This is a genomic window from Curtobacterium sp. VKM Ac-2884 (assembly GCF_015350945.1).
Taxonomy (GTDB): Bacteria; Actinomycetota; Actinomycetes; order Actinomycetales; family Microbacteriaceae; genus Curtobacterium.
This window is the reverse complement of the sequence record NZ_JADKSA010000001.1, coordinates 623,636-737,855: the sequence shown is the minus strand read 5'-3', so window position 1 is coordinate 737,855 and position 114,220 is coordinate 623,636. Positions and strand designations below refer to the sequence as shown.

Below are 114,220 nucleotides of genomic sequence, written 5' to 3'. Positions count from 1 at the left end.
CAGGCGTTCCTCGACGAGAGCCGCAGCTGTGTCGACGACCTGACCACGGGCCTCCAGACCGGCGACGCAGAGCAGACGCTCGACGCGCTCCGACGTGCCCGGGTGCTGATGCAGCGCCTCGGCGACTCGGTCGGGTCGAAGATCGAGACCGAACGCCTCGCGACCCTGTGCGACGTCGTCGAGGCGGCTGGCGGAGCGGCGAAGCCGTCCGGCGCCGGCGGCGGCGACTGCGGCATCGCACTCGTCCCCGCGGACATCGACCCCGCCGGCATCCACCGCGCCTGGGAGGCGCACGACATCAGACACCTCAGCGTCGCGGTGCGAGCACCAGAAGGAGCCCTCGATGAGTGACCTGCTCACGCCGATCCCGACCAAGTGGGTCGGACCGATCCGCATCAGCGGCAACGCGGTCCAGGGCGAGCACGAGGTCCCGCTCGCCACGTACGAGTCGCCGCTCTGGCCGTCCGTCGGCCGCGGCGCCCGGATCTCGCGCATGGTCGACGACGGCATCGTCGCGACCGTCGTCGACGAGCGCATGACCCGCTCGGTCGTCGTCAGAGCAGCCAGTGCCGCGGCGGCGCACGTCGCCGCGGGGCAGATCCTCGCGCGACAGGACGAGCTCGAGGCGCTGGTCGCCGGGCAGAGCCGGTTCGCGAAGCTCATCGAGGTGCACCCCGAGATCGTCGGTGACCTGCTGTTCCTGCGGTTCGCGTTCACGACCGGTGACGCCTCTGGCCACAACATGGTCACGCAGGCGGCGGACAAGCTCCTGCCCGCGATCCTGGCGTGGCAGCCGGGCCTGCGCTACGTGTCCGTGTCGGGCAACTTCTGCACCGACAAGAAGGCCAGCGCAGTGAACGGCATCCGTGGTCGTGGCCGCAACACCATCGCCGAGATCGTGATCCCCGGCGAGATCGTCGAGAAGCGCCTGCGGTCGAGCACCGAACGCATCGTCGAACTGAACATCGCGAAGAACCTCATCGGCTCGACCATCGCCGGGGCGCTCCGCTCCGCGAACGCGCACTACGCGAACATGCTGCTCGGCTTCTACCTGGCCACCGGGCAGGACGCCGCGAACATCGTCGAGGGCTCGCAGGGCATCACGAGTGCCGAGAACCGCGACGGCGACCTGTACTTCGCCACCTCGCTGCCGCACCTGATCGTCGGCACGGTCGGCAACGGCAAGGGCGGGGACCTGCCCGTCGTCGAGGACGCCCTCGTGCGCCTCGGCTGCCGCGAGGACCGCGAGCCCGGTGCGAACGCCCGTCGTCTCGCCGCCCTGTGTGCCGCCACGGTGCTGTGCGGGGAGCTCTCGCTCCTCGCCGCCCAGACGAACCCGGGTGAGCTGATGGCCGCCCACGTCGCCATGGAGCGACGGGGCACGAAGCCGGCCGGAGGCGCAGCATGACGCGCATCGGCATCCACGACATCGCCATCGCGACCGGGCACCACGTGCTCGAGCTCGACGACCTGGCCGAGCGCCTCGGCGTCGACCCGGCGAAGTACCACGTCGGCATCGGCCAGGACGCCTTCAGCGTGCCCGCCCCGGACGAGGACATCGTCACGATGGGGGCCGCCGCGGCCAAGGAGGTCATCGACCGCCACGGTGTCGACGGCATCCGAACCGTGCTGTTCGCCACCGAGTCCGGCGTCGACCAGTCCAAGGCCGCCGGCGTCTTCGTGCACGGCCTGCTCGGCCTGCCGAAGAACGTCCGCGTCGTCGAGCTGAAGCAGGCCTGCTACGGCGGGATGGCCGCCGTGCAGCTCGCCCTCGGCATCATCGCCCGGGCACCGCACGAGCGCGTGCTCGTCATCGCCGCCGACGTCGCCCGCTACGACGTCGACACCGCCGCCGAGCCCACCCAGGGTGCCGGTGCGGCCGCGATCCTGGTGTCCGCCGACCCCGACCTGATCGAGATCGAGCCGGCCGCCGGCGTCTTCACCGCGGACGTCGACGACTTCTGGCGCCCGAACGACCGCTCCACCGCACTGGTCGACGGCCGCCTGTCCGTCAGCGCCTACGTCGACGCCTTCGTGGGCGCGTGGGACGACCTCGCCGAGCAAGGCGGACCGGCGTACGAGGACATCGTGCGCTTCGTCCACCACCAGCCGTTCACGAAGATGGCGCTCAAGGCCCACCGGAAGCTGACGCAGCACGTGGGCGTGCCGTTCGACGAGTCGGAGCTGTTCGTCGGATTCACGTACAACAAGCAGACCGGCAACACGTACACGGCGTCGCTCTGGATCGGGCTCGCCGCGCTCCTCGACCTCGACGAGGACCTGGCGGGTGAGCGCATCGCCCTGTTCAGCTACGGCTCGGGCAGCGTCGGCGAGCTCCTCACCGGCATCGTGCAGCCGTCCTACCGTGAGCACCGTCGAGTCGGCCGCGTCCGGCAGCTGCTCTCGGCCCGCGTTCCGCTGACCGTGGACGCGTACCGCGAGCTGCACGCGACCGGCGCCGCGACGAGCGACGACGTCGAGCGTCCGCGCGTCACGGCGGGGCCGTACCGCTTCGCCGGGGTGCGCGGCGGCGCGCGCCACTACGAGGCGTCCTGAGACGCACCGCGTGACGGACGGGAGGCCCGTGGCGGCCCCGCCACGGGCCTCCCGTCCGTCCGCTGGTCACGTGGCGGACAGGACCTCGCGTTCCAGACGCTGGTAGCTGGTCTCCATGCCGTCGGTCATGCCGGTGGCCAGGATCATGTCCCGCTGCGTCCGGTCGGGGTAGGTGATGCGCAGCGTCAGGAGGGTGACGCCGTCGGCCTCGTCGAACTGCAGGTCGTTCGTGTTCGGCGGGAACGGCGCACCGGTCATCCGCTCGGTGGACACCATCCGCCGCTCCGGTTCCACGACGAGGTTCTCGCCCTCGAAGCCGAACGGCTCGCCCTCGGTGTCACCCGTCGGCGCCCACGCCTGCCGGAACGTGCCACCCGGCGTCAGGTCGTTCTCGTACACCGTCATCTCCCACCCGTCCGGTCCGAGCAACCACTGCCGGACGAGCTCGGGCTCGGTGTGCGCCCGCCACAGCAGGTGGCGTGGTGCTGCGAAGGCCCGCGTGATGCGGACGTGGGTGTCGTCGACGAGCTCGGTGACGGTGCCGTTGCCCAGGGCGTACTCGCGCAGGTCGGCGAGGACGGCGTCGAGCTGTCCGAAGGCCTGCTCGTAGCCCTCGACCATGCCCATGTCCACCATGGTCTCGAGGTCGGCGGTGGACCCGAACGACGACTGGACGGTCACACGCGACCCGGTTCCGACGGTCTCGAACGACAAGACGGTCTCGCTGGTCGGCAACCCGTCGTCGACCTCGCCGTCGGCGTCGGTGAAGAGGTCGCGGAACACGATGCGGTGTGGCTCGTCGACCGCGGTGACCTGCCAGACCGCGTGGAACCGCTCGCCCTGTGGTGACGTCATCCGGTAGTCGGCGCGGCCGCCGAGCCGCAGGTCGAACGACGTGAAGGTGGCGGGGAAGCCGGGCGGACCCCAGAAGCGTTCGAGCTGACGGGGATCGGCAAAGGCGCCCCAGAGGCGCTCGACCGGGACGGGGAACTCGGCGACGAGCGTCAGCGCGAGGGCCTCGGGATCGGTGTGGACGGACGTGGTGGGCATCATTGCTCCTTGTCGGTGTCGAGCAGGGTGTCGAGGCGGTCGATCCGGCCCCGCCAGAGGTCGCCGTAGGCGTCGAGCAGGTCGCGGACCCGGGCGAGCTGCCCCGGTTCGGCGCGCACGATGCGGGTGCGGCCGCGTGCTTCCTTGCTCACGAGTCCGGCTCCTTCGAGGACGGCGACGTGCTTCTGGACGGCGGCGAACGACATCGAGTACGCGTCCGCCAGGTCACTGACGGACGAGGACCCGACGAGCGTGCGTCGGACGATGTCACGACGGGTCGCGTCGGCCAGTGCGTGGAACACCCGGTCGACCTCGGCGTCGGACAGTGCAATTCGTACAACCATTTGGTTGTACGTTACGACTGTCCACCCTCGTGCGCAAGGGGGACGTGCAGGTAGTCTGTCCGCGGAGATCGAAAGGGGCGATGCCAGTGGGCTCGAGCGCGTCGGACACCGTCAGTGCCCTCGTCGCGACCCTTCCTCCGTCGCCGAGGCTCCCGGACGTGGTCGCCGGGGTCGGGCGGTTCGTCGGCAAACCGACCCGCGTGGTCGACGTCGACGGTCCGAGCTGGGGACCGCTCACCGCGTTGGTGTCGCAGTTCGAGCACGAGAACCTCGTCCTGGTGCCGGCTGGCGCTCCTGAGCTGTACCGGATGCACTGCGTCCTGCACGAGCTCGGACACCTCGTGCACGGTGACGCCGGCGCCCCGACCACCACCTCGATCGCCGAGTTCGCCTCGGGCGGGCACGTGTGCCGCCGCGCCCTCGACGGCGACACCGGACTGGTGAGCATCTCGGACGATGACGAGCACTTCGCCGAGCGGTTCGCGTACGAGCTGGCGACCGTGCTGCTCGCCGGCAGCGCGAGCGCGGACGAGCGGGCCTACGGCTGATGGCCGTCCTGCACGCCGCCGCCTTCTGGTGCGCGGCGCTGATCTTCCTCGCCCGCACGCCCTACGTGCTGCGGAACCCACGTGGCCGCGCAGCCTGGGGTGCGACCGGCGTCGGCGCGCTCGGGCTGCTGACGCTCGGCAGCGTCGTGCCGCAGACCGTGCTCGACGGCGCCCTCGGGGGCACGAACCTCATCAACCTGGTGCAGAACGTGTGTGCCACGGCGGCCTTCTGGCTGATGCTCCGGGCGAGCACGTCCGACCTGCCGAAGCGGCCGGGGCTGGCGAGCCCGCTCGCGCTCCTCGTGGTGGTGGTGGCCTTCGCCGTCCCGTTCTTCGCCGTGCGCGACCGGGGCGGCACCGACTTCCACTTCATCGTGCGGGAGATCCACCAGCCGGCGATGTGGCTCTACGGGTCGGTCTACATGGTCGGTGTCGGTGTGATCGCCGCCGCGACGCTCCGGTACGGCGTGCTGCGGAACCCGGTCGCGCTCGTGGTCTTCCGGGTGGGGCTCTCGCTCGTGGTCATCGCGAGCATCGACGAACTCCTCTCCCTCACCGCCGACCACTTCGGGTGGTTCCCCGTCCCGCTGCGCGACGGACTCCGCCTGGGCTTCGACCCGCCGTTCTACCTGGGCATCGTCCTCATCGTCGTCGCGATGGCGTCCCTCACCTTCCGCCGGTGGTGGCGGGACGTGACGTGCCGTCGGCACCACCGACGACTCCGCCGCATCGCCCGGCGCCACGAGCTGCGTGCCGTCGAACGGGACGGCGACGTGCAGGCGCGGACCTACGACCTCGTCATCGCGATCCGCGACGCAGAGGTGCAGGGCCGCACCCTCGACGACGCCGAGCTCGCCCAGGTGCGCTCGGCGGAACTGACCCTGACCCGCAGTCTCGGAGGCTGATGCGATGACGATCGTCTGGTGGGTGCTCGGCGTGCTCGTCGTGCTGGCGGCGGCGTTCCTGCTCGTGGTGCGGAAGGTCGTCGGCAAGATCGTGCTGCCCGGCGGCGACCGCTGGACCCCGGTGCTCGAGACGACCGACGACTCGATCCGGCTCCCGATCACCGACGACACCGTCCGCCCGGGGGAGTACGGCCTGTGGCACGACGGCACCGGGCACACCACGGTCGGACCGGTGCTCGACGTCGACGAGGCCGCCGGCACCGTGCGGCGCGCGGTGGTCCGGACGACGGGCGACGTGTCGACCCGGGTGCGGTGGAGCGGGCACGTGCACCCGGACCCCGCCGCGATGGACGTCGACTGGACGGAGGTCGACCTGCCGACGCCCGTGGGCCCGGCGCCGGCGTGGGTCATCCGACCAGGCGGCCCCGTGCCCGCGCCACTCGCGCCCGCATCCGCGCCCGCCGCCGACCCGCCGGCCGCCGCCGACGCGCCCGCCGCGACCTGGGCCGTGCACGTGCACGGCATCCGCACCACCCGCGTGACGGCGCTCCGCACCGTGCCGGCGGCGCTCGAGGCCGGCTGGACCTCGATCGTCCCGTCGTTCCGCGGCGACGGCGAAGCGCCCTGGCAGGGCCGCGCCTCGCACCTCGGCGCCCGCGAGTGGCCCGACGTCGAGGCCGCACTCGACCACGCCGTCGCGAACGGGGCCGAACGGCTCGTCATCGTGGGGTGGTCGATGGGCGCGACGATCACCCACGAGCTGCTCGCACGGTCGGTGCACCGCGACCGGTTCGTCGGACTGGTCCTCGTCTCGCCGGCGCTCGACTGGGCGACGACGGTGCGCTCCCAGGCCGGTCGCGCCGGGCTCCCCGGGTTCGTCGTCGGTGCCGCGCTCCGGGCGATGGCGCTGCCGCTCGTGTGCCGCCTCGTCGGGCTCCGCTCGCCCGTGGACGTCCGCGCGCTCTCCTGGTTGCACGCGCCGCGGAGCCTGCCGCCGACCCTGCTCATCCACTCGTCGGGGGACACCACCGTGCCGTTCGCCGTCAGCCAGGAGTTCGCCGATGCGCACCCCGACACCGTGACGTTGGCGGTCAGCGAGCCCGCCGAGCACGCCTGGGAGCGGAACGTCGACGCCGTCTGGTTCGACACCACGATCGCGACCTGGGCGAGATCGCTCGACCACACCGGCACCATGGAGTAGAAGGGGCCATGGGTCAGCTCATCTACGACGGCCAGCCGCTCGACCTCCGCATCGACGACCGTGCCATGACACACCTGCAGATCGTGATCGTGAACATGCTCCGGCGTGATCACCGGTTCGCGTTCTCGTGGAAGGACGACGTCGTCCACGGCAACGGCCGGAGCACGATCTGGTTGAACCCCAACGTCGGCCTGCACTTCAAGTTCTCCGGCAGCCGGGTGCCGTCGATCAACCGCAGCTGGCTCGAGGACCTCTACGCCTCGGCCACGTCCGGCTCCGGGCTCGTCCTGACGCCGGAGCCGCCGGACACGAGCACGGCGGCCGACTCGGCGTGGTCGCGAGCGGTCGCGCCGGGGGACGCCGACGACGCTTCGGGGACACCGAGCGGTAGCACGGCTGAGTGATTCCCGTCAACGGGTTCCGAAGATCCGCTGATCGTCGTAGCGTTTCTGTACCGCGGATCAGAGTCGTCCCTTCGGGCCGGCATCCAGGGAGCCGGTGACGGCAATGAACCGCGGCAGGAGGGGGACCCGAATGACCGTGACGCAGTGCGCGCCCGGCGCCGACCAACCATCGGCGATCGAGTGGCGAGCACGACGGGAGTCCCGGATCAGGAGACTCGTCGTCCAGGAAGCCGGGTCATCGCACCCGGGTCCTTGCGTCACGCCAGTGGGCTCGTCGGTCAGGCCTCACTGACCGGCACCCTTCCACAGGACGCCCCGGCAGTCGGATTCGGGTTCCGCTTCCGGGGCGTTCTGCTGCCCGGGCGTTCTGCTGCCCGGATCGGGCGGGCGCTGCCGGCTCAGTAGACGTCGCGGACGTACCGCTTCGTGCGGCGCAGGTCGGCCAGGTACGACAACGCGTCGTCCTCGTCCCGCCCACGGCCGGTGCGGATGACGTCGAGCAGCGCGGCCTCGACGTCCTTCGCCATCCGCGAGGCGTCGCCGCACACGTACACGTGGCCGCCGTCCTCGAGCCAGGCGAACAGCTCGGCGGACTGCTCGCGCATCCGCGTCTGCACGTAGACCTTCTCGGCCTGGTCGCGTGAGAACGCCAGGTCGAGGCGGTTCAGCACGCCCTGCTCCTGCAGCTCGGTGAGCTCATCCTGGTAGACGAAGTCGGTGTCGCGGTGCTGGTCGCCGAAGAACAGCCAGTTGCGCCCCGTCGCGCCCGCCGCGGCCCGCTCGTGCAGGAACCCGCGGAACGGGGCGATGCCGGTGCCCGGACCGATCATGATCATCGGCGCGGACGCGTCCGTCGGCACACCGAACGACGCGTTCGGCTGCAGGTAGACGTCGACCGTGCCGTCGGGGTCGACCCGGTCCGCCAGGAACGTCGACGCGACGCCGGCGTACATCCGGTGCGGGTCGCCGTACCGGACGGACGCGATGGTCAGGTGGATGCGGTCCGGGTGCGCCAGCGGGCTCGACGAGATCGAGTACTGGCGTGCCTGCAACGGGCGCAGGTTCGGCAGCAGCTCGTCGAGTCCGGGAGCGCCCGGTCCGGCGTCGCGCAGCAGGTCGAGGACGTCACGGCCCCACAGCCAGCGGTCCAGTTCGTGCTTGTCGCCGTGCGAGACGACCGCGGCGAGTTCGCTCGCCGGGGCGCGCTGCACGAGGTCCGCGATGAGGTCCTTCGACGGCGTGCGGATCTCACGGTCGCTCCGCAGGACCTCGGTGATCGGTCGGTCGTCGAACGACTCGCCGCCGTTCGCGCCGACCTGCTCGAGCAGCTCCGCGACGAAGACCTCGTCGTTGACCGGCACGACCGCCAGGGCATCGCCGGCGGCGTACTCGATGCCGGAGTCGCCGAGGTCGAACTCGTAGTGCCGGATCTCCTTCGCGCTGCGCGGCGAGGAGAGCAACCGGTTCTCGGCAAGCCGCGACGGGTACGGGTTGCGCTTGTTCCACTGCGACCCCGGCCGGGAGGCACGGCCCGCGCCCGCCCCGCCGGTCACGGTGGCACCGTCGCCGGCACCACTGCCCGTGGTCGCGCCGGGTGCGCCCGTCGCGCCGGCCTCGGCAGCGAGCCGGTCGAGCACGGCGGCGCTCCAGAGTGCGGCGGCGTCCTCGAAGTCGACGTCGCAGTCCACGCGGTCGTGCACCCGGGTCGCGCCGAGCTGCTCGAAGCGGGTGTCGAGGAGCTTGCCGGCCTGGCAGAACTCGTCGTAGCTGGTGTCCCCGAGGCCGAGGACGGCGTACTGCAGCCCCTCGAGCCGCGGCACGGTGGACGCCTGGACCGCGTCCCAGAACAGGCCGGCGTTGTCGGGCATCTCGCCCTCGCCGTACGTCGAGGTGACGACGAGCACGTGGGTCATCTCGGCGAGCTGCTCCGGGGTGACGGCGTCGAGTGCAGCGGCACGGCCGCCGAGCCCGCGGGCCTTCGCCCCGGCGACGAGCTCGTCGGCCAGGAACTCCGCGTTGCCGGTCTGCGTGCCGAACAGCACGTCGATCGTCGTGGTGGGGGCGGCGCCGGACGCCTTCTTGCCGGCGGCGGCGATGCCCGCGATGAACCCGGCCAGCCAGGACTCCTGGGCGGCCGAGAACGGTGCGTCGACGGGGATCAGCGATCCGGTCGGGGGGAGCAGGCTCACGCGGACACCGCCTCGGTCGGTGCCTGGGGTGCACGGCGGGCGATGTCCTCGAGCGCTGCGGTGGCGAGCAGCTCGTCGAAGCGGGCCTCGCGGACGCGGCCGTCGTTCTTGGCGTTCTGGTGCATGATCCACCCCGTGGTGCCCGGTGCGTCCATGCTGCGGTTGTTCCGCTGCGTGAGCGCACGCTTGTAGTCGTCGAGCCGCTTGATCGCGATGAGCGTCGCGAGCTGGTCGTCCGCGAACCGGTCGAGCGTGCCGCGCAGGTACTTCACGACGCGCTGCTTCACCGAGAAGTCCTCGGTCAGGACGAGGTTCTTCACCGCTTCGGTGACGCGGGGGTCGTTCGGCCCCGCACCGGGGACGCGCTCGAGGGCGACGTCCTGGGCGACACCGAGCACCGTGTACGACGACAGCAGCGAGAACATGTCGTCGCCCTGGTCGCCGAGCGCCGGGGCACGGCCGTCGAGGACGGTGCGCTGGTCGCGGTAGTCGACCTTGAACGCACGGAGCTTGTCCGTGGCGATCGAGGTCGCGAGCTCGTCGAGCAGCTCGGGGCGTGTGGCCGCCGCGAGGATCTCGCCGGCGTCCTGCGACAGCAGCAGCGCGCGTGGCATGCCGACGAAGACGTGCTGCCGGGTGGTCTCCCAGTCGGCGAGCAGCCGCTCGGCCAGCGCCGACCCGGTCGCCTCGAGGTGCCACTCGAGCAGCAGGCGCGCGCCGGCCTCGTGGAACGCGCCGCGCTCGGTGTCGGTGACGGGGAACACGAGGAGCGAGTCGGTGCTCGCGCGCTGGGCGACCTGACCGGACGGGTCGTACTGGTACAGGAACCCGCCGGACATGCCGTTGCCGAGGCCCTTGCCGAACGCGCCGAGGTTGAACACGGCGCCGCCCGTCATGTACTCGCACCCGAAGTCGCCGACGCCCTCGACCACGGCCGTGGCGCCGGAGTTGCGCACGGCGAAGCGGTCTCCGGCCTCGCCCTCGACGAAGGTGCGGCCGCCGGTGGCCCCGAAGAGCGCGAAGTTGCCGATCAGCACGTTCCCGCCCTGGTCGGCACTGCCGCCGCCCGGTGCGCGGACGATGATCCGACCGCCGCTCTGGCTCTTGCCGACGCCGTCGTTCGCGGTGCCGGTGTGCTCGAGCACGATGCCGTCGTTGTTGAACACGCCGTACGACTGCCCGGCCGAGCCCTGGGTGCGGATCGTGACCGCACCGTCGACCAGCCGGCGGCGCCCGCGGTCGTCGGTCGCCACGGCGGGCAGCCCCTGGACGTCCTCGGCGCGGAGCTCGTGGTTGAGCAGGCGCTCGACGTCGATGCCGAGCTGACCGCCGACGGACTTGTCGCTGTTGCCGAGCAGGACGCCGTGCACGAGCACGTGCTCCTGGGCGTGGTCGACCAGCGCCGTGCGGATGCGCTCGAGCAGCGCGTCGTCGGTGTGGAAGTCCTTCTCCAGGTACTCCGGGTCCGTCACGACCTTCTCCGGCACCTGCGCGAGCAGGGCGCGGGCGTCCAGACGCCCGACGCTCGCCGGGTGGTCGAGGAGCTGCAGCAGGTCGGTGCGACCCCGTGCCTCGCGCAGCGAGCGCAGACCGAGGCGGGCGAGGATCTGCCGCACGTCGTGGGCGATGTTGAGCAGGTACTGCGCGAGTGCACGCGGGTCGCCCTCGAACGCCTCGGCGTTCGTGGTGAGGCCGGCCGGGCACTTCACGTTGCAGTTCTTCGCCATGACGCAGCCGAGCATCATGAGCGCGGTCGTGCCGAACTCGAAGCTGTCGCCGCCGAGCAGGGCGCTCGTCACGACGTCGGACCCGGTCTGGTGCGCACCCGAGCACCGGAGCGTGACCTTGGAGCGCAGGCCGTTCGCGACGAGGGCCTGGTGGACCTCGGCGACGCCGATCTCCGCCGAACGTCCCGCGTACTTCAGGCTCGTGACGGCCGCGGCGCCGGTACCACCGGTGTTGCCCGCGACGTTGATGACGTCCGCGCCGGCCTTGGCGACGCCGACCGCGATGGTGCCGATGCCCTCGGAGGACACGAGCTTCACGATCACCCGGACGCGGGCGGCCTTGCAGTCGTGGATGAGCTGCGCCAGGTCCTCGATCGAGTACGTGTCGTGGTGCGGCGGCGGCGAGATGAGCTCGACGCCGGGCGTGCCACCACGGGCCGCGGCGATGTCCACCGTGACCTTCGGCGCGGGCAGCTGACCGCCCTCGCCGGGCTTCGCGCCCTGACCGATCTTGATCTCGAGTTCCTCGAGCATGGGGTCGGCGAGGTAGCCCGCCCAGATGCCGAAGCGACCCGAGGCGAACTGCTTGATCCGCGAGCCGCGGATGGTGCCGTAGCGGGAGTGGTGCTCGCCGCCCTCACCGCTGTTCGACATGCCGCCGACCATGTTCGTGCCGTGCGCCACCGCTTCGTGCGCGGTGGCGACGAGAGCGCCGTGGCTCATCGCGCCGGACGCCAGGGTCCGGGTGATCTCGTGCGCCGGCTGGACCTCGTCGAGCTCGACGCTGTCGGGCGCGCTCTCGAGCAGGGCGAGCAGCCCGACGGCCGCGCCGGTGGCGCGGAGCGTCACCCGGGTGTCGTCGACGGAGTCGACGTCGACCTGGCCCGGGTACAGCAGCCCGAGGCCGTCTGCCAGGGCCTGGTGGCGCAGTGCACCCGTGGTGCCCGTCGACGCGAGCTGCAGGCGGAACTGCTCCGTGCCTCCCGGAAGACCGTCGGAGGACGCCGGACGCGAGCCGGACAGGCCGCGCACGGTGACGCTGGCGTTGCCGGTCGTCGAGAACCGACCCAGCTCGCGGGCGAAGTCCTCGGCCGTGTCGATGCCGGTGACGTCCGCGGGCAGGGCGAGCACGTCGCGGAGCGCAGCGGGGCGGCGCGACCGCTCGTCGTGCGTGGTCTGCAGGAACGTGACGTAGCCCGGCGTGATCCGGTGCTGGTCGATCTCGGTGTCACTGAGGCGGTCGTAGCCGGTGTTGCGGTACGCGGCGTCGGTGATGCCGAAGGAGTCGTCGAGCTGGCCGAGCGTCAGCAGGCGCAGTGCGTCCGAGTCGCCGGAGCGCTCGAAGGACGGACGCTCCTCGGTCATGCCGCCGAACCCGCGGACGCTCGCGACGCCGAACGAGTGGCCGGCACCGTCCGAGCGCTCCTTGAACAGGCCGAGCAGGGGGACCTGGCCCTCGGCCGCGACCGAGCGGGCACGCTCGTGCCAGTCGGTCGCCGCCTGGGCGATGCGCGCGAAGCCGACGCCGCCCACCGGGGCCTGCATGTGCGGGAACACCCGCGCCAGGACGTCGTCGCCGGTGTCCAGGTAGTTCGGCTCGAAGAACGCGCCACCGATGTAGCTCTCGGCGGTGCAGAGGCCGACGCGGCCCATGGTCTTCGCGAGCGCCTTCTCGGCGGCCTTGCGGAACTGCTTCAGCGCGAGGTCCGTCGCGGTGAGCTCGCCGGCGGGTGCCGGCGCGGCGGGGTACTTCTCCTCGGCACGCAGGCGCGCGCTCAAGCTGTACACAGCCGAGGCGCCGAAGCCCAGGGCCGTCGCCACGTGGTGTGACGACGGCAGCTGACCGCTCTCGGCGACGACGGACACCCGCAGGCGCAGCCCGGTCTCGATGAGCCGCTGGTTCACGGCGGCCACGGCCAGGATCACGGGCAGGGGCGCACGGGTCGACGAGACCTCGCGGTCGGTCAGCACGGCGATGCCGCCGGACGTCCCCGCGAACTGCTCCACGGCGTCGCACAGGGCGTCCACGGCGTCGCGCACGGCGTCCGCGTTCGCCTGCTCGTCGCCGAGCACCGGCACGTAGAGCATGTCGAAGCGCTCGAGCGGCACGATGTCCTGGTCGCGCAGGCGCACCATGTCCAGGTGCCCGAGGATCGGCGACTGCACGACGAGCTGCCGGCTCGTCGAACCGGTGCCGTCCGGCTTCGCGCCGAGCGCCACGCGCATGCTCATGCCGTCGGCTTCACGGATCGAGTCGAGCGGCGGGTTCGTCACCTGGGCGAAGCGCTGCGAAAAGTACTTCGCCATTCCGCCCTCGGTGTCGCTCAGGGCGTTGATGGCGTTGCCGTAGCCCATCGCCGAGATCCGCTCCGAGCCGTTCTGCAGCATCGGGTCGAGCATGAACCGGAAGCTCTCCTGGTTCAGCGAGTACGCCACGTACCGGCCGGCGAGCGACAGGTCGCCCTCGTAGCCCAGGGTGGTCGTCGTGCGCTCGTAGTCCGGAGCAGGCAGGTCGTCGAGGTCCACACGGGCAGCGTCGAGCAGCGTGCCGTAGTCGCGGCGGGCCGCGAGCATGCGCAGCACCTCGTCCGTGCGCATCCGGGTGCCGGTGCGGTGGTCGACGACGAGCATGCCGCCGGCCTCGATGCGGCCGCGGTGCACGACCTCGTCGGCGTCGAACGTGACCTGACCGGCCTCCGACGACACCATCAGGTACTCGGTGGTCTCGACGGTGCGCAGCGGACGCAGCCCCAGGCGGTCCAGGCGCGCGCCGACCACGTCGCCGTCGCTGAAGATCACGGCGGCCGGGCCGTCGTTCTTCTCCTCGTACAGCGAGAAGTACTCGAGCATGTCCCGTACGTCGGCGGTCAGCGTGCGGTCGTTCTCCCACGCCGGCGGCATGAGCGAGACCACGGCCTCGACGATCTCGAGCCCGTCGTCGAACACGCGGCTCTGCAGCGTCTGGTCGAGGCGGCTCGAGTCCGACTGCCCGGGCGGGCGCACGATGCTGCGGGTGCGGGCACGCGCCAGCGCCTCGTCCGACAGGCGGTTCTTCCGGTCGGTGTTCAGCTCGCCGTTGTGCGCCATCAGCCGGAACGGCTGCGCCATCGTCGGGTGCGGCTCGGTGTTCGTCGAGAAGCGGGTGTGGAAGTACAGCGTCCGCACCGAGTGACGCGGGTCACGCAGGTCCGTGAAGTACCCGATGACCTCGCCCGAGTTCAGACGGCCCTTCAGGATCTGGGTCCGGGCGCTGAGCGACAGCGGGTACAGGGCCGCGTGCTCGGCGCGCTGCTCGGCGGCCTCGCCGTAGGACACCGACTCGATCGCGAGGAGGGCACGGTTCGCCGCCGCGTCGACCTCGGTGCGGTCCCACTGCTCGGGCGCGCGGAAGACCCACTGCACGATCGGCAGCTGGTACTGCTCGGCCTCGGGTCGGGCGACGGAGTGGTCCACCGGCACGTCGCGGACCACGAGCAGCTCGAAGCCCTCGGTCTCGATGGCGTCCGTGACGGTCTGCTGCGCACGGGCGCGCTCGGCGTCCGCCGCCGCACCTGCGCCGCTCGGCACGAAGCAGTTCGCGACGCCGAAGTGTCCGGCGCGGAGCTCCTGGCCGGTGATGGCGCTGAAGAACTCCACCGACAGGTCGATGCTCACACCGGCGCCGTCACCGACACCCTCGGCGGACTTGCCGCCGCGGTGGGGGATGGCGCACAGCGCTTCGTCACCCTTCCGGATGACGTCGTGGTGGGGCGTGCCGTCGAGTCGGGTGATGAAACCGACGCCGCAGTCGCTCGATTCGCGGGCAGGGTCGTAGAGACCGAAAGATGTGGGGTTCACGTGTGCGGGTCCAGTGGGGCGTTGCCGGCAGCGGACGGCCAGGCTGCATCGATGGAGCGCTCGCCGCGGGCAGACCGGTGTTGGCAGTCGGGCCCTGTGGGGTTGTGGTGCGGTACGGCGATGCTACGGCGCGGTATACCGCCCACGCAACACCGCGCGGTGCGGCGCACCGTGCGCGCCTGTCCGGCTGGTGCGAGGTTGCCCGCTCGGTGCGCTGTTGTTGCGCTGCACGGAGCGTGGAACCTCGCACGGGATTGGCCACAACGCACGGTGCGGCGGGCCGTGGGTGCCGAACGACCCTGCACCGAGTGGCGAGCCCGGCACGGTGTCAGGCCGCGCGCTCGCCGGTCCGTTCGTCGACGGTGATCGGCTCCGTCACCGCCGTGCTGGCGTCGGCGGCGGGGGTCGTGCCGGGGCGGATGAGCTCCGGGCGGCGGCGGCCGCTGCGGAACACCCACGCCTTGAACAGCACGAACCGGACGCAGGTCGCGACCAGGTTGGCGGCCGTCAACACCAGGATCTCGGCACCGTGCGACGCTCCCGACACGCTGCTGTGCAGCACGACCAGGGACCCCGACGTGATCGCCCACGCGATGCCGAACACGACCAGCCCCTGCACGTGGTGCCGACCCGCGCCAGCCCGCCCGCGGAGGCCGAAGGTGAAGCGCCGGTTCAGTGCGGTGTTGCCGATCGCCGTCAGCAACAGGGCGGTGAAGTCCGCCGTCTGCGCCCCGATCGCCGGACGGAACAGCGCGTACAGCACCGCGAACGCGACGGTCGACAGCACCCCGATGGCGCCGAAGCGCAGCACCTGCCCGAGGAACCCGACGTGCGGCGGCGTGAACGGACGGCGGCCGATGGTCTCGTACACGGCACCCACCGGCACTCGCCCGCTGGCGATGCCCCGCGAGACGCGCCACATGCCCTTGAGGTCCTCGGTGGCGGTCGAGGCGATCTGCACCGACGAGTTCACGTCGTCGACCCAGTCCACCGGGACCTCGTGGATGCGCAGCCCCGCGTGTTCGGCGAGGACGAGCATCTCGGTGTCGAAGAACCACGCGTCGTCCTCGCACAGCGGCAGCAGCTGGTCGGCCGCCCGTTTCGTGACCGCCTTGAACCCGCACTGCGCGTCCGAGAACGACACCCCCATCGTCGTGCGGAGCAGCAGGTTGTACGAGCGGGAGATGAACTCGCGCTTGCTGCCCCGAACCACCCGCGACGAGTCCGCCAACCGCGTGCCGATCGCCAGGTCGGAGTGCCCGGAGAGCAGCGGCGCCACGAGCGGCTCGAGTGCCGCGAGGTCCGTGGACAGGTCCTCGTCGACGTACACGAGCACCGTCGCCGGGGACGCACCCCACACGGCCTTGAGTGCCCGCCCACGACCCTTCTCGGGCAGGTGGACCGCGTGCACGCCGGGCAGCATGGCGGCCAGGTCGTCGGCGATCCGCGCGGTGTCGTCGGTCGAGGCGTTGTCGGCGATCGTGATCCGCCAGGTGTGGTGCAACGACGTCCGGCAGAACGTGTGCAGGCGTCGCACGTGGGCCGCGAGCGTGTCCTGCTCGTTGTAGCAGGGGACGACGATGTCGATGTCGAGGGTCTGGTTCGTCTCCGTCATGCCGCTCATGCTCGGCAGCGGGCACATGCGGACCGAGGCAGTGCGCTGTGCGCCCGGTAAGAACGGCGTTCGGCGACCGTTCACGTCACGGTCGAACACGACAGGTGTCGCGCGGATACGGTCGACGGACGATGACGACCGAGCGCGACGACGCACACCGATCGGCGGTGCTGCTCCCGGGGGAGCGGCTCGGCCTGGCGCTCGACGAGCGGTGCCCGGAGTTCGAGGAGCTCCTGCTCACGCCTCCGCTGCACGGCATCCGACCGGACGGCCACGACTGGCTGCGACGCCGGTACGCCGAGATCGTCCCGCTCGTGCTCCCCGCCGCGCTGCGGGCCGTTGAGCGCGGTGAACCCGTCGACCGCGAGTGCCTCGACCAACTGCGCGCGGTGGCGGCTGCGAGTGCCGAGGACCCCCGCGTCGACTTGTCGGTCGTGCTCCGCGGGGCCCTCCCGGCGATCCGGGTCTTCGCCCTCGTCATGCACACGGCCGCCCGCGACCACGCCGTCACGCTCGACCACGCCGGCCGGACGATGCTCGCGATGAGCCGCGCCTCGCTCGTCGCCCACGAACTCGGCTCGTGCTGGGCCGAGGCCTGGGCCCAGCAGCGACGGCGATCGGCGGGCGAGTCCGCGGCGGCGGTCACCACCGGGGAGATCGACCTCGTCGCCCGTGCGCCCGGCCTCGACGAGACCGAGGAGCAGATGCTCGCGCTCGCCGCGCAGGGGCTCTCGAACGACGAGATCGCGAAGGAGACGGCCTACAGTCGCCAGGCCGTCGCGTGGCACCTCGGACGGCTGATGAAGTCGTGGAAGGCGCCGAACCGGACGGCGCTGGTGTCGGTCGCCTTCGTGAAGGGGTGGATCCGCGCACGGCGCGAGGTCCGCGGTGCAGCACGGACCTGGCCCCCGGCGATCGAGCCCGCCGCCGAGCGTCCCGCCACGCACGACGACGCCCCCTGAGACCGTGGTCCCCGGGGGCGTCGTGCAGTGTCGACGGATCAGCGCCGGCGGATCAGCCGCCGTTCACGTGGATGACGTTGTCGATGCGCTCGATGTTGCCGAACGCACCCCAGTTCAGCCAGCCGCCGTCGCCGTTGTTCGTGATCGATCCGGGGCCCTTGAACCAGTAGATGACGTAGTTGCCGCCCTTGATGTCGATCGACTGGGCGTCGGCGACGTCGCCGGACACCGTGATGTCCTGGTTCTTGTTGACCACCGCGACGGTGAGGCGGTCGGGGTTGCCGGCGTTCCAGTAGCCGACGTCGAGCGCGGCCTGCACGGCTCCGCCGCGGTCGCTCTGGTCGTTCACGGCGTCCTTGATCGCGTTGACGATCGCGACCGGGTCGAGGTTCACGTTGACGTTGCCGCCGACGGAGGCCGAGGTGCTCGGTGCGGGCTCAGCGGCCTGTGCCGGTGCCGCGACGAACGCCCCGGCGATGACGGCGCCACCGAGTGCGGTGCCGGCGAGGAGCTTGACGGACGTGCGCTTGAACGAGTTCATGATCGTGTTCCCATCTCTGCGGTGGTGACCCGTGTGGGTCGTCCAGCTCGGACAGGACCCAGCCTGCGTCGCCGGGTGCCGGGTTGCACGCGTTCAGCCCGGACGTTGGACGATCGTCTGACGATCCGTCCGGCGCCGCGATGGTGTGCCACCCTCGCTGGTCGCGAGTGCGCTTCGTGAGCAGGAATGGTCGAGTGGCGCCAGAGCACGCGACCTTTTCTGCTCACGAAGCGGGCGAGGCGGACGTCACGAAGCGGGCGAGGCGGACGGGGCGGGCGAGGCGGGCGAAGCGGTCGTGGCGGACGTCACGAAGCGGACTGCCCCGGCAGGTCCACCGTGAACGCCGTCCGACCGGGGCCGGAGGCCACCCGCACGCTCCCGCCGTGCGCCGACACCACGGCCTGCACGATCGCCAGCCCGAGGCCGCTCGTCCCCTGTCCCGGCGCACGGGTGCGCGAGGCCTCACCCCTGGTGAACCGGTCGAACAGCGTCGGCAGGGCCTCCGACGGGATCGGCGGCCCGTCGTTGGCCACGACGAGGCGAGCGGCCGCACCAGCACCGGACGGCCCCACCCGCTGCAACGACACCACCACCGCGGTCCCGGTCGGGGTGTGCGTCCGGGCGTTCGCGAGCAGGTTCGTCACGACGCGGCGCAGCTGCTCCGCGTCGCCGGTCACGGTCAGCGGGTGGTCGTCGACGATCTGCAGGGTCCACCGGTGCCCGGGCGCGGTGGCCCGGGCGTCCATCGTCGCCTCGACCACGATCGAGGTCAGGTCGACGGGTTCGCGCACGATCGGGGACACCGGAGCCCCGGACGCCAGGGCCGTCGCGTCGAGCCGCGCGAGCAGCAGGAGCTCCTCGACGAGGTCGCCCATCCGCACGGCCTCCCGGCCGATCCGGTCGACGTTCCGGTGGATCGCGTCGAGGTCCGACGAGCGCGCGGTCAGCTCGGCGTAGGCCCGGACGGTCGCGATCGGCGTCCGCAACTCGTGCGAGGCGTCGGCGACGAAGGTCCGCATGCCGGCCTCGGCGTCGCGGCGCACCGTGAGCGCCCGGGCGACGTGCCCGAGCAGCCGGTTCAGCGCGGTGCCGACCTGCCCGACCTCGCGGTTCGCAGTGAGGTCGGCGTCGGCGACCCGCACCGGGATGTCGGTGTCGCCGCGCTCCAGGTCGAGGTCGGTCACCCCGGAGGCGACCTCGGCGACGCGTTCGAGCGGTCGGAGGGACCGCCGCACGAGCAACGCGAGGGCCCACGCGGCGACGACGAGGCCCAGCACCGTGACGATCCCGATGACGAGCAACAGGCGGGCGATGGCGGCGTTCAGGTCGCCGAGGGGGAGTGCGGTGACGAACACGTCGCCGTCGTCCCCGACCGCCTGCACCCGGTAGGTGCCGAGCGAGCCGAGGTCGATCGTCGCCGGGTCGGCGCCGCTGTCGACCGCGGTGAGCGTCTGCCGTTGCGCCGACGACAGCCCGTGCTGGTCGCCGTCGCTGTCGGTGTACCCGCCGAGCACGACGTCGCCGTCACGGACGATCGCGACGACGGTACCGGCGGACTGGCCGGGCGCCCCGATGAAGGCGTTGTCCGGATCCGGACGGTCCGACGACGATCCCGACGACGATCCCGACGACGACCCGGGCGGCGGGCCGGTGGGAGCGTCCGCACCGTCCCGGCCACCGACGGTCCGGTTCGCCGCCGTCGACAGCTCCGCGTCGAGGCGGTCGACCAGGTACCCCCGGAACGCGACGACGGTCACCGCTCCGACGACGACGTTCGTCGCGACGAGCAGGAGCGCGACGGCCGCCACGACCCGCCACCGCAACGACGGCACCCGTCCGGCGCGGGTCGGACGGGCCCGGATCGCCTTCCCGGGGCGGGTCACGTCGTCGGCCGCAAGACGTACCCTGCCCCGCGCACCGTCTGCAGCATCGGTTCGCGTCCGGCGTCGAGCTTCTTCCGCAGGTACGACACGTACATGTCGACCAGGTTCGACGACGACCCGAAGTCCATGCCCCAGACGCCCGCGAGCAGCTGTTCCCGCGAGAGCACCCGGTTGGCGTTCCGCGCCAGGTGCCGCAGCAGCTCGTACTCGGTCGGGGTGAGCTCGATCGGTTCGCCGGCACGGCTGACGGCGCGGGCGTCCTCGTCGAGGCGGAGGTCACCGACCACCACCTCAGCGCTCCCGCCCACCGCAGCGACCCGAGCGGAGGTCCGTGCCAGGATCCGCGCCCGGACGAGCAGCTCGTCGATGCCGAAGGGCTTCGTCAGGTAGTCGTCGCCGCCGCCGGTGAGTCCGGCGAGCCGGTCCTCCGGGGCGTCGCGCGCGGTGAGGAAGAGCACACGGACGGCGTCGCGGGAGTCGCGGAGCCGTTCGAGCACCTCGAAGCCGTCGATGTCCGGCAGCATCACGTCGAGGACGATGACGTCGGGCTGGAACTCCCGCGCGGCGAACAGGACGTCGCGGCCTCGGTGCACCGACCGCACGGCCCAGCCGTCCCCCTCGAACGCCAGGGCGACGGCGTCGGCCAGGGCGTGCTCGTCGTCGACGACGAGGGCGCGGACGGGGGTGCCGTCGGTGCGCTGCAGCGGTTGGCCGGTCACGTCCGCGAGCCTATCCACCGCGCCCTCGTCGTCGATCACTTGGCGGTGCTCAGGTCGTAGACGGTCTGCCCGCCGACCGTGGTCGACTCGTAGTTCGCCGCGACCCACTCCTGGATCGCCGAGGCGGTGGACGACCCGCCGCCCATCCCGCCGCCACCCGAGCCGGACGAGACGTAGTACCCGATGTCCCCTGCGGCGACGTAGGCCTTGAACTCGGTGAGCGTGGGTGCCGGGTCGCTCGACCAGCCGCCGATCGCCATCACGGCGGTGTCGGTGTCGAGTTCGAGCTGCGCGGCCGACTGGGATCCGTTGACGGCGGCCGCCCACTTCGCGTCGGACGCCTCGAGCAGCTCCTGCAGGGCGGACGAGGTCGACGCACCTTCGCCACCGCCCCCGGTCTGGAGGCCCGTCCCCGACCCACCCTCGGAGGTCGCGTCGTCCGTGCCGTCCTGGCCACTGCCCGGTGCCGTGCCGGACGTGCCGTCCGGCATCTCCGGCGCCTCGCCGGACGCGCCCTCCGGCGGGGTCCCGCCGGGACCCTGCTGGGAGTCGGACGTGCTGTCGGAGCCGCCGTCGTCGGAGCCGGAGGTCGACCCACCCGGTCCGCCCGTGCCTCCCGGGAAGCCACCGGTGCCGCCGCCCATCCCACCGGAGCTGCTGCCCGCCGGACCGACGCTCGGGATCGAACCGGAGTGCGCGACGGTCGTCGTGGCGAGGGCGTAGGCGGTGGTGCCGGACAGCCCGAACAGGGTGCCGGCGAGCACGCCGACCGTGACGAGCTTCCGCAGCGTCGGGACGCTGCCCATCACCACGAGCGCTGCGGACAGCAAGCCGCCGGCCAGCATCACCCAGCGGAGCCAGGGCAGCCACGTCGGGTTCTCGTTGAGCAGGCACCAGCCCCAGAACGCCGTGGTGCCGATCATGGCGGCCAGGCCGATCCGGCCGGTGAAGCGCTCCCGTGCGTGCCAGAGCAGCGCGCCGCCGGTGCCGACGAGTCCGGCGATCGCCGGAGCGAGCGCGACCGTGTAGTACGGGTGGATCGTGCCGGACATGTACGAGAACACGAGTCCGGTGACCAGGAGCCAGCCGCCCCACAGGACGAGTCCGGCGCGGGCCGGGTCGGCCAGGTGACGGCGTCCGACGACGACCAGACCGACCACCAGCGCGATGAGCGCTGCGGGCAGGAGCCACGAGATCTCGAGCCCCATCTCGGACGAGAACAGCCGGTTCAGGCCCGTCGAGCCACCGAAGGAGCCACCCGCGGTACCGCCGGTCATGCCGCCGCCTCCGCCGCCGTTGCCCGAGCCGCCGAAGATCCGACCGAGGCCGTTGTAGCCGAACACCAGGTCGAGGACGGTGTTGTTCGTCGAGCCGCCGATGTACGGGCGGGACTCGGCTGGCCACAGCCACACGGCGACGACCCACCAGCCGGCCGACACCACGAGGGACCCCGCGGCGAGGAGCAGCCCGATGACGCGCTTGCCCCAGGTAGTACGGGCGGCGAACAGGTAGACGAGGCCGAAGGCCGGCAGGACGAGCAGCCCCTGCAGCATCTTCGTCAGGAACGCGAAGCCGAGGGCGACCCCGGCCAGCGCGATCCACTTCCAGCTGCCCCGCGGCAGCGCCCGCACGGTGCAGTACGCGCCGGCGGTCATCAGGAACACGAGCATCGCGTCCGGGTTGTCGAAGCGGAACATCAGGGCCGCCGCCGGGGTGGCCGCGATGACGAAGCCCGCGAGCAGGGCGCCGACGTTCGCGGTGGTGGTGCCGACGCGGGCGAGGGTGCGGCGGACCGTGCCCCACACCAGTGCGACGGACCCGACGGCCATGAGCGCCTGGGGGAGCAGCAGGCTGAAGCTCGAGAAGCCGAACAGCCGGGCCGACACCACCATCACCCAGAGCGACGCCGGGGGCTTGTCGACCGTGATGAAGTTCGACGAGTCGAGGGAGCCGAAGAAGAACGCCTCCCACGACTTCGTGCCGGCCTGCACGGCGGCGGCGTAGAAGCTGTTGGCGTACCCCGAGACGCTGAGGTCCCAGAGGTACACCACGGCGGTCAGGGCGAGGAGCGCCCAGAACGCCGGCCGGAGCCAGCGGGCGTCCTCGCGCTCGCCGAGGAACAGGCGGGCGAGCGGCTTGCGACGCCGATCCTGCGCGTCGGTGTGCGCGGCATCGCGTCGATCGGTCACGGGTACCGGGTACGTGGTCATGTCGATGAGCATCCGGGGCGTTCCCCGAACGCGGCACTGTGCCGGCTGTGCGCGGCCTAAGGAACGTCGGGCGCGGCCGGCGCGGACGGTGCGGCGCACCGTGCGCGGTCGTCCGGCCCGTGCGGGGTTGACCGCTCGGTGCGCGGTTGTAGCGCCGCACGGAGCGCGCAACCTCGCACCGAGCGAGAGAACCCGCACCGTGCCGGGTCAGGCGTACCGCTGCGCCGCGTGCAGCGCCGCCCCCGTGTAGGACCCGCCGAACAGGAACACGTGCAGCAGCAGCGGCGCGAGCTGGTGGAGTTCGACGCGCTCCTGCCAGCCGTCGGCGAGCCGCGACTCCCGGTCGTAGGCGGCGAGCACCGTCTCGAGGCGCGGCAGTCCGAACAGTCCGAGGAGCGCCAGGTCGGTCTCGGCGTGCCCGCCGTGCGCGATCGGGTCGATGAGCACCGCGCCGGTCGGTTCGGACGCCTCCGTCGGCCAGAGCACGTTGCCGGCCCACAGGTCGCCGTGCAACCGCGCGGGCCGGTCCCCGACGAGTGCGGGCTGCGGCGACCCGAGCGTGCCGTCCTGGACCCGGTCGGCGACCCGGTCGAACACGGCCGCCTGGGCGTGGTCGAACCCGCCGGCGTCGACGATGCGCCGGACGAAGTCGCGGATGCGGTACTCGGCGAAGAACGCACCCCACGTGCTCGGTGCGTGCACGGCGTCGACGAACGGCGTGCGGGACCGCCCCATCCGCAGCGCGGCGCCCGTCGTCCAGCCGGCGGGCGGTGCGCCCCAGTGGTCGGCGCCGGCGGCGTGGGTGTGCGCGAGGGAGCGTCCGAAGCGCTCGGCCTGTGCGGCGGTGGGGGAGCCGTCGGAGATCAGCTCGAGGTCGAGCACGGTCGGGCTCGGCCGGTCCAGCACCCGCGCGATCCTGGTGCCGCCCACGTCCTCGGCCTCGGCGAGCCAGCCGAGGCCGGCGGCTTCGGCTGCCGCTTCGTCCGGGGTGGTGAAGGTCTTCACGTGCGTCTCGGCCATCGGTCCATCCTGCCGAGGGGTCCCCGTCGTCCGTTCAGCAGGTCGTCAGACCGCGTCGACCAGCGCCCTCGCCAGCGGGTGCCACTCGCGCGACGACGGCCCGCTCAGCACCAGGGTCCGCTCGAGTCGCCGGGCCATCGGCACCATCACGAGGTCCGGCGGCAGCATCACCCGGCCGAGCGTCGGCACGATCGAGACGCCCTCGCCCCGTTCGATCATCCCGAACATGGTGCTCATCTCCCGCACGCGGTGGGCGTACCGGAAGGGGCGTCCGTCGAGCTCGTGCAGCTTCTGGATCTGGTACTCGCACCCGCCGCCGCCCGCGACCAGGCCGTCCTCGTGCAGGTCGTCGAGCGTGAGCGCGGGCAGCTCGGCGAGCGGGTGGTCGCGCCGCACGACGGCGGCCATCTCGTCCCGGGCGACGACGACGCCCCCGGCCGGCACCGGCGCGGGGTCGACGAGCACGGCGGCGTCCACGGTGCCGCTCTCGAGCCACTCGGGCATCTCGTCGTCGTCGCCCTCGTAGACCTGCACGTCGACGTCGGGCAACGTCACCGCCCACAGCTCGCGGAGCCGCGGCAGCAGGCCCTGGCAGACGGTGGGGACGGCCGCGAGTCGCACGGTGCCGCGCGCCGTGGCGGGCCGGACCACTGCCTCCAGGGCGTCGACCGAGGCGAGCACGCTGCGGGCGTGGGCGAGCAGGCGGTCGCCAAGGGGCGTCGGGACGGCGACCGCACCGCGCCGGACGACCGGCCCGCCGACCTCGCGCTCGAGCCCGGCGACGGCGTGCGAGACGGCCGACTGGCCGACGCCGAGCACGGAGGCCGCGGACGTGAACGACCCGGCGTCGAGCGTGGCGACGAACGCACGGAGCTGGGGGACCGAGACGGTCATGCGTGTTCCTCATGTCGACATGAACCCCATGCGTTTGCCGCATGGGTGCGGGTGGTTCGACACTAGGCCACGTGAACGCCCTCCTCTACGGTCTCGTCGCCCTCACCTGGGGGTCGAGCTTCCTCTTCGCGAAGATCGGCCTCGACGGACTCGCACCGCAGCAGGTCGCCACCGTGCGGACCGTCCTGGGCGGCGTGACGCTCGTCGTGCTGCTGCTCGCGACCCGTCGACGCTGGCCGCGGGAGCCCCGCGTGTGGGCGCACCTGGCAGTCGTCGCGTTCTTCCTGAACGCCCTGCCGTCGTCGCTGATGGCGTGGGCCGAGCAGACCGTGCCGTCCGGGCTCGCGAGCATCTACAACGCGACGACCCCGATCATGACGCTGGCGGCGCTCGCGGTGCTCGTGCCCTCCGAACGGCTGCGGGGCCGGCAGGTGGCCGGGATCGTGGTCGGCATCGTCGGCGTGCTGGTGCTCGTCGGTCCGTGGGACCTGCTCGGCGACCCGGCCGTCCTGGCGAGCGTCCCGGGGCAGGTGGCGTTGCTCGGCATGACCGCGTCCTACGGCATCGGCCTCGCCTACCTGCGCCGAGTTGCGGTGGGCAGCGCGTACGACCCGGTCACGATCGCGACGGTGCAGCTCACGCTGGCGTCGGGCATGCTCCTGCTGGTCGCGCCCGCCATCGCCACCGGCCCGGTACAGCTGGACGGGAGGATCGTGGCCGCGATGGTCGCGCTCGGTTGCGTCGGCACGGGGCTGGCCTACGCGTGGAACACGCGCCTGGTCCAGGCGTGGGGCGCCGGTCGGGCGTCGACGGTCACCTACCTGACGCCGGTGGTCGGCGTGGCGCTCGGCGTGCTCGTGCTCGGTGAGCGCGTGCGGTGGAACGAGCCGGTGGGCGGACTGGTCGTGCTGCTCGGCATCGCGCTGGCCTCGGGGGTGCTCGGCCGTCGGAGTCTGCGTCGCCCGGCACGCCCCGCCCGTACGCTGGCCGGGTGACCCCCGGCCAGGACCCCCACGTGGTGCGACTGCTGTTCGCCTCGTCCCATCCCGGTCCGACGGTCACGGTCACGGTGCTCGCCGCCGTCATCGCCGCGGCGGTCGGACACCCGGTGTGGCTCGTGGTCCTGGTCGCGCTGACGGTGGTCGCCGGGCAGCTGTCGATCGGCCTGGCGAACGACTGGATCGACGCCGACCGCGACCGTGCCGTCGGCCGGAGCGACAAGCCCGTCGCCCGCGGGCTCATCGCGGTGGACACGGTCCGCACGGCGGCGTTCGTGACCGCCGGGGTCGCCGTGGTCCTCTCGCTGTTCCTCGGACCCGTCGCCGCCGTCGCGCACCTGGTGCTCGTGGCTGCCGGGTGGGCCTACGACGCCGGGCTGAAGCGCACCGTGTGGTCGGTCGTGCCGTTCGTCGTCGCGTTCGGGCTGCTGCCGGTGGTCGCGGTGGCCGCCGGTCCCGAAGCGCTGTGGCCGGCGTGGTGGGCGATCGCCACCGGCGCGGTGTTCGGCGTCGCGATCCACTGCACGAACGTCCTGCCCGACCTGGTGGACGACGCCGCCACCGGGGTCCGTGGGTTCCCGCACCGCCTCGGGCTCCGGGGAGCCGGCATCGTCGCGTTCGGGTCGCTCGTCGTCGCGGCCGGCCTGGTGCTCGGCGGACAGGTGCTCGGTGACGACCCGGTCCGCGGCGTCGGGGTCGTACTGGCCGTGGTCGGAGCGGTCGTCGTGCTGGCGCTCGCCGTGGTGGGCGTCCGGCTGGTGCTGGCGGGACGGGCGTCGCGGACCCTGTTCCGACTCGTCATCGCGTCGTCCCTGGTGCTCGTCGTCGAGCTCGGGTTCGCCGGGGCGCGACTCGTCGCCTGACGCACTTCCGTGCGGGCACCGCGCGGCTCGCCTGACGCGCTTCCGCGGCGCCGACGCGAGCCGTCAGGCCCAGCGCATGGCGTAGAGCCGGGCCAGGCCGTGCGCGGTCGGCAGCGACAGGACCGTCCGGAGCAGCGCCTCCCGTCCGATGGTGGAGACGGCACCCAGCGGACGACCGAGCCCCATGTTCGCCTCGGCCTGCCGGGCTGCACGGCGGGCGGCAGCCTGGCGGCGGGCGGCGTAGCCGGGCCACGGTCCGGCCACGCCGGTCCGGACCGCGCCGGCGAGCAACGGCGCGAGCTCGGCCGCGTCGAGCCAGCCGAGGTTCATGCCCTGCCCGCCGATCGGGCTGATCTCGTGGGCGGCGTCGCCGACGAGTACCACCCGGCCGACCCCGACACGGTCGGCCGCGCGGCGCCGCACCCGGAAACCGCTGAGCATCGTGCACGAGGCCGGTTCCGGGACGACGCCCGTGCGTACGGTGACGATCGCGGCCAGTCGTGCCGCCGTCTCCGGGTCGGGGGTCGCGCCGCTCGGGGCGAACGCCAGCGAGTCGGGCACGAGGGCGACGTACCGGCGCCGACCGTGCGGCAGGGGGAAGGACTCGACGACGCCTCCGGGGCCGACGTCCACCAGGGCGGCGGTCCGGGCGTCGGCGCCCTCGGGGTCGGCGAAGTCGCCCATCACGTAGCGGTCCGGGTAGTCGCGGCCGGTGGTGCCGATGCCGAGCAGGTCACGGACGACGCTCCGTGCGCCGTCGGCCCCGACCACGAAGGCGGCGCGCACGGCGACCACATCGCCGTCCGGGCCGGTGCCGACCGCGTCGACGTGGTCACGGTGCCGGGACAGCGCGGTCACCGTCGTCCCGGTGCGCAGCGCTGCCCGGTCGACAGCGGCCAGCCGGTCCCGCAGCAGGGACTCGGTGCGGTGCTGGTCGAGCGTCGCGACGTACGGGTGCGTGTCCGAGGCACGGTCGAAGGTCAGCGTGCCGAGCGTCCGCCCCCGGCTCCGCGCGACGCCGGTGCGCACGAGGGCCGCCTCGGCGAGCACCGGGACGTCGAGCCCGATCGCGGCGAAGGCATCGAGGGACGGCGGGTGGATGCCGATGGCACGCGACCCCTGGGGTGGGCCGGGGCGACGCTCCCACACCCGCACGGCGATGCCCCGTGCAGCCAACAGCGCGGCGAGGAAGAGGCCGACGGGACCACCGCCGACGACGAGGACGTCGGTGCGCTCCGTGGTCACGGGCCGAGCCTACGGTCCGGCGGCCGAGCCGCGTCCAGCTGCACTGCTCGAGCGCAGCCGGTGCCGGAGCCGCTCGACCGGGACCTCGACCGCGTAGGCGGCACCGATCGACATGAGCAGCACGACGCCGATCAGCCCGACCGTGCCCCACGCTCCGATCGCGAACGTGCCGAGCAGCGCGATGACGAGCGGGTGCCACAGGTAGGCCGAGTACGACACCCGTCGTCCGAACCACGCCACCGGGGTCCAGCTCAGCGCGGTGGCGACGGGCGAGCGCACCGACACCAGGCCACCGATGAGCACCGCCGCGATCACCCCGGTGACCGGCAGGACGACACCGAAGGTCCAGGCGTGCTGCGTCCAGTCGTCGTCGATCCAGAGCAGCACACCCACCAGGAGACCGAGGCCGAGCCAGGTCGCGACGCATCCGGCGATCCCGGCTGCCCGGACGCGCACCCGTTCGTCGTCGAGCAGCAGCGCGAGCGCGCACCCGATCGCGAGTGGCACGACGCCGAGCACCGGCGAGAAGTACACGTCGGGGGTGGCACCGCCGCTCGGGGTCCGGTAGCTCGCCCACGACGCCGCCGACGCTCCGACCACCAGGACGCCGAGGCCCGCCAGCAGCCAGCGCCGTCGGGTCCGCAGCGTCGCGAGCAGCACGAGCACGGGTGGCCAGACCAGGTAGAACTGCTCCTCCATCGACAGGCTCCACGTGTGCGCGAACACGCCCTGCGTGGTGTCCCAGAACGCGCGGAAGAGGTTGCCGGTGTAGGTCAGGGCGATGACCCCGGCCTCGCCGGCGGAGAACGACGCGCCCTTGTAGTCACCGACCCAGTTCCACAGCAGCAGACCCACCGCGACGAACACGAGCAGCGCGGGGTAGAGCCGGAGCAGGCGCTTGCGCCAGAACGAACCCAGCCGGACACGACCGGTGCGTCGGCGCTCACCGAGCAGCAGCGTGGTGATCAGGAAGCCGGACAGCACGAAGAACACCGTCACCCCGATGAACCCGCCCTCGAACTGCGGGACGTGCAGGTGGTACAGGACGACGGCGAGGATCGCGATCGTCCGGAGTCCGTCGAGGGCGGGTGCACGACGGGTCAGCGGGGGTGGTGGCGTCCGGCCCGTCGGGTCGCCCTCGATCCGGCCCCGCGCGGTCGTCCCGTGGCCGGGCGCGGTCGTCGCGTGGCCGGGCGCGGTCGTCGCGTGGCCGGGCGCGGTCGTCGCGTGGCCGGGCGTGGTCGTCGCGTGGCCGGGCGCGGTCGTCGCGTGGACCCGCTCGGGCGAGAGCACGTCGGTCGTCACGGGCACCTCCTGCGCGATCGCGAGGCCACGGCAGCGGGACGCGTCGTGACCGGATCGTCACATGATGCGCGCGGCAGGTAAGAGCCGTCTCAACGCCCGGGGTGCACCAGCGTCGCCAGGGCGTCGAGCCGTTCGTGCACGATCGCAGCGAACGGGCGGTCCTCACCCGGAGCGATCCACTGGGCGAAGGACAGGTGGAACACCGTCACGGCGGTCTCGGCGGCCATCGTCGCCGCCGGTTCGGGGACGCCGCGCTCGCGCATGACCTCGCCCAGGCGCGCCTTCAGGGTGGCGAGCTTGCCGAGCTCCCGTTCGCCGAGCGCTGCGTTCGCGTCGATGATCGTCTGCCGGGCCCGCGACCACGACCGGCGGTCCTCGGGGAAGAACCCGGCGGCGGCGTCGAGGGCGCGACCGACCAGGTCGAACGGCGCCGCATCGGCCGGGGCGGCCGTGATCGGGTTGACGAACATCGCGAGGAAGTCGTCCTGGCCGGCGAACAGGACCTCGCGCTTGTCCGCGAAGTGCCGGAAGAAGGTGCGCTCGGTGACCTCGGCCTCGGCGGCGATCCGCGCGACCGTGGTGCCGTCGTAGCCCTCGGACGCGAAGAGCTGCAGCGCGACCGCCTGCAGTCGTTCACGCGTTCCGGGTTGCCATCGAGCCATGCGCAGAGTCTACTGATCAGAACGACTTGATGACAGCGGCTGACATCGAGTGCTACGGTGATGTCAGTTCATGACATCACCGCCGTGGACGCCTGCGAAAGGACCACTCATGCACGTGTTCGTCACCGGGGCCTCCGGCTGGATCGGCTCCCACACCGTCGACGACCTGCTCGCCGCCGGACACACCGTCACCGGGCTCGCCCGGTCCGACGCCTCGGCCGCAGCGCTCGAGGCGAAGGGCGTCACCGTCGTCCGGGGCGACCTCGACGACCTCGACGCCATCCGCCGCGGAGCCGCCGAGGCCGAGGGCGTCCTGCACTTCGCCAACAAGCACGACTGGGCGGACGCCGCCGCCACGAACGCCAGCGAGCGGGCCGCCGTCGAGACCATCGGTGCAGCGCTCGTCGGCACCGACCGCCCGTTCGTCCTCGCGTCGGGCGTCGCCGGGCTCGCCCAGGGCCGCCCCTCGACCGAAGCGGACGCCAACCCGTTCGTCGGCCCGGAGAGCATGCGCGGCGGCAGCGAGAACCGCGGCTTCGACTTCGTCGACCAAGGGGTGCGCACGATCGCGGCCCGGTTCAGCCCCACCACGCACGGCACCGGTGACCACGGCTTCATCGCCGCGATCGTCGGGGCAGCCCAGCAGCGCGGCGTCTCGGGCTACGTCGGCGACGGCACCAACAGCTGGTCCGCCGTGCACGTCACCGATGCCGCCCGGCTCGTCCGCCTCGGGCTCGAGCAGGCCCCGGCCGGCACGCGGCTGCACGCCGTCGCCGAGACCGCGATCCCGACCCGCGCGATCGCCGAGGCCATCGGCGAGGTCCTCGGGCTGCCGGTGACCTCGATCGATCCGGCGGACGCGGATGCGCACTTCGGCTTCATCGGCCGGTTCTTCGGCATGGAGATGTCCGCCACGTCCGAGGCCACCCAGGAGCTCCTCGGGTGGGAGCCCACTGGCCCCGGACTGCTCGAGGACATCGCCGCCGGCGCCTACTCCGGCGTGCGGGTCGCGTAGTCGGCGCGGAGCACTCGCGGATGGTGAGCAGAAATGGTCGGGTCCCGTCTCCGGACCCGACCATTCCTGCTCACGAAGCGAACGCCGCGAACCCCCGCGTTACTCGGACTTCTGCATCTGCCACGGCTCCGGCTCGCGGTCGCCGTTCGGGCGCACGGGCCGGACGTCGCCGACGATCGGGATTGCGCGCTTCCGCATGAACCACAGGTAGCGGACGAAGAAGTGCGACAGCGTCGACAGCCGGTTGCCGTTGCCGAGCAGCGACGCGATGTGCACCGCCACCCACGCCAGCCACGCGACCGGCCCGACGAGCGTGATGCCACCCCGCAGCTGCGCGACGGCGGCGTTCGTGCCGATGGTCGCCATCGTGCCCTTGTCGAAGTACTTGAAGTGCTCGGTGGGCTTGCCCTCGAGCAGACGCTTGATCTGCTTCGCGACGTGCCGTCCACCCTGCAGCGCCGGCTGGGCCAGCTGCGCGAGGGCCTCGGACTGCGCCGCGATGTCGCCGGCCGAGAAGATCCGCTCGGCGCCGTTGACGCGCAGGTCGTCGCCGACCTGGATGCGTCCGCCGCTGGTCTGCGGCAGGCCCCAGCCCGAGACCTCCTTGTGGGCGGCGACGCCGGTGGCCCAGATGACCTGCGAGGCGGGGATGAACTCGCCGTCAGCCGTCATCACGCCGTCGGTCTTGACCTCGGAGACGCCGGTGTTCAGCCGGAGGACGACGCCGCGCTTCCGCAGGACCTTCGCCGCGTACCGGCGCAGGCGCGGGGCGAACGGCTTGAGCAGCTCACCGCTGCGGTGCACGAGGGTGATCGTGATGGCACCCTTGTCCAGCTCGGGGTACGCCCCCTCGAGTGCCTGGTCGCGGAGCTCCGCGAGCGCGCCGGCCATCTCGACGCCGGTCGCGCCGCCGCCGACGATGACGATCTTGATCTCGTCGGGGCCCTGGTTCGCGGCAGCCTCTTCCAGCCGGGTGAACAGCTCGTCGCGGATGCGCAGGGCCTGCGAGCGGGAGTACATCGAGTACGCGTACTCGTAGGCGCCCGGGGTGCCGAAGTAGCTCGTGTTCACGCCGTTCGCGAGCACCAGGTAGTCGTAGTGCAGGTGCTCACCGTCGGACATCTCGGCGATGCGTTCGTCGGTCCGGATGCCGGTGAGCAGGCCGTGCCGGAACTCGGCGTTGTCCTGCTTGGCGCGCAGGCTGCGCAGGAAGTACGTCACGTCGCCGGCGTTCAGCCCGCCCGTCGCCACCTGGTACATGAGGGGCTGGAACATGTTGTAGACGTGCCGGTCGACGAGCGTCACCCGGACGGGAGCGTCCGCCAGCTCGCGCATGGCAGCGACACCGGCGAATCCACCGCCGACGATGACGACGTGCGGGCGGGTGTCCTGGGGCATGCTGATCCGGCTTTCTTCGGTTCGTGAGGTGGTCACCCACGAGGGTACGCGCGCTGTGGACCGCTCCCGTCCACTGCCGACCGGGAGGCCCGGGTCGGCTCCGTCAGGCGTCGAGCCGTGCGTAGGTGCTCACGACGTTCCCCTTGCTCGTCACGGTGCTGTCGACCAGCCGCAGGCGCGTGGCCGGGTCAGTCGGCTCGAAGAGCTTCCGGCCGGAGCCGGCGATCGCCGGGTGCACCATCAGCTGGAGCTCGTCCAGGAGCCCCGCGAACAGCAGGTGCCGGACGACGCTCACGCTGCCGCACACCGCGATGTCGGCGCCGTCGCGTTCCTTGAGCTCGCGGACGAAGGCGTCGAGGTCGCCCGGGATCCTGGTGGTGTTCTGCCACGCCAGGTCGTCGCCGAGCGTCGTGGAGGCCACGTACTTCTCGATCGGGTTGATCCACTGCCCGAAGCCGTCGTCGGGGTGCGCCGGCCACCACTCGGACCACTCGAGGTAGCTGTTCCTGCCGAGCAGGACGGTGTCGGTGCGGGCCATGAACGCGCCCATCCCGGCCCCGAGCTCGTCGTCGAAGCTGTCGTACTGGAACTCGTGCGGGTCCTGCACGACGCCGTCGACCGACGTGAACAGCCCTGCGGTGACCTTGCGCATGGCCGGAGCGTACTGCGGATCAACTGCCGGTGCCGGTGCCGCTGTCGCTGCTGCTGCCGTCCGTGTCGCTGCCGGATCCGTACCCGGGGAGCTGCCCGGTGCCGTTGCCCGGGAACTGGTTCGTGCCGCCGTTGGTCCCGCCGTTCGTGCCGGGAACCTGCGTGGTCGACTGGGACTGGTCCCCACCGATCGCATGCCCGATGGCGAAGCCGATGCCGCCGCCGACGAGCAGCGCCGCGAGCCCGACGATCGCAGCCAGGACGGGCCAGAACCACGGCGGCTTCGGTGCGCTCTTCCGGCTCGTCGGACCCGAGGCGCCGTACCACGGGGTGGGGCCGTTCGGGTCGCCGGCGTTCCAGGAGCCGACGTCCGACCGGTAGGGCTGCTGCGCGTACTGGTTCGGTGTGGGTGCCGGCGCGTCGAGGGTGGCGGTCGAGGTCGGCGTCGGGGCCGAACCCCAGCCGACCGGTGCCGCTGCTGAGGGCGTGCGGGCGGCGTCGCCCGGCTCGTGGCCGTTCGGGGGAGTGGTGTCGCTCATGGAAGGCAGTGCACACCCCGTGTCTATGGGTGCCCGATGACGACGCTGACCCGGTGCTGCGAACCGCCGCGTAGCCTCGGCTCGTGCGCGCCAAGGTGGAGACGATCCGGATCGACGGCCAGCCGGTGCGCCTGCACACCGCGGCACCCGCCGGACGGCTGCAGAGCGACCTGCTGCCCACGCTCGTGCTGGTCCACGGCATCGGGATGTCCCATCGCTCGTTCGCCCGGTCGCAGCGCGCCCTCGCCGCGACCCACCGCACGGTCAGCGTCGACCTGCCCGGCTTCGGCGGACTGCCAGCGGCCGGCCGGTCGCTGTCGATGGCCGAGCTCGGCGACCTGGTCGTGCGCGCCGTCCGGGCGCGGGGAGCCGACGACCTCGTGCTCGTCGGACAGTCGATGGGCGCGCAGGTCGTGGTCGAAGCCGCCCGGCAGCACCCCGCGTCCGTCGGCTCCGTCGTGCTCGTCAGCCCCGTCATCCCGGTGGAGCGTCGCTCGTTGCCCCTGGTGGCGTCGGATCTGTTCCGCGACGGGGCGGGCGAGGGGTTCCGGATGAACGGCGTGCTCGTCACCGACTACCTGCGGAGCCTGCGGCAGTACCTCCGCGAGCTGCGCCCGATGCTCCGGTACCGGATGGAGGACACCGTCGCCGAGGTCCGGCACCCCGTCCTCGTGGTCCGTGGCACCGAAGACCCGATCGTGCGCCGCGACTGGGCCGTCCGCGTCGCCGCGAACGCTCCGCGGGGATCGTTCGTCGAACTGCCCGGGCCGCACCACGTGCAGGAGCGACAGCCCGTCGCGTTCGCCCGGCTCGTCGGCGAGTTCCGACGCTCCCAGGAACTGGAGGGCCTCCGATGACCGAGCCGACCACGTCGGTGACCGGACCGAAGCGCGCGGGCCGACCCGTGCCTCCCGGCATCCCGCTGGTGCGACGCGTGAGGTGGGCCGCACTCGACTGGTGGTACGCGATCTCGTGGCAGGTGCGGAGCCTCGGGCCCACCACCGCTGACGACTACCGGACCGGCGACGGCCAGCCCGTCGTCGTGATCCCGGGTGTCTACGAGACCTGGCACTTCATGCGGCCGCTCATGGACGCCCTGCACGATCGCGGGCACCCGGTGCACGTGCTGCCGGTGCTGCGGCACAACCTGCGGCCGGTGCCGGAGTCGGCGCGCGACGTGTTCGCGTACCTCGAGGAGCACGACCTGCGGAACGTGCTCGTGCTCGCGCACAGCAAGGGCGGGCTCATCGGGAAGTACGCGATGACCCAGCTCGACGACCACGGCCGCATCGACCGCATGGTCGCCGTGTCGACGCCGTTCGCCGGGTCGGGCTACGCGCGGCTCGCTCCGGTGCGGCACCTGCGGGTGTTCCGGGCGGCCGACCCCGTGCTCGCCGGACTGGCGCGGGAGCTCGACGCGAACGCCCGCATCACCTCGGTCTACGGGGTGTTCGACACGCTCATCCCCGAGGGGAGTGGACTGTCCGGGGCGACGAACGTGCGGCTGCCGGTGGGTGGGCACTTCCGGATCCTCGGTGACGCCCGCACGCGCGACGCAGTCCTGGCGGCCGCCGACCCGGCCTGAGGCGCGGTCCCGCGCCCGTCCCGTCCCCGTCCCGCCCCCGTCCCCGTCCCCGTCCTCGTCCCCGTCCCCGTCCTCGAGGTTCCGAAATCTCGGCATGTCGGCGCTCGGATCGCCGCGGTTCGGAACCTCGGCGGCGATCACCCGGCGTGTTGTGGAACCTCGGGACGCGGCCAGCCTGCCTCAGGCCCCGGGCAGGAACAGGCAGAACGGGTGCCCGTCCGGGTCGAGCAGCACCCGGACGTCGTCCTGCGGTTGGAACGCGGCCTGTGTGGCACCGAGCTCCTCGGCGCGGGCGACGGCTGCCGGCAGGTCCTCCACCTGGAAGTCGAGGTGCAGCTGCATGCCGGGGGCGTCGGCGGTACCGGGCCAGGTCGGTGCGACGTACTCGGGCTCGTACTGCACGGACAGGCCGGGGCCCCCGGCGGGGCGGATGCGGGCCCAGGTCGGGTCGTCCTCGTACACGGTCCACCCGGTCAGGGCGCCGTAGAACCGGGCGAGGGCGATCGGCTCCGGGGACTGCAGGACGGTCGCGGCGAGCGTCGGCATCGAGGCGTCTTCGCTGGTCATGCCGCGGAGCGTACGCCGATCAGCGATCAGCGATCAGCGATCAGCGATCAGCGATCAGCGACCAGCGTCAGCGGTCGGCGACGCTCGCGCGCTCGACGATGCGGTGCGGCACCACCACGGTCTCGGGCGGCAGGCTCCGGTCCTCGATCCGTCGGGTCAGCAGGTCGAGTGCTGCCGTCGCGAACGCCCGCCGGTCGAACGACACCGTGCTGAGCGCGGGGATCGCGTACGCCGCACCGTCGATGTCGTCGAACCCAATGACGCTGACGTCCTCGGGGACGCGGACACCTCGGGCGGCCAGGACGTGCAGCACGCCGAAGGCGATCGAGTCCGTGAACGCGAACACGGCGTCGGGCAGGGGGTGCTCGTCGAGCCAGGCCGCGAACGCCGTCGCCGACGAACTCGTCGTCCAGGACGGCAGCGGCACCCGCAGCGCGGGGTCCGGTTCAATCCCGGCGGTGGCGAGGGCGGTGAGGTACCCGCGCTCCCGCAGCTCGCTGGTGGCAGTGGGCTCGGACGCCCGGGCGGCACCGACGACCGCGATCCGGCGGTGGCCCCGGGACACCAGGTAGGCGGTGACCTGCTCGGCGGCGGCCCGGCTGTCGACGTGCACCTGGTCGACGTGCTCGGGTTCGACCTCACCGATCACGACGGTCGGCGGCAGCCCCTCGGTCGAGGCCAGGACGCTCGCGCTGAGCGACACCGGGTTGAGCACGAGGCCGTCGACGAGGTGGGCGCGGGCTCGTGAGACGAGTTCGCGCTCGCGAGCCGGGTCGTTGCCGGTCTGGTCGAGCTGGACGACCCATCCGCGCTCGCGGGCGAGTTCGACGAACCACTGCGCGAGCTCGGCGGAGTAGGCGCTGCCCATCTCGGGAAGGGTCAGGGCGATCGCGCCGGAGCGGCCGTTCCGCAGCCCGCGGGCGGACAGGTTCGGCACGTAGTCGAGTTCGGCGACGGCCCGCTCGACGCGCTCGCGGGTCTCCGGGCGCACCACCACGCCGCCGTTGATGACGTTGGAGACGGTCTTCGGCGACACCCCGGCGAGGGTGGCCACGTCCCGCACGGTTGCGCGCATCGGGACGAGCGTAGCGCGGCAGGTCGCCGGTGGAGTCGTCGTGCGGGGCTGTGGGTGTGCGCTCACTGGAGCGTTACAACGATGGAAACGTTTGGCAACGGATTGCCACGTTGTAACTCCGCACGCCAGGGTCGCTGCAGGAATCCAACGGAGGAGGCCACCGAGTGACGAAGCTCGACGTCCGCGCGACGACCACCGCGCACACCGCACCACCACCCGACCCCGGGCTCCGCCGACGGAGCACGTGGCAGCGGATCCGCCGCGACCGGGTGCTGCTGCTGATGGGCCTGCCGGGAGTCGCCCTGCTGCTCGGGTTCCACTACCTGCCGCTGCTCGGCAACCTCATCGCGTTCCAGGAGTACCTGCCGTTCGTCCCGCTCGGCCGCAGCCCCTGGGTCGGGTTCGAGAACTTCTCGGTGGTGTTCGACGGCAACGGTGAGTTCCTCGGCGCGCTCCGGAACACGCTCGTGATCACCCTCGTGCAGGTCGTGTTCGTGTTCCCCGCGCCGATCATCCTGGCGCTCATGCTCAACTCGCTGCTGTCCGAGCGGATCAAAGGCGTCGTGCAGTCGATCCTGTACCTGCCGCACTTCCTGTCGTGGGTGATCGTCGTCGCGGTGTTCCAGCAGATCCTCGGCGGCTCCGGGCTGGTGAACAACGCGATCCGTGCCGCCGGCGGCGACGCGATCGACTTCCTCGGCAACCCCGACGGGTTCATCGCCCTGCTCACCAGCCAGGTGATCTGGAAGGACACCGGCTGGGCGACGATCCTGTTCCTCGCCGTCCTCAGCTCGATCGACGCCAGCCTCTACGAGGCGGCGAAGATGGACGGCGCCTCGCGCTGGCGCCAGCTGTGGCACGTCACCCTGCCCGGCATGCGCGGCATCATCATCCTGCTGCTCATCCTGCGGCTCGGCGACTCGCTCACCGTCGGCTTCGAGCAGATCATCCTGCAGCAGCAGGCCGTCGGTCGTGCCGCCAGCGAGGTCCTCGACACCTACGTCTACAACAACGGCGTGCTCGGTGGGCAGTGGGGTGTCGCCGCGGCCGTCGGACTCGTCAAGGGCGTCGTGGGCGTGCTGCTCGTGCTCGGCGCCAACAAGCTCGCGCACGTCTTCGGCGAAGCGGGCGTCTACCAGAAGGAGTCGCGATGACCGCCACGCACACCGTGACCGTCCCACGGGCGAAGAAGCGCAGACGCGGTGGTCCGGACGCGGCGCCGCTGCCCGGGCGGCTGCTCACCGGAGCGGTCCTGCTCGTGATCTGCCTCGTCGTGATCCTGCCGTTCGTCGGCATCGTGTCGACGAGCCTCGCACCCACCAGCCAGGTGAACGACGCCGGCGGGTTCGTGATGTGGCCGAAGGGCTTCGACCTCAGCGCCTACGAGAGCATCTTCGCCGGCGGTGTCGTCACCCGAGCCCTGGTCGTGAGCATCGGCATCACCACCGTCGGGACGCTCATCAGCCTGTTCGTGAGCGCGATGCTCGCCTACGCCCTCAGCCGTCCGGGCTCCTACGGGTCGGGCGCCGTGCTCGGCCTCGTGCTCGTCAGCCTGCTGTTCGCGCCCGGCCTCATCCCGAACTACCTCGTCGTGAAGCAGTTCGGGCTGCTCGACTCGTACTGGGCGCTCATCCTGCCCACCGCCCTGAGCGCCTTCAACGTCATCGTGATGCGGTCGTTCTTCATGGCGATCCCGCAGGAGCTCCTCGAGTCGGCACGCATCGACGGCGCCGGGGACTTCGCGGTGTTCTGGCGGATCGTGCTGCCGCTGTCGAAGGCCGTCCTCGCCGTCATCGGCCTGTTCTACGCCGTCGGCTACTGGAACGCGTTCTTCAACGCGCTGCTCTACATCAACGACACCGCGAAGTGGCCCCTGCAGCTGGTGCTCCGCACCTACGTGATCAACAACGCGCAGCTCGGCGGCGCCGACCTCGGGGCATCGGCCGATGCCCTCCCACCGCAGGCCTCGATCCAGATGGCGATCCTCGTCGTCTCGATCGTGCCGATCCTCATCGTCTACCCGTTCCTGCAGCGGCACTTCGCCAAGGGTGTCCTGACCGGTGCGGTGAAGGGCTGACCAGCGTGACGAACAACGGAATCACCCGCCGCGCGCTCATCGCGGGCGGTCTCGGGGTCGCAGCCACGGGCCTCCTGGCCAGCTGCTCCACCGTGACCCGCTCGACCGACGTCAAAGCGATCAACCAGGCGGTCACGCTGCCGGACTACGTGCCGTGGGCCGGCGGGCCGGCGCCGGCGTTCCCGAAGACGAGTGCGCTCATGCCGAGCGCGTTCCGGAAGATCCCGGCGACGCTCGTGCCCACCGACGGCAAGCCGGGCGACGGCTCGACCGTGCACGGCAGCGTGCCGACGAACTCGCCCGTGCCGCCCTCCAAGGGCAGCAACCCGTACTGGCAGGGGCTCGACCAGCGGATGGGGATCGACCTCGACCTGACCATCACGCCGAACGCCGACTTCGGCAACAAGTTCGCCACGCAGGTCGCGGGCGACACCCTCGGCGACGTGTTCACGGTGTTCGGGTCGTTCCCGTACCTGCCGCAGTTCCTCGAAGCGAAGGCCGCAGACCTCAGTCCGCACCTGTCCGGCAGCGGCGTCCGCGACTACCCGTACCTCGCCAACCTGCCGACCGCGTCGTGGCGCGGCACCGTCTTCTCCGGCGGCATCTACGGCGTCCCCGTCCCGCGCGGACCGCTGACGTCGCAGGCCCTGTACCGCCGGCAGGACCGGTTCGAAGCCCTCGGCGTCGACCCCGCGTTCTCGAGCGTCGACGAGTTCGTGCAGGTCTGTCGCGACGTCTCGGACCCGCACAGCAACCGGTGGGCCCTGGCCTCGGTGCCGACGAACATCCTCGGTCCGATGCTCGGGCTGCCGAACCAGTGGCAGGTCGAGGGTGGCCGGTTCACCCACATGTACGAGCAGGACGAGTACCAGGACCTGCTCGAGGTGTCGCGGAAGCTCATCGCCGAGGACCTCGTCCACCCGGACAGCATCACCGCCTACAACGGCAAGGTCTGGTTCGTGCAGGGCTCCGCGCTCATGCTCTCCGACACGTACAGCGCCATCCCCGGACTGCTGCAGCAGGCCACCCCGGGCAGCGGTTTCGAGCTGACCATCGCCCCCTTCGTCGGACCGTCCGGAGCGGAGCCGAAGCCGTGGCTCGGCGACCCGAACAACGCGATCGCGGCCGTCGCTGCCGGTGGTGAGGACCGCGTGAAGATGCTCCTCGAGGTCCTGAACTGGTGCGCGTCGCCCTTCGGTACCGAGGCCTGGATGTACCGCAAGTTCGGCATCGAGGGCCGCGACTTCGAGTACCGCGACGGATCGCCGGTCCTCACGAAGACCGGCAACAGCGAGACCGCGCTCGGCGAGTTCCCGCTGCAGTACTTCACCGAGTGCCCGTTGCCGCTGTACTACTCGGGCAACCCGACGATGACGGACACCGTGTACGAGTCGCTGTCGTCGTGGGTCGACCGCGGGCTGCCGAACCCCGCCTACGGCCTGTACTCGCCGACGAACTCGACGACCGGGCCGGCCCTCGGCACCTTCGCGACGAACGCGATCAACGACGTGCTGCTCGGGCGGGCGAAGGTGTCGTCGTGGAAGGGGACCGTGCGGGAGTGGCGTCGCCGGGGCGGCGACGCGATCCGCCGCGAGAACCAGCAGGCGTTGGCGGCGCGGTCGTCCTGACGCGCTCGTCGTGGTCTGCCGCGCGAGACGCCGTCGTCGTGCCGAGACGCCTCCACATCACCGAGAACGCCGCGCCGTTTCGCGGCGTCTCGCGTACACGACTGCGTCGTGCGCGGCCCTGGACTCGCGGCGAGCGGACGGGAGGCCCGTGGCGGGTCCGCCACGGGCCTCCCGTCCGTCAGCGCGGCGCGCTCACACCAGCCACGACCGATCGGCGAACAGGTCCTCGAGCTCCTGGATCAACCGCGAGGTGTGGAAACCGTCGGCCGCCGCGTGGTTGATCTGCAGCGCCATCGGCATCACGGTGCGGTCACCCTCCGCCCGGTACCGGCCGAGCGTGACGATCGGCAACAGGTGGTCGTACCCGTCGCGGACGTGCAGCGCGAACCCCGTGAACGACGTGCGGGGGAAGGTGGAGACGTCGAACACGTTCCTGGGCCGGTCGTCCTGCGGGAACATCCGGACGTCGTCCCGGTACCGATCCATCGTGTCGACCGCGGCGGCGTGGAACCGGCCGAAGTCCTCGTCGTAGGGCACGACCAACGCCGAGAAGGTCTCCGTGTCCGGGTGGAACACCGTGAACATCGGGTGCACGACGTCCCAGACGCCGGGGGAGCCGTCGTCGAGCAGCTGCATCCGGAACTCGGCGTGACGGTTGACCACGGTCGCGATCGCCCAGATCTGGGACGCGTAGGTCTTCGCCGCGCTCGTGCGGACCGCCGCGACGAACGCCGTCACGTCGACGTCGACGGTCACCTCGTAGGAGCACTGCACACGCTGGCGGTAGTGCTCGAAGTGCTCGCGTCGGGGCCAGGTGTCCAGGCCGATCGGTCGGAGCTCCGTCATGGCACCAGTCTGGTCGCGAGTGCGGCGTCGAGTGCTGCCCGCTCGCCGTCGATCGTCAGCTCGACCTCGTCGAGCGCCCGTCGCTTCCACAGGAGGAGCAGCACGTCCTCCGCCCGACCGGTGACGATGACGGCGGCGTCGCCACCGTCCGTGGCGTCGAGCGAGGCCTCGCCGGGTGCGTCGGAGAACGCGAACGCGACGGTCCGCGCCAGCGCCGCGATGCGGCCGAGCCGCACCTGACGCGGGTACAGGTCACCGACGACCTCACGAACGCCGTCGGTCGCCAGCTCGACCGGGAGGCCCGGCTCGACTCCCAGCGCCCGCTGCGCGTCCCACAGGTGGATCGCGGTCTCGTGCGCCTGGCGACGTGCCCAGGTCGCGGCCGTGTCCGGCGGGTAGATCGCCGAGCACGGGGTGTCCGAGGAGCGTGCCCGGAGCGCCGCGACGAGTTCGCCGGCTCCCGTGCGGAAGCGGTCCGCGAGGTCGTCGTGCGCGAGCGGTGCGGGCTCCGAACCGGTCAGCTGCCCGAGCGCCCACCGGTGCACGTCGGTCAGATGGACACCGAGGTCCTCGACGGACCAACCAGGGCACGACGGCACCGGTGCCGCGCGGTCGCCGGACCGCAGGACGTCGTCGAACCGTTGCGCTGCTCCGGCGAGGGCGGTGAGGTGGGTGTCGTACGTCGACATGGAGCCAGCATGGTCACGAGGTGCTCCCTAGGGTGGAGCCATGCCGACGCTCGAACGGGTTCCTGCCCTGACCGCCCCGGAACTGCTTGCCGCACCGGTCGCGGCAGCGCTCGCCGCGTTGCCCGCCGATGTCGCCGCACGGATCGAGGCAGCTCCGATCGACCCTGACCTGGCAGACACCGCCGCGTTCTCGGAGGCGTACGGCTTCCCGCTCGACGGCGGGGCGAACTGCATCGTCGTCGCGGGCAAGCGCGGCGAGGACGTCCGGTTCGCCGCGTGCGTCGTGCTCGCCCACACCCGCCTCGACGTGAACCGTGTCGTCCGGAAGCTGCTCGACGTGCGGAAGGCGAGCTTCGCGCCGATGGACCAGGCTGTGGAGCTGACGGGCATGGAGTACGGCGGGATCACCCCGATCGGGCTGCCCTCCGCTTGGCCGGTGTACGTCGATTCCCGCGTGCCCGATGCACCGGACGCGGTGATCGGGGCAGGCCGCCGCGGCGCGAAGGTGTTCCTGCCCGGCTCCGTCCTCGGAGCGCTGCCGGGTGTGCAGGTCGTCGAGGGCCTGGCGACCGAGGGGCTCGCGACCGAAGGCTGATCAGTCGTTCGGGCGGATGAGGCAGAACGGGTGGCCCGCCGGGTCGAGGTACACGCGGAACGTCGGGGTCGCCGAGCCCGTCGCGGTCGCACCGATCGCCAGGACCGCGGCCTCGCCGTCGTCGAGGTCCTCGACCTTCACGTCGAGGTGGCTCTGCTGCGGGACGAGCTGGCCGGGCCACTCGGGTGCGCGGTAGTCCTCGACCTGCTGGAACGCCAGGAGCGGCCGCTGGTCGGTGAAGGGGAGCGCGACCTCCGCCCAGTCCTCGTCGAAGCCGACGATCTCGCCGCCGAGCAGCTCCGCGTAGAAGCGTGCCAGGCCGCGAGGGTCTGCGCAGTCCAGGACGACCATGTCGAGTGTGCCGATCATGGCCGTCACGGTAGACCGATCAGCGCGCCGCGGTCAGGGCCTTCGTGATCCGCTGCAACGACACCGTCTCGGCGGTGCCGAGTTCCTGCGCGAACAGGCTGAGGCGGAACTCCTCGAGCATCCACCGCGCGTGCACGAGCTCGGGGTGTGAACCGACTGCCGGAGGGAAGGCCCCGCCAGCGTCGACGTAGCGGTCGGTGGCGACGGTGACCTCGCGCATCCACGTGGCATCGCGCCCAGGGTTCTGCAGCAACTTCTGCACGCGTGCCTCGATGCCCTGCAGGTAGACCCGGATGCGCCGGAGCCGGTCGGTCCCGGCGACGGAGACGAACCCCGGGGAGACGAGACGCTCCATCTGCTGGCGCATGTCCGTCAGCGCACCGAGCAGGGACATCGAGTTCGCCTGCTTGAGTGCTCGTTCGGCGGACCGTTGGGCGAGGAGCACGGCAGCGAGCTCGGACACGGCCGTGAACATCGTGTCGACGACCGTCGCCGACACCGCATCACGGACCGCTTCGAACGCGGCCTTCGTGAACACGAGCCCGTCCGGGTGAGCGCGACGGATCACCGCGTCGACGACGGCCGCGAGCACGTCGTCGAAGAGTGCGTTCGTGGAGGCGTACGGGCTCGCCGCGAGTGCGAGTTTCTCCTGCGCGGTCAGGTGCGACTGGATGTACGACACCGGCGACGGCACCGCGAGCATCACCAGGCGACGGACCCCGGCGGGCATGCGCACCTGCCGGTCGGACGGCGTCGCGAGCAACTGCACGCCGACGGTCGCCTTCGGACCGGAGCCCTCTTCCACCAGGGACGGGTACGCGCGGATGACGCCACCGGCCTGCTTGGTGTCGAGGGTCTGCGGCAGGTCCTGGGCCGGCCAGGTCGTCAGGCCGGACTGCTCCACCCCGGCACCCCCACCAGCGGCGGCGACGCGAGCCGCGCCTCCTGGCTGTCCCGCAGCCCGCACCGTGGCGGAGGCGACACTCTGCTGCGTGCGGTCCTTGAGCTTCGTCTGCAGGACCGACAGGTCCTTGCCGGCCTCGACGCGCCGACCACGTTCGTCGACGACTGCCCAGGTCGGCAGCAGGTGCGATGGCACGCGGGCCAGGTCGAAGTCGGACTCCGACACCGGCACGTAGGTCATGCGCTGGATCGCCTTGGCCAGGGTCGCGCGGAACGACTCGGTCGGCTCGGTCGGGGCGTCGTCCGGCAGTTCGGCGACGATCTTCTCGGCCCAGTCGGCTGCGGGTACGACGTTCTTGCGGATCTGCTTCGGCAACGACTTGATGAGGGCGGTCACGAGTTCCTTGCGCAGGCCGCGGACCTGCCAGTCGAATCCCTCTTCGCGCATGCGGGGGAGCAGCGCGAGCGGCACCTGCACGCTGACGCCGTCGTCCTGCGCGCCCGGCTCGAAGCGGTACTGGATCGCGAGTCGCTGGTCGCCGCTCCGCCACTGGGTCGGGTACTCGACGTCGTCCTCCGCCGCCTCGGCAGCGGATTCGTCCAGGAGGTCCGCCCGGCGCATCGTGAGCAGGTCCGGTTGGTCGCGGCGCGTCGTCCGCCACCACCCCTCGAAGTCACGGGTCGTCGCGATGTCGGCGGGGATGCGGGCGTCGTAGAACTCGTAGACGTTCTCGTCGTCGAGCAGGATGTCGCGCCGACGCGTGCGCTCCTCGAGCTGTTCGAGTTCCTTGCGGAGCTTCCGGTTGGCACGGTCGAACGCCTGCTGCGACTCCCACTCACCCTCGACCAGGGCGTGGCGGATGAAGAGCTCGCGCGAGTGCTCCGGGTCGATCCGGGCGTACTGCACCCGGCGCCGCTGCACGATCGGGACGCCGAACAGGGTCACCCGCTCGTAGGCGACGACCGCGCCCTGCTTCTTCTCCCAGTGCGGTTCGCCGTAGGTGCGCTTCAGCAGGTCACCGGCGAGGGGCTCGACCCACGCGGGGTCGATCCGGCCGACGGTCCGTGCGAACAGTCGACTGGTCTCGACGAGTTCGGCCGCCATCACCGCGTCGGGCTGCTTCTTCGCGAGCACACTGCCCGGGAACACCACGAACCGGGTGTTGCGCGAGCCGAGGTAGTCGCGCTTCTCGCGGTCGCGCAGTCCGATCTGGCTGAGCAGACCGGCGAGCAGTGATCGGTGCACGGCGTCGCCGTCGTCGGAGCGGGACTGCCCGACCCGGACGTCGACCTGCTTCGCGGCGCGGGAGAGCTGGCGGTACAGGTCCTGCCACTCGCGGATGCGCAGGTAGTTGAGGAACTCGGCCTTGCAGAGCCGGCGGAACGCGCTCGACGACAGCTCGTCCTGCTGGTCCTCGATGTAGTTCCACAGCGCGAGCAGGGTCAGGAAGTCGCTCGTCGGGTCGGCGAAGCGGGCGTGCATCTGGTCGGCGTGGGCGCGCTTCTCGAGCGGGCGTTCGCGGGGGTCCTGGATGCTCAGGGCGCTGACGACGGCGACGACCTCGCGACCGACGCCCTGTCGCCCGGCCTCGAGCACCATCCGGCCGAGCCGCGGGTCGATCGGCAGCCGGGTGAGCTGTCGTCCGGACTTGGTGATCCGGCCGTCCTTGTCGACGGCGCGGAGTTCGCGCAGCAGGTCGAGGCCGTCCTTCACCCCACGGGAGTCCGGCGGCTGCAGGAACGGGAACGACTCGATGTCGCCGAACCCGAGCGAGATCATCTGCAGGATCACCGCGGCGAGGTTCGTCCGCAGGATCTCGGGGTCGGTGAACTCGTCGCGACGCTCGAAGTCGTCTTCGGAGAAGAGCCGGATCGCGATGCCGGCGCTGGTACGGCCCGCTCGACCCGAACGCTGGTTCGCGCTGGCCTGCGAGATCGCCTCGATCGGCAGCCGCTGCACCTTGGCGCGCGGGGAGTACCGCGAGATGCGGGCGGTCCCGGTGTCGATGACGTACTTGATGCCGGGCACCGTCAGCGAGGTCTCGGCGACGTTCGTGGCGAGCACCACGCGTCGGCGGATCCCCGGCGTGGTGCGTCGGTCGAACACGCGGTGCTGGTCGGCGGCGGAGAGCCGGCCGTACAGGGGCAGGACCTCGGTGCCTTGGTAGCGCTTGCCCTCGATCGCGTCCTGCGCGTCACGGATCTCGTTCTCGCCGGACAGGAACACGAGCACGTCGCCGGGTTCTTCGCGCGCGAGTTCGTCCAACGCGTCGGTGATCCCCTGCAGGGTGTCGCGGTCGTCGGCGCCGTTCGCCCCGCCGCGGTCGGCCGTGCGCGAGTCGGTCTCGTCGTCCTCGTCGGTGTCGTCGGCGTCCTCGGACACGAGCGGGCGGTACCGGATCTCGACGGGGTAGGTCCGCCCGGAGACCTCGATGATCGGGGCGTCGCCGAAGTGCTTCGAGAAGGACTCGGGGTCGATCGTCGCGCTCGTGATGATGAGCTTGAGGTCAGGGCGCCGCACCAGGAGCCGCTTGAGGTAGCCGAGCAGGAAGTCGATCGTGAGCGACCGCTCGTGCGCCTCGTCGATGATGATCGTGTCGTACCGCTTCAGGTCGCGGTCGAAGTGGATCTCGTTCAGCAGGATGCCGTCGGTCATCAGCTTGATGCGGGTGTTCGACGACACCTTGTCGGTGAACCGGACCTGGTAGCCGACGAGGTCGCCGAGGTCGCTGCCGAGTTCTTCGGACACGCGCTCGGCGATGGTGCGAGCGGCGATCCGACGGGGCTGGGTGTGTCCGATGTGCTCGCGCCCCAGCTCGAGGCAGATCTTCGGCAGCTGGGTGGTCTTGCCCGAGCCGGTGGCCCCCGCGACGATGACGACCTGGTTGTCACGGATGGCAGCCGCGATGTCGTCCCGCCGCTGCGAGACCGGCAGTTCGGGCGGGTACGTGATGACTGGCGGCGTGGGAGACATGAGCATTCCAGGATACCGTCACGCCGCCGGTGCTGCGAGCCCGGCGGCCAGGTCCGCCGCGGACCGAGCGGGCAGGGCGCACACGCGGTCGTGGCAGACGTACGCAGCCGGGTCGAGTGCGTCCCGTGCCTCGAACAGTTCGAACCCCGCAGTCGCCCACTCCGCAGCCTGCGTCGGGGTCACGCGAGCGATGACCGTGCCGGGTCGGCGCGCGGCGCGGACGGCATCGCGGAGTGGGTCGTGCGGGTCCGACGTCACGACCACGACCTCGCGCGAGGGCCGTTGCAGGCCGAGTGCGACACCGAGGGCGTCGGCGTGCCCGAGCGGTCGCTCGGTACCCGTCGTCGCGCGGTCGCTCACCAACCGCGCGGCCGAGATCCGGTACGCGGAGTCGCCGGTCAACGCCGCGAGGCCGGCGGCCGCCGCGGCCAAGGCCACCGTGCCGGAGCGCATCGCGGTCTGCGGCTGTTCCCCGGTCGCCGTGCCCGCTCCGGCGAGCACGGCGTCGACGTCGAACCGGTTCGCCAGGCCGTCGTCGACCAGGGAACGAGCCGTCACGGCGTAGGTGACTTCGCCGGTCACCAGGGCGAGCTCGAGCAGACCCTCGGCCAGCAGCCCGACGTCCTCGATGGTCGCCGGTGCCGCCGACGGCCCGCGGGGTGTGCTCGAGCGGACCTCGACGTGCCCGTCACGCACGTGCGATCGCAACAGTGCATCGGCCGCAGACCGGGCGAGGCCGACCATCTCGGGGTCGTCGTGGCGGTCACCGGCGATCGCGAGCCCGCGGATCGCCAGGCCGTTCCACCCGGTCAGGACCTGGTCGTCGAGTGGTGGCGGGTCGAGGAGCATGCGCTCCGACAGCGGCCGTCGGTACCACTCGCCCTCCACCCGCTGGCCGTCGATCGTGGACTCGCTGTCCTGCGCGGCGACGAACGCCCCGTCGTCCTGCCGCAGGGTGTCGCGCAGGAAGTCCGCGATGCCGCGCGCCTGTTCGGCACCGGCGACCGCGAGGAGTCCGGCGTTGTCGTAGAGCATCCGCTCGTAGTGCGGCACACTCCAGTCGTGCTTGGTCGCGTACCGGAAGACACCGCCGTCGGCATCGGTCAGCTCGGAGGCCCGGATCGCGTGGAGCGACCGGTCCAGCAGGCCGTCGGCCTCGGCGTCGCCGTCGCGTGCTGCGTCGGCGAGGAACTCCAGCAGCGGCGTGCTCGGGAACTTCGGAGCACCGCCGAAACCCCCGTAGGTGGTGTCCTCTGCATGCGACAGCTGACCGGTGACGGCCCGGATGCTGTCGGCGGACGGGAGGCCAGTGGCTGGTCCGCCAGCTGCCTCGCCGGCGCGGGCGGTCGCGTCCGCCGCGGCCCCCTGCCGGATCGCCGTCGCGATGGCCGCGGCGTTCGCGTCGACCTCGTGCCGCCGCTCGGTCCACGCGTCGAGCACCGCCGCCAGGATCTGCCGGAACGCGGGCACCTGACCGACCGGGGTCGGCGGGAAGTAGGTGCCGGCGAAGAACACGTGGCCCTCGGGCGTCAGGAATGTGGTCAGGGGCCACCCGAGCTGCTGCGTGAACGCGCTCGCCGCGGCCATCAGGCTGGCGTCGACGTCGGGACGTTCTTCGCGGTCGACCTTGACGGCGACGAAGTCCTGGCGGAGCAGTGACCCGATCTCCGGGTCGGCGAAGCTCTCACGCGCCATGACGTGGCACCAGTGGCACGTGGCGTAGCCGACCGACACCAGGACCGGGACGCCGCGCTCACGTGCCTCGGCGAAGGCCTCGGGGCCCCACTCGCGCCAGTCCACGGGGTTGTCGGCGTGCAGCCGGAGGTACGGGCTGACCGAGGTGCCGAGTCGGTTGTCGTTCATTGCTCCAGCGTGCCCCGTGGCGACTGGGCGGACCAACGATCGCCGCGATCTGTGGACGGATCGACGATGTCCACAGCTGCCGGTCGCCAGGTCAGCGGGGGAGCCACCCCGTCAACACGGCGAGTCGCCGCGCGACCTGGGCGGGGGTGAGACCGTCCGTGTCCACCCGGCTGACCGTGTCCCCGGAAGCCGAGTCGAGCCTCCCGGCCGTCCGCGTGCTGTGCGCGAGCTGCGCCTGCGGGACCTCGCCACCTGCCCGTCGCGCGAGGCGCTCGGCGGTGGGATCGTCTGCCGCTCGCAGCAGGACCGTCGTGACCACGGGGTCGTCGCCCATGGCGGCCGCCAGACGCTCGTGTTCGAGCACGGAGACGGTGTTCGTGTAGACCAGCCGGTGGTGGCCGAGCTCGCGGTAGGACGTCCACAGGGCGGCGAGGTTCCGTTCCACGAGCCGCGCCTCGGGGTGCTCGACGTGCGGTGCCGGGTGCGCCAGGTCGAGCAGGTCGCCCTCGATCACCGCGTGGCGGACGTCCGCAGCGACGAGCAGGTCGTGCAGTGCCTCGGCAGCGGTGGACTTGCCGACACCGGACCGCCCGCCGATGAACAGGACCTCGGAGCGGGGCGTGCTCGGCGCCGTCACCCGAGGCCCAGCGACAGGAGCGCGAGGGCAGCGTCCTCGGGGCCGTAGTCGAACATGCGCTCCCAGAACGGGTCCTCGGCCCACGGCACGTCGCCGTCCGCCGGTGTGGACTGCGCGGTCTCCACCAACCAGTCGAGTTCGGGCAGGACCGCGGTCGCGAAGGTCGGCGGCTGCCACCCGAGCGCGCGCGCCGCCGTGGTGTCGAGGACGAACGGTGACGGCGACGACCACGGGGTCGTGCCGACGAAGGCAGGGGCGTCGGCGTCGAGCAGGACCTCGTCGAACCGGTGGTCGAGGTGCCCGGCGATGGTCCGCACGATCTCGATCGCCGTCGGAGCGGTGTCGTCGGCGACGTTGAGGATGCGCCGGTCGGGAGCGTCCGCGACCAGTCGGACGAGCGAGCCGATGCCGCTCGCCGCCGTCGTGTGGTCCACACCGCGGCCGTGGTCCGCGAGCAGGATGCGTTCGCGGCCGTCGAGCACCCGGCGGACCACGAACCACTCGCGCGGTCGACCGATGCCGACGCCGTAGACCTTCGACGGGCGCAGCACCGTGACCGGGGCGCCGTGGTCGAGCAGCACCTGCTCGGACGCCACCTTCGCCGCGCCGTAGCCGTCACGGCTCGTCGGGTCGCCGTCGCCCGCGGTGACGGTCGGTTGGATCTCGGTGACCGCGGCGCCGAAGACCGGCTTGTCCGTCGAGTTCGCGTGCCGGCCCTGCTCGTCGACGTAGACCGCACGCGAGGAGACGAAGACGGCGGACCCGACGTCGTCGAGGAACGGCAGGAGTTGCGTCGCGTCGTCGCGGGTCAGCCCCACGGTGTCGACGAGCAGGTCCGCGCCGGGGCGGAGGAGGTCGCGCAGGGTGCTCGTGTCGCGGCGGTCACCCGCGGTGAAGGTCGCGCCGCGGGCGGTGAGGGATTCGGCTGCCGGGCCACCGCGGCGGGCCAGCACGTCGACCTGCCAGTCGTCGCCGCCCCGCCCGGAGGCGTCGAGGAGCTCACGCGCGACGGCCGAACCGATCCCGCCGGTACCGCCGAGGATGACCGCGCGTCTGGAACTCATGCGCCAACGCTAGCCGGGACGCGCGTCGTCGTCAGGACGCCAGGGCCTCGGGCTCGTGCCGCCACCAGTCCAGCAGCGAGCCGTCGTACACGGTCACCTTGTCGTGGCCGAGCACGGTCAGCGCCAGCGCGTCGACGCACGCGGCGCTGCCGACCCCGCAGTACGTCACGATCTCGTCCTCGCCGACGACCGCGGCGAACGCCTCGGCGAGCTTCGGCCCGCGCAGGTACGCGTTCGTGTCCGGGTCGACCAGGGTGTCCACGGTGATCGGGGTGCTTCCCGGGATGATCGGCGGGTGGTCGTCGCCGAGGGCCGCTGCGGGCGCCGCGAACACCAGTGCCGCGGGCTGTTCACCCGTCACTGCTCGGCGGACACGGGCGTGGTCGGCCCAGAGCGGACGTTCTTCACCGGCGAGGAAGGCGCTGTCGTCATCGGGCGTCTTCGCCGGCGATGGTGCCTGGCGCAGGGCACCGACGCGGACCGGTCGGCCCTCGTCGCGCCACTTCGTGAACCCGCCGTCCAGGACCGCGACCGAGTCGAAGCCGAACGACCGGAAGATCCACCACAGCCGTGCCGACCACTCGCCGACGCTGTCGTCGTAGACCACGACCGTCGAGGTGTTCGTGACGCCGAGGTCGCCGGCAGCTGCCTCGAACCGCTCGGCACTCGGGCGGGTGAAGGGCACCTCGGCACCCGGCGTGGAGAACGCGTCGACGAGGTCGGCGAAACGGGCGCCGGGGACGTGTCCGCGCTGCTCGTAGGAGTCGACCGCGGAGTGCCACATCGTGTCGAGGCCGGTCCCCACCGTGTGCACGGAGGCGTCGAGGACGACGAGCTCGTCACCACCGAGGTGGTCGGCGAGCCACTGCGTCGACACGAGCGGCGAGGTCAGGACGGGGGCCATGCCGCACACGATAATGCGGACCTCTGACGGGCGACAGGGAAACCGACACACTGCGCAACCGGGGCGCGTGTGGTGGCTGGTGCGTCGACTCGGAACGACACGGTGGTTGTCGCACGACATCGCGATCGTCGTATCGAGTCCGCACCCCCACCCCCGCCCCGCACGCACGAAGGGCCCGCCCCGGCAGAACCAGGACGGGCCGTTCGGACGAGCTGACGCGTCAGTGTGCGGCGGCGGGGATGCTCCCGGTCGTCGTGGACGCAGCGTGGGCGAGCCGGTCGAGCCGCACCGACTGCCGGTTGATGAGCAGACCACCCGCCAGGGCGACGAGCACGAGCACGCCGGCCGAGATGCCGAACGCCACGTGGTAGCCGTCGAGCGTGGCCTGCGCCTGCTGCAGCTTCGTGGGTGCCGCCGACAGCCCGGTCAGGCTGTTCTTCACGACGTCGGCGAAGATCGTCGACAGCAGCGCCGTGCCGATCGAGCCACCGATCTGCTGCATGGTGTTGACCGTCGCCGAGGCCACACCGGCGTCGGCGCGGGCCACTCCGGTGGTCGCAGTGTTCATCGCGGACGAGAAGATCGTGCCCATGCCGAGCCCGATGACGATCAGCGCCGGCAGGACGGTGCCCGCGTAGGAGCTGTCCAGGTCGGTGCGCAGCAGCAGGAGCAGGCCGATCGCGGCGACGAGGCCACCGGCGAAGATCAGGATCTTCGGGCCGATGCGGGGCAGCAGTCGCCCACCGATCTGCGTCGCCGAGATCATGATCGACAGCGGCATCGGCAGGAAGGCCAGACCGGTCTGCAGCGAGCTGAACCCGAGGGTCTGCTCGAGGTAGTAGGTCAGGAACAGGAAGATGCCGAACATGCCGATCGCCACCAGGCCGATCGCGATGAACGACCCGCCGCGGTCACGGTCGAGCACGACCCGCAGGGGCAGCAGCGGGTGCGCCACACGGGTCTCGATGAACACGAACGCGGCGATGAGGACGACGCCACCGGCGAGCATGGCGATGGTGACGGGGGAGTCCCAGCCGTTGGTCTCGGCGTTCGAGAACCCGTAGACGACGCCCACCAGACCGGCCGTGATGGTGATGACGCCGGCGACGTCGATGCGCGGGCGGTCGACCTTCGGCGGCTTCTCCATGAAGACGAGCGCGCCGATCACGCCGAGCACGGCGAAGACGACGTTGACGTAGAGGCACCAGCGCCACGACGCGTACTCGGTGAGCACGCCGCCCAGGAGCAGACCGATGGCCGCACCGGAACCGGCGATCGAGCCGAAGATGCCGAACGCACGACCGCGCTCCTTCGGGTCGCGGAACGTGGTGGTCAGCATGCCGAGCGCGGACGGTGCGAGCAGGGCGCCGAAGACACCCTGCAGGGCGCGCGCCGCGACGAGCAGGCCGAACGAGTCGGCGAGGCCGCCGAGCACCGATGCGACCGCGAAGCCGACCAGGCCGATGATGAAGGTGTTCTTGCGGCCGAACAGGTCGCCGAGGCGCCCGCCGAGCAGCAGGAGCGAGCCGAACGCCAGCGAGTACGCGGTGACGATCCACTGGCGCTGGTCGGTGCCGAACCCCAGGTCGGCCTGGGCCGAGGGGAGCGCGATGTTCACGATCGTGGCGTCGAGCACGACCATCAGCTGGGCGAGGGCGATGACCGCCAAGGCGATCCAGCGGTGGTTGCTCTTGGCGGGGGTCGAGCCAGGAGTCGTGGGTGCTGCCCCGGTGGGGGTCGGCACGGTGTGTTCTGCCGTCACGGCAGCCTCCTTCGAGAAGGTTGGAGGGGGAGCACGAAGCGCGCACCGTCGGGCGTTTCGAAGAGGAGAGGTGTCAAACGGATGCGCCGCATCCGTTTGTCGACAGTGTAGACCGAAACGGAAGGTCCGCATCCACTTATTCCCAGAAAGTTCAACTAGGTTCGGCATCGTGAGCACCACCGAGTCCGCGCCCGACCTCGAGCGCCCGCTGCGCGCCGATGCGGCACGCAACCGCGAGCTGATCCTGCAGACCGCTCGCAAGTGCTTCGCGGAGCGCGGGCTGTCGGTCACCCTGAACGACATCGCGCACGAAGCGGGGGTCGGTGTCGGCACCGTGTACCGACGCTTCGCCGACAAGGACTCCCTGATCGAGGCGCTGCTCGCCACCAAGTTCGAGGCGATGAACGACGCAGCGGCCCGCGCCGCCGACGTCGTCGACCCGCGCGAGGCCCTGCGGGTCTACCTGACCGGGGTGTTCGAGTTCCGCGCCCGCGACCGTGCGCTCGCCGACGCCATCGTGCGCGCCGGCAAGGCGCGTCCGTCGATCGTGCAGGAGCGTGACCGGCTGGAGCGCCAGGTCTCCGCGATCATCGGTCGGGCCGAGACCGCCGGGGTGGTCCGCGCCGGCTTCGACTACCGCGACCTGCCGATGCTCACCGCCATGGTGGGTGCGGTGGCCGATGCCACCCGCGAGCACGACCCGAACGCCTGGCGCCGGTACGCCGAACTCCTCATCGAGGGCGTCCTGCCGCAGACCCGGACCGCGCCGAGCATGGTCGGCGACCCGCTCGACCGCGAATCGATCGAGCGCGCGCTGCACGCGCAGTCCTGACGCGTCCCCGCGGATCGCGCGCGGCTCGGGTGCCAACCGACCCCGGACGGGAGGCCCGTGGCGGAGTCGACCCGTGCCTCCCGTCCGGCGGTCGGGTCACGACCAGTGCGCCGGGCCGGTCACGACCAGTGCGCCGTGCCGGTCACGACCAGCGCGCCGGGCCGACACCCGACGCGCGCTACAACCAGCTCGGCAGCCAGTAGTGCGACCGGATGAAGTCCCACGGCACCTGGATCGCGGTCCACATCGGGTACCAGTACGCCGACGCGAGCACCACCACGACCAGGTACACGCCGACCCAGACGACCGCCCGGGTCCGTCGGGGCCGCGGATCGGTCCGTGACCCGAGCACCAACCCGATCGCCGCCGCCAGTGCCATCACCATGAAGGGTTCGAAGGCGATCGTGTAGAACTGGAAGACCGTCCGGTTGACGTACATCAGCCACGGCAGGTAGCCCGCGGCGACGCCGAGCAGGACGAAGCCGTACTGCCACTGTCGGCGCAGGATCCAGAGCACGAGCAGCGCCACGGTCGCGATGACCGCCGCGTACCAGATGAACGGGTTCGCGACGCCGGTGATCGCCTCGCCGCAGCGGCTCGCCGAGCAGCCGTCCTGGCCGGCATCGGTGCCGACGTAGAACATCGACGTGGGGCGCTGCATCACGAGCCAGAGCAGCGGGTTCGCCTGGTACGAGTGCGGCGTGTGCAGCCCGATGTTGAAGTTGTAGATCTCCGACTGGTAGTGCCACCAGTTCTGCAGACTGTCCGGCACCCACCGGAGCACCCCGGTCCACCGCTCTCCACCGGAGGCCAGCCAGTTCCGGTCCCAGCCGTCCTTCGACACGAACCAGCCGGTCCACGACGCGACGTAGGTGACGGCGGCGATCGGCACGGTGAGCAGGAACGACACGGGTGCCTGCTGCAGCAGCGCGCTCGACGACCAGAACTCGACTCCGGCACGGCGGCGCATCAGCATGTCGCTCAGCACGGAGTACACGGCGAAGAACGCCAGGAAGTACATCCCCGACCACTTCGTCGCGGTGGCCAACCCCATCGTCAGCCCCATCGCGAACAGCCACGGACGCCACCAGAGCACGGGCCCCCACAGGGTGTCCCGGCCGGCGGCGACGCGCTCGGCGACCCAGTCGTCGAGCCGCCGCTGACTCCGGCGCCGGTCGAGCAGGAGCGCCCCGAACCCGAGCACGACGAAGAACGTCAGGATCCCGTCGAGCAGCGTGACGCGGGACATCACGATGGCCTGGCCGTCGATCGCGAGCAGGCCGCCGGCGAGCGTGCCGACCAGGGTGGAGCGGAACAGCGACCGGGCGATCACCGCGGTGAGGAACACCGTCGCGATGCCGAGCACGGCGACGGCGAACCGCCAGCCGAACGAGTTGTCCGCCCCGAACAGGAGCATGCCGAGCCCGATCAGGTACTTGCCGAGCGGCGGGTGCGCGATGAACTCCGCGGCGCTGGTGAAGATGTCCGTCTCACCACTCGAGAACCGGTCGTCGGTCGTCGGGGCGGAGTCGCTGCTCGGGTTCGCCGGCCAGGTGCCCTCGTAGCCGAGGTGGACGATCGACCAGCCGTCCTTGACGTAGTAGGTCTCGTCGAAGACCAGCGAGTGCGGGTTCCCCAGGTTCGCCAGGCGGAGCACGGCGGCGAGCAGCGTCACCGCGATCGGTCCGGCCCAGCGCCACACCGCGACGCGCTGGGCGGTGGAGAGCACCCGCCCCCACCAGTCGTCGAGGCGCGAGCCGACCGGCCCGTCGGGCACGGCCGTGCGGTCGTCGGTCAGCTCGCTGGTCATCGCTTAGCATCCTACGGATCGACCGCATGTCCGCGCTGCGTCGGAGCTGCGACGACAATGGGTGGCGTGATCGTCCTCGCAGCAACCCCCATCGGCAACCTCGGGGACGCCTCGCGCCGTCTCGTCGAGACCCTCTCCAACGCCACGGTGGTCGCGGCGGAGGACACCAGGACCGCCATCCACCTCATGCGCGCCCTCGGCATCGAGAACCGTCCGCGGCTCATCGCCCTGCACGAGCACAACGAACGGGCGAAGGCTTCCGAGGTCGTCGAGCTCGCCCGTGACGAGGACGTCGTGGTCCTCACCGACGCCGGCATGCCGGCCATCAGCGACCCCGGCTTCCCGCTCGTCGAGGCCGCCGCAGCCGCGGGCGTCACGGTGACGGCACTGCCCGGCCCGTCGGCGGTGCTCATGGCGCTCGCCGTCTCCGGACTGCCGACGGACCGCTTCACGTTCGAGGGGTTCCCGACGCGCAAGGGCGGGGAGCGGCGTCGTGCGTTCCAGGCGCTCGCGGGGGAGCAGCGCACGATGGTCTTCTTCGAGTCGCCGCACCGGTTGGCCGAGACGCTCGCCGACATGGTGGTCGGGTTCGGGGGCGACCGTCGCGCAGCGGTCTGCCGCGAGCTCACGAAGCTGTACGAAGAGGTGCGTCGTGGTCCGCTCGACGAGCTCGTCACGTGGGCATCAGCGGGGGTCCGGGGCGAGATCTGCATCGTCGTCGCCGGTGCCGCCGAGGCCACCGAGGAGGCGACGCTCGACGACGGGGTCCGCCTCGTGCTCGAGCGGGTGGCCGCCGGCATGCGCATGAAGGAGGCCGCAGCGGCGGTCGCGGACGCGACCGGGCTGTCGAAGCGGGACCTGTACGAAGGGGCGCTCGCGGCGCGCTGAGCGGGGCTCGTCACGTTCGCGTCGGCCGGTCTGGAGGCGCGGGGCGGGCCCGCCACGGGCCTCCCGGATCCGGTTTTCCACAGTCCACCGCCGCGCGCGTCATCGGGGTTCCGTGCGCCCGTAGGATGGTCCGCATGTCCGACGGGTCCTCGTTCAGCATCACCACGCCGATCTTCTACGTGAACGACGTGCCCCACATCGGGCACGCCTACACCGAGGTCGCCGCGGACGTCCTCGCACGCTGGCACCGGCAGCGGGGTGACGACACCTGGCTGCTCACCGGCACCGACGAGCACGGGCAGAAGATCCTGCGCACCGCCTCGGCGAACGAGGTCACGCCCCAGGAGTGGGCCGACCGACTCGTGACCGAGGCGTGGAAGCCACTGCTCGACACCGTCGACGTGGCCAACGACGACTTCATCCGCACCACCGACGAGCGCCACGAGCGCGGTGTGACGGCGTTCCTGCAGAAGCTCTACGACGACGGCTTCATCTACGCCGGCGAGTTCGAGGGCTTCTACTGCGTGGGCTGCGAGGAGTACAAGCAGCCGAGCGACCTGGTCCCCGGCACCGGTGCGTACGAGGGGCAGCAGGTCTGTGCCATCCACTCGATCCCGGTCGAGGTGCTGTCCGAGCGCAACTACTTCTTCCGGATGTCGGACTTCGAGCAGCGCCTGCTCGACCTGTACGAGTCGAACCCGCTGTTCATCCAGCCGGAGAGCGTCCGCAACGAGATCATCTCGTTCGTGAAGCAGGGCCTCCGCGACCTGTCGATCTCGCGGTCCAGCTTCGACTGGGGCATCAAGATCCCGTGGGACAGCGACCACGTCCTGTACGTGTGGTTCGACGCCCTGCTCAACTACGTCACGGCGCTGGGCTACGGCACCGAGGACGACGAGGCCTTCAAGCGCCTGTGGCCGAGCGTGCACATCGTCGGCAAGGACATCGCCCGCTTCCACGCCGTCATCTGGCCCGCGATGCTCATGGCTGCCGGCCTGCCCGTGCCCGAGCGCGTCTTCGGTCACGGCTGGCTGCTCGTCGGCGGCGAGAAGATGTCCAAGTCGAAGCTGACCGGCATCGCGCCGTCGGAGATCACCGACACCTTCGGGTCCGACGCCTTCCGCTACTACTTCCTCCGCGCCATCACCTTCGGGCAGGACGGCAACTTCAGCTGGGAGGACATCTCGGCGCGGTACCAGGCCGAGCTCGCGAACGGCTTCGGCAACCTGGCGTCGCGCCTGGTCGCGATGCTGCAGAAGTACTTCGACGGCGCAGTGCCGGCGCGCGGGTCGCTGACCGAGTCGGACGAAACCGTCGACGCCCTGGCGGTGTCGGTCACCGAGCGTGCCGACGCGGCCATCGCCGCGTTCGCCCCGCACGAGGCGATCGCCGCCGTCTGGGAGCTCGTCGACGCCCTGAACGGGTACATCACCGAGCAGCAGCCGTGGGCCCTGGCGAAGGACGACGCGAACCGTGAGCGGCTCGGCACCGTCCTGACCACAGCACTCCGTGGGCTCGGCACCGTCGCGGTCCTGCTCTCGCCGGTGATGCCGAAGGCCACCGAGAAGCTGTGGGCGTCGATCGGTGCCGGCGGCTCGATCGCCGAACAGCGAGTCGACCGTGCCTTCGAGTGGCAGGGCGCCAACCAGGTGGTCCCGCTCGAGAGCGGGCTCTTCCCGCGCATCGAGCAGGCGGAGCAGGGCGCCGCGTGACCGACGCCCACCTCCGCTCCCGTGGCGACGGGGACGGCTCCAAGCGCGACCTGACCTACCCGCCCCTGCCCGAGGCGCTCGTGGTTCCGGTCTACGACAACCACACGCACATGGAGATCGCCGACGGTGGCGACGGGGCGCTCGACTACCGCGAGCACCTCGGCCGTGCCTCGAGCGTCGGCGTCCGCGGTGTCGTGCAGGTCGGCACCGACCTGGCGACCTCGCAGTGGTCCGCGTCGATCGCCGCCCGTGAACCCCGCGTGCTCGCAGCGGTCGCACTGCACCCGAACGAGGCCCCTTCGCTGCAGGAGCAGGGGCTGCTCGACGAGCACCTCGCCGGGATCGAGGCCCTGGCGGCACTGCCCCGCGTCCGGGCGATCGGTGAGACCGGACTCGACTTCTTCCGCACCGGCGAGAACGGGCGCGACGCCCAGATCCGCTCGTTCGAGGAGCACATCCGCATCGCGAAGGAGCACGGCCTCGCGCTGACCATCCACGACCGCGACGCGCACGACGCCGTGGTCGAGGTGCTCGACCGCGTCGGGGCTCCGGAGCGCACGGTGTTCCACTGCTTCTCCGGCGGCCCGGACCTGGCTCGGCTCTGCGCCGAGCGCGGCTGGTACATGTCGTTCGCCGGCACCGTGACGTTCAAGAACGCAGCACTGCTCCGCGAAGCCCTCGTCGTCGCGCCACGACACCTGATCATGGTCGAGACGGACGCGCCGTTCCTGACCCCGACGCCGTACCGCGGCCGGCCGAACGCCCCGTACCTGATCCCGATCACCCTGCGGTCGATGGCGGAGACCCTCGGCACCGATGCCTCGATGCTCGCCGCGCAGATCGCGTCGAACACCGAGCTCGTCTACGGTGCGTGGGACGCCGAGCCCGTGACGGTGGACGAGTAGTGGGCGCGCTGCTCGGCCCGGCCGAGATCCGGGAGCTCGCCGCCGAACTCGACGTGACCCCGACGAAGAAGCTCGGGCAGAACTTCGTGCACGACGCCAACACCGTCCGGCGGATCGTGTCGGTCGCTGGCGTGACGCCGTCGTCCCGTGTGCTCGAGATCGGGCCGGGCCTCGGCTCCCTGACGCTCGGGCTGACCGAGACCGGCGCGCCCGTCACCGCGGTGGAGATCGACAAGCGACTCGCGGCCAAGTTGCCCTCGACGGTCAGCGCGCTGCAGCCGGCGTCGACGCTGACCGTCGTGCAGCAGGACGCGATGACCGTCGCCGCCTCGGACCTCGACACCGAACCGACGCACCTCGTCGCGAACCTGCCCTACAACATCTCGGTGCCCGTCCTGCTGCACCTGCTCGCGACCTTCCCGTCGATCGAGCGGTCGCTCGTGATGGTGCAGGCCGAGGTCGGGTACCGTCTCGCGGCGGGCCCGGGCAGCAAGGTCTACGGGTCGCCGAGTGTCAAGGCCGCCTGGTACGGCTCGTGGAGCACGGCCGGGCTCGTCAGCCGACAGGTGTTCTGGCCCGTCCCGAACGTCGACAGCGTGCTCGTGGCGTTCGACCGGCACGAGCCCCCGGGGGACGAGCGGCTGCGGTCGCGGGTCTTCACCCTGGTCGATGCGGCGTTCCAGCAGCGGCGGAAGATGCTGCGGCAGAGCCTGTCCGGTGTACTCGGCGGCAGTGCCCACGCCTCCGAGGTCCTGACGGCGGCGGGCATCGACCCGACGGCCCGGGGCGAGGCGATCGGGGTCGACGACTTCGTGCGGCTCGGGCGGATGGTCTTGGCGGCTGCGGAGTAGCTCGTCTCCCGCTACCGATCGGCGAAATACGGAATGTTCGGTGCCGTCCGTTCGGTGCTTCTACGGTTGATCACATCGACCAAGGAGACACCATGCAGCCGACCGAACCACGCCGACCGATCCGCCGCGGCCTGACCGAGGAACAGCTCACAGAAGGTCGTCGCGCCCTGCTCAGCGCGGATCCTGATCGACCGCGGGAACCGAGGATCTCCACCGACGCCGAGCGGCAAGCACTGTTCGCCCGGACGCCGAAACCAGAAGGCACGTTCGAAGAACGCCGCGAGCGCCGACGGCGAGCTATCGAGTCGATCGATCCGGACTTCTGGGTCGAGCCGACGGTCTCATTCCACACGCATCCCTGACCGTGTTCGAGCGACTCACGCCCGAGCATTTCGACGAGCACCGGGTCCTCGAGTTCAACGACTGCGCCGCGCGCCCGGACGCCGTCCTCGTCGATTCGAGCTTCCTCCGGAGCGCGCTGCGCCGGACCGATCCTCACAAGATGGAGTCGGTCGCGTTCCTCGACCACCTCGACCTCGCGGGTACAGAGATGATGTACAGCGCCTACGCGGAGTTCGAGGTCCTGCGAGCTGCTCACGGAATGGTGACGCAGGCCGCTCGTCGCCATGTCGCCGCATGGCGAGAACTGTTGCGGTCGACGCAACTGCACTGGGTCGGGATCGATGCCGTCAGCGATGAGGTCCCAGATCTCATGGAAGAATTCGGCCTGACCGTCTCGGGTGCATTGCACGTCGCAACAGCTCGGCATTGGGAAGTCGACGGCTTCGTGACGGTCGATCCTGCGTTCGGGGTCGTCGACAAGGAGCGCCTCCCGCTGATCATCGACGCCGAAGGTGCTCAGCTGGCGCGTCGCTTGCGGGCAGGTTCCCAGCGCTGATCCGCGATGGCGGTGTCCTGCGGCCTACGATGGCGGCATGACCGACGGAACGGTTCGCTCGCACGCGCAGGGGATGGCGCCGGACCGTGTCCTCGCGGCGACGGGCAAGTCACCGGACGAGTGGCACGTGCTGATCGACACGGCGGGCGGAGCCACCATCGGGCACGCTGCGATCGCGTCGTGGATCGTGGGCCAGGGCGTCGAGCCGTGGTGGGCGCAGGGCATCACCATCGGGTACGAACAGGCGCGTGGGCTCCGCATCCCCGGGCAACGCACGGACGGCACCTTCGCGGTGTCGGCCTCACGGCAGGTCCCCGGTGAGCGCGAGGCGGTGCTCGATCGGATCGTCCCGGTGTTCACGGCCGCACTCGGGTCCACGCCGACGTCCGAACGCCGCGGCGGCAAGCGCCCGTCGGCCCGGTGGACCTTCCCCGACCGCGAATCCGTGCTGCTGAACACCGAGGACGGTCCCAAACCCGACACCGTCCGCATCTCGGTGCAGCGGGAACGGCTCACCGGCCCCGAGCGGATGCCCGACGCCAAGGCCGAACTGCAGCAACTGCTCGCCGAACTCTGAGCCCGCGAACGGGGGAGCGCGCGCAGGACCCGCGGACCCCTACGATCGGCGGGTGCGTCGCATCACCCTTTCCCAGTGGCTCGCGATCGTCGCCGTGCTCGGCGGGTTGGTCATCGAGTTCTTCGCCGTACCCGCTGTCGTGCGGGACCCGGCGAACGACGCGGCGTGGGCGGGTGCGGTCCTCGGGGTCGCATTGCCGGTGTTCGGTGTCGCGGTCTCGGCGTTCCGAGACGATCCGAGCGACGTCGATGACGATTTCCGGCCGCCGATGCGCCTCGACCGGCTGGGCCGGGTGGCCGAGGGGGCACTGGCCGTGACGGCGTTCACCGCCGCCTGGGCGGTGACACGGCTGCACCACAAGCCCCTCGACTCGGCGTTGTACAGCGCGGTGGTCGCATCGGCGCTGCCGCTCGCGAGCCGCGCGCTCGACCGACTCGCGCGTCGCCGTGGGGAGCAGGCCGAGGGCAGCGACGACTGACCTGCCCCGTGCACCGAGCACGCCGTGCGCCGGTGCGAACCGACGCGCCGCGGGTCAGTGCGCGCGCGACGCCATCGCCTCGAAGATCTGCTGGTGCGTGCCGTCGCGCTCGGCGAACCGGAGCGGCAGCACGTTCTGCACCAGGATCTCGGGCGATGCCCCCGACTCCAGCAGCGAGAGGACCTCGTCGGCGAAGGCGTCGAGCGGCATGCCACCGAAGTCCGCTCCGCCCATCAGGTCGGTCGACACCGCCGGGGGAGCGAGCTCGAGCACCGACACCGGGGTACCGAGCAGCTGCTGACGGAGGGACTGCGTGTACGAGTGGATGCCGGCCTTCGTGGCGTTGTACGTCGGCGTCGCGGTGAGCGGGACGAACGCGAGGCCGGACGAGACCGTGACGATGGTCGAGTCGGGCTGCGCCAGCAGGTGCGGCAGGAACGCATCGATGAGGCGGATCGTGCCGACCAGGTTGGTCTGGATGATCTCGAGCGCGTCGTGGATGTGGTCGGGGGAGCGCAGGTCCTCGTTGCGCATGATCCCCGACATGGTGACGAGGGTGTCGAGCGACGGGTACGCCTCGAGGACGGAGGCGGCAGCCAGCTCGATGGATGCGGCGTCGCCCACGTCGATCTGCACGGTGCCGAAGCCGTGCTCGGCGGCGAGCGAGTCGAGGAGCGACTGGCGACGCCCGCCGATGACGACGGTGCTGCCCGCGGCCTGCAGGCGCTGGGCCAGGGCGAGGCCGATGCCGGAGGTCGCGCCGGGGATGAAGACGGTGGAGTTCGTGATGTCCATGTCCACCACCATGCGCTGTCGTCGGCGACCCATCCAGACCTCGGTCATCGGGGGATCGGCGATCCCTGGCACGGCGGTGGGAACCGGACGACAATCAGGACCATGGACCGCGCTGCACTCGCTGACTTCCTCCGCCGTCGCCGCGAACTGCTGCGTCCCGAGGACGTCGGTCTCGGCCAGGGACCACGACGCCGGACGCCTGGTCTCCGGCGCGAAGAAGTCGCTGCGCTCGCGGGCATGTCGGTCGACTACTACACGCGGCTCGAGCAGCAGCGTGGGCCGCAGCCGTCGGAGCAGATGATCGCCGCGATCGCCCGGGCGCTCCGCTGCAGCCTCGACGAACGCGACCACCTGTTCCACCTGGCCGGGCAGAACGCGCCGACCCGGTTGCACCGCGCCGACCACGTCGACCCCGCGATCCTGCGGGTGCTCGACCGGCTCGAGGACACCCCCGCGATCGTGGTCAGCCACCTGGGCGAGACCCTGGTCGAGAACCGGCTCGCGGCGGCGCTGCTCGGGTCGTCCGTCAGCCTGCCCGGCAACGAGCGCTACCAGGCGTGGCGGTGGTTCGTGACCGGAGACGAGCTCGCGAAGTACGCGCCGGAGCAACACGAGCGACTGGCCCGGGTCGTGGTGGCGTCGCTGCGGGCGGCGGTGGGGCTGGCCGGACCGGGGGACCGTCGGGCCACCGAGCTGATCGCCGAGCTCGAGACCCGCAGCCCCGAGTTCCGCCGGCTCTGGGCACTGCATGAAGTGACGAGTCGCTGGTCCGACAACAAGACGATCGTGCAGCCGCAGCTCGGCCGGATCACCGTCGACTGCCAGGTCCTGCACACCGACGACCAGGCACAGGCACTGCTGCTCTTCACCGCACCCCCAGGATCCGAGGACGCGCAGAAGCTCGAGCTCCTCGGTGTCGTCGGTCAGCAGGCCTTCGCCGGCTGACGCCCCGCACGGTGCGCGTCCGTCCGGCTCGTGCGAGGTTGGTCGAGCCCGCACGGTGCGAGGCCGATGATCCCGTGCGCCGTTGACCGCTCGGTGCCGCGCTTCATCCCGCCACCGAGCGATCAACCTCGCACCGGCCGGACAAGCGCGCACCGTGCGACCCGGACCCCCGGACCCCCGGACCCCCGGCTCCTCCTCCCCCCCCGGACGCACCACACGAAGCAACCGCGCGTCACACACTTGGCCGCGTGCGGTATACCGTGCCTAGGGTGGGCGGGTGAGCACTCCCCGCGTGTACGTCATCCACGAGAACCCCGAGTGGTTCCCGCCGCTCGCCGCAGCCTTCGAGGCCGAGGGCGTCCCGGTGCAGGAGATCCTGCTGACCGAGGGACAGATCGACCTCAGTGCCGAGCCGGAGCCGGGCGTCTACTGGTCCCGCATGTCGGCGTCGAGCCACACCCGCGGCCACGAGCACAGCAAGGAGTACACCCGCGCGGTCCTCGGCTGGCTCGAACGAGCGGGTCGCCAGGTCGTCGGCGGCAGCCACGTGCTCGAGCTCGAGGTCTCCAAGGTGGCCCAGCACGGGCTGCTGCAGAACGCCGGGTTCGACGTGCCCCGCACCACCGCGGTGTTCGGCACGACGACGCTCAAGCAGGCCGCGCGCACCTTCACGAACGGCCAGGACGTCCCGTTCATCACGAAGCACAACCAGGGCGGCAAGGGCCTGGGCGTCCGCCGGTTCGACTCGCTCGCCGAGTTCGACGCCTACGTCGACTCCCCGGAGTTCGAAGCGCCGGTCGACGGCATCACGCTGCTGCAGGAGTTCCTGACGGCCCGTGAGCCCTTCATCACCCGTGTCGAGTTCGTCGGCGGCGAGTTCGTGTACGCCGTCCGCGTCGACACGAGCGCCGGCAGCTTCGAGCTGTGCCCGGCCGACGCGTGCGAGGTCCCCCAGGTGATCGCTGGTGCGGTCTGCGACGTGCCGGGAGCCGAACAGCCGAGCGCGTTCAGCGTCCGGACCGAGGTCACCGCCGAGCACCGGCTCGTCCAGCAGCTCCGCACGTTCCTGGCCGACCAGCGCATCACGATCGCGGGCGTCGAGTTCATGGAGACCACGGACGGCCGCACGGTCGTCTACGACATCAACACGAACACGAACTACAACCCCGCCGTCGAGGAGTCCGCGCCGGCCTCCGGTCCACGCTCCATCGCGCGCTACCTCGGTGGCCTGCTGGAGACGCAGTACGCGGCGCAACTCACGGCCTGAGCACGCAAGAACCACCGGACAGGAGGCCCGTGGCGGGCCCGCCACGGGCCTCCTGTCCGTTCCGCGCCCCTTCCCGGGCACTCCCCACCTCCCCAAGGAACTCACCCCGTGCGATTCGGATACTGGACCCCGCTCTTCGGCGGCTGGCTGCGCAACGTCGACAACGAGAACATGCCGGTCACCTTCGACTACGTGAAGCGGCTGGCGCAGCGCGCCGAGCGGATCGGCTTCGACCTGACGCTCGTGCCGGAGCTCAACCTCAACGACATCAAGGGCACGGCCGCGCCGTCGCTCGAGGCCTGGTCGCTCGCCGCGGCCATCGCGGCGACGACCGAGCGCCTCGAGATCATGGCGGCCATGCGCCCCGGGTACCACCTGCCCGCGGTGACGGCGAAGCAGGCGGCGACGATCGACGACATCTCGTGCGGCCGCTTCACGTTCAACGTGGTGAGCGCGTGGTGGGCGGAGGAGGCCAAGCAGTACGGCGGCATCTTCTCGGAGCACGACGACCGCTACAAGCGGACGGCGGAGTTCGTCGAGGTCATGAAGGGGATGTGGCGGGAGACGCCGTACTCGTTCTCGGGCGAGTACTACGACGTCCAGAACGCCCACCTCGAGCCGAAGCCGCGCGTGACCCCGCGCATCTACGCCGGCGGCGAGAGCGAGGCGGGGAAGGCCGCGATCACCGGGTACGCCGACGCCTACGTGACCCACGGCGGCACGGTCCCGGAACTCCGCACGAAGATCGCCGAGATGAAGCAGCGCCGCGTCGACGCCGGACTGCCGCCGTTCGAGGCGTTCGGCATGGCGGCCTACGTCATCGTCCGCGAGACCGAGGAAGAGGCGCAGGCCGAGCTCGCGCGGATCACCGACGTGCAGCACGGCAACGCGTACGAGTCGTACCAGGACTTCATCTCGAAGTCGCAGCTCGAGCACGTCCCCTCGCTCGAGGACTACTCCGTGTCCAACCGCGGCCTGCGCCCCGGGTTCGTCGGCACGCCGGAGCAGGTCGCTGCCCGGATCAAGGAGTTCGAGGACGCCGGGGTGGACACGCTGCTGCTGCAGTTCTCGCCGCAGCTCGAGGAGATGGACCGCTTCGGCGAACAGGTCATCCCGCTCGTCCGCCCGATCGTCGGAGCGCAGTCCTGATGGGTGCCGCGGAGACCGACGCCGAGCACGGCTGGGCGTTCGAGACCCGGCAGATCCGCGCCGGCTTCAAGGCCGACCCGGGGTTCGGTGGCAACGTCCCGCCGATCGCCCAGACCGCGGCCTTCGTCTACCCGTCCAGTGAGGACGCGGCGGACCGGTTCATGCTCAACGCTCCGGGGCACACGTACTCGCGCGTGAACAACCCGTCGGCGGCGGCGCTCGAGCGGCGCATCGCGGACCTCGAGGGCGGCGTCGGTGCGCTCGCGCTGGCGTCCGGCCAGGCGGCCACCTCGTTGGCCGTCCTCGGCGTCGCGCGGGCCGGTGACCACGTCGTGTCGAGTGCCTCGCTGTACGGCGCGACGTACACGCTGTTCGCGTCGACGCTGCACGACCTCGGCATCGCGTTCACCTTCGTGCAGGACCCCACGGACCTGGACGAGTGGGCTGCCGCGGTGCGTCCGGAGACGAAGGCGTTCTTCGGGGAGTCGATCCCGAACCCGCGCGGTGACGTCCTGGACTTCGCCGGGGTGGCCGGGGTCGCGCACGACGCCGGCGTCCCGCTCATCGTGGACAACACCATCGCGACGCCGTACCTGGTCCGGCCGATCGAGCACGGTGCCGACATCGTCGTGCACTCGGCGACGAAGTACCTGGCCGGTCACGGCAGCGCCATCGCCGGGCTCATCGTCGACAGCGGCAACTTCGACTGGGCGGCCCACGCCGACAAGTTCCCGCAGCTCGCGACCACCGAGCAGTCCGGGTTCGCGAACACGGACTTCGCCGAGAAGTTCGGCCGCCGCGCGTTCATCCAGCGCACCCGGTCGAAGCTCTCCGCCGACCTCGGTCCGGCGATCGCCCCCTTCAACGCCTTCCTGGTGCTGCAGGGCATCCAGACGCTCTCCCTCCGGATGGAGCGGCACGTGTCGAACGCGGCCGCCGTCGCGTCGTGGCTGGACGCGCACGACCAGGTGCTCGGCGTGCACTACGCGGGACTGCCGTCGTCGCCGTGGCACCACCTGCAGCAGCGGTACGTGCCGAAGGGGCCGTCGGCGGTCCTGGCGTTCGACCTCGACGGCGGGGTCGAGGCCGGACGGCGGTTCGTGGCCGCACTCGAGCTGTTCGACCACGTGTCGAACATCGGGGACGTCCGGTCACTCGTCGTGCACCCGGCGTCGACGACCCACGTGCAGATGACGTCGTCGGAGCGGGCAGCGGCCGGTGTGGGCGACGGGCTCATCCGGCTGTCGATCGGCCTCGAGCACATCGACGACGTCCTCGCCGACCTGGCGCGGGGCTTCGCGGCAGCCGCAGCGGGATAGGTTGGGGGCATGACCACGTTGGCCGCCCCGACCCGCGTGCGGACGCGCGCCCCCGGCAAGATCAACGTGTTCCTGTCCGTCGGTGCGCTGCAGGACGACGGCTACCACGACGTGGCGACCGCGTACCAGGCCGTGTCGCTGTACGAAGACGTGACGGCCGAGCACGCCGACGACTTCTCGGTGACCTTCACCGGTCCGATCGACACGTCGGACGTGCCGGTCGACGAGTCGAACCTGGCGATCCGTGCGGCCCGGCTGGTGGCCGACGCCGCTGGGCACCGGGGCGGAGTCCGGTTGACGATCGACAAGCAGGTTCCGGTGGCCGGCGGCATGGGTGGTGGCTCGGCGGACGCCGCGGCCACGCTGCTCGCCGTGGACACGCTCTGGGGCACCGCCCTCGGGCGTGAGGAACTGCTCCGTCTCGCCGCGCAGCTCGGCGCGGACGTGCCGTTCGCCTTCGCCGGTGGCACGGCCGTGGGCACCGGCCGCGGCGACGAACTCAGCCCCGCGCTGGCGAAGGGCGAGTTCCACTGGGTCCTCGCGCTGAGCGACGACGGCCTGTCGACCCCGGCGGTCTACCGTGCGCTCGACGAGCACCGGGAGCGCTACCGCGCCGACATCGCACCGGCGCCGTCCCACCCCGTGGTGGAGTCGAACGTGCTGCAGGCGCTCCGTGCCGGTGACCCCGACCTGCTCGCCGACTGCGTCCACAACGACCTGCAGGCCCCGGCCATGCGGCTGCAGCCCGGACTCGCGTCGACCCTCGAACTCGGCGAGAAGGCCGGGGCGCTCGCGGGTCTGGTGTCGGGCAGCGGTCCGACGGTGGCGTTCCTGGTCGGTGACCGTGACGCCGCGCTCGAACTGCAGGTCGAGCTCAGCGCCGCCGGCCTGGTCGCGCTCCGTGCCACCGGTCCGGTGCACGGCGCCCGCCTCGTGCACTGACCGTACGACGAAGCGCTGACCGGACGACGAGCACTGACGGGTCCGTCAGCTCAGCGGCTGTACTTCCAGAGGATGACCGTGTCCTCGTGCCACCAGCGCACGACGTGGAACCCCTGGGCTTTCAGCGTCTCGGACACCTGCGGGCGGATGTTCCGCGACGTCGCGCCGACGAACCACACGGTGTCGATGTCGTCCAGGCGGGCCGGCACCGTCGTGGCGATGTCGCCGTTCGTGTTCCAGAGCTCGCCACGTTCCGCTCCCGTGCTCGTGACGGCGAGGTCCCGCATGCCGGTGAAGGCCTCGGGGTAGGCGTCGGCGATGACCTGTGCGGTCGTGGTCGGGTGCCCGTACACGCTGCCGTAGATGACGCCTTCGTCGGAGTCGGTCGCCCAGTTGCGCTCGCGCTCGATCACCGCCGCGGCGTTCGCCCAGTGCGAGGACTGCTTGGCGTGCGGCAACCGCACGATCGTCGACGTCGGCACGGACACCAGGACCATGCCCACGACCGCCACCGCGATCCAGCGTCGCGGGCGGATGGCCGTGATCGCCAGTCCGATCAGGAGCGCCACGAACGGCAGGCTGATGCTCGCGTACTTCGGGGAGTAGAGGTGCTCACCGGCGGCCGTCGCGGCGATCAGGAGCGCGGTGGGCAGGATCGTCAGGGGCACCGCGACCCGGACGGCCTGCATCCGCAGGACGTCACGCGCGCCGGGCGCCGGGCGTCGGACCGCGCGCACCGTCAGCACGACTGCGACGATCATCAGCACCCAGCCGAGGGTGGCGTACGGGTAGACGACGCCGAACCACGCGGTCGCGAAGACCTGCCGCAGGGTGGCCCACCCGATGCCGGTGATCCAGCCGACCTGCTTGGCCTGACCGGCCGCGAGCCCGATGAACGGCAGGACGACGACGGCTGCGGCCGTGGCGGCGACGGCCCAGCGGACGACGACGGCGCGGTCCACCATCGCCGGGGGCACGGTGCCGCTGCGGTCGGTCACCGAGGCCTGCCGTCGGGCCGCCCGGTCGGCGACGCCGGTCCACGCGAGCACGACGCCGTGCGCCACGACGGCGAGGGAAAGGTAGACGTTGAACAGGACGGCCACGGCCGCCAGAGCGCCGTAGACGATCCACCACCGCGTCGCGTGGTGCCGCACCCGGGTGCGACGGACCGCGGTCAGGCCGACGAGTGTGAGGAGCGCCGCGAAGGTGGTGACGGTCGCGTACGGGCGGCCCTCGGTACCAGCCCAGGCGACGCGGGGCAGCAGCAGGAAGACCAGACCGGAGACGACCCCGAGCCGGACACCGCCGAGGCGCCGGCCGAGCGCCACCACGAGTGCGGCGGCGATCCCGATCGCCAGGGCACTGGGGAAGCGGAGCGTGAACGGGGAGTAGCCGACCAGGGCGAGCCAGACGTGCATGAGTGCGTAGTACAGGCCGTGCACGGCGTCGACGTTCTGCAGCTCCGCCCAGAGCGCCGGCCAGCTGCGCTGCGCGCTCGTCAGGGTGGCGGCTTCGTCGTACCAGACCGACGGCACCCACGTGAAGGCCGCGGCGACGACCACACCGACCGCACCGATGGTGACCTCCGGCGCACGCACCAGCGCCCGCACGGTCGACAGGGCGAGCGCCCGGAGCCGTGCGCGCGTCGACGCGTCCGACGTCGTGCGTCGGACCGTGACCGTGCCGGTGCGGGGAGAACTCACGCCCGCGACCGTACCGAGCGGCACTGAGCATCCGCCGCGTCCACCCGCTGAACATTCACATGCAGGGATTCGGCACGACCGGCCAGAATGACGGGATGGACCCCCTCGTCGCCCCCGTCGCAGCGCTCTCCCCGTGGCGGACCCGGCTCGGCTCGCGGACCGCTGCCCTGTCCGACGTCGGCGCCGTCGGGCTCCGGCGCCTGGCCGCTTCACGCGTCCTGGTGGTCGGCGCCGGCGGGCTCGGGGCTCCCGTGGTCGCGTACCTCGCCGGGGTCGGACGGCTCACGATCGTCGACCCCGACGTGGTCGACGCGTCGAACCTCGCGCGTCAGACGCTTTTCACCGCGGCCGACGTCGGATCGTCGAAGGCCGAGGTCGCCGTGGCCCGTGCCCGCGCCGTCGACCCGGAACTCGACGCCGTCGCCGTGGTCGGATCCTTCGAGCCGGAGCTCGTCGCCGGGCACGACGTGGTCGTCGACGCGGCGGACTCCGTCCTGGTCACCCGGGCGGTGTCGGACGCCTGCGCCGACGCCGGCGTGCCGTTCGTCTGGGGCACCGTGCTCGGTCACGACGGCCAGGTCAGCGTCTTCCGTGACGCCGGGCCGGACGGCGTCGACTTCCACGACCTGCACCCCGAGGCCCTGCCCGACGAGGGCTCGTGTGCCCTGGACGGCGTCGTCCCGGCACTGTGCGGAGCGGTCGGAGCGGTGATGGCCGGGCAGGTGACCGCCCTGGTCACCGGCACCGGCGAACCGTTGCTCGGACGGGTCCTGACCGTCGACGCGCGCCGCTGGCGGTGGAGCGAGAGCCCCGTCCGGCGCGGGCCGGCATCACGCCGTCCCGTCGCGGTCGCTGCGTCGCGGACCGGGCGCATCGCCCCGTCCGCACTCGCCGCGCGCCTGGCCGACCCCGCTGACCCGGTGGTCGTCGTCGACGTGCGCACCGACGCCGAACGCGCGGACGGCGTGGTCGCCGGAGCCGTCACGGGTGACGCGGTGACCGGCGACACCGACGCGGCGGACGTGGTCGTCTACTGCGCCCGTGGTCCGCGTGCGGACGCGTGGGCTGCCGCACAACCGGCCTGGAGGCACGTGGCGGTCCTCGACGGCGGGTTCGAGGCCTGGCGCCGCGAAGGGTTGCCCGTGGCGATCGGGCACCTGTCCTGATTCGACACTGATCGGGTCCAGGGCGCCGCTTCCGCGGCTAGGATCGTCGCATCATGACGCAACTGCGGATCCGCGACGCTGCAAGCTTCCTCGGGGTGAGTGACGACACCGTGCGTCGACTCGTCGACGGGGGCACCTTCGACCGGGCCACCGACGATTCCGGGCGCGCCGTCGTCGACGGTCGGCAGGTGGCCGAGTACGCCCGGGCGCGGAGCACCGAGCTGGCCGCCCCGGACACCGGTGTGAAGAGCTCGGCACGGAACCGCTTCGTCGGCATCGTCACCGACCTGGTCGTCGACACCGTGATGGCGCAGGTCGAACTGCAGTGCGGCCCGCACCGCGTGGTCTCGCTCATGAGCGCCGAGGCGGTGCGCGACCTCGGGCTCGAGGTCGGGTCCGTCGCCGTGGCGTCCGTCAAGGCCACGATGGTCACCGTCGAGGCGCCCACCCACCAGGAGGACCCCCGATGAACCTTCGTCCCCGCTCGCTGCTCGTGCCCCTCGCCGTCGTCGCGGCGCTCGGCCTGGCGTCGTGTTCCACCGCCGACGCTCCGGCCGGGTCGTCGTCGCCGTCGTCGTCGTCGAGCGCGGACGCAGACGTGTCGGGCTCGATCACGGTGTTCGCCGCCGCGTCGCTCCAGAAGACCTTCACCACGCTCGGCAAGGACTTCGAACTCGCGCACCCCGGCGCCTCGATCGAGTTCTCGTTCGCGGGCTCGAGCGACCTCGTCACCCAGATCCAGAACGGCGCCCCCGCCGACGTGTTCGCCTCCGCCGACGAGGCGAACATGGCGAAGCTGTCCTCGACCGACCTGGCGAGCGGGTCACCGCGGGACTTCGCGACGAACGTCCTCGAGATCGCCGTCGCGCCGGGCAACCCGAAGGGCATCACGAGCCTCGACGACCTGACCGGTCCCGGCGTGCAGCTCGTCACGTGCGCCGCCCCGGTGCCGTGCGGTGCCGCGACGGCGAAGGTCGAGTCCGCGTCGGGCGTCGACCTGCAGCCCGTCAGCGAGGAGCAGTCCGTCACCGACGTGCTCGGCAAGGTCGAGTCCGGTCAGGCCGACGCCGGGCTGGTCTACGTGACCGACGTGCAGGGTGCCGACGGCAAGGTCGACGGTGTCCCGTTCGACGAGTCGAGCAAGGCCGTCAACACGTACCCGATCGGCGTGCTGAAGGGTTCCGAGGACCCGGAGCTCGCGCAGGCGTTCTCCGACTACGTCCGATCCGACACCGGCCAGAAGGTGCTCACCGCCGCCGGGTTCGGGAAGCCGTGACCCGTGGCCTCGCGGGCTGACGGACGGCCACCGATCGCCTGGTGGCTCCCGCTGCCCGCGGTGCTGGGCGGCCTGTTCGTCGTCGTCCCCGTGCTCGCGATGCTCGGTCGGGTCGACTGGTCGTCGTTCGTCGCCCTCGTCACCTCGACGGCGTCGCTCACGGCCCTCGGGCTCAGCCTGGGCACCGCGCTGACCGCCACGGCCGTCGCGTTCGTGCTCGGGTACCCGCTCGCCGTGCTGTTCGCCCGGTCCCGGTCGCGGTGGGTGGGCGTCGCCCGCGCCGTCGTCCTGCTGCCGCTCGTGCTGCCGCCCGTGGTCGGCGGGCTCGCGCTGCTGGCGGCGTTCGGTCGCCTCGGGGTGGTCGGGGCGTTCCTCGACGACCACGGGCTGCACATCGCGTTCACCACCACGGCGGTCGTCATCGCGCAGACGTTCGTCGCCATGCCGTTCCTGGTGTCCTCGATCGAGGGCGCGCTCCGCGTCGAGGGGGACCGGTACGAGCGGGTCGCCGCCACCCTCGGCGCCGGTCCCACCCGCACGTTCCTCACCGTCACGACCCCGAGGGTCCTGCCCGGCATCGTCTCCGGACTGGTGCTCTGCTTCGCGCGCGCACTCGGCGAGTTCGGTGCGACCCTGACGTTCGCGGGCAGCCTGCAGGGGGTCACCCGGACCCTGCCGCTGGAGATCTACCTGCAGCGCGAGGTCGACCCGGACACCGCCGTGGCACTGGCGGTCGTGCTCGTCGTGGTCGCCGTCGTGGTCATCGGCGCCTCGTCGCTCCGGACCCGGGGCGTGGCAGCGTGACGGGGGTCACCGCACGCATCGTCGTCGAGCGACGCGGGGTCGACGTCGCCCTCGAGGTCGCGACGGGGGAGTGCGTGGCCGTCATCGGGCCGAACGGCGCGGGCAAGTCCACCGTGGTCGAGGCCCTCGCCGGCCTGCTGCCGATCGACGCCGGACAGGTGGTCCTCGGCGGCACCGTGGTGGCGGACCAGCGGCGGACCGTCCCCGCCCACCGCCGCCGCATCGGACTCGTCGCCCAGCGGCCCGACCTGTTCCCGTTCCTCGACGTGATCGGCAACGTGGCGTTCGGCCCGCGGGCAGCCGGCGTCCGACGAGCCGCGGCCCGTGCCCGCGCGCTCCGTGCCCTGGCGGCCGTCGGCATCGACGACCTGGCGGGACGGAGCCCCGACACGCTGTCCGGCGGGCAGGCCCAACGCGTCGCCATCGCCCGGGCGCTCGCCACCGACCCGGCGGTCCTGCTGCTCGACGAACCGACGTCGGCGCTCGACGTCGCCGCGCGCGACGAGGTCCGTGCAGCCCTCCGGACCGCGATCGGCGGGCGCCCGAGCGTCCTGGTCACGCACGACCCGGTCGAGGTCGTCGCCCTGGCCGACCGGGTCGTCGTCGTCGAGCACGGCCGGGTCGTCGAGGACGGCACCCCAGCGGCCGTGCTCGGACGGCCCACGAGTGCCTTCGCGGCGGCGTTCTCCGGACTCGCGCTGGTGCGCGGGACCGCCACCGCGGGTGGGATCGCCACCGACGGCGGGGGCGAGCTGGCGTCCGGGACGCACGCCGTGCCTCCCGGTCGGCCAGCCCTGGGCGCCTTCCACCCGACGGCCGCCGTGCTCACGCGGGACGGCGCCGGACCGGAGCGCACCGTCACGTCGCTCGAACCGCGGGACGGTCTCGTGCGGGTGTGCGCCGGCGACCTGGTCGCGGACCTGACCCTGGCGCGGGTCACGGCGCTCGGGATCGGCCCGGGCGATGCCGTCCGCGTCGACGTCCCGGCGTCCGAACTGGCGGTGTACGCGCCGCGCGGTTGAGACAATGGACGGATGACCTCTTGGTTCCCCAAGGCGTGGCCCGTGGCCATCCCGATCCTGGCGGCCGTCGTGCTCGCGTTCTCGTACGGCCGCTACGGACTCGGCACCGTGGTCGTGGCGATCGTCGCGGTCGTGCTCGCCGCCACCGTGCTCGCGGCGGTGCACCACGCCGAGGTCGTCGCGCACCGAGTCGGGGAACCCTTCGGCTCACTCGTGCTCGCCGTCGCGGTCACGATCATCGAGGTCGCGCTGATCATCTCGCTGTCGAGCTCCGGCGGCGCCCAGGCCGAGACGCTGGCGCGCGACACGGTGTTCTCGGCCGTGATGATCACGATGAACGGGCTCGTCGGCCTCGCGATCCTGATCGGGACGCTCCGGCACAACACCGTGCGCTTCAACCAGGAGGGCGCGAGCGCCGCGACGATGACGGTGGCCGCGCTCGCCGTGCTGACCCTGGTGCTGCCGACGTTCACCACCGGCACCGACGACGCGTCCTTCACCGGGACGCAGCTCGTCTTCGTGGCCGTCGCGTCGATCGTGCTCTACGGCCTGTTCGTGGTGACGCAGACCGTGGCCCACCGGGACTTCTTCCTGCCCGTGAACCGGTCAGGGGGTGTGCTCGCCGAGTCCGAGGACGCCCACGCTGCCCGGCCGACCGGTCGCTCGACGATGACCTCGCTCGCACTGCTCGTCGTCGCCCTGGTCGCGGTGGTCGGGCTCGCCAAGGTCGAGTCGCCAGCGATCGAGGCCGGCGTGGCCGCTGTCGGGTTCCCGCCGTCGTTCGTCGGTGTCGTGATCGCCCTGCTCATCCTGCTGCCCGAGGGCATCGCGGCGTCGAAGGCCGCCGCCCGCAACCGGATCCAGACGAGCCTGAACCTGGCGATGGGCTCGGCGATGGCGTCGATCGGTCTGACGATCCCCTCCATCGCAGTGGCGTCGCTGTTCATGCCGGGCACGCTGCTGCTCGGGCTCGGGTCGTCCCAGATCGTGCTGCTCGCGCTGACGATCGTCGCCGCGGTGCTCACGGTGCTGCCGGGTCGGGCGACGCGACTGCAGGGCGGGGTGCACCTGGTGATCTTCGCCGCGTTCATCGTGCTGTCCGTCTCGCCGTAGGGGTCGGCGGTAGCGGCGGCGCGGCGGCCGGGCGGCGGCCGGGCGGCGTACCTGGTCGGATCGGGCGTACCTGGTCGGAAGTTCTGCCCCGGTACGCCCGGAAGCACCGGGCATCGCGTGCGTTCTGGGAAAGAACGGGCGGGGGCCGCTCAGCCGCCGGCGAAGGGGGGCATGACGTCGACGACCGCGACACCATCGAGCGCGGTGGCTCGGTCGCGGGTGGTCACGCCGTCGACCAGGTACGAGCACCGCTCCTGCAGCGCACTCCAGCGCGACGGGTCGGCGGCGGTGACCTCGCGCAACGCCTCGTCGATCGTGGCAGCAGTCGTGGACACCTCGTCGACGCCGACCGCCGCCCGGGCAGCGGCGAAGAACCGGATCGTGGTCACCGCTCAGCCGCCGATCGCGCTCATGCCGCGCGTCGGGTGCACGAGCTCGTCGCTGTCGTCGCCGTGGTCGCGCGGCTTCGCCCACATCGCCCGGCGCCACAGCTCGGCCACGTCGTCGTCGGAGACCCCTGCGCGCATCGGGCCGAGGACGTCGGTCTCGGCGTCGGAGAACAGGCAGCTCCGGACGTTGCCGTCGGCGGTCAACCGGGTGCGGGTGCAGTCGGCGCAGAAGGACTCGGTGATGCTCGCGATGATCCCGACGGTGCCGAGCAGCACGCCGATGCCCGACGCAGCGGCGTGGTCGCGTGCGTGCACCCGGTACCGCTCGGCCGGGGCGCCGTCCCGCGGGGCCTCGTCCGGCGTCAGCACGAACGACGACGCCAGCAGCTGCCGGGTCTCGGCAGCGGTCACCATCTCGGTGCGGTCCCAGGCGTGGTCGGGGTCGAGCGGCATCTGCTCGATGAACCGCAGCTCGTAGCCGCGGTCGAGGCACCAGCGCAGCAGCTCCGGCGCGGCCTCGTCGTTGATCCCGCGCAGCAGCACCGCGTTGACCTTGATGTCGAGGCCGGCGTCGTGGGCGGCGGACAGCCCGGCGATCACCTTGTCGAGGAACGGGCGGCGGGTCACGGTGGTGAACACGTCCGGGTCGACGGTGTCGAGCGACACGTTCACGCGCCGCAGCCCGGCGTCGTACAGGGCCTGGGCGCGGTGGGCGAGACCGATGGCGTTCGTGGTGAGCGACAGTTCCGGGGCGTCGGGCAGCGCGGCGCACCGGGCGATCACGTCGACCAGGTCGTGCCGGAGCATCGGCTCGCCGCCGGTGAACCGCACCTTGCGCACGCCGAACCGCGACGACCCGATCCGCACCAGCCGCTCGATCTCGGCGGCGGTCATCAGGGCGTCGTCGGGGGCGAAGGGCAGCCCGGCGGCCGGCATGCAGTACGTGCAGCGCAGGTTGCACCGTTCGGTCAGCGACACCCGCAGGTCGATCGCACGACGCCCGAAGCGGTCGACGAGCCCGGCGGACGCCGGGTCCACGGTCGTGCCGAGCAGGGTCGCGGGTGCCATGCGGCTCAGCGTACGTGTTCGACGCGCCGGAACGACAGCCGTTCCCACCAGCGCCGCCAGTCCGACCGGCTCGTGCGCAGGAGCGTGACCACCACGATGACGGCCACGGCGGCGAGCAGCCACCACCGGTAGGCGTCCGTCGACGGCCACACCCCGCGCAGCGCGATGGCGAGCCCGATCGACAGCCACTCCCACCGCCCCGACAGCACCACGAACGGGATGAGCAGCAGCGCGTACCAGGGGTAGCGCGGCGTCACGGCGAGGAAGGTGACGCCGATCATCAGGACCTCGCCGGACCACGGCCGCGACGGGTCTGAGAGCCGCCAGGCCACGAAGGCGGCGAGCAGCACGGCGAGCCCGACCACCACGGTCGCGGCGTCGCCCCGGAACACCAGCGACACCAGGGCGAACCGCGAGCCGTCCTCGTAGCCCTCCTCGCTCAGGTAGCCGGGCAGGTAGCCGAGCACGTCGAGCCCCGTCGTGAGCACGTACGGCACGTAGAGCAGCCCGAACACGGCGATGCCGACGGGGATCGCCCACCAGGCACGCCACCGCCCGAGCAACGGCGGGTACACGATCGCCGGGATGAGCTTCGTCGCCGTCGCGGCACCGAGCGCGATCCCGCCCCAGATCGGACGGCCGAACGCGACGAGCACGGCACCGGCGGTCGCGAGCGCCGCGCCGAGGGCGTCGACGTGCGAGTTCGTCACGGCCTCGGACGCCACGAGCGGCGACCAGGCCCAGAGCGCCGCCCACCAGGTCGGACGGCCGGTCTTCCGCAGCACCACGACGAGTGCGACGGTCACGAGGAGCGAGAGCAGCAGCCCCGCGACCTGGAACGGCATGTACTGCGCGGTGGCCGGCACGAACGCCCGGACGACGGCGAACCAGAGCTGCGCCATCGGCGGGTAGATCGTCGTCACGTCGGGGCGGTTGATCGGGGTGCAGTGGCCGTCTGCACCGTCGCCGAGGCCGCGGAACCGGGGCTTGAGGTCGTCGCACGTGCCGTTCACCTTGTCCGGGAACAGCCAGTCGGGCCGCAGACCGGACAGTGCCGTGGACTGGGGGGTGTGCGCGTACGGTGAGACTCCGGCATGCTGGACGATGCCGTCCCACGCGTACCGCGCCGAGTCGGTGCTCGTGCTCGGGGGGCCGGCCAGCGCCGCGAGACCGACCACCACTGCCCCGACCATGACCACGGCGGTCATCCACCGGGCGGGCACGAACCGCAGTGCGAGCACAGCGATCACGAACACCGTCCAAGCGATCAGCGTCCACGCAACGAATGACGAACGAGTGTCGGATCGGAGGAACCCCAGATGCGTGACGCCGAAGGCGATGACGCCCGCGAGGGCAAGTACCCCGACGACCGCGCCCACGACGGCGAGGCGGGCACCGGGTCCGACGGCGGAGGACGGTCGGACGGCACGCAGTCGGTCGCTCATGGTCCGTCGAGGCTAGCGGGCGTGCGGCACCTGCTGTTCGAGGCGCGGGCCGCACTGGCCTCGCCGAACCGGAACGCGCGCTCCGCGGTGGTGCTCGGACGACTGCTCGGCATCGCCTTCGTGGTCTGCTTCGGCACCGGCATCTACAGTCACCTGCTGCAGGAGCCCCTCGGCTGGATGCGGTTCCCGACCCGGCCGACGCAGCTCTACCAGTTCACGCAGGGCCTGCACATCACCACCGGCATCGCGATCATCCCGCTGCTGCTGGCCAAGCTCAACACCGTCATGCCCGCACTGGTCCAGGTCCCGCCGGTGCGCGGCGTGCTGCACCTGTTCGAGCGGCTGTCGATCGCCGTGCTCGTGTCGGCGTCGATCATCCAGGTCACGACCGGCCTGCTCAACACCTACCAGTGGTACCCGTGGCCGTTCCCGTTCCGCCAGGTCCACAACGCGATGGCGTACGTGATCATCGGGTCGCTCATCATCCACATCGCGTCGAAGCTGCCGGTGATCGCCCGCTACTGGCGGAAGCGCGACTCCTACGACGAGCAGGGCCGGTTCATCGCGGACCCCGCGTCCGGCAGTGAGTTGCTTCCCCCGGTACGGGAGGCCCGCCCCGCGTCCGCCTCGCCGGCTGCGGGTGCCGAGACGGCCCAGTCCACGGCCCCCGGCCTGCTCGGCCGCGTGTTCCGCTGGATCGACGGCGTCGACGCGGTCGACGCAGCCCCGGACGAACCGGTGGCCGATGCGCCGGAGCCGACCCGGGCCTCCCGGTCGGTCGAGGAGCGTGCACAGGGCCGACGCCAGCGGATCGCACGACGCGGGTTCTTCGGTGGCGTGACGGCCGCGGTCGTCGGCGTCGTCGCCCTGACGGCGGGGCAGTCCTCGAAGCTCGCCGAACCGTTCAACGTGTTCGGCGCGCGCCAGCGCGGTCTCGGTGCGAACGGCCTGCCGGTCAACCGCACCGCCCGCGCGGCGGGGGTGCTCGCCAGCGCGACTGCCGCGGACTGGACGCTGACCGTCGTGGGACCCGACGTGACCCGGACCTTCGTGCGCGCGGAGCTCGTCGCGCTCGGCACCACCGAGGTCGACCTGCCGATCTCGTGCGTCGAGGGGTGGAGCCAGATGGGCAGCTGGAAGGGCGTGCGGATGCGCGACCTGCTCGGCGCCGTGCAGGCCGAACCCGGATCGCACGTGCGCGTCACGAGCCTGGAACGGCACGGCGGCTACCGGATCATGGACATGGGGCCGGAGTACGCCGAGGACCCGACCACCCTGGTCGCGCTCGAGCTGAACGGTTCGACGCTCGACCTGGACCACGGGTTCCCGGCGCGGATCATCGCTCCGGGGCGACCGGGCGTGCTGCAGACCAAGTGGATCGAGAAGATCGAGGTGCTGCGGTGAAGGCCGTGCGGATCGTACTCGTCGTGCTCGGCGTGCTGGTGGTCGCGTTCGGCGCCTACGTCCTGGTGACGTCGGTCAAGCCGAACCGGATCGGTGGGCTGGCGACCTGGCTGCTCGGCGCGGCGATCCTGCACGACGCGATCCTGTCGCCGTTCGTCGTCGGCGCCGGACTGCTCCTGCGTCGTGCGGGGCGGTCGCTCCGGGCGTGGGTGCTCGTCGTGGTGCAGACGGTGATCGTGCTCGGCAGTGTGCTCGCCCTCGTGGTGCTGCCCGAGATCGCGGCGAAGCGGCATGGCCAGAAGAACCCCACGATCCTGCCGTTCGACTACGGCACGCGGTTGCTGATCGTCGAGGGGGTGCTGCTGCTCGTGGTGGTGGCGGTGCTCGTCGTCGGGGTGGTCCGGGCGCGGCAGTCTGCTGTCCGCGGCTCACTCGACACTGGTTAAACCGACAACCATTCGGTAGGATGCAGACATGACCGACGAGACCCCGTGGCTCACCCGCGAGCAGCTGCGCGCGTGGATGAAGCTCGTGGCCGTCATGGAACTCCTGCCGGCGGCGCTCGACCAGCAGCTGCAGCGTGACGCGGACCTGACGCACTTCGACTACATGGTCATCGCGATGCTCTCCGAGACCGACGGTCGCACGCTGCGCATGTCGGCCCTCGCCTCGGCGACGAACGCCTCGCTGCCCCGGCTGTCGCACGTGGTGTCCCGGCTCGAGAAGCGCGGGCTCGTGACGCGCTGCCCCTCGACCTCGGACCGCCGCGCGACCGACGTCCGGCTCACCGACGCCGGGTACGCCACGATCGTCGAGGCCGCTCCGGACCACGTCCGCACCGCACGCCACGTCGTGATCGACGCCCTGAGCGACGAGCAGGTCGTCCAGCTCGACGGCATCGCGGCCGCACTGCTCACACGGCTCGACCCCGAGGGGCGGTTCGCTGCCCTGACGTACCCGCGGGACGACGACGACACCGCGATCTGCGAGGCCCGGCTGACCGGCGCCAGCACCGACTGAACGGCGCTGTGCGCCCGCGTCTGCGGGCTCGGTCGTTGCAATAGGCTCGGCCCATGACCGACCCCGCCGCGCCGTCCGACACGTACTCCTACCTCGGACCCGCCGGCACCTTCACCGAGGCGGCCCTGAAGCTCGTCGAGGCCGCGGCCGGAAAGCCGTGGCGGAGCGTCAACAACGTCGGTGAAGCCCTCGACGACGTCATGTCCGGCCGCTCCGTCGGTGCGGTCATCGCCATCGAGAACAGCGTCGACGGTGGCGTCAGCGCGACGCAGGACGCCCTCGCCCGGATCCCCGGCGTACGGATCGTGGGGGAGTACCTCGTACCGGTCGACTTCGTGCTCGTCGCGCGCCCCGGCACCGTGCTCGCCGACGTCCGCACCGTGAACGCGCACCCGGTGGCGTACGCGCAGACCCACAACTGGCTCGAGGCGAACCTGCCCGGTCACGGCCACATCCCGGCGTCGTCGAACGTCGCCGCCGCGCTCGCCCTGCTCGAGGCGAACCCCACCGCCGACGCCGCCGTCGCACCGCCCGGCATCACCGACCACCACGACGTCGTCGTGCTCGCGTCGTCGATCGGCGACAACGCCTCGGCCGTCACCCGCTTCGTGCTCGTGTCGAAGACGCTGGCGCTGCCCGAGCCGACCGGTGCCGACAAGACGAGCGTCATCGTCGAGCTGCCCGCCGACCACCCCGGCGCCCTGGTCGACATGCTCGAGCAGTTCGCCACACGGGGCATCAACATGGGGCTGCTGTCGTCGCGGCCGATCGGCGACGAGCTCGGACGCTACCGGTTCGTCATCGACCTGGACGGGCACGTGCAGGACGAGCGCGTGGCCGACGCCCTGCTCGGCCTGCGACGGTTCAGCCCGCGCGTGACGTTCCTCGGGTCGTACCCGCGGGCCGACGGCGCGCAGCCCGAGGTGCCGGCGCGCTACTCGGACGCTGCGTTCGTCGAGGCGCGGGACTGGCTGCGCGCGATCGTCTCCGGCGAGCCCGACGCGGGCTGACGCGCGGCGGTGTGTTCGTCGGTCGGCGCTGCCGGCCGGCCGCTGCTGCCCGGCCGGTGCTGCTGCCCGGTGCGAGGTTGATCACTCCGTGCGCCCGAACAACCTCGCACCGAGTGAGCAACGCCGCACGGGCCGCACCGCTCAGCGCTTGCGGCCGCGCACCCAGCTCGGCTTCGGCTCGACCGTCGGCACCTTGACCGTCAGCGAACCGGGGTCGATCCGGGCGCGGAACGCCGTGATCTCGCCCACCGGGTCACCGTCGATCTCGAACTCGTCGGGCTTCTCGAGTCGCAGCGTGAACTCCTCGCCGCGCATGTACCGCAGCGGACGTTCCTGCTTCGCCGCCGTGGTGATGCGCCGACCGATCAGGGTGTCGGACAGCGCCGAACGCCGGAACCAGCGCAGGATGCCGTTCTCCCAGAAGACGCGGGCACCGATCCGCACCCAGCCGAAGAAGCCGCGGGGGCGCATCACGACGATGTCGAACACACCGTCGTCGATCTCGGCGTCGGGCAGCAGCATCGCGTTCGCCTGCAGCATGCCGCAGTTGCCGACGATGACCGAGTGCGCGCGCACTGAACCGTTGCGGGCCGACTCGTCGAGCCGGTACTTGAACTCGAAGCCGTCGGTGTCGCGTACGGAGCGCAGCAGCGAGTCGAGGTAGGCGAGCCACCCGACGCGCTTCTTCAGCTCGGGGCGGGTGTTCGCGATCATCCGGGCGTCGAGCCCGAGGCCCGCCATCACGACGAAGCCGAACTGCTCGCGGGCGCCGTCGGGCCGCTCGATGCCGATGAGGCCGAAGTCGATCGCCCGCTCATGGCCGGAGAAGATCGTGTGCGCGCTGCTCGCCAGGTCGTCGAGGGGGAGCTTCATGTTGCGGGCGAGCAGGTTGCCGGTCCCGCTCGGCAGCAGCGCGAGCGAGGCACCGGAGCCGTGCACGACCTCGGCGACGGCGCGCACGGTGCCGTCGCCACCCGCAGCGGCGACGACGTCGGCTCCCGCCTCGAGCGCTGCGCGGGCCATGCCCCCGCCCGGGTCTTCCTCGGTGGTCTCGAACCAGAGCGTCTCGGCCCAGCCGGCCTCCTGCTGGTGCTGTTCCACGGTGGCCTTGAGGGTCGGCAGGTGGACCTTGACCGGGTTGTAGACCACGGCAGCCGTCCGGTGCTCGGTGGGGAGGGCGTCCTGGTCCGCGGGCGCGGTCTCCGAAGGGGTCGACATGGGATCAACGGTACCGATCGGACGCTGCGAGCGGCGGGTTCCTCCCCATGTCGCCGCCTCTAGGATGGAGCGGTGATCGATCCCCAGCTGCTTCGTGACAACCCGGACGTCATCAAGGCCTCGCAGGAGTCCCGCCGCGCATCCGTCGCCGTGGTCGACGAGGCCGTCGCCGCCGACGCCGCCCGACGCAGCGCGATCACCGCGTTCGAGTCGCTCCGCGCCGAGCAGAACGCCTTCGGCAAGACCGTCGCCAAGGCCCCGAAGGACGAGAAGGCCGCGCTCGTGCAGCAGGCCCAGGCGCTCTCGGCCCAGGTGAAGGAAGCCCAGGCGACCGTCACCGCGGCCGAGGAGACCTTCAACTCCGTCGTGCGCGCCATCCCGAACGTCGTGCTGCCCGGCGTCCCCGCCGGTGGCGAAGAGGACTTCGTCACCCTCCGCACCGTCGGCACGAAGCCCGAGTTCGACTTCGAGCCGAAGGACCACGCCGACCTCGGCGAGCACCTCGGCATCATCGACATCCCGCGCGGCGTGAAGGTCTCCGGCTCGCGCTTCTACTTCCTGCGCGGCCTCGGCGCCCGGCTCGAGATCGCGCTCATGTCGCTCGGCCTCGACCGCGCCATCGCCGCCGGGTTCGAACCGCTCATCACCCCGACGCTCGTCCGCCCCGAGACGATGGCGGGCACCGGCTTCCTCGGCGAGCACGCGGCCGAGGTCTACCGGCTCGAGGCCGACGACCTGTACCTGACCGGCACGAGCGAGGTCGCCCTCGCCGGCTTCCACGCCGACGAGATCCTCGACATCGAGAACACCGCGCACCGCTACGCCGGTTGGTCGACCTGCTACCGGCGCGAAGCCGGCTCGGCGGGCAAGGACAACCGCGGCATCCTGCGCGTGCACCAGTTCAACAAGCTCGAGATGTTCGCCTACGTCCACCCGGACCAGGCCGAGGCCGAGCACGAGAAGCTGGTGTCGTACCAGGAGCAGATGCTGCAGGACCTCGGGCTCCACTACCGCGTGATCGACGTCGCCGCGGGTGACCTCGGCACGAGCGCGGCGAAGAAGTACGACATCGAAGCCTGGGTCCCGACGCAGGGCACGTTCCGCGAGCTCACCTCGACGTCGAACTGCACGACGTTCCAGGCCCGTCGCCTCGACATCCGGTACCGCACCGAGAGCGGCAAGACCGCCCCGGTCGCCACCCTGAACGGCACCCTCGCGACCACCCGCTGGATCGTCGCGATCCTCGAGACGCACCAGCAGGCCGACGGCTCCGTCGTCGTGCCGGAGGTGCTGCGCCCCTACCTCGGTGGCGTCGAGGTGATCGAGCCCCGATGACCTCCCAGGGGCGGTTCGTCGACGGTTCAGCGCAGGACGCGGGCGCCGGTGCTCCCGCCCGCACGAAGCGGTGGCTGGTGGCGCTCGACATCGACGGCACCACCATGCGTGAGGACGGCGTCATCACGGAAGCAGTCGTCGCCGCCGTGCGCGATGCCGAGGCCGCCGGGCACGAGGTGATGCTCTCCACGGGCCGCAGCGAGGGCATGACGGTGCCGCTGCTCGAGACCCTCGGCATCAAGCCGAAGTACCTCGTCTGCGCCAACGGCGCGCTGACCCTGGCCCGTCGTCCGGACGGGTCCTACGAGCGCATCCACGTCGAGCACTTCGACCCGAGCGACGTCCTGCAGACCATCCGTGGCGCCCTGGAGAACGCGGCCTTCGGCGTCGAGGACGAGACCGGCCACTTCCGGTTGTCCGAGAACTTCCCCGCCGACACCATGACGAACGCCGGCGAGCTGGTGCCGTTCGAGCAGCTGCTCACGGTCGAGGCCACCCGCGTCGTCGTGATCTCGCCGGAGCACGGGCTCGAGGAGTTCCTGCAGATCGTCGAGGACATGGGCCTGCACAAGGTCTCGTACACCGTCGGCTGGACCGCGTGGCTCGACATCGCACCAGAAGGCGTGACGAAGGCCACCGCCATGGAACGCGTGCGCGAGTGGCTCGACATCCCGCGGTCGCGCGTCTTCGCCGCGGGCGACGGCCGCAACGACATCGACATGCTCCGGTGGGCCTCGACCTCCGGTCGTGGCGTCGTGATGGGCCAGGCGCCCGACGACGTCGTGGACGCCGGCAACGAACTCACCGGTGGCGTGTCCGACGACGGCCTGGCAGCAGCGCTCGACTCCCTGCCGCGCTGACGACGAACGGCCCCGTGCCACGGGGCCGTCGCGCGGTCGTCCTGTGCGGTAGCGCCGCGCCTCCAACGTGCTCTCACGACGACGATGTCAGAACTCGGTGTCTGATGTGTCAGTATTTCAGGCACGCTCGAGCGTCGGCGGGATTCCTCTCCGACCGGCTCGGACGATCCTGCAATCTGTACCCGTCCGAGAGAGACGACCATGAAACACACTGCTCCGCCCGTCGGCCGTCACAAGAGGACCCTCCTCGCGAGCGGCGCGCTCGGTCTGACCGCTGCGCTGCTCAGCACCGTCGCCGTGTCGGCCGCCGCCGTTCCGGTTGCGGTCGATGGGCAGAACGTCGAGACGGCCCCCGCGGCAGCCGTCGCGTCGTCGTCGGTGACGGCTCGAGAGCCGGAAGAACTCCTCGTCGAGGACTTCGAGAACGGCGGAGGGACCGTCTCCGAGCTCGTGTCGTCCTACGTCGGTGTCGCTGGTGCGACCTACACGGCCGATCCGGCGTGGATCAGCGCCCCCGACTGCAACGGCATCCTGACCAGCTACGACAGCTCGGTCCTCCCCGGATGTTCCTCGGCAGCCGGGAACCACTTGCGGAACATGGCCAACGTGCTCGGGCAGATCACCGGGAGTGAGCCACGGGCGAACCACATCGTCAGCGCTTACACCAACGCCTCGAACCCGGGAGCGGGGAAGGTCCAGCTCGAGTCCGTGCAGCCGTTCGCTCTCAGTGACACCGGGCGCTTCGTCTCGTTCGGCGTCAGCGCTGCAGCGATGAACTGCACGAGGAACCATCCGCTGTTGGACTTCTCGCTCGTCGACGGAACCGTCGAGCACAAGATCGCGGACACCCCGATCGACCCCTGCTCCGACCCCGGCACGCAGAACTACACGGTCGACGGCTCCGCGGTCACCGGCGGGACGTTCGTCTCGAAGGGCGGGCTGCTGTTCAGCGGCGACTCGCTGCGCTGGGTCATGCGGAACCAGCAGGCGTCGGGTGTCGGCAACGACGGAGCAATCGACCACGTGTCGGTCGTCGACTCGACCCCGACCCTCGTCCAGGAGATCACTGGCACCCCGATCGTCGCGGACACCGCGCGCATGACGTACCGCGTGGTCAACACCACTGAACACGGTGCCAAGGAAGGCTGGTCGTTCGACGCGAACCTCCCCGAGGGGCTGACCGTCGCAGTCGACCCCAGGACGGAGACGACCTGCACGAGTCCCGAGATCACTGCGGCGAGTGGCGCGACCTCGGTGGCCGTGCGTGGCGGGATCGCCGCAGGCGACGCGGACTGCACCGTCTCCGTCGACGTCACGACGACCACCCCGGGTACCTACTCGGTCGCACCGACGAACGTCACCACGACAGTCGGCCTCGACGTCGCGGGCTCCTCGTCGGTCGAGTTCGCCGCGGAGCGCAACGCGCTGACCATCAGCGGCGCCCCCCTCATCACGGGCGGCAACGGCGACGGCGTGGCGGACCTCGGCGAACAGATCGCTTTCCGCTACCAGGTCGCCAACGCCGGGAACGTCCCGGTGCACGACGTCAGGCTCGATGACCGCGGCTCCTGTGACGTGAGCGAGCTCGCAGTGGAGGCGAGCACGGAATGCACCACCACGGCACGCGCGGTCACGCAGGACGACGTCGACGCCGGCTCGATCGACCACCAGGTCGACGTCGCCGCCCGGTCCCGTCTCGACGCCGCGGTCTCTGGTTCCGCGACTTCTGCGGTCCCGACGACGGAGCAGTCCGCCGGTTCGGGTCTCGCTGTCGCTCCGGTCGTGCAGACGAAGGCCGAGCCGGGGGTCGGCGGCAAGGTGTCGCTCGGCATCTCCGTGTCGAACACCGGCAACGTCACCCTCCAGGGCACCGAGGTCGTCGTCGACGGCGACACCGGGATGAACGTCACGTGTGGCGAGGGTGGCATCACGCCCGGCGACAGCATCGAGTGCGACGTGGCCGGCTCTGCCACCGTCACGCAGGCCGACGTCGACCACGGTTCGATCTCGTTCAGCGCGACTGCGACCTCGCACGGCCCGAAGGGCCAGACGGTCACCGCAACGGGGACGACGTCGCAAGCCACCGTCTCCCAGGCTCCAGCTGTGCAGGTGGCCTTGGCTGGTGAGCTGTCCGGCACGGGCTCTCCGAGAGCCGGTGACACGGTCTCCTTCGAGGGATCGGTGGAGAACTCGGGCAACGTGACCCTCCACGACTTCATCGTCACCGTGCCGGGCTTCGACATGGCGGTCGAGGCCCCGTCGGGCGCGCTCGTCCCGGGCGCGAAGGCCACGGTGACCGTCGCGGACTACGCCCTGACGCAGGCGGACGTCGATTCCGGCACCGTGTCGGTCCCGTTGCACGTCACGGCGACTGGTCCGAAGGAGCAACGAGTCGAGGACGACGCCCGGAGCGCGGTCGAGATCGAGCAGCACACGGCGATGTCCGTGGAGTTCGGCGCGGCGCTCGACGCCTCCGGCACGCCGAAGGCCGGCGACTCCGTGTCTCTTTCGGGCGAACTCACGAACACCGGCAACGTCACGCTCGACGGTCTGGCCGTGTCCATCGTCGACCGGGACGACATCTCGGTCGAGGTACCCGCGGTGCCGATCGCGCCGGGTGCGGTGGTCTCCGCGACGATCGCGTCTGCCACCCTCACCCAGGACGACATCGATGCCGGAGTCGTCTCCTTCAGGATGCGCGGTGGAGCGGTGGGGCCGCAGGGTCAGATCGCGAACGGTGAAGCCGGCACCAGCATCGACCTCGAGCAGGCAGCGGGCGCCGGACTCTCCCTGGCACCGGTCGTGCACGCGGCGGCTGATCCCGGGGTGGACGACGAGATCTCGCTCCGGATCACCGCCTCGAACACCGGGAACACCACGCTGCGCGACACCCGTGTCGAGGTCGCGGGAGCGAGCGGGATGACCGTGGACTGCCCTGCGACGATCGCCCCCGGCAAGTCGGTGGACTGCGAGGTCGACGGCTCGCACACAGTGACCCAGGCGGACGTCGACCGTGGTGCGGTGGCCTTCACCGCCACCGCGACCAGTGCAGCTGCGAACGGTGCAGCGGTCGAGGTCGAGGCGAAGACCACGCAGGCGACGGTCGCGCAGGTGGCTTCTGTCACGGCGGAGTTCTCCGGCCGGCTGTCGGAGAAAGGCGCCCCGAGTGCGGGTGACGAAATCTCGTTCACCGGCTCGGTGGAGAACGTCGGCAACGTCACGCTGCACGAGGTGGCGGTCGACCTGCCCGGGTTCGACCTGGAGGTCGGAGTGCCCTCGAAGCCGCTCGCGCCCGGCAAGAGCATCTCCATCTCGGTCTCCGACTACACGTTGACCCAACGGGACATTGACTCAGGGGTCGTCACGGTACCGCTGCGCACACGTGCGACCGGCCCGAAGGGCCAGCCGGCATCAGCTGACGAGTCCGCCGATGTCACACTCGAGCGACACCCGCTCGTCGAGTCGGTCCTGTCGGCACATCTGGCTGACACGGACCACGGTGGAGAACCCCGCGCGGGCGATGCAGTCGCGCTCGCGGCGACGCTCCGCAACACCGGGAACGTGACACTCTCGGACGTCACCGCCGACATCGGACGCGGAGTACCCAAGCAGGTGGTGGACGGCACGCTCGCACCCGGTACGGACGTCGTGGTCGAACTGGCGGCCCACGTGCTCACCCAGCAGGACATCGACCGTGGTTCGGTCGGCTTCGACCTGGCAGCTGCAGGCGCCGGACCCACCGGCGAGCAGGTGTCGTCTGCAGACCACCGAGACGTCTCGCTTCAGTCCGCTGCGGGCATCGACCTCGAGGGCGCGTACACATCGTCGGCGTCGACCGAGTCGCTGCGATCCGGCGACGTCGTCACCGGGGAGTTCACGATCGCGAACACCGGCAACCGGACGGTCCACCACGCTGCGGTCGAGCAGCAGCACGGAGCAGCAGCGTCGTGCGAGAGCTCGGAGCTGATGCCCGGTCAGGTCGTCTCGTGCGAGACCGAGTACACGGTGACCGATTCGGACGCGGCTGCAGGCAGCGTGACCTTCTCCGCGAAGGCGAAGGCGCAGTACACCGTGCCCGAGGGGGCGGATGCCGCTGTGACGACGCGCGCTGCCGTGGAACGGCAGAACGTCTGGGTGTTCTCGAAGCAGATCACTGAGAAGTTCGCTGCCTCGTCGGCTCCGCAGGAGCTCGCCTTCACCGGTACGGGCGTCGTGCTCGTCGGGCTCCCCATCGCGATCGTCGTGCTCGTCCTGGGCGCCGTGCTGCTGCTCACGCAGCGTCGTCGCCGTCAGGCAGAGTGCGGCCCCCGGTCCTGACCTTCCGCGAGTCCGCCCGGCACACCCCCGACCCTCCGGTCGGGGGTGTGCCGGGTTCAGGTGCCAGGCCTGACGGCTCGGCTAGACTTCCCGGGACGCGGTCACGTCTCGCCACGTGGTCGCGTCACTGGAGGGTTGTCCGAGCGGCCGATGGAGCCTGTCTTGAAAACAGGTGGGCAGAGATGTCTCGTGGGTTCGAATCCCACACCCTCCGCCATGGACACCCGGTTGCGCCTGCTCCGCGTCGGCGACGCGCCGACGCTCGCCGCCGTCATCACCGCAAGCGCCGAGCACCTGCGACCGTGGGAGCCGTCCCGAGCCCCGGCGTACTTCACCGAGCAGGGCCAGCACGACGTCATCGTGCAGTCGCTCGCTGCGGAGCGCGCCGGCACCGCGGTCCCGTTCGTGATCGAGTCGACCGACGGTGAGCTCCTCGGGCGCATCACGCTGAGCGGCATCACCCGCGGGGCCCTGCAGTCCTGCGCGATGGGGTACTGGATCCGTGCCGACCGGCTCCGCCAGGGGCACGCCTCCCGCGCCGTCGCCGCTGCTGCAGCCCACGCGTTCGACGTCCTCCGACTCCACCGGGTGCAGGCCGAGACGCTGCCGGAGAACGTGGGGTCGCAGCGTGCCCTCGAGTCCGCGGGGTTCGAGCGCTACGGGTTCGCGCCTGAGTACATCAAGATCAACGGAGCCTGGCGCGACCACGTCATGTTCCAGCTCCTTGCACCTCCTCCTGCCACGCGGCGGAACCGGTGATCGAGGTCGTCGAGTACCAGCCGTCGTGGCCCGAGCGGTTCGCGGTGTTGCGGGACGCGTACGCCGCAGCCCTCGACGCCGTCGGTGCGCCGTACCGCAGCATCGAGCACGTCGGCAGCACGTCGGTGCCCGGCCTCGCGGCGAAGCCCGTGATCGACGTCGACATCGTGGTCGACGCCGGCGACGTCGCGGCGGCGGTCGCTGCGCTGGCCACGATCGACTTCGAGCCTCGCGGAGACCTCGGCGTCCCCGACCGGCAGGCCTTCCGGACACCCGAGCGCTTCGCCCCGAGCAACACCTACGTCGCCACCGCCGGATCGCTCTCGCTGCGCAACCACCTCGCTGTTCGTGACGTGCTCCGCGCCGACTCGGTGCTGCGCGACGAGTACGCCGCCGTGAAGCGCCGAGCGGCCGCCGAAGCCGAGGACATCGACGACTACATCGAGCGCAAGAGCGAGGTGCTCAGCCGTGTCCTCGCTGCCGCAGGCCTGTCCGCCGAGGAGCGCGCCGCGATCACCGCCGTCAACCGCGACATCACCGGTCGCGGCGCCGGCGGCTGACGGTCCTGGTTCGCGAACTTCGCGGTTTTCGAACCAGAACCGTCAGCTCGCCGACGAGAACAAGCCTCAGGCCGTCGCGAGCGCCGGGTACAACGCCGTCAGCGGCGCACTGAGCCCGGCGCGGACGTCACGGCTGACCTGGTCCGCCAGCACCTCGTGCTCGCCGGCCTCGACGGCGTCCCAGATGAGCCGGACGATGTCGGCCGGGTCGGACTTCTCGACGTCGAGCCCCGCGGTCATGCCGGTGTCGGTGTAGCCGAGGTGTGCGCCGACGACCTGGGTGCCCTGGGGTGCGAGCTCGAGGCGGAGTGAGTTCGTGATCGACCAGAACGCCGCCTTCGAGGCCGAGTACGCGCCGGCCAGGGCGACCCAGCTCAGGGCCGAGTGCACGTCGATCAGCGCGCCGCCGCCGATCGCGGGAGCGAAGGCCTTGGCGACACGGAGTGCGCCGAAGACGTTCGTCGCGAAGATGCGCTCGACCTCCGCGACCGAGGTGTCGACGAGCGGGTCGGCGCCGGCGATCCCGGCGTTGTTCACGACGATCGTGGTGTCCGCGGCGGCACGGGCTGCGGCGTCGACGCTCGCCTGGCTCGTGACGTCGAGTGCGAGCGGCACGATGCGCTCGTCGTCCCAGGTGCGCGGGGTGCGGGCGGTCGCGTAGACCTTGGCGGCGCCGCGGTCCAGGGCCTGCTGGACGAACTCGGCGCCGAGGCCGCCGTTCGCTCCGGTGACGAGGACGATGGCGTTGGTGAGGTCGGTCATGAGGGGCTCCAGACGAGAGAAGTTGAGTACGGAAACCGAACCTAGCACGTTGTGTCCGGAAATCGAACCCAGCTAGGATGAGCGCATGCTCGGCATCCTCGGCGGCGACGAGCGCTGCCCCATCGCACGGTCCCTCGACGTCCTCGGCGAGAAGTGGACGCTCATGATCGTGCGCGACGCCCTCGCCGGTTCCACGCGCTTCAGTCAGTTCCAGCAGAGCCTCGGTGTCCCGCGCGAGGTCCTCACGGCGCGACTGGCCTCGCTCGTCGACGGGGGAGTGCTCGAGCGCACGACCTACAAGCCGGAGGGCGCGCGGGCGCGCGAGGAGTACGTGCTCACCGACGCCGGCCGCGACCTCTCGCTGGTCCTCCTGGCGCTCGGTGGCTGGGCCGACCGGTACCGGCCGTCCGAGCTGGCGTCGGACCTGCGCTTCGTCGACACCGAGTCCGGCGAGCCGGTCGAAGCGGTCGCGGTGACGCAGGAGTCCCAGCAGCGTGTGCCGCTCCAGCGGCTCACCGCCGTCATGGACCCGGCCAGCTGACGGACGGGAGGCCCGTGGCGGCCGCGCCCCGCGCCTCCAGGACAGTCCCGTGGTGCGTCAGCGACGCACGTCGCACCCGCAACTCGCGCCCAGGACCAACTCGGCGGGCACCAGGTCGCGGTGCCACTGGTTGTCCGCGTCGAGCCCGAGGACCCGGTCGACGGCGGCGGTGGCCATCGTCTCGATCGGCTGCCGGACCGTCGTGAGCTGGGGGTTCGTGTAGTCCGCCTCGGCACCGCCGTCGAACGACACGATCGCGACGTCCTCCGGTGCGCGCAGCCCGAGTTCCCACAGTGCCCGCAGCACACCGACGGCTTGCATGTCCGAGCTGACGAAGACGGCGCGGGGGCCCGTCCCGTCCGCGAACATGCGGAGGCCGGCCTCGTACCCGCCCCGTCGGGTGAAGTCGCACCGCACGATCGGGCCGTCGGGCAGCCCGGCGTCGCGCAGGGCCCGCATCCAGCCCTGTTCACGGAGCTCCATCGACCCGGCGTGCCCCATGACGAGGCCGATCGACCCGTAGCCGTGCTCGACCAGGTGGCGGGTGCCGTCGTACGCGCCGCGCAGGGCGTCGACGCCGATGCTCGCGTAGTCGGGCACCTCGAAGAAGGTGTTGAGCAGGACGAGTGGGATGCCCGGGTCGGAGACGTTGGACAGGTCCGGGTGGGTCATGATGCTCGTCAGGATGATGCCGTCGACCTGCCGGGCGGACAGACTGCGGAGTCGCTCGCGCTCCTGGGTGCCGTCACCGTCGCTGTTGGCGAGCAGGACGTCGTAGCCGCGGGCGGCCGCGGCGTGGGTGACCTCGACGGCGAGCTCGGACCAGAAGGGGTTGTCGAGCTCGGGGACGATGAGGCCGAGCATCTTCGACGACCCGGTGCGCAGGGCCTGGGCGCTGGCGTTCGGGCGGTAGCCGAGGACCCGGATGGCGTCACGGACCCGGGCGGCGGTGGCCGCCGCGACGGGGCGGGGGCCGTCGTGCACGACGTAGCTGACGACGGAGGTGCTCACGCCGGCGTACCGGGCGACGTCGGCGCGGGTGACCGCCCTCGGGGTCGTCGGGACGCTCACGGGTGCCACCTTCGTCGGCTCGGAAGTCGCGTTCGGGTGCCGGCCCGTGTGGACCGACACCCGAACACCACTTGCTATTCGCTGGCGATACTAGACGAGGGCACCGCCGAGGTCGTCTCCGGGGCGTCCCCGAAGTCCGGCACCTCGAGGCGTGCGCCGCCCTGCAGCGCGGACTGGTGGGCGATGATGCCGGGCAGCGTGAAGCGCGCGGCGGTCCAGGCGTTCACCGGCGGCAGGGTCCGGTCGACGACGGCGCGGACGAAGTCGTCGGCCAGGAACTGGTGGCTGCCCTCGTGCCCGGTCGGCACGCCGGCGTACTCGGCGGGCAGGCGGTCGGTGTCGTGCACCTCGGCGTACCCGGACACGAACGCGTCGCGCAGCGAGGGGTCGACGCCGGCGAGACGCGGGTCGTCGAGGTCCATCGTCGCCTGCGTGTTGATCTTGTCGCTGATGTCGTGCGAGTCCTCCTTGTCCTGCCAGACGCTGACCTTCGCGAGCTGCTCGAAGCTGGCCTCGGTGCCGAAGTAGCGGAAGCGCGACTCGCGGATGTGCGACGGGTAGCCGACACGGCGCATCTCGTTGATGCGCATGACACCGCCGTTGTCGAGCTCGAACAGGGCGGTGGCGTTCGAGAAGTCGTTGTCGAACTGGCTGACGTCCTTGTCGAAGACGCCGTCGCCCCGGTCGTCCTTGACACCGATGCAGCTGACGCTGACCGCGTGGCCGGGGATGGCGCCGAGGACGCCGCCGACCGAGTGGGTCGGGTACAGCATGGGCGGGTAGCTGGCGGTGCGCTTCCAGTCCTCGCCACCGCTGAACTGGTACGCGGCGTAGAACCCGAGGTCCATGTCGTGCACGTAGTCGCCCTCGGAGTAGAAGACCCGGCCGAAGGCGCCGTCGGCGACCTGCTTGCGGGCGAACACCGTCGCGGGGTTGTAGTAGCTCGTCTCGCCCATCATGTAGGTGAGCCCGGTCTCGCGGACGGCCTCGATGATGTCGCGGATCTCGTCGACCGAGATCGCCATCGGCACCGCCGAGTAGACGTGCTTGCCGGCGCGGAGCGCCTTGACGACGAGCGGACCGTGCGTCCAGCGCTGCGTGAAGATCGCGACGGCGTCGACGTCCGAGGCGAGCACGGCGTCGAAGTCGGCGAACGTGCCGTCGAGGTGCTGCGACTCGACGAGCTCCGACGCGCGGTCGTCGACGAGGTCGGTCACGAAGACGCGGTCGACGTCCGGGTGGAGCTTGAACAGCTTGGCGAACTGGGGGGCGAACTGGCCCGCGCCGACCATTCCGACAGAGATCATCAGTGACCTTTCCAGGGTGAGGGATGCGTCGCCGGGCAGGTCGCGCCGATGCGATCGAGCGCCATCCTGACACGATTGTCTACACGTGACAACCCCGGATTGAGAACGCGAAAGAGCCTCTTGCCACCCGGTGTCCCCACGTGTAGATTCCCGGCTCACGGACTGCTGCACGTCAGTCCACCGCAGACGAAGGAGTCGCGATGGCCACCGAGAGCCCTGTGTCGTCACCCTTGACGACCGCCAGCACGAGACGGAGGAGTCGGGCAGCCGACCTCCCGCTCGCCAGCACCACCGTCCCACGCCGCCGCCGTCCCCGGAACGACCTGTGGCTCGCGCTGCTGTTCATCGCGCCGGCCGCGATCGGCTTCGTGGTGTTCCTCGCCTGGCCGACCGTGCGGGGCATCTACCTGAGCTTCACGTCCTACAACCTGCTCACCGAGCCGGAGTTCACCGGGCTGCAGAACTACGCGCGGCTCGTGCAGGACTCGATCTTCTGGCACTCGATGGTCGTCACGATCGAGTACGTGCTCATCAACATCGTCATCCAGACGGTCGTCGCGCTCTTCATCGCCGTGATGATGCACCGCCTGACGAAGTCGACCTTCGTGCGCGGCATCGTCCTGGCGCCCTACCTGGTGTCGAACGTCGTCGCGGCGCTCGTCTGGCTGTGGATCCTCGACACCCAGCTCGGCATCGGCAACGAGATGCTCGCGGCCCTCGGCCTGGACCGCATCCCGTTCCTGCAGAGCGACGTCTGGGGCATCCCGTCGATCGCGCTCATCAACGTGTGGCGGCACGTCGGCTACACGGCGCTCCTGATCTTCGCCGGACTGCAGTCGCTGCCCGAGACCGTCTACGAAGCCGGCCGCATCGACGGTGCGAGCGAGTGGAAGATGTTCTGGCGCATCACGGTGCCGCTGCTCCGCCCGATCCTGTCCCTGGTGCTCATCATCACCGTGATCGGGTCGTTCCAGGTGTTCGACACCGTCGCCGTCACCACGCAGGGCGGCCCCGCGAACGCCACGAACGTCGTGCAGAACTACATCTACAACCTGGCGTTCGGCCGGTTCCAGTTCGGCTACGCGTCCGCGGTCTCGGTCGCGCTCCTCATCGTCCTCAGCATCATCACGATCATCCAGTACCGACTCACCCGCTCGGGTGAGTCGGACCTGGACTGAACGGAGCGCCGCACCATGACCACGACCCTCACCCGTTCCGTCACCACGAAGCGTCCGCCCCGTCCGGGAGCCGGCCACCGTCGCCGTCCGTCGGTCGGCCGCGTCCTCGCCTGGGTCGCGATGATCATCGTCATCGTCGTCACCCTGTTCCCGTTCTACTGGATCCTGCGCACCGCCCTGTCGTCGAACGGTGCGATCAACTCCGACCCCACGTCGCTGCTGCCCGTCGGGTTCAGCCTGGGCGGGTTCGAGCGGGTCCTCGGCCTGCAGTCCACCGAGGAGGCCCTCGCCCAGGGTGGCTCCGGCGCTGCCCTGAACTTCTGGCGGTACCTGCTCAACTCCGTGATCGTGTCGACGCTCGACACGGTCGGCCAGGTGTTCTTCTCGGCCGCCGCCGCGTACGCCTTCGCCCGACTGCGCTGGCCCGGACGCGACAAGGTCTTCGGGGTGTTCCTCGCTGGCCTGATGGTGCCCGCGATCTTCACACTGCTGCCGAACTTCACGCTCATCAAGCAGCTCGGGCTCGTCGACAACCTGCTCGGCATCGCGTTGCCGACGATGTTCATGACCCCGTTCGCGGTGTTCTTCCTGCGGCAGTTCTTCCTCGGCATCTCGAAGGAGGTCGAGGAGGCCGCGCTCATCGACGGCGCGGGCAAGGTCCGGGTGTTCTTCCGGCTCGTCATCCCGATGGCCGCCGCACCGATCGCGACGCTCGCCGTGCTGACGTACATCACGAGCTGGAACGACTACTTCTGGCCGCTCATGGTGTCGTACACCGACAGCTCGCGGGTGCTCACCGTCGCACTCGGCGTCTTCAAGTCGCAGTCCCCGCAGTCCGGCACCGACTGGGCCGGGCTGATGTCCGCGACCCTCGTGGCGGCGCTCCCGATGATCGTGCTGTTCGGCGTCTTCGCCAAGCGGATCGTCAACTCCATCGGCTTCTCCGGGATCAAGTAGCCCCGGCTCGGACAGGACCCCACCATGACGAACACCCTCTCCCGCCGCGCACTGTTCGCCGGCGGCGCCTCAGCCCTCGCCCTCGGTGCGCTCGCCGCCTGCTCGTCCCCGAGCCGGGGGACCGCCTCGAAGAGCGGCGCCCGCACCGTGAGCTACTGGCTCTGGGACTCCAACCAGCTGCCCGCCTACCAGCAGGTCGCGAAGGCCTTCCACCGCGAGAACCCCGACATCACGGTGCAGATCACCCAGCTCGGGTGGGCGGACTACTGGACCAAGTTGACGGCCGGGTTCATCGCGGGTACCGCGCCGGACGTCTTCACCGACCACCTGACGAAGTTCCCGCAGTTCTCCGACCTCGACGTGCTCTACAAGCTCGACGAGCTCGACGCGACGAAGTCGATCAGCGACGACGACTACCAGTCCGGCCTCGCCGAGCTGTGGAAGGGCCAGGACGGCCACCGTTACGGCTCGCCGAAGGACTGGGACACCATCGGGATGTTCTACGACCGGAAGGCGATGCAGAAGGCCGGCGTCTCGGACGACGAGCTCGCCACGCTCGAGTGGAACCCCGACGACGGCGGCTCGTTCGAACGGATGCTCGCGCACCTGACCATCGACTCCAAGGGTCGGCGGGGTGACGAGCCCGGCTTCGACAAGGAGCACGTCGAGGTCTACGGCATCTCGTCGAACGGGTCCGGTGGCGACGGCTTCGGCCAGACGCAGTGGTCGCCCTTCACCGGGTCGACCGACTGGTTCTACACGAACGAGAACCCGTGGGGCGACAAGTTCCGCTACGACGAGAAGACCGTGCAGGACACCCTCGCCTGGTACTACCGCCTGGCCGACAAGGGCTACATGGCGAAGTACGGCGTCTTCTCGACGACGACCGGTCCGGACGTGCAGCTCGGCGCGGGCAAGTGCGCGCTGTCGTTCAACGGTTCATGGATGATCGGCACGTACCTGAACATGAAGGACCTCGACATCGCCGTCGCCCCGACGCCGATCGGGCCGACGGGCAAGCGGGCGTCGATGTTCAACGGGCTCGGCGACTCGATCACGAAGCAGGCGAAGGACCCGGAGGCGGCGGCGAAGTGGGTCGCGTTCCTCGGCAGCGACACCGCGCAGGAGATCGTCGGCCGCGCGGGCGTGGTGTTCCCGGCCCGCCCCGCTGGTACCGAGGCGGCGGTCGCGTCGTTCCGGAAGCGCGGGCTGGACGTGTCGGCCTTCACCCGGCAGGTCGAGGAGAAGACCACGTTCCTGTTCCCCGTCACCCGCAACCCGGCGGACGTGCAGGCGCTGCTGCAGCCGGCCTTCGACAACGTCTACGCGAACGGCAAGCCGATCTCGACGTTGACCGGCATCAACGAGCAGGTCAACAACCTGCTGGCGCTCACCTGAGCGCGCGGGTCGCCTGACGCGGTCTGACGCGACCACCCCTCGGTCTGGAGGCACGGGGCGCGCCCGCCCCGCGCCTCCAGACCGTCAGACTGGTCACGTGGAACGACGTGAGCAGATCCTGGTGGCCGCTGCGGAGGAGTTCGACCGCGTCGGCTTCGCCGCCGCGACGATCGCGGCCATCGCCCGCAGGGCGGGCGTCTCGCAGGGGGCGCTGCACTTCCACTTCCCGACCAAGCTTGCCCTGGCGCTCGGCGTGATCGACGAGCAGAACGTCCGGACCTTCGACGTCGTGAGCCACACCGAGCAGTCACCAGCAGCTGCCCTGGTCGGCGCCTCACGAGCCATCGCGGACCTGCTGCGGGCCGACCCGATCGTGCGCGCGGGCATCCGGCTGTCACTGGAGCGCGGCGAGTTCCACGCGGCGACGGTCAGCTTCTACGAGCAGTGGATCGGCGGGATCGTCGACGTGTTCCGGCTGGCGATCGCGAGCGGCGAGCTCCGCACCGACCTGACCGCGGAACAGCTCGGTGCCACCGTCGTGCCGTACTTCACAGGCGTGCAGCTGGTGTCCGACGTCCGCACCGGGCGAGCCGACCTGTTCCCCGCGGTCGAGACGATGTGGCGGGTGGTGCTGACGGCCACGGCGGATGCGGCGCACCGCGACCGGCTGCTCGGGGTCGTCGACGACGCGTTCAGCGGTCGTGGAGTTCGCGGTCGCGGAACCACTTGAGCAGCCACGCCGCGCTCGTGCGGTCGAACGACCGCGGGAAGTCCGTCCCGCCGGACAGGAACGGACTGAAGCCCGGCTCCGCCTGGACGTCTGCATCGTCGAGCGAGCGGTAGGCCATCGACCAGCCGTCGAAGCGTCGTCGCTCGATGTCCTCGCGGATGAGCGACTTGACCTCGCCGTGCCGCGGATCACGGCTGATGGCGGCGAACCGGTCGTCGACGCTCCACGCGGGGCCCTCGAGCAGCTGCATGAAGCGGCCGCCCTTCACGACGAGCAGCCCGGAGACGCCGAGCGCCTCGTTGCGGAGTCGTGAGCCGTCCAGCAGCGTCGCGAGATCGCCGTCGTCGAAGGGGACGACGGCGCGACTCATGTAGACGATGGAGACGAGCACGGGTCCATGGTGTCAGTCTGCGGGGAGTTCGTGGGCCGTGACGTCCTCGTTGCGCTTCTTGCGCCACGGACGCGCGGGGGTGTTCGGGCCGTCCCAGACCAGGATCGCGCCCCACGCGGCGGCCAGCAGTGGCACCGAGATGATGGCACCGGTGATGCCCGCCAGGACGGTGCCCGCGGTCAGGCCGATCAGGATGACCAGGCCGTGCAGCTTCAGGGTGCGTCCCATCAGCACCGGCTGGAGCAGGTTGCCCTCGAGCTGGTTCACGAGGATCACGATCCCGACGACGATGAGCGCCTGGACCGGACCGAGTGCGACGAGCGCGACCAGGGCGGCGAGGATGCCGGCTGCCGTCGCACCGACGATCGGGATGAAGGCCGTGATGAACACCACGACGGCCAGGGGGAGTGCCAGCGGGACGCCGACGATCGCGATGCCGACACCGATGCCGATGGCGTCGACGGCCGCGACCGTGGCGGTACCGCGCACGTACCCGCCGAGGGTCGAGACCACGCGGTCGCCCACCCGGCGTGCACGGTCGTAGCGCTCACCGGTGAACGGGCGGAGCAGGAACTCCCAGATGCTCGGGCCGTCCTTGAGGAAGAAGAACAGCACCACGATCATCAGCACGAGGCCGGTCAGGAAGTTCGCGGTGGCCGAGGCGCCGGCCAGGGCGCCCGAGCCGAACTGCGCACTCGTGATGAAGTCGGTGACGGACGCCACGGCGTCGTCGACCTGCTTGTCCGAGATCGAGATCGGCAGGTTCTTCGCGAAGTCCTGCAACTGCTGGAACCCGTCGACGGCCGACTTCTGCAGCTGCGACCACTGGTTCTCGACGGCGACGACGATGAGCCACCCGATGAGCCCGAGCACCGCGAGGACGCCGATGAGCACCGCGAGGGTCGCGAGGACCGACGGCACCTTGTGCTTGCGCAACCAGGACACGATCGGGTGCATGGCCGAGGCGATGATGAGCGCGAGGAGCACCGGGATGGTGACGACGCTCAGCACGCTGCCGGCGTAGACGACGCCGGCGATGACCACGACGACGATGATCACCTGCAGGCACCGCGTCGCGAGGCGGCCCGTCGAGTCGGACCACGCCGCCTGGATCTTCGAGGGGGTGGTCGGCTGGGGGCTGTCGCGGAAGAACGGCATGGGATCGACCGTACCGATCCGCGGGGCGGAGCGCCCGGACTCGCGCTCGGCGTCGCGGATCAGGTGGAGATGGTCCGCCGGACGTCGACGTCGCGGGACTCGCGGGCGGCGGGGGCGACGACGAAGGCGGCGACGAGCAGCACGAGGGGCACCAGCATCGCGGCCTGCAGCCCGAGGTGCTCGCCGACGAAGCCGAGCAGGGGCGGTCCGACCAGGAACGCGATGTACCCGGCGGTGGCGACGACCGACACCCGGCGGTCCCCGTCGGTCGGGTGGTCACCCGCTGCCGAGATCGCGAGGGGGAACCCGAGGGCGATGCCGAGTCCCCAGACGGCCGCGGCGATCGCCGTGACGACCGGGCTCGGCGAGACCACCACGAGCAGGACCCCGACCCCGCCGACCGCTGCGCAGAGCCTGACGACCGGGCCTCGCCCGAGCCGCGTGACGAGCGGGGTGCCGGCCGACCGGCCGATGAGCATGGCGAGCGCGAAGCCGGTGAAGACGAGCGAGCCGACCGCTTCGGGGGCGTCGTGGTCGGTCGTCATCAGGAGCGGGAGCCAGTCGCTGGCCGCACCCTCGGCGAAGGCCATCGCGAGCGTGATCACCGCGATGAGCGCGAGCTGCACGGTGATGACGGAGCGGCGGGTCGCGGTGGTGACGCGGGACGTGCCGGCGGCGTCTGCGGTCTCGGCTCCCTCCGTCTGCACTCCGGCACGCGGGAGGGGCTGCAGGTTGAGGGCAGCGAACGCCGCGAGTGCCGCCATCACCGCAGCCCCCACGAGCAGGTGCACGACCACCGGTGTCCGGGCAGCCGTCATCGCGATGCCGACGACCCCGCCGACGACGGTCCCCAGGCTGAAGCAGGCGTGCAGCACCGGCACCACCGGGCGGCCGACGCGCCGTTCGACCGCGGCGGCCTCGACGTTCAGCCCGATCTCGGCGACCCCGGACCCGAACCCGATCAGGAAGAGCCCCGCCCAGACACCCGCCGGCACCTGCGCCGGGGCGAGCAGGGCGACCAGGACCATCCCGACCACGGGCAGTGCGCCACCGAGCAGGATCAACGGTCGCGTCCCGAGCCGTCGGACGAGCGCACCGGCACCGAGGATCCCGATCATCGACCCGATCGACAGCCCGAGGAGCACGAGCCCCATCGCCTCGATCGACGCCCCGAGTTCGTCGCGGATGGCGGGCGTCCTGGTCACCCACGTGGCGATGCCGAAGCCGGTCATCGTCGACGTGGCGAACAGGGCCCCTCGAGGGTGCCGGGTCATGTGACCATCTGATCGGTCCACCGACGGCCCGTCAAGGGTGCGGTCGTCAGCGGAGCATGCCGAGGGTGCGGGCCTCGGAGACCGCGGCCGTGCGCGAGGACACCCCGAGCTTCGAGAACACGTGCACCAGGTGCGACTTCACGGTGGCGTCGCTGATGTGCAGGCGAGCGGCGACGGCGCCGTTCGACGCGCCCTCGGCGACGAGGCGCAGCACCTCGAGCTCCCGCGCCGACAGGCTCACCGACGGGGCGCGCATCCGCGCCATGAGCCGACCCGCGATCGTCGGCGCGAGGGCGCTCTGCCCGGACGCGGCGGCGCGGACGGCCGCGACGAGTTCGTGCGGGGGCGCGTCCTTGAGCAGGTACCCGCTCGCGCCGGCCTCGACTGCACCGAGGATGTCCCCGTCGGAGTCGTAGTTCGTCAGCACGAGCACGTAGGGCGCGGCGTCGAGCGCGCGGATCCGTCGCGTCGCGTCCGCCCCGGTGAGGTCCTGCCCGAACTGCAGGTCCATGAGCACGAGTTCCGGCGAGAGCCGGGCGGCGAGGTCCACGGCCTCGTCGGGGGTGGACGCCTCGCCCGCGACGACGAGGCCGTCGAGGCCCTCGAGGAGTGCTCGGAGCCCGGCGCGGACCACCGGGTGGTCGTCGGCGATGAGGATGCGGATCACCGGACCTCCAGGGTCGCGACGAGCGTCGTCCCGCGGCCAGGGGCCGAGTCGACCTCGAGCCGGCCGCCGAACTGCTCGACGCGCTCTTCGGTGGCACGCAACCCGAACGAGTCGGTCGTGCCCGACCGGTCGTGGACGGCGACCGGGTCGAAACCGACGCCGTCGTCCGCGATGGTGAGCCGGGCCTCCTGACCGTCCACGGTGAGTGACAGTCGGACGTGGGTGGCCGCGGCGTGCTGCACCACGTTGGCGACGGCGCCCTGGGCGATGCGGAGCAGCGCGGTCTGGACGTCCATCGGCAACGAGGCCTCCGCGACGTCGACCGTGACGTCGAGGCCGTCGCGCGACCACTGGGAGCCGGCCAACCGTTCCAGCGCTGCTCCGAGTCCGCGTTCGAGCGCCGGTGGTGCGAGTTCGCGGATGAACCGCCGGGTGTCGGCGAGGCCCTCGGCAGCGGTCTCACGGGCGAGCCGGATGTGCTCCGTCCCCGGACGTTCCCCGTCCGCGCGTTCCGCCGCGTGCAGCAGCATCTGGATGCTCGACAACCCCTGCGCGACCGTGTCGTGGATCTCACGGGCCAACCGGGCCCGTTCGGCGAGGACGCCTTGCTCGCGCTCGGTGACGGCCAACCGGTCGCGCGTGGCGAGGAGCTCGGCGACCAGGGCCTCGCGTTCGACCGCCTCGCGCGCGAGCGCCCGGTACCCCAGACCGATGAGCAGGGCGACACCTGCTCCGACGAGCGGACCGACCACGCCCCCGACGGTGAAGCCGCCGTGCAGTCCGAGGGCGACGACGGCGACCAGGGTCGCGGCGATGACGGCCACCGGTCCGACGACGCGCGGCAGGACGTGCAGGTACAGGAAGAAGAGCGGGAAGACGAGGTATGCGGCCTCGGGGACGCCGACAAGCAGGGCGACCCAGACGAGGGTCAGGGCGAGGAGCCAGACCGAGCCGGCGACCGTCCGACGGCGGCCGTCGCCGCGCGCCACGACCGCCCCGAGCAGGTACACGCCCGCGAACACCGCAGCCAGGACCAGCCGCACCCACGTGCCGGGGTCACCGTCCACGAGCACCCGCACGACGACCAGGGTGAGCAGCGCGGCCGACAGCACGTGCAGGCCGGTCCGCAGACCGACGAAGACCGGGGTGAGGGTGCTGTGCGCCATGTGGTCCCCAGCGTACGGAGGCGCCGGCCGGTGCGGATCAACCGAAAGTTCGATCGGAGGACCGAACCCTCCGGCGATGCCGCGGGGGAGCGCCGCGGCGAGGCTGGGAGTCGTGGTCGCGGAGGGTCCGTGACCAGGGAAGGGAACTCCGTGTTCGTCGCTTGGCGCGATCTCCGGTTCGCCCGCGGTCGGTTCGTCCTCATCGGCTCGGTCGTGGCACTCATCACCCTGCTCGTCGGGTTCCTCGCCGGGCTGACCGGTGGGCTCGCGGCGCAGAACGTCTCCGCCGTGCTCGACCTGCCCGGCGACCGCCTGGTCCTGCAGCAACCGTCCGCCGGGCAGCCGTCGTTCGGCGACTCGACCATCGGGCAGCGGGCCGTGGACGGCTGGCAGGCGGCCACCGGGGTCGACGCGGTGGTGCCGGTGGGCATCGTCCAGGGCCGGGCGACGGCGGGGGCGGGGTCCGGCGCCGCGGGGTCCGGTGCTGCTGCGTCGGGCGCGGCCGTCGGCGTCGCACTCGTCGGGCTGCCGACGGGCGCTCGATCGACCCCCGTCACCGACCTCGCACCCGGTCGCGACGACCAGGTCGGGCTGTCGTCGGGAGCCGCGGCCGACCTGGGCGTCCAGGTCGGTGACCGCATCACCGTCACCGGGACGGACTACCGCGTCGCCGTCGTCGGCGGTGACGCCTGGTACAGCCACACGCCCGTGCTCGCCATGACCCCGCAGGCGTGGGCCGCGGCCGACCGCCGACTCGGCGGCGACGGTGCGGCCACCGTGCTGGCCGTCAGCGGCACCCCGGACTGGGACGCCGTCGCAGCGTCCACCGGCACGTCCGCCGCGTCGCCGCTCGCGTCGCTGACCGCCCTCGAGACCTTCCGGTCCGAGATCGGGTCGCTCGGCCTGATGATCGTCATGCTCTTCGGGGTGTCCGCGCTCGTCGTCGGGGCGTTCTTCACGGTCTGGACCATGCAGCGCGCTGGCGACGTCGCGGTGCTCAAGGCCCTCGGCGCCAGCACCGGATCACTCGTCCGCGATGCGCTCGGACAGGCGCTCGTCGTGCTCGTCCTGGGGATCGGCGTCGGGATGCTGGCCGTCGTCGGACTCGGCGCGCTCGCCGGCGGTGCACTGCCGTTCCTGCTCAGCCCGGTCACCACCGTCGTGCCGGCCGCCGCGATGGCCGTCCTCGGACTCGCCGGCGCCGCTGTGGCACTGCGCACCGTCACCTCCGCCGACCCCCTCACCGCCCTCGGGAGCAACCGATGATCACCCTCGACGACGTCACCCTGACCTTCCCCGACGGCGATCGGCGGATCACCGCGGTCGACCACGTGTCCCTCGTCGCCCGGCCCGGCGTCGTGACCGGCGTCACCGGCCCCTCCGGATCGGGCAAGTCGTCGCTGCTCGCCGTCGCCGCGACGCTCATCCGGCCGGACTCCGGTCGGGTGCTCATTGGCGACGTCGACGCGGCCGCGCTGTCCCGGGACGAAGCCACCGCGCTGCGGCGTGCGCGGATCGGGATCGTGTTCCAGCAGTCGAACCTGCTGCCGTCGCTGACCGCACGGGAGCAGTTGCTCGTGATGGCGCACCTCGGCGGGCGGCACCCCGCCGGCGGTCGTCGCGCGGAAGGGCTCCGGGACCGGGCCGACGACCTGCTGGACGCGGTGGGGCTGTCCGACCACCTGGACAAGCGGCCGGCGCAGCTGTCCGGCGGGCAGCGGCAGCGCGTCGCGATCGCCCGGGCACTCGTGCACGAACCCGACGTCCTGCTCGTGGACGAGCCGACGAGCGCGCTGGACCAGGAGCGCGGCGCGGCGATCATGGAGCTCATCGCCCGACTCACGCGCGAGCGCGACACCGCGACGATGCTGGTCACCCACGACCTGGTGCACCGCGGGACCCTCGACGAACTCGTCACGGTGGTGGACGGTCGGCTGGCCGGGGCGCCGGTGATCGCCGCCTAGGATCGGGCACATGGCGACCGTCCTCCTCGTCCGACACGGACGCACCACCGCGAACGCCACGGGCGTGCTCGCCGGACGCACCGCCGGCGTGCGACTCGACGCCGTCGGCCGGAAGCAGGCCGCCCGCACCGCGGAGCGCATTGCGGCCGTGCCGGTCGTCGCCGTCGTGTCGAGTCCGCTCGAGCGGTGCCGGCAGACGGCCCGGGCGATCCTGGAGCGCCAGTCGGGCGACCCCGCGTCGGCCATCGAGCGGGCGATCACCGAGGCGGACTACGGCGAGTGGCAGGGGCGGAAGCTCGCCGACCTGGCGAAGGAGCCGCTCTGGCGGACGGTGCAGGCGAACCCGAGCGCCGTGGTGTTCCCCGGCGGTGAGTCCATGCAGACCATGCAGTCCCGGGCGGTGTCGGCCGTCCGGCGCATCGATGCTGAGGTCGAGGCGGAGCACGGGCCCGGAGCGGTCTGGGTCGCGGTGAGCCACGGCGACATCATCAAGTCCGTCCTGGCCGACGCGTTCGGCATGCACCTCGACCTGTTCCAGCGCATCGGCGTCGGGCCGGCGTCGGTGTCGGTCGTGCGGTACGGCGAGCACCGGCCCGAGGTGGTCGCGACGAACACCGAGTCCGGCGATCTCTCGTGGCTCGCGACCGCTCCGGCGCCCAGCGGGGACGCGGCGGTCGGCGGCGGGGCCGGACATCCGGAGGCCCCGTCCGAGGCAGGCCCTGCCAGACCCTGAACGGGCGCAGGCCCGCACTCCTACAATGCGGGTATGCCCTCCATCGTCCACGGCTTCGACTGGCCGGACCGCCTCGTCGTCGGCACCATCGGCCGTCCGGGCGAGCGCGCCTTCTACCTGCAGGCCCGCTCTGGCAAGCGCGTCACGAGCGTCGCCCTCGAGAAGGAGCAGACCGCCGTGCTCGCCGAGAAGATCGACGAGCTGCTGGACGAGGTCGCCACGGTCGAGGCGAACCGCTTCAGCGTGCCGGACACCGCCCCCGTGGAGCTCCGCGACCCGGAACCGCTCGACCAACCGGTGGAGCCCGAGTTCCGTGCCGGTGCCCTGAGCCTGGGCTTCGACCCGTCAACGGCGCAGGTGGTCATCGAGGCGTACCCGATCGACGACGACGTCGAGATCGTGTCCGAGGAGAGCGAGGACGGCCTCGAGATCGAGGCGGTCGTCGAGATCCCCGAACCCGACGAGCTCTTCCAGGTCAAGATCCCGGTCGGCACCGCACGAGCGTTCGTCGAGCGCACCCGCGAGATCGTCGCCGCTGGCCGTCCGCCCGGCGACGCATGAGCGACGGCTCACTGAGCATCACGGCGCGGATCCGCGAGGCCTCGAACGCGACGTTCCTGGCCGATCTGGACGGCGAGGCGGTCGTCTACAAGCCGATCGAGGGGGAGCGCCCGCTCTGGGACTTCCCGGACGGCACGCTCGCCGGCCGCGAGGTCGCCGCGCACCTGGTGTCCGAGGCGTTCGGGTGGGGCATCGTGCCACCGACGTGGCTCGGTGACGGGCCGTTCGGCCCCGGCATGGTGCAGCGCTGGCAGACGATCGACCCCGACCAGGACGCCGTCGACCTGGTCAGTCCGGAGACCGCCGAGGCGGACGGTTCACCGTGGCTGCCCGTGCTCGAGGCGATCGATGAGCACGACCAGCCGGTGACGCTCGTGCACGAGGACTCCGAGGCGTTGCGCCGCATGGCCGTCTTCGACGTCGTCGTGAACAACGCCGACCGCAAGGGCGGGCACGTGCTGGCGATGCCCGACGGACACCGGTTCGGTGTCGACCACGGACTGGCCTTCCACGTCGAGCACAAGCTCCGCACGGTGCTGTGGGGCTGGATCGGCGAGCCGCTCGGGCCGGACGAACTCGAGGGGCTCGACCGGGTGTCGGAAGCGCTCCGCGGTGCCCTGGGCGATGAACTCGCCGACCACCTGACGCCGGAAGAGGTCGACACGGTGCGCGCGCGGTGTGCGGCGCTGCGGGCCGTCGGCATCTTCCCGCCACCGCCGGGGCACGGCCCCGCGGTGCCGTGGCCGTTGTTCTGACGCACCCGTCGTGAGCCGGCGGCCCGGCCCGGCCTGCCGTGGCGACCCCGGCCGGCCGTGGACACCCCCGGTCCGGGACGGTGGGGCCCGTCGGGTCCGGACCCCACCGACCGGTCCGCGTCCGTGATCCGTGGACGCGGAGACCCGTGGCGTCCGGTGGCGTGCGCCGTTGCACTCCGGGACTCCGCGGGAGTCGACCGGTCGAGAACGGATCAGGTGCACTCGGCCGACCGCTTCCGGCACGCCGACGACGTCGGCGCAGGAAGAACGATCACGGCGGCCGGGGTCTGGGGCAACTGTGGTGGCGCTCAGCATACGACTGCGGGACCCCGCGCAACAGTCCCTGTCGGGATCGACTCGGCGGTTAGTCGAACAACGACGGCCCGCCGCGGCGGGACCCCAGGTACGACCCCACGACCGCGACACCGAGGTCGTCGTTCTCCGGCGCGACGACCGAGCCGTCCACCCGCTTCGCCATCGCGTCGATGAACCGTGCGAGCCCCGGGTCGTCGCCGAGGCGGAAGAACGTCGTCTGGGCACCGAGACGACCGGCGTTCTCGAGCTCCCGAACGGTCAGTGCGATCGTCACGGGGTCCGGCGGGTAGTCGAACCACACCTGTCCGTTCGGCTCGAGGTGCGACGTCGGTTCCCCGTCGGTGACGACGAGCAGCACGGGTTGCGCGGTCGGGTGCTTCCGGAAGTGCCGGTTGGCGAGGAGCAGCGCGTGGTGCAGGTTCGTGCCCTTGTCCCACATCGCGTCGAGACCCACGAGCTGCTCGATGTCCACGACCTCGGCCTCGCGTCCGAACGCGATCAGTTGGAGGTCGTCGCCGCGGAACCGCGTCGAGACGAGCGTGTGCAGCGCCAGGGCCGTGCGCTTCATCGGCACCCAGCGGTCCTCCATCGCCATCGAGAACGACGTGTCGACGAGCAGTGCCACGCAGGCCTGCGTGCGGGACTCGGTCTCCTGCACCTCGACGTCGTCGATGGTCAGGCGGACGCCCGGGCCCACCCGCCCGTCGGCCGCAGTCCGGGTCAGCGCGTTCGTGATCGACCGGGTGACGTCCCACGGCTCGGTGTCGCCGTACGCCCACTGCCGGGTCGCGCCCGAGGGTTCGCCGGCCGCACCGGACTGCCGGATGTCCCGTGCACCCTGTCGGCCGGACATCCGCTCGGCGACGTCACGGAGCAGGCTCTTCCCGAGCTGCCGCATGGCCTTCGGGGTGAGCCGGAGCTGCCCGTCCGCTCCGCGGCGCATCGCCCCGGAGTTCCGCAGGGCCTTCTCGAGCTGCTGCAGGGTCCTGGCGTCCACGGCGGCCTCGGCGCCGAGCTGCCGGGTCAGGGCGTCGAGGTCCAGGTCGTCGAGCTCGGAGCCCGGTCCGGACTGGGCGAGTTGGTCGGCGAGGGCGTCGAGGTCGGCGATGTCCTGGAAGACCCCCGTCCCGTCGCCGAGTCCGAGGCCCTGGTCACCCTCCATGCGCTCGGATCCGCCCCAGTCCTCGCCGGGGCGGAGGGACCGCAGGTTGCCGTCGAGCTGCGACAGCTGCCCCATCAGGTCGGGGGAGCCGAAGGCCTGCTGGGCGAGGGCGTCGAGTTCGTCGCGCTGCTCCTCGGTCATCGAGTTCCGCATCCGCTGGGCGGCGGCGGCACGGGCGGCCAGGTCGTCGAGGAGTTCGTCGACGTTCGCGGGGTCCGACGGGAAGTACTGCCCGTGCTGCGCCATGAAGTCGTCGAACTGTTGCTGGGTGTCCTCGCCGCGGGCGTGCGCCTCGAGCAGGGCGTTGAGGTCCTGCATCATCGCGCTGACCGCGGCACGGTCTTCGTCCGTGGCGCCCTCGAGCGCCTGCTTCATGCCCGCGAAGCGCTGGTCCAGCACCTCGCGACCGAGCAGGTCCCTGATCTCGTCGTACTTCTGCCGGGCCTCGCGGCTCGTCCAGTCGTAGCCGCCGAGCTCCTGCACCGCGGCGGCCGGCGACGGGGACAGGCTGTCGAGCTGCATCTCGGCCAGGGCGCGGTCGCCGTCGTCGAGGTCGACGTTGCGGGCGAGTTCGCCGCGTTCGGCACGAAGCGCCTGGTCGAGCAGTTCGCGGACCTGCTGCAGGGTGCCGTCGAGGTTGTTCTTCGCGGTGAGCTCGCGGCGCCGTTCCGCGACCTTGCGAGCGAGGTCGTCGAGTCCGCGCTGCGTCCGGCCGCCACGGCGTAGGAACTCCCGCATGGCCCGCTCCGGTGAGGTGCCGGCCATCACGTCCTGCCCGATGGCGTCGAGTGCTTCGGCGAGGTCGGCGGGCGGCGCGAGCGGGTCCGGACCGTCGTGGTACTTCCCGTACAGCGCTGCGGCCCCGTACCGGGTGTCCCGCGTCAGTCGTCGGTTCTGCCTAGCCATAGACGGCTTCGCCCCCGCCGGACTCCTTGCTGATCCGGCGGGCGAGGAAGAGCCCCTCGAGCGCGAGTTCGATCGCACCCGCGCGCTCGCCGTCGTTCGTGGCGCCGAGGCGTTCGCACACCTGGTCGTAGAGGTCGGACTCGCCGATCGACGGCAGTCCCTCGAGGAACGCCCGTGCGCCGACCTGTTCGCCCGTCGTCACCATCGTCCCGCCGTCGAGCGCCTCGACGAGCACTCCGAAGTCGAGTCCGCGGAACCGAGCACGCACCGTCTCGGCCGTGGCGGACCGCAGCAGGTGCTCGAGGACCTCGTCCGCGCGGTCCTCTTCGCCGTTCTCGAACTCGATCTTGCCGCCGAGCACGTCGACCGCCGTCTCGAGGTCGATCGGTCGCGCGACGGCCTCCGGCTCGCCCTGGCGTGCTGCACGGTGCACGGCCGCCGCGGCGACCGTCTCGGCGCCGGCGATCGCGAACCGGGCGCTGACACCGCTGCGCTGGTCGACCGCGCTCGACCCGCGCAGGGCACGGGTGAAGCGGGCGAGGATCTCGACGATCGCGTCCGGCACCTCGGCGGTGAGCTGCGCCTCCTGCCGGATGACCGCGATCTCGTCCTCGAGTTCGATCGGGTAGTGGGTGCGGATCTCCGCGCCGAAGCGGTCCTTCAGCGGCGTGATGATCCGGCCGCGGTTCGTGTAGTCCTCCGGGTTCGCGCTGGCCACCACGAGCACGTCGAGGGGGAGTCGGAGCACGTAACCGCGGATCTGGACGTCGCGCTCCTCCATCACGTTGAGCATCGCGACCTGGATGCGTTCGGCCAGGTCGGGCAGCTCGTTGATCGCGACGATGCCGCGGTGGCCCCGGGGGACGAGTCCGAAGTGGATGGTCTCCGGGTCGCCCAGGCTGCGCCCTTCGGCGACCTTCATCGGGTCGACGTCGCCGATCAGGTCGGCCACGCTGGTGTCCGGCGTCGCGAGCTTCTCGACGTAGCGGTCGTCGCGGTGCCGCCACGAGATCGGCAGGGCGTCGCCGAGGTCGTCGGACCGGCGGGCGCTCGCGGTGGTGATGGGCTCGTAGGGGTGCTCGCCGAGCTCGGAGCCGGTGATCACCGGGGTCCACTCGTCGAGCAGGCCCTGCAGGGTGCGGAGCAGGCGGGTCTTGCCCTGGCCGCGCTCACCGAGCAGGACGACGTCGTGTCCGGCGATCAGGGCACGTTCGAGTTGCGGGATCACGGTCGTCTCGAACCCGTGCAGGCCGGGCCAGGGGTCGTCTCCCGCGCGCAGCGCGGTGAGCAGGTTGTCGCGGATCTCGGCGCGGACCGTCTTCTGGACGTGGCCAGAAGTGCGGAGCTCGCCGACCGTGCGGATGTCGGGTCGGGTCACGTTCTGGACGTTACGCCGTTGCGGACGGGAGGCGCGGTGCCAGCTGGCACCGCGCCTCCCGTCCGCTTGTGGGTTTCCATAGCAACCGCAATGATTGAGACTCCGGCATCGGAGCCGGATTCGATAGGGGGATCCGGCTCCGAGCCGGCCCCGTCGTACCGAATGTGAACCATCTCGCCGATCTCGGCGTAGGTTCCCCTCTCGTGAGCAGCACGAACGGGGCGATCAAGAGCCTGGTCCCCGCCAGGATGGACAGACTGCCGTGGACACGGTTCCACTGGAGTGTCGTCGTCGGACTCGGGGTCTCCTGGATCCTGGACGGTCTGGAGATCCAGATCGTCTCCAACGCGGGCTTCCAGGCCGACCTGAACCTGTCGACGCAACAGGTGACCTCCCTCGGCACGATCTACCTGGTCGGCCAGGTGGTCGGAGCGCTGGTGTTCGGACGCATGTCCGACCGGCTCGGGCGGCGGAAGCTCTTCATCCTGACGCTCGCGATCTACCTGATCGGCTCGGGCGTCGCCGGTCTCGCCCAGGACTTCTGGTTCCTCGCCGCGTTCCGGTTCGTCGCCGGCCTCGGCATCGGTGGCGAGTACGCGGCGATCAACTCGGCGATCGACGAACTGATCCCGGCGAAGTACCGCGGCCACGTCGACATCGCCATCAACGGCACCTACTGGGGCGGCGCCGCGCTCGGTGCCTTCGCGAACATCTACCTGCTCGACACGGCCAACTTCTCGGAGAGCATCGGCTGGCGCATCGGCTTCTTCCTCGGCCCGGTGCTCGGCATCGCGATCATCTTCCTGCGGCGGCACATCCCCGAGAGTCCGCGCTGGCTCATGACCCACGGGCGCGAGGAAGAGGCGGAAGCGACCGTCACCCAGATCGAGGAGGCGGTCGAGAAGTCCACCGGCAAGCGGCTGCCGGACGTCGACGAGTCGAAGGCCATGACCGTCACGCCGACCGACCGCGTCGGGTTCCTGACCATCGCGCGCGTGCTGCTCAAGCAGTACCCGACGCGCACCCTGGTCGGGGCGTCGATGATGATCACGCAGGCGTTCCTCTACAACGCGATCTTCTTCACCTACGCGCTCGTCCTGACGAACTTCTTCGGCCTGAAGACCGCGCAGACGTCGATCTACTTCTTCCCGTTCGCGATCGGCAACCTGCTCGGACCGATCATCCTCGGTCGGTTCTTCGACACGTGGGGCCGTCGGCAGATGATCTTCCTGACGTACCTGGTGTCGGGGCTCGTCCTGGCGACCTCGGCGTTCCTGTTCCGCGCCGACGCGATCTCGGCGACGGTGCAGGTGGCCTTCTGGTGCGTGTCGTTCTTCTTCGCTTCCGCCGGTGCCTCGAGCGCGTACCTGACGGTCAGCGAGATCTTCCCCCTCGAGCTGCGTTCGCAGGCCATCTCGTACTTCTTCGCGCTCGCGCAGATCTTCGGCGCGGTCGCACCGCTGATCTACGGTGCCTTCATCGGGGACGGGTCCTCGCGTGAACCGCTCTTCTGGGGGTACCTGCTCGGGTCCGCGGTGATGATCGGCGGTGGGGTGGTAGCCCTGGTCTTCGGGGTCGACGCCGCGCGGAAGGGGCTCGAGGACGTCACCCAGCCCCTGTCCGTCCTCACCGAGGACGCGGAACAGCAGCGACGCTGAACAGCGACGGCGGCCATGCAACATTCTGTATTCAGAGTGTTTAGCACGGCCGTCGTCGTGGTGTCACGGTGCTGACATGGCACTCCTCCACAGCGCGACACTCACGATGACGATCCACGACGGTGCCGGCGCGGCTGCCCAGGACGACCGCCGTGCGTGAAGCTGGCGCCATGGAGCAGTCACCGATGCGTGTCGGCCGGGGCGACCGCGATCCCCTCGGCCTCCGGCGCAGTCTGCTGCGCGACGCGGTCTTCCTCCGACTGCTCGACAACGTGCTGCGCGGTGAGTACCGCCGCGGGCAGCGACTGCGCCTGGACACCATCGCCGAGGACATGCGCGTCTCACGGACCCCGGTTCGCGAAGCCCTCGTCGCCCTCGAGTCACACCAGCTCGTCACCGTCCAGCGGTACGTCGGCGTGGTGATCACGCACTGGTCCGTCGGGCAGATGACCGAGCGCCTGCGCATCGCCCGCGCACTGGTCGTCGACCCGCCGGTGAGCGGCGCGGGGCGCGACGACCGCTTCGACCCGGCCTGGCTCCGCGAGTGCCGGACCGAGGCCGGGGCCTTCGTCGAGCTCGCTGCCTGGTTCCTCCGACGGCGCGGTGCCTCGGTGAGCGCCGACTGGATGCTGTCGCAGCGCACCGTGCTCGACACGTTCTTCACCGACGACGTCGCCCTGGCCAACGGCATCGACGCCGTGGTCGACCGGGCGCGGCGACTCGACCTCGTCGACCAGGCCGTGCGGGCAGCGGAACGCGACGCGGTCGACGACTGCGCCGTGGTGCTCCTCGAGCTCGCGGCGGCGCTCATCGCCCTGCCGGACCGGTTCCGGGTGGCCGTGGCCTCCTGAACCGCTCCGGCTGCGGGTTCGTACAGGTCGGCATCGAGCCCCGCGGATCCGGGGGTCGACGGCGGATCGGTGGGTTCGCTCCGACGACGTCCGCACTGGATCGCCAGGGATCTCCGTGGCAGCCTTGACCGGTTGCCACCCCGGCGCGTCCACCGACGACAGGAGAGCCCGTGAACGACGTCCGCGATCGCTCCCATCGTCTCAACCGAGCTGACGGGATCGCACGGCACGGACGTCTCCGTCGGTCCGGACCCTTCCGGACCGTCGCTGCGCTGGTCGCGAGCGTGGCCGCAGTCGCGCTCGTCAGCACCGCCTCGGTCGCCGCGATCGCCGCGAAGCAGGTGACCGACGACCTCGGTGACGGCGTGCAGATCGAGGGGCAGCCCGCGCCGCGGTCGAACGGCACCAAGGCGCCGTCGCTCAGCGCGTACAAGGGCGGGTTCAACATGCTCGTCGTCGGGACGGACAACGACCCGGACCAGTCCGCGGAGTTCGGGGAGCGCGATGCCACCCTCAACGACGTCAACATCCTGCTCCACGTCTCGGCCGACCACACCAACGCGACCGCGGTGAGCATCCCGCGCGACCTCGTCACCCCGATCCCCGCGTGCAGGAAGACCGACGGCTCCGGCACTGCGCCGGCCATGGCCGCGCAGCCGATCAACACCTCGTTCGGCGACG

The 114,220-nt window shown here is 71.4% G+C and carries 104 protein-coding genes and 1 tRNA gene (2 of these 105 cut by a window edge); 60 read left to right on the top strand and 45 right to left on the bottom strand.

The features are described from left to right. The 3 genes in view from ITJ60_RS03595 to ITJ60_RS03585 are tightly spaced (each overlapping or abutting the next) and all read left to right on the top strand, a layout consistent with a single transcriptional unit that may run on beyond the window. Positions 1–351: the final stretch of a phosphomevalonate kinase gene (locus ITJ60_RS03595; protein WP_111084745.1), read on the top strand. 732 nt of this gene lie to the left of the window's left edge; 351 of the gene's 1,083 nt are visible here — the last part of the coding sequence; its start codon lies beyond the left edge, outside the window; the stop codon is at positions 349–351. Then, on the top strand, positions 344–1,408 hold the full coding sequence (locus tag ITJ60_RS03590) for a hydroxymethylglutaryl-CoA reductase (protein ID WP_123291780.1): 1,065 nt from the start codon (positions 344–346) through the stop codon (positions 1,406–1,408). The genes ITJ60_RS03595 and ITJ60_RS03590 overlap by 8 nt, the downstream gene beginning before the upstream one ends. Beyond that, on the top strand, positions 1,405–2,556 hold the full coding sequence (locus ITJ60_RS03585; RefSeq protein ID WP_194646945.1) for a hydroxymethylglutaryl-CoA synthase: 1,152 nt from the start codon (positions 1,405–1,407) through the stop codon (positions 2,554–2,556). Before ITJ60_RS03590 ends, ITJ60_RS03585 begins: the two co-directional genes overlap by 4 nt. A gap of 66 nt (positions 2,557–2,622) precedes the next feature. On the opposite strand, the gene ITJ60_RS03580 is transcribed toward ITJ60_RS03585, so the two are convergent. Then, positions 2,623–3,606 carry an SRPBCC family protein gene (locus ITJ60_RS03580; RefSeq protein ID WP_194646944.1) on the bottom strand — a complete coding sequence of 328 codons (984 nt, stop codon included), beginning with the start codon at positions 3,604–3,606 and terminating at the stop codon, positions 2,623–2,625. Continuing rightward, complete coding sequence (locus ITJ60_RS03575; RefSeq protein ID WP_194646943.1) at positions 3,606–3,950, bottom strand: ArsR/SmtB family transcription factor; 345 nt, start codon at positions 3,948–3,950, stop codon at positions 3,606–3,608. The genes ITJ60_RS03580 and ITJ60_RS03575 overlap by 1 nt, the downstream gene beginning before the upstream one ends. A gap of 158 nt (positions 3,951–4,108) precedes the next feature. Here ITJ60_RS03575 and ITJ60_RS03570 point away from each other — a divergent pair, with 158 nt between their 5' ends. The 4 genes from ITJ60_RS03570 to ITJ60_RS03555 are packed head-to-tail and all read left to right on the top strand — an operon-like array spanning position 4,109 to position 7,008. Continuing rightward, positions 4,109–4,498, top strand: coding sequence for a hypothetical protein (locus ITJ60_RS03570; RefSeq protein ID WP_123938427.1), 390 nt, complete (start codon positions 4,109–4,111; stop codon positions 4,496–4,498). Further along, a complete protein-coding gene (locus tag ITJ60_RS03565) occupies positions 4,498–5,403 on the top strand; it encodes a hypothetical protein (protein WP_194646942.1) in 906 nt (301 codons plus the stop codon). Before ITJ60_RS03570 ends, ITJ60_RS03565 begins: the two co-directional genes overlap by 1 nt. Before the next feature lie 4 nt (positions 5,404–5,407). Next, positions 5,408–6,604, top strand: coding sequence for an alpha/beta hydrolase family protein (locus tag ITJ60_RS03560; RefSeq protein ID WP_194646941.1), 1,197 nt, complete (start codon positions 5,408–5,410; stop codon positions 6,602–6,604). An 8-nt stretch (positions 6,605–6,612) separates the two neighbouring features. Beyond that, entirely contained in the window at positions 6,613–7,008 is a 396-nt protein-coding gene (locus tag ITJ60_RS03555) for an ATP-dependent DNA ligase (protein WP_123291787.1), read from the top strand. A gap of 398 nt (positions 7,009–7,406) precedes the next feature. Here the strand turns inward: ITJ60_RS03555 and ITJ60_RS03550 are convergent, their stop codons facing one another. The 3 genes from ITJ60_RS03550 to ITJ60_RS03540 form a co-directional block, all read right to left on the bottom strand. Continuing rightward, on the bottom strand, positions 7,407–9,197 hold the full coding sequence (locus ITJ60_RS03550; protein ID WP_194646940.1) for a diflavin oxidoreductase: 1,791 nt from the start codon (positions 9,195–9,197) through the stop codon (positions 7,407–7,409). Next, complete coding sequence (locus ITJ60_RS03545) at positions 9,194–14,761, bottom strand: glutamate synthase-related protein (protein ID WP_194646939.1); 5,568 nt, start codon at positions 14,759–14,761, stop codon at positions 9,194–9,196. Before ITJ60_RS03545 ends, ITJ60_RS03550 begins: the two co-directional genes overlap by 4 nt. 328 nt (positions 14,762–15,089) lie before the next feature. Further along, complete coding sequence (locus tag ITJ60_RS03540; protein ID WP_228509697.1) at positions 15,090–16,376, bottom strand: glycosyltransferase; 1,287 nt, start codon at positions 16,374–16,376, stop codon at positions 15,090–15,092. A 131-nt stretch (positions 16,377–16,507) separates the two neighbouring features. Here ITJ60_RS03540 and ITJ60_RS03535 point away from each other — a divergent pair, with 131 nt between their 5' ends. Beyond that, a complete protein-coding gene (locus ITJ60_RS03535; RefSeq protein WP_194646937.1) occupies positions 16,508–17,338 on the top strand; it encodes a helix-turn-helix transcriptional regulator in 831 nt (276 codons plus the stop codon). Between the two features lie 52 nt (positions 17,339–17,390). Here ITJ60_RS03535 and ITJ60_RS03530 read toward each other — a convergent pair whose 3' ends face one another. The 6 genes from ITJ60_RS03530 to ITJ60_RS03505 form a co-directional block, all read right to left on the bottom strand. Continuing rightward, positions 17,391–17,879, bottom strand: coding sequence for a hypothetical protein (locus ITJ60_RS03530; protein ID WP_194646936.1), 489 nt, complete (start codon positions 17,877–17,879; stop codon positions 17,391–17,393). Between the two features lie 305 nt (positions 17,880–18,184). Beyond that, positions 18,185–19,762 (bottom strand): sensor histidine kinase, encoded by a 1,578-nt coding sequence (locus ITJ60_RS19235; protein WP_194646935.1) that lies wholly within the window; start codon positions 19,760–19,762, stop codon positions 18,185–18,187. Further along, complete coding sequence (locus ITJ60_RS03520) at positions 19,759–20,481, bottom strand: response regulator transcription factor (protein WP_323749086.1); 723 nt, start codon at positions 20,479–20,481, stop codon at positions 19,759–19,761. The genes ITJ60_RS19235 and ITJ60_RS03520 overlap by 4 nt, the downstream gene beginning before the upstream one ends. A gap of 35 nt (positions 20,482–20,516) precedes the next feature. After that, positions 20,517–22,691 carry an ArnT family glycosyltransferase gene (locus ITJ60_RS03515; protein ID WP_228509696.1) on the bottom strand — a complete coding sequence of 725 codons (2,175 nt, stop codon included), beginning with the start codon at positions 22,689–22,691 and terminating at the stop codon, positions 20,517–20,519. Between the two features lie 207 nt (positions 22,692–22,898). Then, positions 22,899–23,711 (bottom strand): fructosamine kinase family protein, encoded by an 813-nt coding sequence (locus tag ITJ60_RS03510; RefSeq protein WP_194646933.1) that lies wholly within the window; start codon positions 23,709–23,711, stop codon positions 22,899–22,901. A gap of 45 nt (positions 23,712–23,756) precedes the next feature. Beyond that, positions 23,757–24,605 carry a LysR family transcriptional regulator gene (locus ITJ60_RS03505; protein ID WP_131880419.1) on the bottom strand — a complete coding sequence of 283 codons (849 nt, stop codon included), beginning with the start codon at positions 24,603–24,605 and terminating at the stop codon, positions 23,757–23,759. A 71-nt stretch (positions 24,606–24,676) separates the two neighbouring features. On the opposite strand from ITJ60_RS03505, the gene ITJ60_RS03500 reads away from it, so the two are divergent. Beyond that, positions 24,677–25,600: a DMT family transporter gene (locus ITJ60_RS03500; RefSeq protein WP_111084731.1), complete on the top strand. Its 924-nt coding sequence runs from the start codon at positions 24,677–24,679 to the stop codon at positions 25,598–25,600. Further along, positions 25,597–26,466: a UbiA family prenyltransferase gene (locus ITJ60_RS03495; RefSeq protein ID WP_323749085.1), complete on the top strand. Its 870-nt coding sequence runs from the start codon at positions 25,597–25,599 to the stop codon at positions 26,464–26,466. The genes ITJ60_RS03500 and ITJ60_RS03495 overlap by 4 nt, the downstream gene beginning before the upstream one ends. Positions 26,467–26,529: 63 nt before the next feature. Here the strand turns inward: ITJ60_RS03495 and ITJ60_RS03490 are convergent, their stop codons facing one another. From ITJ60_RS03490 to ITJ60_RS03480, 3 genes are all read right to left on the bottom strand, one after another. Then, positions 26,530–27,711 (bottom strand): FAD-dependent oxidoreductase, encoded by a 1,182-nt coding sequence (locus ITJ60_RS03490; protein ID WP_194646932.1) that lies wholly within the window; start codon positions 27,709–27,711, stop codon positions 26,530–26,532. A 9-nt stretch (positions 27,712–27,720) separates the two neighbouring features. Next, the gene (locus tag ITJ60_RS03485) at positions 27,721–29,016 is read right to left on the bottom strand and encodes an acyltransferase family protein (RefSeq protein ID WP_194646931.1); all 1,296 of its coding nucleotides are present in this window, start codon (positions 29,014–29,016) and stop codon (positions 27,721–27,723) included. A gap of 89 nt (positions 29,017–29,105) precedes the next feature. Beyond that, positions 29,106–29,678 carry a TetR/AcrR family transcriptional regulator gene (locus tag ITJ60_RS03480; RefSeq protein WP_194646930.1) on the bottom strand — a complete coding sequence of 191 codons (573 nt, stop codon included), beginning with the start codon at positions 29,676–29,678 and terminating at the stop codon, positions 29,106–29,108. Between the two features lie 109 nt (positions 29,679–29,787). Here ITJ60_RS03480 and ITJ60_RS03475 point away from each other — a divergent pair, with 109 nt between their 5' ends. Beyond that, positions 29,788–30,693 carry an SDR family oxidoreductase gene (locus ITJ60_RS03475; RefSeq protein WP_194646929.1) on the top strand — a complete coding sequence of 302 codons (906 nt, stop codon included), beginning with the start codon at positions 29,788–29,790 and terminating at the stop codon, positions 30,691–30,693. A 99-nt stretch (positions 30,694–30,792) separates the two neighbouring features. Here the strand turns inward: ITJ60_RS03475 and ITJ60_RS03470 are convergent, their stop codons facing one another. The 3 genes from ITJ60_RS03470 to ITJ60_RS03460 all read right to left on the bottom strand — a co-directional run bounded on the left by ITJ60_RS03470 (position 30,793) and on the right by ITJ60_RS03460 (position 33,281). Continuing rightward, positions 30,793–32,127 carry an NAD(P)/FAD-dependent oxidoreductase gene (locus ITJ60_RS03470; RefSeq protein WP_258373215.1) on the bottom strand — a complete coding sequence of 445 codons (1,335 nt, stop codon included), beginning with the start codon at positions 32,125–32,127 and terminating at the stop codon, positions 30,793–30,795. A 67-nt stretch (positions 32,128–32,194) separates the two neighbouring features. Beyond that, on the bottom strand, positions 32,195–32,743 hold the full coding sequence (locus tag ITJ60_RS03465) for a dihydrofolate reductase family protein (RefSeq protein WP_194646928.1): 549 nt from the start codon (positions 32,741–32,743) through the stop codon (positions 32,195–32,197). A gap of 19 nt (positions 32,744–32,762) precedes the next feature. After that, positions 32,763–33,281, bottom strand: a complete 519-nt coding sequence (locus ITJ60_RS03460) for a hypothetical protein (protein ID WP_194646927.1) — start codon at positions 33,279–33,281, stop codon at positions 32,763–32,765. Between the two features lie 83 nt (positions 33,282–33,364). Here ITJ60_RS03460 and ITJ60_RS03455 point away from each other — a divergent pair, with 83 nt between their 5' ends. Beyond that, positions 33,365–34,138, top strand: coding sequence for an alpha/beta fold hydrolase (locus ITJ60_RS03455; protein WP_194646926.1), 774 nt, complete (start codon positions 33,365–33,367; stop codon positions 34,136–34,138). Then, entirely contained in the window at positions 34,135–34,866 is a 732-nt protein-coding gene (locus tag ITJ60_RS03450; protein ID WP_228509694.1) for an esterase/lipase family protein, read from the top strand. The genes ITJ60_RS03455 and ITJ60_RS03450 overlap by 4 nt, the downstream gene beginning before the upstream one ends. A 180-nt stretch (positions 34,867–35,046) precedes the next feature. On the opposite strand, the gene ITJ60_RS03445 is transcribed toward ITJ60_RS03450, so the two are convergent. Both ITJ60_RS03445 and ITJ60_RS03440 read right to left on the bottom strand, forming a co-directional pair. Further along, a complete protein-coding gene (locus ITJ60_RS03445) occupies positions 35,047–35,433 on the bottom strand; it encodes a VOC family protein (protein WP_194646925.1) in 387 nt (128 codons plus the stop codon). 67 nt (positions 35,434–35,500) lie between these two features. Continuing rightward, on the bottom strand, positions 35,501–36,508 hold the full coding sequence (locus ITJ60_RS03440; RefSeq protein WP_194646924.1) for a LacI family DNA-binding transcriptional regulator: 1,008 nt from the start codon (positions 36,506–36,508) through the stop codon (positions 35,501–35,503). 164 nt (positions 36,509–36,672) lie between these two features. Between ITJ60_RS03440 and ITJ60_RS03435 the strand changes: the two genes are divergently transcribed. Genes ITJ60_RS03435 through ITJ60_RS03425 form a run of 3 tightly spaced genes read left to right on the top strand, consistent with a single transcriptional unit; the run spans position 36,673 to position 40,213 of the window. Then, positions 36,673–37,662, top strand: coding sequence for an ABC transporter permease (locus ITJ60_RS03435; protein ID WP_235036018.1), 990 nt, complete (start codon positions 36,673–36,675; stop codon positions 37,660–37,662). Next, a complete protein-coding gene (locus tag ITJ60_RS03430) occupies positions 37,659–38,585 on the top strand; it encodes a carbohydrate ABC transporter permease (protein WP_123338546.1) in 927 nt (308 codons plus the stop codon). Before ITJ60_RS03435 ends, ITJ60_RS03430 begins: the two co-directional genes overlap by 4 nt. A 5-nt stretch (positions 38,586–38,590) precedes the next feature. Continuing rightward, positions 38,591–40,213 carry an extracellular solute-binding protein gene (locus tag ITJ60_RS03425; RefSeq protein WP_194646923.1) on the top strand — a complete coding sequence of 541 codons (1,623 nt, stop codon included), beginning with the start codon at positions 38,591–38,593 and terminating at the stop codon, positions 40,211–40,213. A gap of 192 nt (positions 40,214–40,405) precedes the next feature. On the opposite strand, the gene ITJ60_RS03420 is transcribed toward ITJ60_RS03425, so the two are convergent. Both ITJ60_RS03420 and ITJ60_RS03415 read right to left on the bottom strand, forming a co-directional pair. Then, entirely contained in the window at positions 40,406–41,059 is a 654-nt protein-coding gene (locus ITJ60_RS03420; RefSeq protein WP_194646922.1) for a CatA-like O-acetyltransferase, read from the bottom strand. Next, the gene (locus ITJ60_RS03415; protein WP_194646921.1) at positions 41,056–41,748 is read right to left on the bottom strand and encodes a maleylpyruvate isomerase family mycothiol-dependent enzyme; all 693 of its coding nucleotides are present in this window, start codon (positions 41,746–41,748) and stop codon (positions 41,056–41,058) included. The genes ITJ60_RS03420 and ITJ60_RS03415 overlap by 4 nt, the downstream gene beginning before the upstream one ends. Before the next feature lie 40 nt (positions 41,749–41,788). Here ITJ60_RS03415 and ITJ60_RS03410 point away from each other — a divergent pair, with 40 nt between their 5' ends. After that, positions 41,789–42,343, top strand: a complete 555-nt coding sequence (locus ITJ60_RS03410) for a YbaK/EbsC family protein (protein WP_194646920.1) — start codon at positions 41,789–41,791, stop codon at positions 42,341–42,343. Here ITJ60_RS03410 and ITJ60_RS03405 read toward each other — a convergent pair whose 3' ends face one another. From ITJ60_RS03405 to ITJ60_RS03375, 7 genes are all read right to left on the bottom strand, one after another. Beyond that, positions 42,344–42,712, bottom strand: coding sequence for a VOC family protein (locus ITJ60_RS03405; RefSeq protein ID WP_123292292.1), 369 nt, complete (start codon positions 42,710–42,712; stop codon positions 42,344–42,346). It lies immediately after the preceding gene. A gap of 19 nt (positions 42,713–42,731) precedes the next feature. Beyond that, a complete protein-coding gene (gene hrpA / locus ITJ60_RS03400; RefSeq protein ID WP_194646919.1) occupies positions 42,732–46,589 on the bottom strand; it encodes an ATP-dependent RNA helicase HrpA in 3,858 nt (1,285 codons plus the stop codon). 18 nt (positions 46,590–46,607) lie between these two features. Next, positions 46,608–48,452, bottom strand: coding sequence for a thioredoxin domain-containing protein (locus ITJ60_RS03395; RefSeq protein WP_194646918.1), 1,845 nt, complete (start codon positions 48,450–48,452; stop codon positions 46,608–46,610). A 91-nt stretch (positions 48,453–48,543) separates the two neighbouring features. Beyond that, complete coding sequence (locus ITJ60_RS03390) at positions 48,544–49,089, bottom strand: AAA family ATPase (protein WP_194646917.1); 546 nt, start codon at positions 49,087–49,089, stop codon at positions 48,544–48,546. Beyond that, the gene (locus ITJ60_RS03385) at positions 49,086–50,153 is read right to left on the bottom strand and encodes an NAD-dependent epimerase/dehydratase family protein (RefSeq protein WP_194646916.1); all 1,068 of its coding nucleotides are present in this window, start codon (positions 50,151–50,153) and stop codon (positions 49,086–49,088) included. Before ITJ60_RS03385 ends, ITJ60_RS03390 begins: the two co-directional genes overlap by 4 nt. Before the next feature lie 31 nt (positions 50,154–50,184). Then, entirely contained in the window at positions 50,185–51,057 is an 873-nt protein-coding gene (locus ITJ60_RS03380; RefSeq protein ID WP_194646915.1) for a sulfurtransferase, read from the bottom strand. Between the two features lie 220 nt (positions 51,058–51,277). Continuing rightward, complete coding sequence (locus ITJ60_RS03375) at positions 51,278–52,819, bottom strand: MFS transporter (RefSeq protein WP_194646914.1); 1,542 nt, start codon at positions 52,817–52,819, stop codon at positions 51,278–51,280. A gap of 169 nt (positions 52,820–52,988) precedes the next feature. Between ITJ60_RS03375 and ITJ60_RS03370 the strand changes: the two genes are divergently transcribed. Then, positions 52,989–53,651: a TetR/AcrR family transcriptional regulator gene (locus ITJ60_RS03370; protein ID WP_159574131.1), complete on the top strand. Its 663-nt coding sequence runs from the start codon at positions 52,989–52,991 to the stop codon at positions 53,649–53,651. A 178-nt stretch (positions 53,652–53,829) separates the two neighbouring features. Here ITJ60_RS03370 and ITJ60_RS03365 read toward each other — a convergent pair whose 3' ends face one another. Further along, a complete protein-coding gene (locus ITJ60_RS03365; protein WP_194646913.1) occupies positions 53,830–55,461 on the bottom strand; it encodes a dolichyl-phosphate-mannose--protein mannosyltransferase in 1,632 nt (543 codons plus the stop codon). A 66-nt stretch (positions 55,462–55,527) separates the two neighbouring features. Here ITJ60_RS03365 and rsmI point away from each other — a divergent pair, with 66 nt between their 5' ends. The 8 genes from rsmI to ITJ60_RS03325 all read left to right on the top strand — a co-directional run bounded on the left by rsmI (position 55,528) and on the right by ITJ60_RS03325 (position 61,770). Then, entirely contained in the window at positions 55,528–56,349 is an 822-nt protein-coding gene (gene rsmI / locus ITJ60_RS03360) for a 16S rRNA (cytidine(1402)-2'-O)-methyltransferase (protein WP_194646912.1), read from the top strand. Between the two features lie 134 nt (positions 56,350–56,483). Next, positions 56,484–58,061: a methionine--tRNA ligase gene (gene metG, locus ITJ60_RS03355; protein WP_194646911.1), complete on the top strand. Its 1,578-nt coding sequence runs from the start codon at positions 56,484–56,486 to the stop codon at positions 58,059–58,061. Beyond that, positions 58,058–58,966, top strand: coding sequence for a TatD family hydrolase (locus tag ITJ60_RS03350; protein ID WP_194646910.1), 909 nt, complete (start codon positions 58,058–58,060; stop codon positions 58,964–58,966). Before metG ends, ITJ60_RS03350 begins: the two co-directional genes overlap by 4 nt. After that, a complete protein-coding gene (gene rsmA / locus ITJ60_RS03345) occupies positions 58,966–59,817 on the top strand; it encodes a 16S rRNA (adenine(1518)-N(6)/adenine(1519)-N(6))-dimethyltransferase RsmA (protein ID WP_194646909.1) in 852 nt (283 codons plus the stop codon). The genes ITJ60_RS03350 and rsmA overlap by 1 nt, the downstream gene beginning before the upstream one ends. A gap of 92 nt (positions 59,818–59,909) precedes the next feature. Then, the gene (locus tag ITJ60_RS03340) at positions 59,910–60,179 is read left to right on the top strand and encodes a hypothetical protein (RefSeq protein WP_194646908.1); all 270 of its coding nucleotides are present in this window, start codon (positions 59,910–59,912) and stop codon (positions 60,177–60,179) included. Positions 60,180–60,181: 2 nt separating this feature from the next. Beyond that, entirely contained in the window at positions 60,182–60,715 is a 534-nt protein-coding gene (locus ITJ60_RS03335; protein WP_194646907.1) for a type II toxin-antitoxin system VapC family toxin, read from the top strand. A gap of 37 nt (positions 60,716–60,752) precedes the next feature. Then, complete coding sequence (locus ITJ60_RS03330) at positions 60,753–61,292, top strand: hypothetical protein (RefSeq protein ID WP_194646906.1); 540 nt, start codon at positions 60,753–60,755, stop codon at positions 61,290–61,292. A gap of 52 nt (positions 61,293–61,344) precedes the next feature. Continuing rightward, positions 61,345–61,770, top strand: a complete 426-nt coding sequence (locus tag ITJ60_RS03325; RefSeq protein ID WP_123673765.1) for a hypothetical protein — start codon at positions 61,345–61,347, stop codon at positions 61,768–61,770. Positions 61,771–61,824: 54 nt separating this feature from the next. On the opposite strand, the gene ITJ60_RS03320 is transcribed toward ITJ60_RS03325, so the two are convergent. Beyond that, positions 61,825–62,565: an SDR family oxidoreductase gene (locus ITJ60_RS03320; protein ID WP_194647078.1), complete on the bottom strand. Its 741-nt coding sequence runs from the start codon at positions 62,563–62,565 to the stop codon at positions 61,825–61,827. 102 nt (positions 62,566–62,667) lie between these two features. On the opposite strand from ITJ60_RS03320, the gene ITJ60_RS03315 reads away from it, so the two are divergent. The 5 genes from ITJ60_RS03315 (at position 62,668) to ITJ60_RS03295 (ending at position 68,187) form a co-directional block, all read left to right on the top strand. Further along, the gene (locus tag ITJ60_RS03315) at positions 62,668–63,510 is read left to right on the top strand and encodes a helix-turn-helix transcriptional regulator (RefSeq protein ID WP_194646905.1); all 843 of its coding nucleotides are present in this window, start codon (positions 62,668–62,670) and stop codon (positions 63,508–63,510) included. A gap of 277 nt (positions 63,511–63,787) precedes the next feature. Next, complete coding sequence (locus ITJ60_RS03310) at positions 63,788–64,777, top strand: ATP-grasp domain-containing protein (protein WP_194646904.1); 990 nt, start codon at positions 63,788–63,790, stop codon at positions 64,775–64,777. Positions 64,778–64,885: 108 nt separating this feature from the next. Then, on the top strand, positions 64,886–65,926 hold the full coding sequence (locus ITJ60_RS03305) for an LLM class flavin-dependent oxidoreductase (RefSeq protein WP_194646903.1): 1,041 nt from the start codon (positions 64,886–64,888) through the stop codon (positions 65,924–65,926). Next, entirely contained in the window at positions 65,926–67,245 is a 1,320-nt protein-coding gene (locus tag ITJ60_RS03300; RefSeq protein ID WP_194646902.1) for an O-acetylhomoserine aminocarboxypropyltransferase/cysteine synthase family protein, read from the top strand. Before ITJ60_RS03305 ends, ITJ60_RS03300 begins: the two co-directional genes overlap by 1 nt. Positions 67,246–67,254: 9 nt before the next feature. Continuing rightward, on the top strand, positions 67,255–68,187 hold the full coding sequence (locus ITJ60_RS03295; RefSeq protein ID WP_194646901.1) for a 4-(cytidine 5'-diphospho)-2-C-methyl-D-erythritol kinase: 933 nt from the start codon (positions 67,255–67,257) through the stop codon (positions 68,185–68,187). Positions 68,188–68,237: 50 nt separating this feature from the next. Here ITJ60_RS03295 and ITJ60_RS03290 read toward each other — a convergent pair whose 3' ends face one another. After that, the gene (locus ITJ60_RS03290; RefSeq protein ID WP_194646900.1) at positions 68,238–69,890 is read right to left on the bottom strand and encodes a glycosyltransferase family 39 protein; all 1,653 of its coding nucleotides are present in this window, start codon (positions 69,888–69,890) and stop codon (positions 68,238–68,240) included. Positions 69,891–69,985: 95 nt separating this feature from the next. On the opposite strand from ITJ60_RS03290, the gene ITJ60_RS03285 reads away from it, so the two are divergent. Genes ITJ60_RS03285 through ITJ60_RS03260 form a run of 6 tightly spaced genes read left to right on the top strand, consistent with a single transcriptional unit; the run spans position 69,986 to position 75,271 of the window. Continuing rightward, a complete protein-coding gene (locus tag ITJ60_RS03285) occupies positions 69,986–71,056 on the top strand; it encodes a ThiF family adenylyltransferase (RefSeq protein ID WP_194646899.1) in 1,071 nt (356 codons plus the stop codon). A gap of 53 nt (positions 71,057–71,109) precedes the next feature. Then, positions 71,110–71,526: a TOBE domain-containing protein gene (locus ITJ60_RS03280; RefSeq protein WP_123338572.1), complete on the top strand. Its 417-nt coding sequence runs from the start codon at positions 71,110–71,112 to the stop codon at positions 71,524–71,526. Beyond that, positions 71,523–72,332: a molybdate ABC transporter substrate-binding protein gene (gene modA, locus ITJ60_RS03275; RefSeq protein ID WP_194646898.1), complete on the top strand. Its 810-nt coding sequence runs from the start codon at positions 71,523–71,525 to the stop codon at positions 72,330–72,332. Before ITJ60_RS03280 ends, modA begins: the two co-directional genes overlap by 4 nt. Before the next feature lie 3 nt (positions 72,333–72,335). Next, positions 72,336–73,136, top strand: a complete 801-nt coding sequence (locus tag ITJ60_RS03270; RefSeq protein WP_194646897.1) for an ABC transporter permease — start codon at positions 72,336–72,338, stop codon at positions 73,134–73,136. Continuing rightward, positions 73,133–74,158 (top strand): sulfate/molybdate ABC transporter ATP-binding protein, encoded by a 1,026-nt coding sequence (locus tag ITJ60_RS03265; protein ID WP_194646896.1) that lies wholly within the window; start codon positions 73,133–73,135, stop codon positions 74,156–74,158. Before ITJ60_RS03270 ends, ITJ60_RS03265 begins: the two co-directional genes overlap by 4 nt. A gap of 12 nt (positions 74,159–74,170) precedes the next feature. Continuing rightward, complete coding sequence (locus ITJ60_RS03260) at positions 74,171–75,271, top strand: calcium:proton antiporter (RefSeq protein WP_194646895.1); 1,101 nt, start codon at positions 74,171–74,173, stop codon at positions 75,269–75,271. A 149-nt stretch (positions 75,272–75,420) separates the two neighbouring features. Here ITJ60_RS03260 and ITJ60_RS03255 read toward each other — a convergent pair whose 3' ends face one another. Genes ITJ60_RS03255 through ITJ60_RS03245 form a run of 3 tightly spaced genes read right to left on the bottom strand, consistent with a single transcriptional unit; the run spans position 75,421 to position 77,978 of the window. After that, positions 75,421–75,660 carry a MoaD/ThiS family protein gene (locus ITJ60_RS03255; protein WP_194646894.1) on the bottom strand — a complete coding sequence of 80 codons (240 nt, stop codon included), beginning with the start codon at positions 75,658–75,660 and terminating at the stop codon, positions 75,421–75,423. A 3-nt stretch (positions 75,661–75,663) separates the two neighbouring features. Beyond that, positions 75,664–76,728 (bottom strand): GTP 3',8-cyclase MoaA, encoded by a 1,065-nt coding sequence (moaA, locus tag ITJ60_RS03250; protein WP_194646893.1) that lies wholly within the window; start codon positions 76,726–76,728, stop codon positions 75,664–75,666. A 5-nt stretch (positions 76,729–76,733) separates the two neighbouring features. Further along, the gene (locus ITJ60_RS03245) at positions 76,734–77,978 is read right to left on the bottom strand and encodes a glycosyltransferase 87 family protein (RefSeq protein WP_194646892.1); all 1,245 of its coding nucleotides are present in this window, start codon (positions 77,976–77,978) and stop codon (positions 76,734–76,736) included. 69 nt (positions 77,979–78,047) lie between these two features. On the opposite strand from ITJ60_RS03245, the gene ITJ60_RS03240 reads away from it, so the two are divergent. The 4 genes from ITJ60_RS03240 to pheA are packed head-to-tail and all read left to right on the top strand — an operon-like array spanning position 78,048 to position 81,607. Beyond that, entirely contained in the window at positions 78,048–79,577 is a 1,530-nt protein-coding gene (locus tag ITJ60_RS03240) for a molybdopterin-dependent oxidoreductase (RefSeq protein ID WP_228509692.1), read from the top strand. 5 nt (positions 79,578–79,582) lie between these two features. After that, on the top strand, positions 79,583–80,023 hold the full coding sequence (locus ITJ60_RS03235) for a hypothetical protein (RefSeq protein WP_194646891.1): 441 nt from the start codon (positions 79,583–79,585) through the stop codon (positions 80,021–80,023). Between the two features lie 28 nt (positions 80,024–80,051). Continuing rightward, on the top strand, positions 80,052–80,597 hold the full coding sequence (locus ITJ60_RS03230) for a MarR family winged helix-turn-helix transcriptional regulator (RefSeq protein ID WP_123291838.1): 546 nt from the start codon (positions 80,052–80,054) through the stop codon (positions 80,595–80,597). A 53-nt stretch (positions 80,598–80,650) separates the two neighbouring features. Next, positions 80,651–81,607 carry a prephenate dehydratase gene (pheA, locus tag ITJ60_RS03225; RefSeq protein ID WP_123338582.1) on the top strand — a complete coding sequence of 319 codons (957 nt, stop codon included), beginning with the start codon at positions 80,651–80,653 and terminating at the stop codon, positions 81,605–81,607. A gap of 141 nt (positions 81,608–81,748) precedes the next feature. Here pheA and ITJ60_RS03220 read toward each other — a convergent pair whose 3' ends face one another. Continuing rightward, a complete protein-coding gene (locus ITJ60_RS03220; RefSeq protein ID WP_194646890.1) occupies positions 81,749–82,825 on the bottom strand; it encodes a diacylglycerol/lipid kinase family protein in 1,077 nt (358 codons plus the stop codon). Between the two features lie 72 nt (positions 82,826–82,897). On the opposite strand from ITJ60_RS03220, the gene serS reads away from it, so the two are divergent. The 6 genes from serS to ITJ60_RS03190 all read left to right on the top strand — a co-directional run bounded on the left by serS (position 82,898) and on the right by ITJ60_RS03190 (position 90,656). After that, positions 82,898–84,160: a serine--tRNA ligase gene (serS, locus tag ITJ60_RS03215; protein ID WP_134194593.1), complete on the top strand. Its 1,263-nt coding sequence runs from the start codon at positions 82,898–82,900 to the stop codon at positions 84,158–84,160. Continuing rightward, positions 84,157–85,020 carry an HAD-IIB family hydrolase gene (locus ITJ60_RS03210; RefSeq protein ID WP_194646889.1) on the top strand — a complete coding sequence of 288 codons (864 nt, stop codon included), beginning with the start codon at positions 84,157–84,159 and terminating at the stop codon, positions 85,018–85,020. The genes serS and ITJ60_RS03210 overlap by 4 nt, the downstream gene beginning before the upstream one ends. Before the next feature lie 201 nt (positions 85,021–85,221). Further along, the gene (locus ITJ60_RS03205) at positions 85,222–89,337 is read left to right on the top strand and encodes a hypothetical protein (protein WP_194646888.1); all 4,116 of its coding nucleotides are present in this window, start codon (positions 85,222–85,224) and stop codon (positions 89,335–89,337) included. Between the two features lie 129 nt (positions 89,338–89,466). Beyond that, a tRNA-Ser gene (locus ITJ60_RS03200) sits at positions 89,467–89,554 on the top strand. Then, positions 89,554–90,096 (top strand): GNAT family N-acetyltransferase, encoded by a 543-nt coding sequence (locus ITJ60_RS03195; protein ID WP_194646887.1) that lies wholly within the window; start codon positions 89,554–89,556, stop codon positions 90,094–90,096. The genes ITJ60_RS03200 and ITJ60_RS03195 overlap by 1 nt, the downstream gene beginning before the upstream one ends. Further along, a complete protein-coding gene (locus ITJ60_RS03190; protein WP_194646886.1) occupies positions 90,093–90,656 on the top strand; it encodes a GrpB family protein in 564 nt (187 codons plus the stop codon). Before ITJ60_RS03195 ends, ITJ60_RS03190 begins: the two co-directional genes overlap by 4 nt. Positions 90,657–90,722: 66 nt before the next feature. Here the strand turns inward: ITJ60_RS03190 and ITJ60_RS03185 are convergent, their stop codons facing one another. Continuing rightward, complete coding sequence (locus ITJ60_RS03185; protein WP_194646885.1) at positions 90,723–91,418, bottom strand: SDR family oxidoreductase; 696 nt, start codon at positions 91,416–91,418, stop codon at positions 90,723–90,725. 85 nt (positions 91,419–91,503) lie between these two features. Between ITJ60_RS03185 and ITJ60_RS03180 the strand changes: the two genes are divergently transcribed. Beyond that, positions 91,504–91,959 carry a winged helix-turn-helix transcriptional regulator gene (locus ITJ60_RS03180; protein ID WP_194646884.1) on the top strand — a complete coding sequence of 152 codons (456 nt, stop codon included), beginning with the start codon at positions 91,504–91,506 and terminating at the stop codon, positions 91,957–91,959. 57 nt (positions 91,960–92,016) lie between these two features. On the opposite strand, the gene ITJ60_RS03175 is transcribed toward ITJ60_RS03180, so the two are convergent. Beyond that, positions 92,017–93,030 carry a LacI family DNA-binding transcriptional regulator gene (locus ITJ60_RS03175; protein WP_260212501.1) on the bottom strand — a complete coding sequence of 338 codons (1,014 nt, stop codon included), beginning with the start codon at positions 93,028–93,030 and terminating at the stop codon, positions 92,017–92,019. A gap of 74 nt (positions 93,031–93,104) precedes the next feature. After that, positions 93,105–94,337: a Gfo/Idh/MocA family protein gene (locus ITJ60_RS03170; protein WP_404561865.1), complete on the bottom strand. Its 1,233-nt coding sequence runs from the start codon at positions 94,335–94,337 to the stop codon at positions 93,105–93,107. A gap of 230 nt (positions 94,338–94,567) precedes the next feature. On the opposite strand from ITJ60_RS03170, the gene ITJ60_RS03165 reads away from it, so the two are divergent. The 4 genes from ITJ60_RS03165 (at position 94,568) to ITJ60_RS03150 (ending at position 98,600) form a co-directional block, all read left to right on the top strand. Then, entirely contained in the window at positions 94,568–95,515 is a 948-nt protein-coding gene (locus ITJ60_RS03165; protein WP_123292300.1) for a carbohydrate ABC transporter permease, read from the top strand. Positions 95,516–95,530: 15 nt separating this feature from the next. Next, positions 95,531–96,472 (top strand): carbohydrate ABC transporter permease, encoded by a 942-nt coding sequence (locus tag ITJ60_RS03160; RefSeq protein ID WP_194646883.1) that lies wholly within the window; start codon positions 95,531–95,533, stop codon positions 96,470–96,472. Positions 96,473–96,496: 24 nt separating this feature from the next. Further along, positions 96,497–97,870: an ABC transporter substrate-binding protein gene (locus tag ITJ60_RS03155; RefSeq protein ID WP_194646882.1), complete on the top strand. Its 1,374-nt coding sequence runs from the start codon at positions 96,497–96,499 to the stop codon at positions 97,868–97,870. Positions 97,871–97,967: 97 nt separating this feature from the next. Beyond that, a complete protein-coding gene (locus tag ITJ60_RS03150) occupies positions 97,968–98,600 on the top strand; it encodes a ScbR family autoregulator-binding transcription factor (protein ID WP_194646881.1) in 633 nt (210 codons plus the stop codon). Here the strand turns inward: ITJ60_RS03150 and ITJ60_RS03145 are convergent. The 5 genes from ITJ60_RS03145 to ITJ60_RS03125 are packed head-to-tail and all read right to left on the bottom strand — an operon-like array spanning position 98,563 to position 103,256. Continuing rightward, on the bottom strand, positions 98,563–98,991 hold the full coding sequence (locus ITJ60_RS03145; RefSeq protein WP_194646880.1) for a BLUF domain-containing protein: 429 nt from the start codon (positions 98,989–98,991) through the stop codon (positions 98,563–98,565). The genes ITJ60_RS03150 and ITJ60_RS03145 overlap by 38 nt on opposite strands. Before the next feature lie 12 nt (positions 98,992–99,003). Continuing rightward, a complete protein-coding gene (locus tag ITJ60_RS03140) occupies positions 99,004–100,149 on the bottom strand; it encodes an AI-2E family transporter (RefSeq protein ID WP_123291852.1) in 1,146 nt (381 codons plus the stop codon). Between the two features lie 59 nt (positions 100,150–100,208). After that, positions 100,209–101,423, bottom strand: coding sequence for an MFS transporter (locus tag ITJ60_RS03135; protein ID WP_194646879.1), 1,215 nt, complete (start codon positions 101,421–101,423; stop codon positions 100,209–100,211). Positions 101,424–101,469: 46 nt separating this feature from the next. Further along, a complete protein-coding gene (locus ITJ60_RS03130; RefSeq protein WP_194646878.1) occupies positions 101,470–102,090 on the bottom strand; it encodes a response regulator in 621 nt (206 codons plus the stop codon). Continuing rightward, the gene (locus ITJ60_RS03125) at positions 102,087–103,256 is read right to left on the bottom strand and encodes a sensor histidine kinase (RefSeq protein WP_194646877.1); all 1,170 of its coding nucleotides are present in this window, start codon (positions 103,254–103,256) and stop codon (positions 102,087–102,089) included. Before ITJ60_RS03125 ends, ITJ60_RS03130 begins: the two co-directional genes overlap by 4 nt. Positions 103,257–103,406: 150 nt before the next feature. Here ITJ60_RS03125 and ITJ60_RS03120 point away from each other — a divergent pair, with 150 nt between their 5' ends. Genes ITJ60_RS03120 through ITJ60_RS03100 form a run of 5 tightly spaced genes read left to right on the top strand, consistent with a single transcriptional unit; the run spans position 103,407 to position 107,269 of the window. Next, positions 103,407–104,522, top strand: a complete 1,116-nt coding sequence (locus ITJ60_RS03120) for an ABC transporter permease (RefSeq protein ID WP_194646876.1) — start codon at positions 103,407–103,409, stop codon at positions 104,520–104,522. Continuing rightward, complete coding sequence (locus ITJ60_RS03115) at positions 104,519–105,220, top strand: ABC transporter ATP-binding protein (protein ID WP_194646875.1); 702 nt, start codon at positions 104,519–104,521, stop codon at positions 105,218–105,220. The genes ITJ60_RS03120 and ITJ60_RS03115 overlap by 4 nt, the downstream gene beginning before the upstream one ends. A 10-nt stretch (positions 105,221–105,230) precedes the next feature. Beyond that, positions 105,231–105,953, top strand: a complete 723-nt coding sequence (locus ITJ60_RS03110; protein ID WP_194646874.1) for an MSMEG_4193 family putative phosphomutase — start codon at positions 105,231–105,233, stop codon at positions 105,951–105,953. A gap of 33 nt (positions 105,954–105,986) precedes the next feature. Then, the gene (locus tag ITJ60_RS03105) at positions 105,987–106,514 is read left to right on the top strand and encodes a DUF3090 domain-containing protein (protein WP_123291859.1); all 528 of its coding nucleotides are present in this window, start codon (positions 105,987–105,989) and stop codon (positions 106,512–106,514) included. Further along, positions 106,511–107,269 carry an SCO1664 family protein gene (locus tag ITJ60_RS03100; protein WP_194646873.1) on the top strand — a complete coding sequence of 253 codons (759 nt, stop codon included), beginning with the start codon at positions 106,511–106,513 and terminating at the stop codon, positions 107,267–107,269. The genes ITJ60_RS03105 and ITJ60_RS03100 overlap by 4 nt, the downstream gene beginning before the upstream one ends. Positions 107,270–107,633: 364 nt before the next feature. Here the strand turns inward: ITJ60_RS03100 and ITJ60_RS03095 are convergent, their stop codons facing one another. Further along, positions 107,634–109,652, bottom strand: coding sequence for a vWA domain-containing protein (locus tag ITJ60_RS03095; protein ID WP_194646872.1), 2,019 nt, complete (start codon positions 109,650–109,652; stop codon positions 107,634–107,636). Next, positions 109,645–111,030: an AAA family ATPase gene (locus ITJ60_RS03090; RefSeq protein ID WP_194646871.1), complete on the bottom strand. Its 1,386-nt coding sequence runs from the start codon at positions 111,028–111,030 to the stop codon at positions 109,645–109,647. The genes ITJ60_RS03095 and ITJ60_RS03090 overlap by 8 nt, the downstream gene beginning before the upstream one ends. 203 nt (positions 111,031–111,233) lie before the next feature. Between ITJ60_RS03090 and ITJ60_RS03085 the strand changes: the two genes are divergently transcribed. The 3 genes from ITJ60_RS03085 to ITJ60_RS03075 form a co-directional block, all read left to right on the top strand. Continuing rightward, positions 111,234–112,688 (top strand): MFS transporter, encoded by a 1,455-nt coding sequence (locus ITJ60_RS03085; RefSeq protein ID WP_323749084.1) that lies wholly within the window; start codon positions 111,234–111,236, stop codon positions 112,686–112,688. Positions 112,689–112,858: 170 nt separating this feature from the next. Further along, complete coding sequence (locus ITJ60_RS03080) at positions 112,859–113,539, top strand: GntR family transcriptional regulator (RefSeq protein WP_194646870.1); 681 nt, start codon at positions 112,859–112,861, stop codon at positions 113,537–113,539. A gap of 284 nt (positions 113,540–113,823) precedes the next feature. Beyond that, positions 113,824–114,220, top strand: partial view of an LCP family protein gene (locus ITJ60_RS03075; protein WP_323749083.1) — the start only. Its footprint extends 824 nt past the window's final position; only the first 397 of its 1,221 coding nucleotides appear in the window; its start codon is at positions 113,824–113,826; the stop codon falls past the right edge of the window.

Bases quoted from the DNA above. Each gene is read 5' to 3' on its own strand.
- moaA (WP_194646893.1), bottom strand. From the start codon at position 76,728: ATGGCACCCGCGACCCTGCTCGGCACGACCGTGGACCCGGCGTCCGCC.
- ITJ60_RS03385 (WP_194646916.1), bottom strand. From the start codon at position 50,153: ATGAGTTCCAGACGCGCGGTCATCCTCGGCGGTACCGGCGGGATCGGT.
- ITJ60_RS03220 (WP_194646890.1), bottom strand. From the start codon at position 82,825: ATGTCGACCCCTTCGGAGACCGCGCCCGCGGACCAGGACGCCCTCCCC.
- ITJ60_RS03480 (WP_194646930.1), bottom strand. From the start codon at position 29,678: ATGGCTCGATGGCAACCCGGAACGCGTGAACGACTGCAGGCGGTCGCG.
- ITJ60_RS03095 (WP_194646872.1), bottom strand. From the start codon at position 109,652: ATGGCTAGGCAGAACCGACGACTGACGCGGGACACCCGGTACGGGGCC.
- ITJ60_RS03430 (WP_123338546.1), top strand. From the start codon at position 37,659: ATGACCGCCACGCACACCGTGACCGTCCCACGGGCGAAGAAGCGCAGA.
- ITJ60_RS03475 (WP_194646929.1), top strand. From the start codon at position 29,788: ATGCACGTGTTCGTCACCGGGGCCTCCGGCTGGATCGGCTCCCACACC.
- ITJ60_RS03315 (WP_194646905.1), top strand. From the start codon at position 62,668: ATGGACCGCGCTGCACTCGCTGACTTCCTCCGCCGTCGCCGCGAACTG.
- ITJ60_RS03465 (WP_194646928.1), bottom strand. From the start codon at position 32,743: ATGCGCAAGGTCACCGCAGGGCTGTTCACGTCGGTCGACGGCGTCGTG.
- ITJ60_RS03170 (WP_404561865.1), bottom strand. From the start codon at position 94,337: ATGATCTCTGTCGGAATGGTCGGCGCGGGCCAGTTCGCCCCCCAGTTC.
- ITJ60_RS03320 (WP_194647078.1), bottom strand. From the start codon at position 62,565: ATGGACATCACGAACTCCACCGTCTTCATCCCCGGCGCGACCTCCGGC.
- ITJ60_RS03140 (WP_123291852.1), bottom strand. From the start codon at position 100,149: ATGCCGTTCTTCCGCGACAGCCCCCAGCCGACCACCCCCTCGAAGATC.
- ITJ60_RS03460 (WP_194646927.1), bottom strand. From the start codon at position 33,281: ATGAGCGACACCACTCCCCCGAACGGCCACGAGCCGGGCGACGCCGCC.
- ITJ60_RS03210 (WP_194646889.1), top strand. From the start codon at position 84,157: ATGACCTCCCAGGGGCGGTTCGTCGACGGTTCAGCGCAGGACGCGGGC.
- metG (WP_194646911.1), top strand. From the start codon at position 56,484: ATGTCCGACGGGTCCTCGTTCAGCATCACCACGCCGATCTTCTACGTG.
- ITJ60_RS03195 (WP_194646887.1), top strand. From the start codon at position 89,554: ATGGACACCCGGTTGCGCCTGCTCCGCGTCGGCGACGCGCCGACGCTC.
- ITJ60_RS03555 (WP_123291787.1), top strand. From the start codon at position 6,613: ATGGGTCAGCTCATCTACGACGGCCAGCCGCTCGACCTCCGCATCGAC.
- ITJ60_RS03415 (WP_194646921.1), bottom strand. From the start codon at position 41,748: ATGTCGACGTACGACACCCACCTCACCGCCCTCGCCGGAGCAGCGCAA.
- ITJ60_RS03280 (WP_123338572.1), top strand. From the start codon at position 71,110: ATGACGCAACTGCGGATCCGCGACGCTGCAAGCTTCCTCGGGGTGAGT.
- ITJ60_RS03440 (WP_194646924.1), bottom strand. From the start codon at position 36,508: ATGCGCGCAACCGTGCGGGACGTGGCCACCCTCGCCGGGGTGTCGCCG.
- ITJ60_RS03295 (WP_194646901.1), top strand. From the start codon at position 67,255: ATGACCACGTTGGCCGCCCCGACCCGCGTGCGGACGCGCGCCCCCGGC.
- ITJ60_RS03365 (WP_194646913.1), bottom strand. From the start codon at position 55,461: ATGACCAGCGAGCTGACCGACGACCGCACGGCCGTGCCCGACGGGCCG.
- ITJ60_RS03580 (WP_194646944.1), bottom strand. From the start codon at position 3,606: ATGCCCACCACGTCCGTCCACACCGATCCCGAGGCCCTCGCGCTGACG.
- ITJ60_RS03540 (WP_228509697.1), bottom strand. From the start codon at position 16,376: ATGACGGAGACGAACCAGACCCTCGACATCGACATCGTCGTCCCCTGC.
- ITJ60_RS03125 (WP_194646877.1), bottom strand. From the start codon at position 103,256: ATGGCGCACAGCACCCTCACCCCGGTCTTCGTCGGTCTGCGGACCGGC.
- ITJ60_RS03560 (WP_194646941.1), top strand. From the start codon at position 5,408: ATGACGATCGTCTGGTGGGTGCTCGGCGTGCTCGTCGTGCTGGCGGCG.
- ITJ60_RS03110 (WP_194646874.1), top strand. From the start codon at position 105,231: ATGGCGACCGTCCTCCTCGTCCGACACGGACGCACCACCGCGAACGCC.
- ITJ60_RS03410 (WP_194646920.1), top strand. From the start codon at position 41,789: ATGCCGACGCTCGAACGGGTTCCTGCCCTGACCGCCCCGGAACTGCTT.
- ITJ60_RS03205 (WP_194646888.1), top strand. From the start codon at position 85,222: ATGAAACACACTGCTCCGCCCGTCGGCCGTCACAAGAGGACCCTCCTC.
- ITJ60_RS03585 (WP_194646945.1), top strand. From the start codon at position 1,405: ATGACGCGCATCGGCATCCACGACATCGCCATCGCGACCGGGCACCAC.
- ITJ60_RS03505 (WP_131880419.1), bottom strand. From the start codon at position 24,605: ATGACCGTCTCGGTCCCCCAGCTCCGTGCGTTCGTCGCCACGCTCGAC.
- ITJ60_RS03230 (WP_123291838.1), top strand. From the start codon at position 80,052: ATGACCGACGAGACCCCGTGGCTCACCCGCGAGCAGCTGCGCGCGTGG.
- ITJ60_RS03105 (WP_123291859.1), top strand. From the start codon at position 105,987: ATGCCCTCCATCGTCCACGGCTTCGACTGGCCGGACCGCCTCGTCGTC.
- ITJ60_RS03535 (WP_194646937.1), top strand. From the start codon at position 16,508: ATGACGACCGAGCGCGACGACGCACACCGATCGGCGGTGCTGCTCCCG.
- ITJ60_RS03565 (WP_194646942.1), top strand. From the start codon at position 4,498: ATGGCCGTCCTGCACGCCGCCGCCTTCTGGTGCGCGGCGCTGATCTTC.
- ITJ60_RS03340 (WP_194646908.1), top strand. From the start codon at position 59,910: ATGCAGCCGACCGAACCACGCCGACCGATCCGCCGCGGCCTGACCGAG.
- ITJ60_RS03080 (WP_194646870.1), top strand. From the start codon at position 112,859: ATGGAGCAGTCACCGATGCGTGTCGGCCGGGGCGACCGCGATCCCCTC.
- ITJ60_RS03405 (WP_123292292.1), bottom strand. From the start codon at position 42,712: ATGATCGGCACACTCGACATGGTCGTCCTGGACTGCGCAGACCCTCGC.
- ITJ60_RS03510 (WP_194646933.1), bottom strand. From the start codon at position 23,711: ATGGCCGAGACGCACGTGAAGACCTTCACCACCCCGGACGAAGCGGCA.
- ITJ60_RS03155 (WP_194646882.1), top strand. From the start codon at position 96,497: ATGACGAACACCCTCTCCCGCCGCGCACTGTTCGCCGGCGGCGCCTCA.
- ITJ60_RS03450 (WP_228509694.1), top strand. From the start codon at position 34,135: ATGACCGAGCCGACCACGTCGGTGACCGGACCGAAGCGCGCGGGCCGA.
- ITJ60_RS03185 (WP_194646885.1), bottom strand. From the start codon at position 91,418: ATGACCGACCTCACCAACGCCATCGTCCTCGTCACCGGAGCGAACGGC.
- ITJ60_RS03590 (WP_123291780.1), top strand. From the start codon at position 344: ATGAGTGACCTGCTCACGCCGATCCCGACCAAGTGGGTCGGACCGATC.
- ITJ60_RS03115 (WP_194646875.1), top strand. From the start codon at position 104,519: ATGATCACCCTCGACGACGTCACCCTGACCTTCCCCGACGGCGATCGG.
- ITJ60_RS03420 (WP_194646922.1), bottom strand. From the start codon at position 41,059: ATGACGGAGCTCCGACCGATCGGCCTGGACACCTGGCCCCGACGCGAG.
- ITJ60_RS03285 (WP_194646899.1), top strand. From the start codon at position 69,986: ATGGACCCCCTCGTCGCCCCCGTCGCAGCGCTCTCCCCGTGGCGGACC.
- modA (WP_194646898.1), top strand. From the start codon at position 71,523: ATGAACCTTCGTCCCCGCTCGCTGCTCGTGCCCCTCGCCGTCGTCGCG.
- ITJ60_RS03530 (WP_194646936.1), bottom strand. From the start codon at position 17,879: ATGAACTCGTTCAAGCGCACGTCCGTCAAGCTCCTCGCCGGCACCGCA.
- ITJ60_RS03240 (WP_228509692.1), top strand. From the start codon at position 78,048: ATGCGTGACGCCGAAGGCGATGACGCCCGCGAGGGCAAGTACCCCGAC.
- pheA (WP_123338582.1), top strand. From the start codon at position 80,651: ATGACCGACCCCGCCGCGCCGTCCGACACGTACTCCTACCTCGGACCC.
- ITJ60_RS03180 (WP_194646884.1), top strand. From the start codon at position 91,504: ATGCTCGGCATCCTCGGCGGCGACGAGCGCTGCCCCATCGCACGGTCC.
- ITJ60_RS03330 (WP_194646906.1), top strand. From the start codon at position 60,753: ATGACCGACGGAACGGTTCGCTCGCACGCGCAGGGGATGGCGCCGGAC.
- ITJ60_RS03395 (WP_194646918.1), bottom strand. From the start codon at position 48,452: ATGAACGACAACCGACTCGGCACCTCGGTCAGCCCGTACCTCCGGCTG.
- ITJ60_RS03515 (WP_228509696.1), bottom strand. From the start codon at position 22,691: ATGACCACGTACCCGGTACCCGTGACCGATCGACGCGATGCCGCGCAC.
- ITJ60_RS03575 (WP_194646943.1), bottom strand. From the start codon at position 3,950: ATGGTTGTACGAATTGCACTGTCCGACGCCGAGGTCGACCGGGTGTTC.
- ITJ60_RS03300 (WP_194646902.1), top strand. From the start codon at position 65,926: ATGGGTGCCGCGGAGACCGACGCCGAGCACGGCTGGGCGTTCGAGACC.
- ITJ60_RS03445 (WP_194646925.1), bottom strand. From the start codon at position 35,433: ATGACCAGCGAAGACGCCTCGATGCCGACGCTCGCCGCGACCGTCCTG.
- ITJ60_RS03135 (WP_194646879.1), bottom strand. From the start codon at position 101,423: ATGACCCGGCACCCTCGAGGGGCCCTGTTCGCCACGTCGACGATGACC.
- ITJ60_RS03260 (WP_194646895.1), top strand. From the start codon at position 74,171: ATGACCTCTTGGTTCCCCAAGGCGTGGCCCGTGGCCATCCCGATCCTG.
- hrpA (WP_194646919.1), bottom strand. From the start codon at position 46,589: ATGTCTCCCACGCCGCCAGTCATCACGTACCCGCCCGAACTGCCGGTC.
- ITJ60_RS03380 (WP_194646915.1), bottom strand. From the start codon at position 51,057: ATGGCCCCCGTCCTGACCTCGCCGCTCGTGTCGACGCAGTGGCTCGCC.
- ITJ60_RS03160 (WP_194646883.1), top strand. From the start codon at position 95,531: ATGACCACGACCCTCACCCGTTCCGTCACCACGAAGCGTCCGCCCCGT.
- ITJ60_RS03100 (WP_194646873.1), top strand. From the start codon at position 106,511: ATGAGCGACGGCTCACTGAGCATCACGGCGCGGATCCGCGAGGCCTCG.